The sequence below is a fragment of the Aquimarina algicola genome (genome assembly GCF_006443095.1).
In the GTDB taxonomy this organism is placed as follows: Bacteria; Bacteroidota; Bacteroidia; order Flavobacteriales; family Flavobacteriaceae; genus Aquimarina; species Aquimarina algicola.
Genome location: NZ_VFWZ01000010.1, coordinates 1 through 115343, shown reverse-complemented (window position 1 = coordinate 115343; position 115343 = coordinate 1). Strand labels below are relative to the sequence as shown.

The window sequence follows — 115343 nt, the reverse complement described above, 5'->3', positions numbered from 1 at the left end:
TATTTTCAAAGTGTTTTTCAGGATCGTGTGAAGAAGAAATAAGAAGCATTACATTTAATTTATTAATCAGTGCATCATGTAATTCCAAAGCAATTCTGCTTCGTTCTCGCTCTAAAATTTCAACACTGATATGCGTTAATTTTTTTTGATGTTCCAGCTTCGTCTTTATAAGCAAGGCCTTTGATTTGAGTATTTTTTTGAAATAAAGACGAGTAAATAGTATAATAACCAATGCGAAAGAGACAATCAGAAATAGTGAGATACTCAACCAGAGTATAAGAGTTTCGGGTTCCTGCCATTTTTCCATATTAAGTAGATAAGAAATGAGTAAAACATGATCGTAATGACAAGATTGATTGCCCAAAAATAAAATTTTACCTCCGAATTAATATTAACTAATAGGTTGATAGGTAAGTATAATAACAGATTAACTGAAAAAAACAACAGCAATGTCGCATTTAACGACATATATACATGTGCCTTTTGCTCCTTTTCATTAAGTACATTTCCATAAAAAAGAAATGTATATATTATAATAGAAATATCTCCTATTACCATTCCATAAGATTGGAATTGTTCTGGGCTTTGACCAGCAACATGAATAATATCCATAACAATAATTACAAAAGAAATGATCATTAAAGGGAACAAAATATAACGCTTGTCCTTGAGCAAATACCTATAATACATCCATGAAAATATAATTAGTTCTATTAGTCCATATATTGGTATTATCAATAGGTTATTTCCATATAAAGCATCAAGGAGCCTACTGATCAAATCTGTCAGAAGTCCAAAGACAAAATAAACAATAAGTAATTTATATACAGACGTTATATGTCTGTAATAATATAATCCTATCCCTATTCCAAATATCAAAGTGACTGGAGATAGATATAAAGCTATTTCAAGAATATCATAGAGTGACACTTCTTGACAGTTCTGAAACTTGCATTAAATGAAAATTTTTGATTGCCGTAATTCCCTGACCAAATGGAGGAACAGGGCGAACAATATCTTCAAAAGAAGATTCTACTTCAGGATTAGATAACAAAAAACCTTTTGTTTCATTCCATATTATCAACTCTGCTTCTGGATATTGACCAGGCTTTTTTTTCTTTAGACCAAACAAAGCAAAAACCTCTGTTTCTTTTTCTAAATCAACAGAAGGAATGACAAAAGCCTCAAAAAGGCCATTTGGTGTTGTTATGGCGCTGTTGATCCATTTATTTTTAAGCACAGACCAGTGAATGATTCTTGTAATTGCTTCATTAGATGGAATGGCATCTGTACTATTAAAATATCTAGACTGAGAAGTGGTAATAAAAGGGGCGAATTGATCTTGATCCATATATATAGCTTCTTCTACAACTATGAAATCTTCAATTCTTTTTCCTTCTTTAGTGAATTCTATTTCGCTGTCCATTATATTATTCATTAAAAAGAATAATAATTTTCCCTCATGTACCCCAAGATAAGCATGAATATATGTAGGATCAATCGGATCGATTCTTGAAGAAACCTCTAATACTTTTTTGACATCAATATGGAATAATGAGCCTTGACCAAGAAGGTCTGTAGAAGCTTTTTTAGATTGTCTTAAAATTCTCCATTCTCTAATGGCTTTTTTGATAGTTTCTAACTGCATTGTCTTTAGTTGTTTTAAGAGTTGGGCAATACATAAAGAGGTAATTAAATCAAAGATACTTAAATATTATGTAATCAGATGTGCATTTTTGATATAGACTACATCTTAATCATGCAGTTTTATATTCTTTAAAAAACATAACTAATGTATTTTCAAATACTTTGTAGAATTTTCATTTTTTCATTTATACCTTTATTAGTGTTAATTCAAAAAAACAAAAATGAATAATCGCCAAATAATTTATAAAAGTGAAAGAAGATGTACTGATATAGATTTCATCTCTATGAAGTTTATTGTTCCGTAGCGCTGCTATGCAACACTAAAAAAGCTTCAAAATGATCAAAAATTAACGATTTCTCGCTTCAATCAAAAAAGTTTAAACCACTTCTATTCTTAAAAATTATTAATCCAACATTTGAAGATGATAGAACTCTACTAAAGTAAAAAAATTAAAACACACTTTCCAGCTAAAAAAAACTCAAAAAAATTTCAACTTAAAACGATAAAATCCAAAATAGATCTAATACACTTTTTCTCCTGCCAAATATGTTGCGTTTACTTTTATATTTGGAATTCTATCCTCTTTAACAGTCATGATATCTTCTTCGAGAATAACAAAATCAGCAAACTTACCTTGGGTGATACTTCCTTTTTCTTCTTCTTCAAAATTGCTATATGCAGCCCAAATGGTCATTCCTTTTAGGGTTTCTTCTCTTGTAAGTGCATCTTTGATTTGAAAACCTCCCTCCGGGTATTGTTTTAGGTCCTTTCGCGCTACAGCAGCATAAAAGGTATAAAAAGGACTTACATTTTCTACAGGATAATCTGTTCCTAATGCTACTTTACCTGTTTTTTCCAGTAACTGTTTATAGGCATATGCCCCTTTGATTCTTTCTTCTCCTAATCGCTCGTCTGCCCAATACATATCACTGGTAGCATGAGTAGGTTGTACGCTCATTACTAGATTGTCATCAAGCATCTCAAATTCTTCAGGTGATACTACCTGTGCATGTTCTACACGCCATCTTCTATTTGTTTCACCCTTTAATGCTTCATAATATGTTTTGATAACAACAGCATTTGCAGAGTCTCCTATGGCATGTGTATTCATTTGAAAAGAAGATGCTGCTATTCGCTTTGCCAGAGCAGTAAAATCATCATGCCCAATTACCATAGCTCCATAATGATTTTTTTGATCATGATAGGGTTCTTTGAGAGCTGCTCCTCTAGATCCCAGTGCACCATCTGCGTACACTTTGAAAGAAGAAACATTAAGCCTATCTGTTTTATAAACACCATTTTCTAAATAATAGTCTACATATTCAGGCACATTGCTAACCATTGTATACATTCTGATTTTTAATGTTCCTGCTTTTTGTAAACTATCAATCAAATTAATTACATGAGGACTCAACCCTGCATCATCTACTGTAGTTAAGCCATAACCAAAGTTGATAACTTCTGCATCTTTTAATGCTTGGATTTCATCTTTTACAGAAGGTTTAGGTATAATAGCTTCAACCAATTCCATAGGATTATCGACCAATACTCCTGTTATTTTTCCATCTTTTTTGATAATCTCACCTCCTTCTACTACCATATCCTTAGTAATCTTTGCCATATCCAATGCTTTCTGGTTGATTAGCATTGCATGTCCATCTACTCTGGTTAGTGCTATGGGAATATCAGGAAATAAGCTATCCAGTTTTTCTTTGGTAGGAAACTCTTTTACCTCCCAATCATTTTGATCCCATCCTCTACCAGTAATAAAGGATACTTTTTTATCGTTCTGAAAAGCTACAATACGTTCTATGACCTCATCATAACTTTTTGTTCCTATCAAATTCACTTTTTGTTGTTGCAATCCTAATCCATAAAAATGGCAATGGGCATCAATCAAACCGGGAATAATTGTCTTTCTTTCCGCATCTATGGTGTCTGAAGCTTCAAATTTCTCTAAAAGTTCTTTACTATTACCAATAGCAATAAACTTTCCATCCTTTACAGCAAATGCTTCTGCTTTTGGAGTGGTATCATCAACAGTATAAACATTTGCATTTATGACTAATACATCTACTTTTTCTTTGGGTAGTGTACAGGAAATAAGTATGGTGATACTAGCAAAAAATAATATTACTTTCTTTTTCATTGGGTGTTGAGTTTTTGTCTAGCGCTAAAAATAGGCATATCAATAGTGTTTAAAAGTTAATATTTTCTTAATATCAGTAATAGATAAGAGATGACAGTATTAATTTAGAGCACTATCCATAAAGCTTATATCTTTATACTCTAAATTTGAAGTAGTACTATGAATCATCAACCTACTTTAGGTCAAAGGCGAATTGAACTTTTAGATATTTTTAGAGGATTTGCTGTTTTTGGAATCTTTGTTGTAAACATAGAAGTTATGAATTGTGTATTTGCGAATCAGGATTCATATAATCAACAATGGACATCCGATGTTGATCTGTTGGCTATCCGAATTTTTCAATTATTTTTCTACACAAAATTCTTTCCGATTTTTTCTTTTTTATTTGGATTAGGTATATCAATGCAAGCGCTAAAGTTGCATTCTAAAAATCAGTTTACTTTTTCTTTTTTGAGCAGAAGAATGCTCGTTTTATTTATTTTTGGTGTTTTACATATCGTACTATTATGGCCCGGGGATGTGATTCATCTCTACGCAATATTAGGACTCTTTACCATACTACTTATCAGAGCTTCGAATACATTTATCTTATGCTTATCGATCTTACTTTTTGTATTTCCGTTTTATGATCAAATAGCAGAATTTTTATTCAATATTTTTGATTATGATCCTATGTATTACTTAAGAGATTACCCTTCGGATAAGATTGTTACAACCATAAGAAACGGATCTTATATAGAAGGTCTTGTCCTCAGGGTTATGGATTATTTATCAAATTTACCCATGCTCTTGTCAATTTTAGCACCAATAGCCTTATCAATGTTTTTGTTAGGGTTATATTTTGGTAAAAATCAACTTATATATTCTATAAAAGAGTGGATCATCAGAATAAAAATACCGATGCTAAGTATTGTTATCGTTTCTAACGTATATAGAATACTATTTCTATTTATTTTACCTAGCACTGCTATGTATAGGGAGTTTCATCCGTTTTTTATTAAAACAATGGTAATCTCAGATACTATAATGGGATTATTTTACCTATGGTTAATCGCATGGTGTTATTATCACAGTGCAACTCTAAAACGTTTTCTTTCTCCATTACGACATGTAGGAAGAATGGCGCTCACAAATTATATTATGCATAGTGGTATCGGTTTAATTTTATTTTCTTCTGTTGGGTTATCATTATATCAAACATTAAGCCCTTCAGAGTTGTTACTTGCTGCAATCCTTGTATTTGGGGTGCAGATTATACTCAGCAAGTTATGGTTATCGTATTTTCAGTTTGGTCCTTTAGAATGGATCTGGAGGTGCTTAACGTACAAAAAAGTGTTTTCTATAAGAAAATAGGATTAAAAAAAACCTCTTGAAGATTATTACTCAAGAGGTTTTTGTAATATGTTTATTATACTACTATTTACTAGCAGTAATCCAGATATTGATTTTATTTTCTAATAGAGCTAATGGCACACAACCTGTTTCTAATACTTGATTATGAAATTGCCTGATATCAAATTTATCCCCTAATTCTTTCTCTGCTTTTGCGCGCAATTCTCTAATCTTTAATTGTCCAATTTTATAAGATAATGCTTGCCCAGGATTAGCCATATAACGCTCAATTTCTGAAGTGATTCCAGCCTCAGACTCTGCTTCATTATCCAAAGAGTATTGTATCGCTTGCTCACGAGTCCAACCTTTGGCGTGCAATCCTGTATCTACCACCAAACGTACTGCCCTGTGCATTTCTGCTCCCAACATTCCAAAATATTGATATGGATCTGTGTATAATCCTAATTCTTTACCCAAAGATTCGCTATATAACGCCCAACCTTCTCCATAACCACTATACCATAGTGTTTTTCTGAATTGAGGCAATATTTCGCTCTCCTGAGTTAATGAGATTTGATAATGATGTCCAGGAATGGCTTCATGTAAAAACAATGACTCATCGCTATATACATTATACTTGGTTACGTCTGGTATCGGAGTATAAAAAATACCGGGGCGAGTACCATCTAAAGATCCGGGATTATATTCTGCACTGGCAGACTTTTCGCGAAAAGCCTCTGTACGACGAACCTCAAAAGGTGTTTTAGGTTTTACATCAAACAATTTTTCAATTTGAGGTTTCATTCGATCATGGATGGCATTAAAATTATCAATAACCTCTTTTGGATCTTTAAAAGGCATTAATTCTTTTTTATTGCGAACATGATTAAAGAATGATTTCAGATCACCTTTATATCCAACTTGTTCTTTTATTTTTTCCATTTCTGAAGAAATTCGTGCTACTTCTGCGAGCCCTAATTCATGAATCTCTTCTGCCGTCATATCTGTTGTTGTATATTTTTTGATCTGGTATTTATAAAAATCTTCTCCATTAGGAATACCGGCGATACCCGAAGTTGTTCTACCCTCTGGTAAATATTTGGTTTTCATAAAATCATGAAGCTTCTTATAAGCAGGAATGATTCTTTCTGAAACCATTTTAGAATACAATACTGTCAATTCTTTCTTTTCTTCATCAGAAAAGCTTTCCGGAAAATTTTTAACCGGACTGTAAAAAAGATGTTGATCAAGATCTTCTACGGTTAATGCTTCTAACTGAGGAATCACTTTTACAATCAGTGATTTTGGCAATACAAATCCTTTTTGCATCCCTTCTTGCATCTTGGATTCGGCAGATGCCATCCATGCTAGATATCCTTCTAATCGTTTGAGCCAATTTTTATAATCTTCAACAGTTTTGAATGGTTGTGCACTAGCACCACTAGCTAATTGACCTGCTACCAAATTAATAGACCACATTTGATCAATTGGAAAATAATCCTGATTAAAATTAAATCCTTCTAAATTCATGTCACACTCCCAGTTCAGAATCGCTTTTGTCATCTTTTCACTATCTGTAAGTGTGCTATCATTAAATTTGTTCACAGCTTCTTTATACTTCTTATAGTAAGCTTTACTCTTATCTACAGTTTCTTGTGCCAAAGGATTTGGAAACTGATCGTTATAACGATTATCTCCTGCAAAAGTAGCTTGAACCGGATTGAGTTGTAATCCTTCTTCATAGTAATCACCCAACATTTTATTGAATTCTTCACTTACATTAACTTGTTCTTCTACTACAGGTGTATTTGTTTTGGTATCATTCTTACAGGCCGTTAAAGCAATAGTAAGACATGCCAAAACCAGATTTTTTTTCATCATGATATTGATATTACGTACTTTTTAAGTGTTTAAAGTCGAAATATAGCGAATTTTATAGGTCTTTTGAAGTATCTATCTTTGATAAATTTTCCTATAATATTCCTAAAACAGAGTTTCAAAATATAATTACAATGTATTTAGTTTTAGAAAAATGATCCGTACCTTAATATGATCTTGTATATTCTTGTTTCTCGATAAGTTGTTCTGTTTTATCGCCTTTTCCTGTTAAGAATTTGGTCTTTAGTGTTACTCTTTCTTTCAATCTTTGAAAAAATACTATAAAATGAAGATGAGGCCCTGTGGCCCATCCTACATTACCACTATATCCTATAAATTGACCAATATTTATTTTATCGCCAATTGTAACCTGGGCTCCATTTTCTTTGATATGCGTATACTCTGCAAATGTGCCATCATCATGATAGATCAAAATAAAATTATTGTATTTAGCACACTCCGCTGATGTACAATTTTTACTGTAACTTTCTTCTATATCAACAACGACACCGCCTCTGGCAGCATAAACCTTAGTTCCTATTGGCATTTTAAAATCCAATGCGTTTTCATTTTTGTGAGAAATCGCGCCGTTATATCCTTGTGATACCCAATGCGTGCTCCCTTTTTTAAAAGGCAGGTAATACTTAAAGTTTTGATCGTATTTTTTAAGAAGATGATTACCATGATTATAAGTAGACTCATAACCCAGTTTAATCCTCTTTTTTCGGTCAATAACTTCTAAATTGGTGATTATATGCTTTTTTGTCCTAGCCGGAATTACAAAAACCTTATTATTTCCTTTTGTAGAATTTAAGTTTTCTAATCTAAAGTTCATTTGTACAGAAACCGGACTGAACTCGTCATTATCTGCAAGAATTACAAATCCATTTTCGGTTTGTTGATGGTAAAGTTTAAAATTATCTTGTGCAAATAAAACTGTTGAAAACAATAAAAAGCAAAGGGGTAGAATAACTTTCATATGATCAAGAGGTTAATATCTATTCTATTTTATCAAAAATAATACCGAAGATATTCTAGATATCTTTGGTATTAAATACATACCTTTTGCTCCTTCATACAAACCTACAAGGTATCCAATCAAAATTTGGATTTTGAGGCAAGAAGCACCAGAGAATAAACTCCACAATATGGATTAAAGATAACTAATAATCAAATTTATACGTAACTCCTCCTAAAATTTGTATGTCCTGAACAGGAAAATTTGCCCAGCGTTCATAATTTTCTCCTCCTAGATTATTTCCTTTTACAAAAAATGACAATTGATCATTAAGACGATACCCTACATTTACATTAGCATCAAAAAATGCATCAAGTGTAACAGTGGAAACTGGGTTATTGGGTAATGAGGCTACCTGATTATTAATATCTTTACGCTCTCCTACATAAAATAGTTGCGCTCCTGCATACCATTTGGTATTGATTTGATAATCTAATAAGACAGAAGCTTTTATTTCTGGTAAATTCCAAGCTTCTTGTTCGTCTTCTGTATCATAATTAAAATATTCTACTGAAGCACCTAGCTTAAATTTTTTATTGATTTCAAGATTTAATTCTCCATACCCCACCAGAGTATTGATATCATCATAACGATATGAAAATGAGTTACCGTAATCAAATCCTTCTAATCGAAGTGTCGTAGAAGGATTATTAACAAACAATGGTTTTTCGTCTTCTGTAATATAGCTTCCTCTAAAGTTATAACTCAACACCTCAGATATTTTTCCTTTTATCCCAACATAAGCGTCAAAAAGCATATTCGTAGGTTCTATAATTAAAGTAGGAGACACAGAAGGGTTTTCTTGTACTGCATCTCTATACGAGTTTTGTTTTAAATCTCCTTCTACTCCTCCGTAAGCGATTACAGATTCTTCCAGCAATCGATATGAGGCTGTTACTTTGGGATAAATAAAGAGATCATTATCGCTATTTTCTGTATCTATACTGTAATATACAGCAGCACCTAGATTTAGGGTTAGATCATCTCTTAATATCGATAAGCTGGGACTCACTCCAAGATTTACTATCCCATATTCATTTGGAGTTTGCGTAGCAACATCGATATCTCGCTCAAAACTACCACTCAGGTAATCTATAATTACATCTGTAGTGATCAAATTATCTCCCATTTCAAATTCAAAAGTGGGTTTTGCAACTACATGATGTTCTACAGAACTTTGATCGTCGCCAAAAAAACGGTATTGCAAAGAGGCTTTCTTAAAATAAAGGTCATCAAATTGAACTTTTCCTCCTAATTTGACTCCAAAGTAGTTTTGCTGAGGATCGATTGCGTCTATCTGCTCTGCAGTAAACTGAGAAGGATTTGGCAAACCATACCAATTGTATAACTGGTGTTCTGCACCTACTTCGATACCATAAGTATAATCTCTTGTACGCGAAGTATATGTAGCATCTAGGACAGAATTATAGTATTTATTATCCAATACTACATCATCTATATCTCCTTGTGCAGAGTTATGATGAAGATATATTCCTAAATTATCCGATCGATTTAATTGAAAGTTACTATAAAACTCTGCTAATACAGAAGTAAAGTTACCAAAACCTAATGTTGCATAATTATCATAAATATCAATGGGTTTGGGACGATCAATATTAGCAGCTCTACCTTTTGCCGGAGTAAATGTAGACGCTACGGGAACCGAAAAAATATTGTATTGTATTGGTTTCTTTTGTTGGGTGATCGAATCATTTAATGTAGGTGTGGCTTTTATTTTAAATGCATCTCCTATTGTAGGTGTATATGCTTTTACTACAACTACACGTTCTGTATCCAAGCTATCGCTTTGTTTTTCTTGTGAAATCCCGGTCATCCCCCAAAATGCAAAAACTAAAAGTGTGATTACTGATTTTGGAAAAATCAAAAAACGGTTGGGGGTATTTCTATTATGAAAATATCTAGTCATAAGATACTGATCTTTTATACTTTATTGTTATTTATTGTTCTGTCTGGATGGATGAATTAGTCTTAGCTTCTTCTGCTTTGATCATTTTTAATTCTGTACGTGCTTCTTCAATAACATCGGGATAATCTGTAAAGTTTTTGATCACACTTTCTAAAATATATGTAGCTTGATAGGCATCTTTAAGTCCGTAGAAATTTTTTGCCATCAATACCAAACCTTTTGCACCATACAACCTATACCCAGAATAGTTTTTTGACAGTTGTTGTATTGTCTCGTTTGAAGCTTTGTAATTTTTTTCTTGATTTTTGAAATACGCATCATAATACAACGCTTCTGCAGCAAGTTCTCCTTTTGCTATCTTTTGTACTTGAGCATAGGCTTGCTTTGCTTTTGGCATGTCTGCGGTTTGCAATGCTGCACGCGCTATAAATATCTGCGCATCACTTTTTACGTCATCTTGAATCTTTGGATTTGCCAGTACCTTTTCTGCATATGCTATCGTTTGCGGATAATTAACCAACTGATAATACGATTTCATCAAATTTGATTGCGCAAAAATAGTATTCTGCGTGTGGCTGGCATTATTTTCCAAACGCTCTAATACAGGAATGGCTTTCTCATACTTCTTGTTTTCTAAATATACTTGTGCAAGTTTTGATAACGATTGTTCTGTAAATTCTGTTTGCCCTTTTTGCAATACATATTCGTAATGAGGAATGGTTTCATTTTTATTTCCCTTTTTGAAGTATAATTGCCCCAGATAAAAGTGGCTTTTTACAGCATGTAACCCGTTGGGAAATTCTGCGAGATATTTTGTTAGGCCGTTTATAGCTCCTGCATCATTATTTTCTAAATATTGTTTTTCTGCTGCTTCATAAGCGGTATTATCCAAATCTGCATCTGTAACATCTACAAAACTCAATCCTTTTACCCAGGCCGAATATTCTTCTGTTCTCCCTAAATCTACATAGATGAGTCTTGCTGTATTTACGGCTTGTACAGCTTCGTCTGTACCGGGAAAATCTGCTACTACTTTTTTAAATTTAGATAATGCTTTTTCACTTTGATTGCCATTATAGAAAACCAACCCTTGCTTTAGCAGTGCTTTTGGTACAAAGGTACTGTTGGGCATCTCTCTGGCTAAACGATCATAAGCACTAATACCGTTAGAAATCTTATTTTCGGATATATACACATCTCCCAAAGCAAACATGGCATCATCCTGATATGCGGATTCAGGATACTTTTTGAGAAACATTTCCAGATCGCTGATTTTTTTATTGGGTTTATTTACAAAACCATAGCTAATTGCTTTCTGATAATGTGCATAATCGGCATCAGGTCCATTCCCTTTTATTGCAGCATTGTAGGCTTCCATTGCTGGCCAGTATTTTCTGGAAATGAAATGGCTATCTCCCAATCTTAAATATGTATCTGTCTTTCTGTTATCATCAATATCCGATTGTGTAGTATACGCTTCAAAATGTTTGGCTGCTTGCTCGTATTGCTTTAATTTAAAATACGTGTACCCCAGATTATAGTTTATATTTTTACTTTCATTTACAGTAGAAGCCCCTGTTGCTCCTTCAAATTGTTTAAAATCGATCAACGCTTCATCAAAATTAGTAAGCAAATAATTGCTTTCTGCTTTCCAATACGTTGCTCTGGCTTCAAACTGAGGATTGGTAGGATATTTTAATGATTTATTAAAATATTCTATAGCAGATCGATAATCATTCTCTGTATATAATTCTACTCCACGATAAAAAGCAACTTGCTGATAGATTTCTTTGTCTGCAAAATTTCTACTTCCTTCTAGCAAATCCATCGCTTCTTTATAATTTTTAGAAGTAATGTAAGAGCTAATTAATAATTCTTTGATCTCTTCTTTTGCAGATGTATTTGGATATTGCTCTAAATAGGATAACAATGTTTTTGAAGCACTTTCATAAGAGTTTCCGATCTCATAACTTAGTTTTGCATAATTGTAAGTAGCATCTTCTTTGATCTTGGCATCAAAATCCATTTCTGAGGCATTTTTAAAAGCATTAAGTGCTTGTTGCTTCTGATCTGTCTTGAGATAGGATTCTGCCAAATGGTAGTATGCATTTTGAGCAGTTGCATTACGACCATCTACAATTTTATTAAACTCTGAAATAGCATTAGTGTAATCACCTTGTTTATAATATGCATATCCAAGATAATAGTAGTCTGTATTATTCCATTTTCCCTTTCGGCCTTTGTATTCTTTTAAATATGGGATTGCTTTTTCGTACTCTTCTAATTTAAAATAGCTTTCCCCTATTATTTTATTCAACTCTGACTTTTCAGAAGGTTTTGATTTTGGTAATTGAGATAATCCTTCGTTTATGGCTTCTTGATAGTTTCCTGATTTAAAGTTCATATCACTTTGAAAATACGACAGGTTTTTGTTGTATTCATCAAGATCTTTGACTTCATCAAAAAGTTTATCTGCCTCTTGATAGTTATCGCCTTCATATGCAATAAACCCTAAATAATATTTGGCTTTTGCACCATATTCTGGCGAATCTTCTACTCGATTTAGATATTTTTTTGCTTCATTAAACCGTTGAATTTTAAAATATGCATATCCGTTATTAAAATCAAACCGCTCTCTCTCTGATCGGCTCAAGCTGCTTTCATCTACTTTTTCATACCATTTTCTGGCATATGCATATTTACCATTATCAAAATAATAATTAGCAGCATCCAAATACGCTGCATTACGTTTTATACTTGTAGGATATTGCACCACAAAACTTTCTAAAAGCTGGTCTGCGTCTCTTTGGTTTAACCAAACTGCACAATTGGCTATATAATACGTGCAATTTGAATCTATATTTTCATCATTAGACTCATCTCTTACTTTATCAAAAAGATTTTGGGCTGCCAAAAACTGTTTATTATTGTATAATTCTAATGCTCTATTGTACAATACAAGATCATTAGTGTAAATCGCTGATTGCTGTGCAGAAATATATGTTGATACGCCCAACACAAAAAGCATCGAAGTGATGTATTTCATCTGTTTTAATTTATTAGTATTCAAAAGGCCAGATGGGGTTGCATACTGATTATTTCAGTCTATTTGTATATCCCAAATCCTATTGTCTTACATAAGCCTACTATTTATCACAAGTAAAAACTTAAAATAGTATACATATTGTGTAAAATTAATAAAATCTAGTACTACAAAGTCCGGTTTATTAATCCTAATTCTTATTGATTGTTTAATTTGAGTAAATATCGTTTCCCTTAGATATATTTTATGTTAAAGATAGTTTAATCTTCTTCCTAATAACGGAAGATTTTTAAGATAATTACATTTGAGTTTTATAATTATGAATTCTTTAGGATCATGACTCAATAATGTCTTTATATATTTTTGACTATGATCCCGAAGATGAAAACAACGATAAATTAAGGCGGTTTTATAAAATATTTGATGTGTAATAATGTTATTCAATTGTATATAGTCAAACAATTATGTGAGCGAGTCTTTGTTTACACAAAAAACTTTTTAATTTTACCAAATACTAACTACGAATTATAGCATACTATGTCTGATACGGTACTAACTCTTAAAAATGCTTCAATATATCAACGAGAAAGTTTAATTCTTTCTGATGTAAATGTAGAAGTACACAAAGGAGATTTTGTATATCTTATCGGAAAAACCGGTACCGGAAAAAGTAGTTTTATGAAGACGCTATATGGGGATTTACCTCTACTTGAAGGAGAAGGAAGCATCGTAGATTTTGATTTACCAACACTGCAAGAAAACCAAATACCATTTTTACGCAGAAAATTAGGAATTGTTTTTCAGGATTTTAAGCTATTAAATGACCGAACTGTAAAAGATAACCTTCTTTTTGTATTAAAAGCTACAGGCTGGACAGATCAGAGTGAAATGGATCAAAAAATTGATGATGTCTTAGACAAAGTTGGTATGAAAACCAAAGGGTTCAAATTTCCATATCAATTATCTGGTGGTGAGCAACAACGTATTGCAATCGCACGTGCATTATTGAATGATCCAGAATTAATTCTTGCTGATGAGCCAACAGGAAATCTTGATCCACAGACCTCTGTAGAAGTAATGGAAGTATTACAGGGTATCAATAAAAATGGCAATACTATTCTAATGGCGACTCATGACTATGCACTGCTACTTAAATATCCTTCAAAAACTTTGAAATGTGATGGCAATAAGGTATTCGAAGTAGTACAAAGAAAAGGATAACTTAGAACCTACCTGTTCAAGTATTCATACCTTAATTTTTATCTATTCTCAGGAATGAAACAAACTTATGTTTTGCTTCAATATCAGGTAGTATGTCTAAATATTAAAGGATAAAAAATCAAAAAAAATACTTTTATCGATAAAAATTGTATTTTACCGATATTTTAATGCTTTTTACAAGTTATGAAACGGTGATCTTCTCTATATTTGTAATATCTTTACAAAAGAAAAGAAAAACTTGGCAATTCGCCCCAAAATAAGGAATTAGCCCCAATTTACCCCAAAATATCTATATCAGAGCCTTGAGATACCTCAAGGCTTTATTTTTATAAAAATCACAACGACAATCAACTACTTTTATTTGTTAAAAAAATTAACTAAAGTAATGTTTATCAAAAACTTAAAGTTTTGATAAAAAGAAGGCAATCATGTAACTCTTTCCTATTCTTCTCGTACTTATTATACAAGTAGGAAAATACTACAACTACTTTAAAAATTTTGTTTAACGTATAAATGATTTGCTATGAGATTATTTTATGGAATTGTAGTAGTGGATATAAAAGCACTAAGAAACTTTTTGATTCATCTACCCGGAGCTAGCAGATATGCTATGAGAAAATAAGTTCTTTTCAGTATTTACTGAAAAGAATCCTTAGAAAAATATATTTAAGAGTACTAATAATAAACAACAAACCCCGAAAATTCGGGGTTTGTTGTTTTTAAATAAAATAAGATTATATACTCTTGTTTCGTTTACGCTCTACTTCTGTAAGTAAAACCTTACGTAATCGTAAGTGATTTGGTGTTACTTCTACATACTCATCTTTCTGAATATATTCTAAAGCTTCTTCCAAAGAAAATTTAATCGCCGGTACTATTTTAGCTTTGTCATCTGCTCCTGCAGATCTAACGTTACTAAGTTTTTTGGTTTTGGTTACATTAACCGTCATATCGTCTCCTCTGGAGTTCTCTCCTATCACCTGTCCTTCATAAATATCTTCTCCCGGATCAATAAAAAACTTACCTCTCTCTTGCAACTTATCTATTGAGTATGGGATTGCTGTTCCTTTTTCCATAGAGACCAAAGAACCATTAATACGACCAGGTATATCACCTTTAAGAGGTTGATATTCTTTAAATCGGTGTGCCATAATAGCCTCTCCCGCAGTAGCAGTTAGTAATTGGTTACGTAATCCTATTATCCCTCTAGAAGGAATAATAAACTCGCATACCATACGATCACCTTTAGCTTCCATGCTCAACATTTCTCCCTTTCGCATCGTAACCATTTCTACTGCCTTTCCTGAAACATGCTCGGGTAAGTCTATAGTCAATTCTTCGATAGGCTCACATTTTACTCCATCAATTTCTTTGATAATTACTTGTGGCTGCCCTATTTGTAATTCGTATCCTTCACGACGCATTGTTTCGATAAGAACAGAAAGGTGTAATACCCCTCTACCAAAAACCATAAATTTATCAGCACTATTTGTTTCTTCAACTCTAAGTGCCAGGTTTTTTTCTAACTCTTTTTCTAATCTTTCTTTGACATGTCTTGAAGTTACAAATTTTCCATCTTTACCAAAAAACGGAGAATCATTGATGGTAAACAACATACTCATGGTAGGCTCATCTATTGCAATGGTTGCAAGTCCTTCTGGGTTTTCGATGTCTGCCACAGTATCTCCAATCTCGAAACCTTCTAATCCTACCAGCGCACAAATATCTCCTGCTTCAATCTTTTCTACTTTTCTTCTTCCTAACCCTTCAAAGGTGTGCAATTCTTTGATTTTAGATTTTTTCACAGAACCATCACGCTTTACCAAAGAAACTTGCATTCCTTCTGTCAATGTCCCTCTTTGTAGGCGACCGATAGCGATACGACCTGTAAATGATGAAAAATCAAGAGATGTAATTAACATTTGAGGAGTTCCTTCTTCAACTTTTGGAGATGGAATATGCTCGATAACCATATCAAGCAACGGTTCTATATTTTCTGTTTCTTTTTTCCAATCATCACTCATCCAGTTGTTTTTGGCAGAACCATATACTGTTGGGAAATCCAATTGCCATTCTTCTGCTCCTAACTCAAACATAAGGTCAAACACTTTTTCATGAACCTCATCCGGCGTACAGTTTTCTTTATCTACTTTGTTTACAACAACACAAGGCTTCAATTTTAAGTCGATAGCTTTCTGTAATACAAATCGAGTTTGTGGCATTGGCCCTTCAAAAGCATCAACTAGCAATAAAACACCATCTGCCATGTTTAATACACGTTCTACTTCTCCTCCAAAATCGGCGTGACCCGGAGTATCTATGATATTAATCTTGGTTCCTTTGTAGGTTACAGAAACATTTTTTGAGGTAATTGTAATTCCTCTTTCACGCTCCAAATCATTATTATCCAAAATTAAATCGCCTGTATTTTCATTTTCGCGAAACAATTGGCAATGGTACATAATCTTGTCAACCAGAGTTGTTTTACCATGATCTACGTGAGCAATTATTGCAATATTTTTTATAGCTGTCATAAACGCCTCATTTTTAAGGGTGCAAAGGTACAAGTTATTTTGAAACGTTCTACACGAAAATAAGATTATTAAAAAGTTATTTATGATATAAGATCTATAATCCAGTATTGAATCTTCTACATTACTTTTTTTAAACTTGATCATATCATACATTTCAAAATCAATCTACTACCTCTGGACAAGCTCACAACACACGATCGGTAAAGTAAATATCTCTGAAATTTTGAGTATAGCCAAAGAGGATTTAAATCTCGATTATCGAGTAAAAGAAGTATCTTTGCGTTTTAAAATTATCATATGGATCTTTCTAATATCAAAAATCTAAAGAATCTCGAAGCCAATAATTTTTTCCTTTTAGCCGGCCCATGTGCTATAGAAAGCGAAGAAATGGCATTACGTATTGCTGAAGAAGTGGTTACTATTACTTCTAAATTAAAGATACCCTATGTATTCAAAGGATCTTTTAAAAAAGCAAATCGTAGTCGTATTGATAGTTTTACCGGTATTGGAAATGAAAAAGCTTTAAAAATACTTCGAAAAGTTGGAGAAACTTTTGAAATACCTACCATTACAGACATACATGAAAATGAAGATGCCGCTATGGCTGCAGAATATGTAGACATTTTACAGATTCCTGCTTTTTTAGTTCGTCAAACAGACCTTGTAGTAGCTGCTGCCAAAACAGGAAAAACAGTAAACCTTAAAAAAGGGCAGTTTATGAGCCCTGAAGCGATGCAACATGCTGTACGAAAGGTAAAAGATAGTGGTAATGATAATGCTATGATTACTGATCGAGGTACTATGTTTGGATATCAAGATATGATTGTAGATTTTAGAGGAATTCCTACTATGAAACAATATGGAACTACGGTTCTTGATGTTACACATTCACTTCAACAACCAAATCAAACCAGTGGTGTTACAGGTGGTCGTCCTGAAATGATCGAAACAATTGCAAGAGCAGGTATAGCAACGGGAGTTGATGGTTTATTTTTAGAAACACACTTTGATCCTGCTAATGCAAAGAGCGATGGAGCTAATATGCTTGATCTAAAATATTTAGAGCAACTCTTATCTAACCTTGTTGCAATACGTCAAACTATAATTAAGTTGTAAGCCTATTTATAGAATTTTTTGTCTTTTACTTTATAAGCGTCTTGAAGAATCTCTATTAGGATTTGATCTTGAATATCTTCTAGGCTGTTATATCGCATAGATTTCATTACTTTACGTCCTGCAGTCGTCATATATTCTATATTTTTTGTGATATGGCCTGCATTCCAAAATCCTACATCGACATACCCTTTGGTTGCGTTAAGATAACAAAAAGGTCTTTTTTCTATGTAATAAAATGGAATTTTGTATTTGTACAGTAATTCTACTCCCGGTACTGTCGTTTCTATAAGTACTTGAAGGTGTAATAGTATTGTTTTATAAGGCTCTGGCTGAGTAAGTATATAATTTTCGGCAGGGTTCATAGATTAAATTTAGTACCCTAAAATAAATACTTTGTTTGTTGATTACAAAACGCTTTTACTATTTACTTTCTAGTAGCGCAACTATTTCTGTATTTCCTTGCATACGTGCATGATCAACAGCTTTATTACCTCTGTTATCTTTTATTTTAAGATCTGCCCCATTTTTGAGTAACTCTTTTACAATTTCTGTATGACCAAACGTAGATGCAAATATTAAAGCAGTAGCATCATTATAATTTTGTTGATCGACAGTTACCTTATGTTTGATGAGCAGTTTTATCATTTCTACATACCCCTTAAAACAAGCCCCCATAAGTGCCGTATTGCCAGAAGTATCTTGTACATCAGGATTTGCACCATGCTCCAATAAATAAGTAGTCGTTTCAATTTGATTATTGTAAACCGCTAATATCAAAGGACTAAACCCTTTATGATTAACTGTATCTATGATTTTTGAGTTAGATTCATATAATTTTTTGATGGCATTGGTATTTCCATTTCTGCTATGCTCAAAGATATCTTCTTGAGTATATCCAAAAAAAGACATTAGTATAAAGGTTGTAAGAATAAGGTTTGATTTCATTGTATTTGATATTTATAAATTCTAAAATTCAATGGTTTTGTTTCTATTTTTATTCTGTTTTTTTAAAAATGTTATGACGCTGATTATTCAAAAACCAAATCAGTAATCACATCATTATTCTGGATCTTGATTTTCGTAAAAAATTGCTTAGCCGGGATTTGAGTAGGATACCAATTTCTATTTGGTTTTACAACGACTAATAATCCATCATCATCACCTATTGTTGCAAAGTCATTACTATTTTTATTTTTATCAAAAAGAGAAATATTATGCTTTTCAAATAATGTATTTACTAATAGCAAAGGTTGTTCGTTTATAATTCCTATTTCGCTAATATTCAAAATTGAATGTATTGAAAATGGCGTTTCAGTATTATTTTGCAAGTCTTGTCTGGCTATACATTCTAATAAATTACCGGTATCATCAAAAAAGTAAATAGCTTTTGCGTTCCAATCTTTAAATTCTGTCACAACCTCATCTTCCCCTATAGTCAACAATTGTAATTTATTGCTCATCCATTCTATAGCTTCTTGTAATTGGTTTCTTGGGATATTAAAAGCAAGATGATATATTGGGTTTTGATTTTCGACTAAAATACATTCAAGAAAGGTATCCCCAATCTGAAAACTCACTGATGTATCAGATTTAGTAACAATATCGAATCCAAGAACACTAGCATAAAAATGTTCTGTCTTTGATATATCTGGTGTTTGAATTGTTAATGAATTAATTTTCATATTTTTTGTTGATTTAAAGGAAAAAATCACCACCGAAGATCAAATCCGTTCAAGATGATCAACAGTGATGATCTATCAAAAATAATATGGCTGTAAGAAAATTATATTAGTTGCCTCCGGCAGACATAAAATCTTTTTGAGAAAACCCTAAAGCTTTAGCCACTCTCATCCCATAATCTCTGTCTGCTCTATAAAAATAAGAGATCATTGTTTTTTGAATTTTCTTGTTTTGAACCTGTCCTAAGTCGCTGATTAAATTTTTAATCAAATTTTGTTTTTCTTGATCAGATAATGTTCTATAAAAATCTCCTGCTTGTGCAAAGTCATTTGTTTTCGAAATTTTCTTTTGCATAATAGTTACATTCTCGAGTGTTTGCTCCGGGTCTTTATACGTACTATTTTCTGCTAGATCAACTTTATTACTTGGTTGATAATTAACATCAGGGTTTGGAAATTTTGAATTGTCTGCACTTGAGAAACTATCTGAATTATAGTTTACTACTTTTGCTTCCTTTGGTTGGTTGACTGCTATTTGTTGATTATTTGGTCCTAATCGATGTCTTTGTGTATCAAAGTAAGAAAATAGTCGCCCTTGCAATAATCTATCTTCTGATGTTTCTACTCCTGGGATTAAATTTCCGGGAGCCATTGCAATAGATTCAACCTCTTGAAAATAATTTACAGGGTTTCTATTAAGGGTCATAGTACCGATTTTAATTTTCTCAATTTTATCTGCAGGCCAATCTTTTGTAGCATCAAGTGGCCAAAAATCAAAACTATGTATGTCTTCTGGTTTGATAAGCTGTACATACAAATCCCACTCTGGATATTTTTTATTTTTAATATCGTTTCTAAGACTTATGGTAGCATGTTGCCAATCTTTTGATTGTTGATCAGCTGCCTGATCTAAATCTAAATTAACTTCTCCTTGTTTGCTTACCCAAGAATATTTTACATAGGTTACTTTTCCTTCTGCATTTACCCATTTAAACCCATGAACACTACTTCCATTCATAAATTGATACCCTTTTGGGATTCCTAGATCTGTATATAATCGAGTGATCATATGAGTTGCCTCTGGTACATGTGTAAAAAAGTCAAAAAAACGATTAGGGTCTTGTTTATTTGTAACCGGTGAAGGTTTCAAAGAATGCACCATATCCGGAAACTTAATCGCATCTCGTATAAAAAATACAGGAAGATTATTCCCTACAATATCATAGTTCCCTTTTTCTGTATAGAACTTTACGGCAAAACCTCTTGGATCTCTTGCTGTCTCAGGTGACCCTTTACCGTGAATTACGGTAGAAAAACGAACAGCAACATCGGTTTTTTTGCTATTACCCGAAAATAATACTGCTTTTGTGTACTGGGACATATCTTTGGTACTTACAAAATGACCAAAAGCACCAGCTCCTCTAGCATGTACGACACGCTCTGGTATACGCTCACGATCAAATGCCGCCAGTTTTTCGATAAGATGAATGTCTTCTAACAAAACAGGACCATATTCGCCTACTGTTTTTGAGTTCTGATTATCCCCAACGGGTACTCCCCCATTGGTTGTCATTACTTGTGCATAGCCCAATCCACTACAAAGGATTAAGATGATTAAAGAAAGCTTTTTCATGTGTGATATATTTTAAGATTATGTCTGTATTGCAAAACTACGGATCAAAGAGTATATTTATCAAATTAATAATTTATATACACTTATTTACAAAATAAATAACAATGACAATCCAACAACTTAAATATATTGTAGCTCTAGATCATAAAAGACATTATGTAAAAGCAGCAGAAGAATGTTTTGTGGCACAACCTACGCTTACTATACAGGTAAAAAAATTAGAAGAAGAACTTGGCACCACTATTTTCAACAGAGACAAAACTCCACTAGAACCTACTCCTATCGGTGAAATTCTTATTGCAAAAGCGCGATCTATACTAAGAGAAACGAATGAATTTAAAGAATTTGCCTATAATGAAAAAACACAATTATCTGGTGAATATACATTAGGAATCATCCCTACAATAGCGCCATATTTGTTACCACTTTTTTTAGATACCTTTTTAAAGGCTAATCCAGAAATCAATTTAGTGATCAAAGAAATGCAGACAGAGCATATTATAGAAGCTCTGCATAATGGTACTTTGGATATTAGTATTTTGTCTACACCATTATCTAATCCAGCCTTGAGAGAAATACATTTATATCAAGAGCCGTTTTTAGTTTACTGTAAAAACCCTAAGCAGTTTAGCACTTCTAATACTGTACATCAAGATGATTTAACACCAGAAGATTTATTATTATTAGAAGAAGGCCATTGTTTTAGAAATCAAGTACTAAATATTTGCAAAAAAAGCGAGGCTAAAAAGAATAAACATTTTGTTTTTGAAAGCGGTTCTATACAAACCATCAAAAATTTAGTCAAAGCAGGTTTAGGATATAGCTTAGTACCGCAATTGTCTGTTTTAGAACCTTCAGAAAGAACATTCATAAAACCTTTTCAAAACCCCAAACCGACAAGAGAGATAAGCCTCGTCGTAAACAAAAGCTTTACTAAAGAAAAACTTATAGAAACACTATTGGCAAACATAAAAAGAAACTTGCCTGATGAAGTTTCAAAACTTGATAATTATATCAAAGTAAGATGGAAATAATTCTGATACTTTTTGTATTTTATATTTTAAAATAGACAATACGAATCGTTTCATAATGGAAAAGAAAATAAAGCATTTAGAACTCATCCAAAATATTATTAATAGAATGAATTCTAATTCTTTTATTGTAAAAGGATGGTCGATAACATTAATCACAACCGTATTAGCACTCTATATATCTTCAAAAAATACATCATTTATTATCATTACCACTCTTATTTTCTTTTCATTTTGGATTATGGATGGGTTTTATATTTCAAGAGAACGTATGTTCAGAGACTTGTATGCTACGGTTGCCAATAAAAAAGAAGATGAAATTGATTTCAAAATGCAGATCCATCAATTTAATACAGGTAACAGAACATGGATATCAGGTATTTTTTCAAAAACATTACTCCCTTTTTATTGTGTATTACTTTTTGGAATTATCATGTTCTTAGTTCTTTCTTAGTAATCGTAAAAAAATTTGTGTGATTCATTTTTTTGTATTTACTTTGTAATTCAAAGTACTTTAAAAATGGATAATTCGGAATACTTAAAAGATATTAGTGAAATCAAAGACATGATGAATAAATCATCTCGTTTTTTTTCTCTAAGTGGTTTATCTGGTATCATGGCCGGGATTTATGCCTTGATTGGAGCATCTGTGGCATATTATCTAGTAAGTATAAGTGGTAGAAATTATGTGATATTAGATGGTAAATTGTTTACTTATATTTTACTGGACCTAGCTATTGTTGCTTTTTTAAGTATTGTAACCGGAATTTCGTTAAGCATCAGAAAAGCCAAAAAAAATAACGAACCTTTATGGAACGGAGCTTCAAAACGATTGGTTTCTGCTTTTTTAGTACCATTAATCACAGGTGGGATTTATATAATCATTAAAATATCTAGTAATCATTATGGTTTAACTGGTTCTTTGATGCTTATTTTTTATGGTTTAGCATTAGTAAATGCTTCAAAATATACTATTGGCAATGTAAAGTATTTGGGATACATAGAAATTTTACTAGGATTGATATGCGCTATATTTCCTGGGTATGGTTTTTGGTTTTGGGTACTTGGCTTTGGAGTGATGCATATTATTTACGGAAGCTTAATTTACTTTAATCACGGGTAAAAATTCCTGCATTACAGAAGTAAAAATGGGTAGTATAATTAACAACATAAACAAAGCCTTTGATCATCGAATTCGATTAGGGATCATGTCTATTCTTATGGTCAATGAATATGCAGATTTTAAAACATTAAAGGAATTATTGGGCGCAACTGATGGTAATTTGGCAAGCCATACCAAAGCCTTAGAAAAAGAAGAATATATAAGAGTCGAAAAATCATTTATTGGCCGAAAACCAAACACAAAATATAGCGCTACTAAAAATGGTCGTGAAGCTTTTAAAAAACATGTCGAAGCCATCGAAAAATTATTAAAACAACAGGGATAGTACTATTTTTTTTGAATTTAAACTTTGAAATTCAAAGTACTTTAAAAACTTAAAAAGATGAGAGCACTTATAATGGAAACTTTATACGAATGGAGCAAAAAACCATATCAAAAATGGTTTAAACATAATCCAGAATGGGATATTTCTACAAAAACATTATTAAAATATCCTAAATACAGCTTAGGGTTTCATTTGGGGTGTTTTTTGCTTAAACACGACTTTAACCCACAGCCCAAACTAGAGAATCATGATGTTTTTCATGTACTAACTGATACCGGAGTTTCTGTTCATGAAGAAATCGCCATGCAATACTATTTATTTGGAAACGGTAAACGCAGTCTATATATGCTATCAGTAATTGGTATTGGAACAATATGCTACCCTGATAAAATCAAGCTATTTAGAAGAGCATTGAGAAAAGGAAAAACAGCTTATCCATTTCATCAATTAGAATATCTAAAGCTTCTAGACCAATCTGTACAAAAACTAAAAACTACTTTTTTAATCACATCATTATGAAAATCACAAATTCGATAAACAAATATGCTCTTTTTATAGCTGCCTTAAGTTTTATTCTTGGCACCATTTTATTGATCGCTTATTTAGTAAGTCAATCCAATTCCCTCATTTCTGTGGGGCTGATCTATGTTACAATTGCACTAGCACTAAACACCATATCTTTTATAAGTGTCTTTGCAAATACTTTGATTCATCTAAAACACTATAAAGAAAACCTTGTCACCCTTGTACTCATTATTTTAAATATTCCTATTACGCTAGGATATATAACCATTGTAGAAAATCATTTCTTTTAATCCTATTTTTATCATGAACGCAACAATTAATAAACAGCTTCCCTTTGTTAAAGGATTTATATTGACTGTATCATTCAGTTTTATTCTGGTATTGATCAGGGTCATTAAAACCGAATCTATTTTATTTATATTTTTAATTTGGAATCTATTTTTAGCCTGTATACCATATGCAGTTACACTTCTATTGAGCTTAAAAAAAGTAAATCATTTTATTTTTTGGATGTGTTTTGGGATTTGGCTAGCCTTTCTTCCTAACTCTCCATACATCCTAACTGATTTACAGCATATCAGAACAAGTACATTATCGTCTGTATGGTTCGATGTATTATTGATTCTATCATTTGCAATCAATGGTTTAGTTATTGGCTTTGCTTCTCTATCCATGATGCAAGAATTGCTGAGAGAGCGATTTTCTAAAACCATTACAGATTTAATGATCCATTTGATACTTATACTTTGTGGCTTTGGGATTTATCTAGGTAGAGTCTTAAGATGGAATAGCTGGGACATCATACAAGATCCTATGGGTATCATTTCTGATATCGCCAAAAGGATCATATTTCCAACACAATATGTCAATACATGGGCCTTTACTTTAGGTTTCGGAATTTTCTTGATCATCACTTACAGGACGATGCAATCATATCACAGAAAAAAAGAATAAACATTAGTATCAAACTCAAAATAGCAAATTCAAAAAAACCCCTCATTTAGAATAAAATTTTTAAACAATTAAACTATGGAAAATCAAAAACAAAAAAAGTCTTTTGGGCAATGGCTCAAAACATCAATCACCGTAAGAATGATTATGATCGGGATTCTTATCCTCATATTACTTATCCCTTTATCGTATGTAAAAAGCTTAATCAAAGAACGTTCTTACAGACAACAAGAAGTTGTAAGTGAGATCAATCAAAAATGGGGTAACGAAGTACTTCTATATGGTCCTGCACTTAAAATTCCTTATCAGGTACATCATTTGAAAAAATCATGGGATGAAAAAACAAAAACATATATAGAAGAAGATGTTATTACAGTAAAACACGCATTCTTTTTTCCGAATACTTTAGATATCAAAGCCAATATTGAATCAGAAACCCTTGGCAGAAGCATTTATGAATCTGTTGTATATACTGCTGATATGAAAATAGAAGGATCTTTTACCGTTCCAAATTTTGAGATACAAGATATAGAGGCTTCCGATATTTTATGGAACAAAGCTACAGTTATTATCAACTCAACAAACTTGAAAGGTATTCGTAATAACCTAGAATTAAATATAGGAAACAAAAACTATCCACTACGGTCAAAATACACAGAAAACTCATACATTAATATGCTTGAGACCAAATTTCTCGAAGAAACTTCATTACCAAAAGAAAATACAGTTTCATTTCACATGAATTTAATGGTAAATGGAAGCGAGCAACTTAGATTTATTCCTGTAGGAAGAGAGACAAATGTATCGATGACATCCGATTGGGCATCTCCAAGTTTTAATGGTAATTATCTTCCTGATACCAAAACCAAAGAAATTTCAAAAGATGGCTTCAAAGCAAACTGGAAAGTTTTACAAATTAATAGAGAATTCGAACAAGAATTCTTCGGAGCTTTACCACAAATTAATAATTCTGCTTTTGGTGTAAAGCTATTGATCCCAGTAGATGAATACCAAAAAAGCGAGCGAGCTGCAAAATACGGTTATCTGGTAATAGCGCTTACTTTTCTTGTATTCTTTTTGATACAAACGATTAGTAAAATAGATATTCATCCTTTTCAATATCTGATGATTGGATTAGCGCTCACTATGTTTTATACATTACTAATTTCAATTTCTGAACATTCTAGTTTTTTACAAGCATATATCATTGCAGGAACAGCAGTAATCCTATTGACCAGTATATACTCTAAGGCTATTTTAAAGAGCATAAAATTTATGGGATTTGTTGCCATATCATTAACGGCATTATACAGCTTTATCTTTGTAATTATACAATTAGAAAATTATGCTTTATTAGTTGGTAGTATTGGCTTATTTCTAATCTTGGGTACGATCATGATGATCTCTCGTCGTATTGATTGGAAAAACGATTAAGTCACTTACATAAAATACATATATCTATTATAATAAACAATCAAAAAGTCGTGCTTCATATTTTTGAAGTGCGGCTTTTTGTATACATTTACTCTTAAAACTATTTTTGATGACAAAAATCCACTTAATAGCAGCTTTAGCATTACTCAATACTGTAATTTCTTGTAAAAATGAAAAGAAAGACCAAGTGCTAGAAACCAAAGAAATTACTTTTTCTAAAGAGGGAGAATTATCATTATTTTCGCTTTCTGACTCTATCCCAAAGCTTATTAAAAAAATTGATATTGAAATTGCAGATGATGATTATCAAATACAAACAGGGCTCATGTACCGAGAATCTATGAAGAACGATCAAGGAATGCTTTTTGTCTTTCCTGATGAAGAACCACATTCGTTCTATATGAAAAACACCCGATTTCCACTTGATATTATTTTTATTGATAGCAAACATAAAGTAGTGAGTATTCAAAAAAATGCACAACCATTAGATGAATCTTCTTTACCATCAGAAGGGCCTGCACAATACGTATTAGAAATAAACGCCAAATTATCAGATCAATGGAATCTAAAAGCAGGAGATTCTATATCGTTTACTAAAATGTAGTTGATTCTTTTTACATAAAAAATATAAGTACAAAAAATGTAAGACAAATTCATTATTACATTTTGAAAAACAAAAAAGCCCTATCAAAATTTGATAGGGCTTTTTTTTGTATTGAATTTTCTAAAATACCTTAGAAAAGTTCATATCTAATTATTTTGCTGTTGCAACTTCTTGCTCTTCTTTTGTTTTTTCCTCTTTTAACCCAACTCTTTTAACAGAGTCTCGCATAATAGGCGTTGCAATAAATAAAGAAGAATATGTTCCTATAAGCACACCTATAATAAGAGAGAACATAAATCCTCGAAGCGGTACTGCAAATATAAAAATGGCTACAAGCACCAGTAAAGTTGTTAAAGAAGTATTTAATGTACGACTCAAAGTACTATTTAAAGCTCCATTTACATTCGCATCTAAAGATCTACCAGTATGTTCTTTAAAAAATTCTCTAATTCTATCAAAAACAACCACTGTATCATTAAGTGAGTATCCTATTACAGTAAGTATAGCTGCAATAAATGCTTGATCGATTTCCATATTGAAAGGCATAAATTTCCAAGTCAAAGAGAATACTCCAAGTACTACCAATACATCATGGAATACTGCAGCAACTGCACCCAAACTAAATTGCCATCTTCTAAATCTAAATAGAATATACAGGAATACTACAATTAAAGATCCTAAAACAGACCAGAATGCAGCTTGCTTGATATCATCTGCAATAGTAGGTCCAACTTTCATAGACGACATGATCCCTACTTGCTTATCATCACTACCATTAGCAAATTCGTCATACGTTAATCCTTCTGTTAAATAAGGCTTTAATGCTTCGTATAGTTTATTTGTAATTTCAGTATCGATACCTTCTCCTGTCTCATTTACTTTATATTTTGTAGTAATCTTTAATTGATTATTAGCTCCCAGTGTTTTTGCCTGAGCACTTTCAAAAACAGCAACAAGATCTTTTTCTACCTCTGTAGGTACTACATCTTTTGCAAAACGTACAGTATATGTTCTACCCCCTACAAAATCAACTCCATAATCAAGACTTTGTGTAAATAATGACCCAATTCCGGCAAGAATAATAATCCCGGAAATAACATAAGCAATCTTGCGCTTTTTTAAGAAATCTATATTAACATTTTTGAATAGGTTTTTGGTAGCTCCAGTAGAAAACGCTAGTTCTTTTCCATTTTTGCCATACCCATCGATAAATAGACGAGTCACAAATATCGCAGTAAATAGAGAGGTTAAAATACCGATCAATAATGTTGTCGCAAAACCTTTAATTGGCCCTGTACCGATAACTAATAAAATCAAACCAGTTAATCCAGTGGTGATATTGGCATCAAGAATAGAAGACAATGCATTATTGAAACCGTCTCTAATTGCATCTACCTGAGATTTCCCTTTTGCCAATTCTTCTCTGATTCTTTCAAAGATAAGTACATTGGCATCTACAGACATACCTATAGTCAATACAATACCTGCAATACCAGGTAGTGTCAAAACAGCTTTTAAACCTGCTAATACACCAAAGATGAATAGAATATTTACTACCAAGGCTACATCAGCAAAAGCTCCTGCTTTTCCATAGTAAAAAATCATCCAGATCAAAATAAGTCCTAGAGCAATAGCAAAAGACATAATACCACTATCAATAGCTTCTTGTCCTAATGATGGACCCACTATTTCACTTTGAATAATGTCTGCAGAAGCAGGAAGTTTACCTGCTCTTAAAACGTTTGCCAAATCTTGTCCTTCTTCTATAGTAAAATCTCCTGATATCTCACTTCTACCTCCACTAATTTTTCCTCTGGAAACTCCTGGAGCAGAATACACTACATCATCAAGCACGATTGCTATTTGACTTCTTTGGTTGTAGGCACGTTCGGTCATTTCTTCCCATTTTTTAGCACCTTTACCATCCATCTGCATAGAAACTACTACATTGTTTGTTTGATCATACGCTTGCGTAGCATCTGTGATTACACCTCCACTAAGTTCTGGTGTATTATCGCGGTTTCCTTTTATAGCATATAGGTCTAATATTTCTGAATCTTTAGCCGGTTTTCCCCAAGCAAACTTTACATATCGTTGCTCTAACGGTAATAAAGCTCTTACTTTTGGATCATTAAGGTATGACATAAACTGATCTGCGTTCTTTTTTGCTACAGAAACAATTACAGGACCTCCTTGACCTCCTTGACCTGCTATAAGATCAAATAGAGGATTAACTTGTTCTTCTACTACAGTAGAGTCTTCTGCATCTTCTAGTAAATCTTCTATAGCAGAATCGGCATCTGTTTTTGTGCTATCAACTTGAACTGTCTCAACTTGAGTAGAGTCTAACTGTGTTGAATCTAAAATTGCTTCATCAGTTTCTTCTTTTACCTCTGGTTTTGACGTTTTTGTTTCGTCTGCTGCTTCTTTTAATACATTATTCGCTGCAAATAGGAAAGGAAGAATTTCTTCTGACTTAAATACATCCCAAAACTCTAACTGAGCAGTACTTTGTAATAAACTTTTAACCCTATCTACATCTTTTGCACCTGGTAATTCTACTAAGATACGACCAGACTCTCCTAAACGCTGGATATTTGGTTGAGTTACCCCGAATTTATCAATACGCTTACGCAATACTTCAAACGCAGAGGTTACTGATTCATCTATTTTCTTTCTTAAGATTGGTCTTACCTGATCATTAGTCATATCATATGTGATATCATCACTCAGGTTCTTATTTGCAAAAATATCAGGAGATGCAAGTTGCGCATCCGGTATTTTTTCAAACTCTATAAAAAAGTCTTCTATATATGTATTTTGACTATTTTTTTGTAATTCGTCTGTTGCCAGTAATGCCTGATTAAATGATGGATCTTTTGAATTATTTGCTAATCCTTTTAAAATATCTTTTACAGAGATTTGAAGAATAACGTTGATTCCTCCTTTAAGGTCCAGACCTTTGTTAAGCTCTTTACTTTTTGCATCATTATAACTAATAGAAGCAAATATTTCTTCTTTTCCTATAGAATCTAAATATTCACGTTCTGCGATTTCTCTTAACTTTGAGTAATTCTCTACTGTTTCTGCATATTTCTGTTGTGCATATGCTTCTGCTTCTTTTTCTTTTGTATAGGTAATATATGTATATGATAACTGATATATACATACCGCTCCAAATAATATGGCGAATATCCTAACAAGTCCTTTATTTTGCATTATTGATTTGTTTAGGTCGAATCATCAAACATGATGCATTCGACATTTGTTTTAAGTATTTATGATGGATCAATTTATGATCATCATTTGTATAAGTAAGTAGTAATTAAAAAACTTTGTCTTAGTTTTTTAATAATTTTCTTTTTTGATAGTAATCTTAAACTGTAGGGCCGGCTCGAACTTCCGGGATTTTATATGAAGTATTATCTATTGCTAATACAATAGCTGAATGTACTTTTTGTTTGACTTTACTACGTTTCTCAAAATCATTAGTAATTTCAATTATTGAAGTAAAATCGTATGAGTCATTTTTATAATTTTGTTTGTCTTGTTTTTGCTTTATTTCTAAAACAAGTTTCCCATTAAAGTCAGTATCAAAATCGGTACTCTTTTGGATTTCGTAGACATCAAAGTTATAATTTGTAGTATTTTTATCTAAAGGAAGTTTATCATTGCCTTCATTGCTATTAGCAATATGATTATCTTCTATGCTAGATTCTTCAGAAAGAATCTTTTTTATGCATTCTACATCTTCATCGCTATAATAGCTAATTTTAAGTTTACCATTTTTTAGCTCCTTTGATATTCTTGTATTTACAGCACCAATTGATTGTAATTGTTTTTTTACAATTGCTATTGCATTTTGAGCTTCTAAAGATGTTACCTCGGCATCATCAAATTCTAAGACAATTTCTTGATTAGGTACAACAGCATTCTGCTGAATAACAATAAGCATTGCTAATACAGCGATAAGAGTTCTGAAGTACCATTTTTTCTTCATGCGGCAAATATAAAAAAATAAAAACTTCATAACCAAAGTACTCACATTAAATATATAATTACCGCATAACATTCTATATATTATTATTGAAAAATATCTTCAATGATTTAAGTATTAAAGTTGCTCTACTTCAATATTTTCAATCTGTACACCAGAAATCGCACCGCTATTCAAAATCATAGCTAGATCTTGAGCTTCTTCTTGAGAAAAAGCATTACTAATTTCTACTCTTCCTTCTTTAATTGGACTTGATACCGAAGGGGCAGTATAAACGATGTCATCAAAAACAATAGCAATATTAGACTGCTCTTCAAATACTCTCTGGGTGAGTTTTTCAAAAAGTTTAGCACCCTCCTCATTCATTTCTATATGTATAGATGGGTTTCCTAACTGCCCAAAGCTTTGGTTTGCATTTTTAATCATTTGCCCATTAAAAATCATTGTAGGATCTTTTTCTATTTTTATTGCATACAAAGGGAAGCTTTTTGTAACAATATCTTCTTTTCCCCAAACAAACTTTATATATTTCTTTTCTGATGGAAGGCTGGATTGAGCGACTTGCATTTGCAAATATGAGAATACTTGTGCTGTATCTTTTTCTTTAACATAGAATAATATCTGATCAAAATTATTTCTTTCTTGCACAAAAAGTTTGAATAAATTATTTGGATCATCCTCATTACTTATCAAAGCATTAACTTCTTTAAAAAAAGGCATCATTTCTTCTCTTTTAAACACATCAAATAATTGAATCTTACCTTCGGTTTCTATGATCCTTTTTACTCGATTTACCTCATAATTTGTAGCAATTTCAATATTCAATTCATTTTTAGCATCTCGCCTTTCTATTTTTGGTTTTTTACCAATTATTTCTAACCTCTTTGTAATAGATATTACGATATTTTCTCTTTCTTGTTCGGTCACATTACTGGAATAAGACACTGTCATTTTTATACTCTTATTCGGCTTAGGGTAGGATTTTCCTATCAAATTACAAGAAGATAAACCTGATATACAGATAAAGAGAAAAACAATTGATTTAAGATAAGACATTATTATAGATTTATACAAAAAGAGCTACCTAGTGGCAGCTCTTTTCTTATATGATACGATTATAATACTCAATGTTTAAAGTTCTAAAAGACCGTTAGTTTTGGTAACGCCTTCTGCACTTTCTGTAAGTTTTGCTTTTTCGGCATCGCTTAATTCGATTTCTACAATCTTTTCGATTCCATTTTTACCTAACACTACAGGAGTACCAATACAGATGTCATTTAATCCATATTCTCCTTCTAGGAAAGTAGAACAAGGGAAAATTTTCTTTTGATCACATGCAATAGCTTGTACAAGTCCTGACACTGCAGCTCCTGGAGCATACCATGCAGAAGTTCCTAATAATTTAGTAAGTGTAGCACCTCCTACTTTTGTATCTGCCGCTACTTGCTCTAATCGCTCTTCAGAAATAAATTCTGAAACAGGAACACTATTTCTAGTCGCTAATCTGGTTAAAGGCACCATCCCTTTATCACTATGACCTCCTATCACCATACCATCTACATCAGAGATTGGTGCTTCTAATGCTTCTGCTAATCTATACTTAAAACGTGCACTATCTAAAGCACCACCCATACCAATAATTCTATTTTTTGGAAGGTTTGTAGTTTTATGAACCAGATATGTCATTGTATCCATCGGGTTACTTACCACAATAATTATCGTATTTGGTGAATGTTGTATTAAGTTTGAAGATACATCTTTTACAATACCTGCATTAATCCCAATAAGCTCTTCTCTTGTCATTCCCGGTTTACGAGGAATCCCTGAAGTAATTACAGCAATATCACTTCCTGCAGTTTTTGAATAATCTCCCGTAGTACCTGTAATTTTAGTATCAAAACCATTTAAAGAGGCGGTTTGCATTAAGTCCATAGCTTTACCTTCTGCATATCCTTCTTTGATATCTAATAATACTACTTCTGAAGCAAAATTCTTTATCGCTATATATTCAGCACAACTAGCGCCTACGGCACCAGCACCTACTACTGTAACTTTCATTTTTATTTGTTATTTTGATTAATAATTAACTAAAGTTTTAGAATCATTCTAATTCTGTCGCGAAAATACGAATTCTTTCACGATTTCATTAACAAATAAAACGTTAATTACCAGCCAAAATGTACCCCCAGAGAAAGGTTTTGAAAATTTTGAAGTGAATAATCCAAATTCGCTCTAAAAACACCAAATTGAGCCTTTGCTCCTATTGTAGCTTTAACTCCATTTGTTTTGTTTTTTACGCTGATTGGATCTGTTAGTGTTTGGGATGAAAGAGGTCCATTTTGCACTTGATAGGTTCCTAAAACTTCTGCATCATTATTTCCAAAATAATAGCCAATCCCTCCATAAAAATTTAAAACAGGTAACCTTGTTGATACAATACTGGTAATAAAAAAAGCATTCGAATTTAATTCTACTTTTTGATCTTCTCCCGGGATTTGACTATTTTCATCTATATCATATGAGCCTTTTACATTTGTATATCCCACTAATCCAGAAAGTCTAACCGGCCATCTCTTTAATGGAAAAACCCAGTCTGTAAATTCGTGCTGAAATCCTATCCCGTACAATTGTACTTCTGCATCTTCAATTGCTTTTACCTTTGGCAGAAATCTTAATTTTATTTCAGTACTTTTAATCAATCCCATAGAAGCTTGTAAAAAACCACTAGGCACGACTCCCATTTCTGAGTCTGAAATACCGCCGGGCAATACTACTTCTAGTCCTGCTCCAACTCCATCTGTGATAACCACTGCTACGTCCTGTTGATTCGCTCCAAAAACATTACCTACGGTTTGTCTTACAGTTCCGTTTCTAAACGCAAGATTGTTATATTCTCTGGTATCTAATACAAAAGATTTTTTTTCTTCTCTTATAAAAGAAAGATTTCCCACGATACCAACTTCAAAGTGAAATAACTCTTTAACTTTTGCAGAATTGTACCATCCATTTGATACTGCATTGATTAGAGATTCTCCTGCGGCATCAAAATAATCTTCACTGAATTTCTGAGCATTATCAAGCCCTATCTCTAAAATTTGGTTTATATCTGTTTGTGAAAATCCAACACGTGTAAGAAGCAACGCTAATAACAAGGTGTATTTTTTCATAGGATTCGGGTTTTTATAGGCAGTGCAATATAAAAAAAATCGCTATACCTTTTAAGATATAGCGATCATATTATAACATGATAGCATTATTATGCGTCTATATTAGCATACACTGCATTCTTTTCTATAAACTCTCTACGTGGCGGCACTTCGTCTCCCATTAACATTGAAAAAATACGATCTGCTTCTGTTAGATTATCAATACTCACCCTTCTTAATGTTCTAAACTCAGGATTCATAGTAGTATCCCAAAGTTGTTCTGCATTCATCTCTCCAAGACCTTTATATCGTTGTATTTTGGCATTATCTCCAAACTCTTTCATGATAATATCTCTTTGGTCATCGTTCCAGGCATATTGTTTTTTAGCTCCTTTTTTAACCAAATATAACGGTGGAGCTGCAATATAAACGTGCCCCCCTTCTATAAGTTCTTTCATATATCTAAAGAAGAATGTTAAGATCAATGTAGAAATGTGGCTACCATCGACATCGGCATCACACATAATTACAATTTTATGGTAACGTAATTTTGAGATATTAAGTGCTTTACTATCTTCTTCTGTACCTATAGTTACCCCTAATGCAGTAAAAATATTTTTGATTTCTTCATTTTCAAATACTTTATGATGCATGGCCTTTTCTACATTCAATATTTTACCTCTCAATGGTAATATTGCCTGAAAATTACGGTCTCTACCTTGTTTTGCCGTTCCACCTGCAGAATCACCCTCTACAAGAAATACTTCACACAAAGCAGGGTCTTGTTCTGAACAATCTGATAATTTACCGGGTAACCCTCCTATACTCATGACAGTTTTACGCTGCACCATTTCACGAGCCTTCTTTGCTGCATGTCTTGCTTGAGCGGCAAGGATTACTTTTTCTACTATTGTTTTTGCATCAGATGGGTTCTCTTCTAGATAGTTTTCTAACATTTCGGAAACTGCCTGAGATACCGCAGAAGTAACTTCTCTATTTCCTAATTTAGTCTTGGTTTGCCCTTCAAATTGCGGTTCTGCTACCTTTACAGAAACAATAGCAGTAAGTCCTTCTCTAAAATCGTCTCCTGCGATTTCAAATTTTAGTTTATCCAACATTCCTGAAGCATCTGCATATTTTTTTAATGTAGATGTCAATCCTCTTCTAAAACCAGAAAGATGTGTTCCCCCTTCATGCGTATTAATATTATTCACGTAAGAATGAAGGTTTTCTGCATAGGAGTCGTTATATATCATAGCTACTTCTACAGGGATATTATTTTTTTCTCCCTCCATAGCTATGACTCTACCGATAATAGGGTTACGACTAGCATCAAGAAACTTAACAAACTCTCTTAATCCTTCTTCAGAATGGAATGTCTCGGACACAAACTCTCCTTTATCATCTTTGTGACGCAGATCAGTAAGTGTAATTTTGATTCCTTTATTAAGGTATGCCAGTTCCCGCATACGGCTTGCTAAAGTATCGTAATTATATTCTGTAGTTTGCTGAAATATCGTGGGATCTGGCTTAAAAGTAACGATAGTACCTCTAAAATCAGTATCGCCAGTAGATTTTACAGGATATAAAGTTTTTCCTCTTTCATATTCTTGTTCCCATACTTTTCCATCTCTATGCACATATGCATGCAAATGATCAGAAAGAGCATTCACACAAGAAACCCCAACTCCATGAAGTCCTCCAGATACTTTATAAGAATCTTTGTCAAATTTACCTCCAGCACCTATTTTAGTCATTACAACCTCTAGTGCTGAAACCCCTTCTTTTTTATGAATTTCTACAGGTATTCCTCGACCGTTATCCTTTGTTGTTATAGAGTTATCCTCATTTATTGTTACTTCGATAGTATCACAATGCCCTGCAAGAGCTTCGTCTATAGAGTTATCGACTACCTCGTATACTAAATGGTGTAACCCTCTTACACCTACATCTCCAATATACATAGACGGACGCATACGTACATGCTCCATCCCCTCTAATGCCTGAATACTATCGGCAGAATACTTATTTTTATTTGTTTCCTCGCTCATAAACCAGCTTTGTTTTATTATAAATATTGGTCAACAAACAAAGATAAAAAAAGAGTAAAAGGATAAAAGAATTTTATCCTCGATGATTTAAAGAGTTATCAACAATTAGTTAAGAAAAACACTAGAAAAAAGAAAAATGCTCTTAAAATCGATAAAAACAGCCTTAAAACGCATTTAAGATCAAAATAACATTTCTGTTAATTCCTTTTAACATTTTAGTTTTGAGCTTACAGGACGTAAATAACAATTCTTATTTTGAATCCCATTATTAATTTTTCATAAAAAAATAAAATTCAAAATAAAAAATTCAAAAAAATCGTTAATACTTTAATCAAAAAACAACCTTACAACAATTTAAATATCAAATAATTAGTAACAAAAACTAAAACAACAAAACGATTACTAGTCAGATCTCTACAGATAATCATTTATACCTACACATACTATTCTTTTATAATATTTTTAAATCGAGATTATATATACTAATTAATCATATTAATTCACAAACTCAAAAATTTTAATCATTTTGAAACTCATGAAATTTAAAAATGTTGTTAAATCAACAACGGTAACTACATTAATTTTAGGACTTATTGCAGCTTCTTGTTCTAGCGAAGATTTCGAAGAAGCCCCTGAAAATAGCGACAACGAAGTACAACTAACTGAAAAGTTCTTTTTAGGAGAAAAAGTACTTGTCGAAAAAATTGACAGTGAAACATACAAACTTGATGGCTCTGATATTTTATTATCTCCTGATCAATTATCAGATGCTGCTTTTGATTTAAAACAAAACCCTGAGCCTACCGGAGAAGTTAGTACAAAACTAGGATTAGCCGGAGGGATTAGAAAATGGCCTAATAATACTGTAATTTATGTTTTAGACAATAGCCTAACCGCAAATCAAATTGAGGTTACCAGAAACTCTATGGAAGAATGGTCAACCAAGACCAATGTAAAATTCAAACAAAGAACTAACGAAAATTATTATGTAACCATATCAAATGATGGGAGAAGTTGTAATTGTGGTTCTGCAAATCTCGGTGTAATAGGCAATAGAGGTGTAATTAGAATCGGAACCAGAACTAGTGAGGTAGTTATGATCCATGAGATTGGACATACTCTAGGATACATACATGAACAAAATAGATCTGATAGAGACAATCATGTAAGAATTTTATTTGAAAACATCCAAAATGGAGCAGAAAGTCAATTCAGAAAAAGCGACAGAGCTCAATTAATAGGTGATTTTGATATCCAATCTACGATGATGTACGGAGCATATACATTTAGTAAAAATGGAAGACCTACAATTACAAGATTAGATGGTAGCGTATATCCGAGAAGAAGTGCAAGATTATCTTCTGGTGATATTGCAGGAACAAACCAAGCATATCCTGGAGATAATGGTGGTGGTGACGGAAATGGCAACCCTGATACTTGCGAAGGAGTTGAAGAGTGGTCTAGAAATAGAAGCTATCAAGTAGGTGACAGAGTTACTTACCGCGGTTTTTTATATGAAAGAGATTTCTCTAGATGGAATAGAATTAAAGAGTGCGGCTCAAACCCAGAAGAAGATATCTGTAATGGAGTTTCTGAATACAGCAGAAATACAAGGTACAGTGCGGGTGACAAGGTTACTTTTAGAGGATTCTTATACGAACTACAAAGTAATGGAAGATGGTCGAATCAAGGACAGTGTGGCAACTAACCAAAGACATCCTATCTTAAACTGACTTAAACATAATCTCAACTTACCTAAAAACAGGAGGCTCAAAAAAATGAGTCTCCTGTTTTATTTTTTGATCCTTTCAAAAAAAGAATTCTTTCTGAAAATATTCTATTAAATATTCAAATTAATATGCTTCTTCATGAACATTAGCAACTGCTCTACCACTAGGATCATTCATATTTTTGAATGCCTCATCCCACTCTAATGCAATTTTTGTACTACAAGCAACAGAAGGTTCTTGAGGGACACTTAGTGCCGCTGTATCACTAGGGAAATGGCTTTCAAATATCGAACGGTAATAAAACTCTTCTTTATTTTGTGGGGTTTGAATAGGAAATCTAAAGTGAGCATTTTGTATTTGTTCATCAGTTACTTCTTTTTCAACAATTTCTTTCAAGGTATCAATCCAGCTATATCCAACTCCGTCAGAGAACTGTTCTTTTTGTCTCCACGCAACGCTTTCTGGCAAATATGATTCAAATGCTTTACGGATTACCCATTTTTCCATACGCTCACCATTAATCATTTTATCCTTTGGGTTAATTCTCATAGCTACATCTATAAACTCTTTATCCAAAAAAGGAACTCTCCCTTCTATACCCCATGCAGCAAGTGACTTATTAGCTCTAAGACAATCATACATATGCAATTTACCTAATTTACGCACAGTTTCATCGTGAAATTCTTTTGCATTTGGTGCTTTATGAAAATAAAGATATCCGCCAAAAATTTCATCTGCTCCTTCTCCTGATAAAACCATTTTTACTCCCATTGACTTAATGACCCTAGCCATCAAATACATAGGTGTAGAGGCTCTTATTGTGGTTATATCATATGTTTCTAATTTATAAATCACATCTCTGATTGCATCAAGCCCTTCTTGTATTGTAAATTTAATCTCATGATGTACAGTACCTATATGATCTGCTACTTTTCTAGCTGCTTCTAGATCAGGTGAACCTTCTAATCCAACAGAAAAAGAATGTAATTTAGGCCACCATGCATCTTTTGTATCTCCTGACTCTATTCGTTTTTCTGAATATTTTTTGGCTATTGCAGAAGTAACAGAAGAATCTAAACCTCCCGATAAGAGAACACCATAAGGAACATCAGACATTAATTGCCTATGTACGGCAGCCTCAAGAGCATCTCGCAATTCTTCTATACTAGTTTGGTTTTCTTGAACAGCTTCATACTCACTCCAATCTCTCACGTACCATTTTTTCAATTCCCCATCTTTACTATATAAATAATGACCCGGAGGAAACAATTCAACTTTTGTACAAAAGCCTTCTAAGGCTTTTAATTCTGAAGCGACATAAAATGTACCGTTTTGATCCCACCCCATATAAAGAGGTATAATCCCCATATGATCTCTAGATATTAAATATGAATCCTCTTCTGCATCGTACAAAGCAAAAGCAAAAATCCCATTCAGATCATCTAAAAAAGCTGCCCCTTTTTCTTTATATAGTGCTAAAATAATCTCACAATCAGACTCTGTTTGAAAATTATAAGTCCCTTCAAAGCTTTTTCTTAATTCTCTATGATTATATATTTCTCCATTTGCAGCCAAAATCAATTTTTTATCTTCACTAAACAAGGGTTGTTTTCCTGAGACAGGATCTACAATAGCTAAGCGTTCATGAGCAAGAATAGCATTAGTGTTTGCATAAATACCACTCCAATCAGGACCTCGATGCCTAATTTTTTTAGACATTTCTAATAGCTGAGATCTTAAAATTTCTGAATCCTGCTTCAAATCAAAAGCACAAACAATTCCGCACATATCTTATATTTCTAATAATTATATATGCAAATATTGATTCTTAACTACATTATAAAAACATAAAATCAAAAAACGATTACAATTTGAAACAAAAAATCAATTAAAACTATTTAAATATAACTAAATAATACAAATATGATCAATTCGACTATTAAATTGTTATTTGTAATTTTTAACAATTTTTATAGATACGATTAACATTTATCATTTAAGTTCGAGGATATCTTTACGTCTATTAAATAAATATAAATTTATAATCATGAAAAAATCACTCTTTTTAGTTGTTATTATGCTAATAGGAACTCTATCAACGGCAAATGCTCAAAAATTTTCAGGCTTACAAAAAAGTCCTACTGATATTGCATATGCCAAAGTAGATAGAAGAGCTAAACCAGAAATCAAAGTTATCTACAGTCGTCCTCAGAAAAAAGGTCGCGAAGTTTTTGGAAATCTTGTTGCATATGACAAAGTGTGGAGAACAGGAGCAGACGAAGCTACAGAAATCAAATTCTTTAAAGATGTAAAAATGGGAGACAAAGAAATTAAAGCAGGAACATATTCTTTGTTTACAATTCCTGGACAAAAAGAATGGACCATTATCATCAATTCTGATTTAGACAGTTGGGGAGCATATACATACGACGAGGGTAAAGATGTAGCGAGAATTAAAGTTCCTGTAACTAAAGGAGAAGAACTAGAAGTATTTTCTATAGCATTCAAAAAAGTAGACAAAGGATATCATATGGCTATGGGTTGGGAAACTTCTATTGTAGAAGTACCTTTCCATTTATAATCCTATCATTATAAAACAACTCTTATCAAATGATATATCTTCAATGATAAGAATAAAAAAATAACCTGACAAAAGTCAGGTTATTTTTACCCCCATAAAAATTTTATGTTTAATAATGGATTCATTTCTTATCTATGAATCGCATGTCCTGATGCTCCAGGTAGTTCTTTCAAAAAATCCATTACTACTCTGAATGTTAATCTAAATTTTGTGTAAAATAGCCCCATATTTTTTTATTTAGTTATTAATATATTTCGACAAATATAGAATCCCCTAGTAAGTCTGTAGCAAAATTATTGTGCTTTTTAGATAAAGATCAAAGTATTATCGACAACAAACATTTTTAAGAAATTCAAAAAAGTTATTTAAATAGTTTTTTTAATTAATTCAACAATTCATTTCTTCTTTATTACCTAATCTTTTTATCTATGTATAGCATTGCTACAAGCAGATGGTAATTGCTTTAAAAACGCCTTCAAAGCTTTTAAATCTAAAATAAAAATACCGTAAAATAATTTCATAATCGATTGATTTATAATTTATTACACAAAGATACTACTTACAAATATTGAGGGAAAGAAATTAACACTTTCAAAATAGTGTTTTAGATATAATTCAACCAATAATCGATATAAAACTAAAAAAGTAATAATATAACAAAAATAAATAAGGATATTTCTTACAATAAATACTTACGTTTTAGGGGGTTTTTCCCCTGTTTTAGCTTTTTTTAAGTTTGAATCAAATAATGATAATTAAATATCTAAGTAAATTTATTTCAAGTTCAATTAGAAATAAAAATTAACGTTCCCCAATAACTAAAAATACAAAAACTTAATATCTGCGTAAAACTTTTATAAGTTTAATTATCAACAATTTATAGTTTTAATATAAAATTAACTACATCAAAGTATTAATACTAGTAAGATAGTTCAATGTCTGTATTAATGAGTGGAAAATTCCCCAAGATATTATCGTCGCAAGGCATAAAGAGATGCCCCTGGAAGTTCTTTAATAAAACCTAAAAAGGTTTTGTAATGTAGCCCAAAAATAGTGTAAAATTTTTTCATAAGAATCTTGTTTTTAAATACTTACTTAAATTTAATACAATCTTGACAGACATCAAATAAGCCTTTACACAAAAAATAAAAAAATCGATATAATAGACTATAATATAGACATATAAAGAGAATTTGGCAATCAAATAAGGAAGCGAAGTAATCCTTTTCTTTCATTCACATAATTGTCAAAAGGATAAAGATTCTTTTTAGTATGGTTTTTCCGTAAGAAAAATAGCACGAATTACTTGTAATTTCACAAAAAACATCAGATATAACCAATATTTAACTCAAATGTTACGGAATATTTAAATATTTATGAGTTTGTAAAGAAACTTTCCACTTTGGATTTTTCATCACATAATCAACTATTAGCGGAATCATTTTTTCTCTTTTACTCCACTCCGGCTGAAGATACAAGATACAATCTTCAGAAACTTTTGAAGCTTGCTCTTCTGCAAATGCAAAATCGTTATTATTATAAACAATACATTTTAGTTCATCTGCTTTTTTATAAATATCCTCTTTAGGTAATTTCACTTTCTTTGGAGAAAGGCATATCCAATCCCAATCTCCAGTTAGTGGATACGCTCCAGAAGTTTCTATATGAGTTTTTGCTCCTTTACTTTTTAATGTGGCTGTAAGCACAGTCATGTCCCATGTCAACGGCTCTCCACCGGTAACCACAACAACATCACTATATTTTACAGCATTTTCTACAATTACATCTGTATCTGTAGGAGGATGTATTTCTGCATTCCAACTCTCTTTTACATCACACCAATGGCATCCTACATCGCAACCACCAATTCTCACAAAATAAGCCGCTGTCCCTTTATGATACCCTTCTCCCTGTATTGTATAAAATTCTTCCATAAGCGGAAGCATTTTACCTTCATCCACTAGTTGTTGTATACTTTTTTGCATAAGGGTGCAAAGATAATCAATAATAACACATTGATGATCTATAAAAAATTACTTTTTATCACAGGAAATTTATACAGAAAACCTCGAAATATTTTATTTACAACCTATTAGTCTTTTTTGATTGCAATACACTCTATCTCTATTTTAGCATTTACTGCTAGCCCTTTTGCTGCAAAAGTTGTTCTGGCAGGTTTCTGTGGAAAATAAGTAGTATAGATTTCATTAAAAGATTTAAAATCATCAATATCAGCAAGAATTACAGTACATTTTACAACATCATTCATTGTTAGTTTATGATGAGCCAAAACAGCTTTTATATTTTCTAGAGTTTGTTTTGTTTCTGCTTGTATACCACCTTCTACAAGTTTTCTGGTCGTATGATCCATTCCAACCTGACCGGATAAAAAGAACAAGTTGCCAACTTGAACTGCATCAGAAAAAGGTGCTTTTGTTTTTTTAGGTTCATGACTTTTGTGAAAAATCACTTTATCGGTTGTATCCTGAGCCTGAATTGTACTCACTACAAAAAACGAAAGAAATGCGAATAGAATAGTTTTACTAAAAAATATCATATTTTTAAAGAATTACTTTAGCATTAAAAATAACGTATTATTTCTATAGAAAAGTTAAGATTCCTATTTTTATCAAAATTTACATCTTATTATGAGTGATACTAAAGATTTTCTTGATCATATCAACCAAGGCTATACTACCAAAGGTGATTTTATTGCAATGGGAGCTGCTATGCATAATGGCGAAACGATAACAAATGCTCATGTAAAAATCCCTTTGAAAACATTAAACAGACATGGATTAATAGCGGGAGCTACCGGTACAGGAAAAACTAAAACATTACAGGTACTGGCAGAGAACTTAAGTGATAAAGGTATTCCGGTATTATTAATGGATATTAAAGGTGATCTTAGTGGTATTGCAGCAGCGAGTCCGGGACATCCTAAAATCGATGAAAGACATCAAAAAATTGGAATCCCGTTTGAAGCAAAAGATTTCCCGGTAGAAATGTTATCCCTTTCTGATCAAAATGGGGTAAGACTAAGAGCTACCGTAAGTGAATTTGGACCTGTTTTACTATCAAGAATATTAGATGTAACCTCAACTCAAGCTGGTATCATTGCAATAATTTTTAAATATTGTGATGACAACAAACTTCCTTTACTCGATCTCAAAGACCTGAAAAAAGTATTACAATTTGCTACACAAGAAGGTAAAAAAGAACTAGAAAAAGACTACGGAAGAATCTCTACGGCATCTACAGGCGCTATTTTACGTAAAATAGTAGAATTAGAACAACAAGGTGCTGATCTATTTTTTGGAGAAAAATCATTTGAAGTAAATGATTTGTGCCGACTTGATGATAATGGCAGAGGTGTCATTAATGTCATTAGACTTAATGACATACAAGATAGACCAAAATTGTTTTCTACATTTATGCTTAGCCTTCTTGCCGAAATATATGGTACTTTCCCAGAACAAGGAGATAGTGACAGACCAGAACTAATCATATTTCTGGATGAAGCACACTTGATTTTTAAAGAAGCTTCAAACGCATTGATGGATCAAATCGAAAGTATCGTAAAACTTATCCGATCAAAAGGAGTAGGGTTATATTTTGTTACTCAAAACCCAACTGATGTACCAGATGGCGTATTGAGTCAGCTAGGGCTTAAAATACAACATGCCTTAAGAGCTTTTACTGCTAAAGATAGAAAAGCAATTAAGCTTACTGCCGAAAATTACCCCATCTCAGAATATTATGATACAAAAGAAATATTAACATCTTTGGGTATTGGGGAAGCATTAGTTTCTGCACTTGATGAAAAAGGGCGCCCTACCCCACTAGCTGCGACTATGTTGAGAGCACCAATGAGTAGAATGGATATCCTTACCGATAAAGAGTTGAAAGATGTATTGAAAAAATCCAAACTTGCTTCAAAATATAATGAGGAAATCGATAGAGAAAGTGCTTATGAACTTTTAAATAAAAAAATTGAAAAAGCTGAAGCTGAAGAAGCTCAGGAAGCTGCTAAAAAAGAAAGAGAAAAACTAAATAAGACTTCTTCAAGGTCTAAAAGTGCTCCAAAAAGTAGTGCTACCGAAAAAGCGATTATCAAAGTATTAACAAGTGCAACTTTTATAAGGGGAGCATTAGGAGTATTAAACAAACTATTACGATAATATAATTATGTTATACTTATTGTAAAAGCTATTATAATTACAAATTGTATCTCTAATAAATTATATTTTTATATTCGATAGTGCACCATATATGTATTTTAAAATATTTTACGTTTATACAGATATATCACATTTAATTAAATCATCATGGTCTTAAGAATTTTACTAACTCTATTTGTAGCATTAGCAGTTATTGGTTGTCAAAACGAAACAAAAAATGATCCTTTTGAGATTACCAAAAACCGTATTGGATTATTAACTCATACTACTCAAGTCAAACAATTGGATTCGATTTTTGCAAATGATTCAATTTTGAAAACGACTGCCGACACACAATCCATATCTGCAACAAATCAAATTGAAATTTATGAAAAGGGAGGAGATAAACTCCTTATTTTAGAAGTAAAAAAAGAATCAGACCCTACTTCTACAATACAAACGATTCAAGTTATAGATTCTAGATACAAAACTACTTCTGGCTTATCTCCAGATGGAGTATTTAAAGATATCAAAGATCATTATACGGTCTCAAAAATTAATAATACCTTGAGCACTGCTGTTATATTTGTTGATAGTATTCAGGCATACTTTACCATAGACAAAAAAGAATTGCCAACAGAATTTCAGAATAATACAGACAAGAAAATAACAAATACCGATATTCCTGATTCTGCTAAAATCAAGAATTTTTGGATTAGTTGGGATCTTGAAGAATAATATACAAATGAAAAAAAACTATACCATTCAAAAATCTCCTTTTGTAGTTCCTACTACTGATGGTAAATTGATCGAAGAACATTTTGGAAAAGCTACTGATCAGAATGATCAAGTAAGTATTGCTCACATGATAGCACCTCCTTTTTGGAGTGAGCCTTTTCAAACGCCAGAATTTGACGAATATACGTATATCATAAAAGGTAAAAAACAATTGATTGTTGATGACGAAAAAATAATATTAGAAGCCGGACAATCAATAAAAATCCATAAAAACGCCAAAGTTCAATATTCAAACCCATTTGATGAAGCATGTGAATATATCGCCGTGTGCCTTCCGGCTTTTAGTATAGAAACTGTACATCGCGAAGGCGAATGAAAGAAAAGTATAAAAAATATCTCCCTATACTTCTTGGAAAATATATTCAATTTCTGTTTATAATTTCTCGGCAAAAAGCACTTCGCAAATCATATACACTATTTTGCACGCCAAGAAAAGGAAAAATTTTACCTGAACAAGAGGATTTTCTAGAAAATGCTGTAGACGAAGTAGTTGCTGTAGATAATATTGAAGTACAAACGTATAGATGGGCAGGATTGGGAGAAACCATACTACTTGTTCACGGATGGGAAAGTAATTCTCATCGCTGGAAAGGGTTAATACAAAAACTAAAAAAACAAGATTATAACATCATTGCTTTTGATGCACCTGCTCACGGATATTCTACAGGAAAGATTCTAAACATTCCTTTGTATTCACAATGTCTTCAAAAAATTGTTGAATTGTATCGCCCAAACCATATTATGGGGCACTCTGTAGGGGGCATGACAACTCTTTTTCATCAGTATATTTATCCTAATCAAGAAATAGAAAAATTGGTTGTACTAGCCCCTCCCTCAGAACTCGCTAGAATTATGAAAGGTTTTCAGCAAACATTACGCCTCTCTTCAAAGTTTATGAATACGCTGAGCCAATACTTTAAAGACAAACATGGTTTCTATTTTGATGAATTTTCTATATCCAAATTCTCTCAAAACATCTCACAAAAAGGGCTACTCATTCATGACAAAAATGATGATATCGCTCCTTACCAAGAGTCTGTAGCTATTAGTAACAATTGGAACGGAGTACAATTTGTATCGACAGAAAATTATGGACATTCTCTTTTTTTTGATGAAGTCGATACTATGATTATTGAATTCCTAAGAGCTTAAATAATAAGGTTACAATACAGACATTTTTCTCAAAAGTCTTTAAAAGACACTTAATACTCACTCAAAAGTATTGTTCCCTCATTCATACTTTTTCCTAGATGATCTTCAACATAGATTTATGGAAAATTTAAAGCCATACAACATGAAAAACATCATCTATATATCATTATTGTTAATGAGCTACATAGCTACAGCTCAAATTAGAGGAAATGCATTAACTATTCAAAAAAAGAACAGTATTACAGCAGAACATTTAGATACATCTAGGATGCTTCAAGATGAGATACAAGAATTTAGAACACAAAATTTAATCCCAAACCCCACATTGACAGTGGATGCAAAAGTCCTAAATAATATAGTCGCAGATTCATACACAGCAGTCTTCAATATTGTACAAATAGGAGAAACCTCTGAAGAGACGAATAAATTAATGAATGATCGAATTGCCAAAGTAAAAAGTCAACTTATTTCCAAAGGTATTTTAGAAAAAGAAATCATCATTGATATCATATCATTCGTTCCTGTATATGAGACGGTTGTTGAAAAGAAAATATTTAGCAAAAAATACAATGAAGTCCCAAAAGGATTTGAATTACAGCAAAATATTCATATAAAATTTAATAAAATAGAACAATTTGAAAATATACTTTCTGCTTGTGCTAATAATGAAATCTATAATCTTGTAAAGGTAGATTATTTTATAAATGATATAGAAAGCGTATATAAGCAGATGCGTGTAGAACTTTTAAAAATCATAAAAGAAAAACAACAATTTTATAACGACTTAGGTTTTGATCTAACGTTATACAATCCTATTGTTGCAGATAACAAATATTGCTATTTCCCAAAAGAGTTTTATAAAAATTACAAAGCGTTTACCAGTACTTCTTTGGAAGCATTAAGTAAAAAACAAGGTATTGTAAAAGCAAAAAAACAAACAACCTATTATTACGACCCGATCTCTTATAAAGCTTATGATAAAGTGATTAATGCTTCAATAGTAGAACCTGTAATACAAATAGGTTTGGAGGTAAAACTACAATATACACCAAAACCTGAAGAATCAAAACCAGTTGAAAAAGTAAAGATAATTCCAAAATACTTTTTAGTATCGCCAGATGGTACCATAGATGTAAAAGAACTAAAGGTAGAGTAATTTTTACAACAAAAGCACAAAGGCTGTTTAATAAAGTAACTATTTTGTATAATGAGCTTTTTAAACAGCCTTACCAAAGTAAATAGAAATCATTGTGATCATATTAATAAACGTTATTTTTGTATATCATTTTTATATGTATGTCAGAAAAAACATTAATACGACTCAATAAATACCTTAGCGAAGTTGGATATTGTTCTCGTCGTGAAGCAGATAAGCTTATAGATCAAGGCCGAGTTACTGTTAATAATGCTGTCCCGGAGATGGGAACAAAAGTTACTACAGATGATGTCGTAAAGGTCGATGGAGAGCTTGTTACAGAACCTAAGGAAGAACATGTATATCTCGCTTTTAATAAGCCGGTTGGCATTGTATGTACAACAGCACAAAACGAAAAAGATAATATAATAGATTATATCAATTATCCAAAACGCATATTTCCTATCGGGAGATTAGACAAACCCAGCGAAGGCCTTATCTTTTTGACAAGTGATGGTGACATTGTAAATAAAATCCTGAGAGCAAGAAATAATCACGAAAAAGAATATCTTGTTACTGTCAATAAATTGATCAGTCCTCAATTTATAAAACGAATGAGTAACGGTATCCCTATTCTCGATACGGTAACTCGTAAATGTGAAGTAGAGCAAATAAGCAAATATGATTTTAGAATTGTACTTACACAAGGACTTAATAGACAAATTCGTAGAATGTGTGAATATTTAGGTTACGATGTAATCAAATTGAAACGTATTAGGATTATGAATGTTACGCTCGATATTCCTTCAGGAAAATGGAGAAACCTAACTAAAGACGAATTGAAAATTATCAATGCTGATGTAAAAGGTTCCAGCAAAACCGAAGATGCCTCTCTACTAAACGATACAACAGAAGTAACCCAAAAAAGAACATCCAAAAATCGTAGATCAAGTTCTAACTCAAAACAAAGAAATGGAACTTCAAATTATAGACAATCTTCACCTAAAAAACGAAAAGATCGATTTAAATAGTCACGAAATAATGTAGTCAAAAAATCATTTTCTTTAACTTATAATTACCAAAAACATGTCGTTATCTCCTTTTCACCTTGCTATACCCGTTAATAATCTAGAAAAAGCAAGAACATTTTATAATACTGTTCTTGAGCTTGAAGAAGGCAGAAGTAGTGATCATTGGGTAGATTTTAATTTCTTTGGTCACCAATTAGTTATCCATTATAAAGATGAATCCAATAAAGAGGATATCCATACCAATCCAGTAGATGGAAAAAATGTGCCTGTTCCTCATTTTGGTTTGATATTAGAATGGAATGTTTGGCAAAACTTTGCTGATATGCTTTCAAAAAAAGGTATCGAATTTATTATAGAACCCTATATTAGGTTCAAGGGAGAAAAAGGAGAGCAAGCTACTATGTTCTTTTATGACCCTTGCGGAAATGCTTTAGAATTTAAATCTTTTAGAGATATATCACTAATCTTTGAAAAATAGTTAACAAAAACTTACAAAAACAAAAAAACACATGCGTTTTTAACATAAAATTACAACTGTTAATCCTTTTTTATTAACTTATGGCTGTTCTAAATACAACTACCATATTTAATTTAATCGGATTCAGTTATGAAAAACACCACGCTTTTATACATAGGACTACTATTATTAATCATAAATGCTTGTGTACCGCAATCAGACTTTGATAAATTAAAAGAAGAAAACGAAAGACTAAAAAAGGAAATTGCTGATTGTAATCTTACTCCTTCTCAAATTATTGAACAAGCGTACGAATACTATGATAAACTAGAATATACAAAAAGTAAAGACCGCTTAGTTTTTCTAATCGATAAGTATCCGGATTCAAAACCTGCCAGAAAAGGAAAGAGCTTACTCAAAAAAGTAGAAAAAGAAATTCTACAAAATGAAAAAGCGTTACAAAAAGAAAAGCAAAAAGAAGATAGCAACGAAAACTATAAAGAAGCGCTATCAAAAATGAAGAAAAAATATGATGTTGCCAATGAAGTTACCTGGTACTCTGATAAAACATCGACTCAATATAATGATGATAACTTCATACAAGCTTACATAGGAAAAAAAGAAAAACGCAAACCCTGGTTAGGGTTATCTATCAACTATTTCTCTAAAGAAGACTGGTTATTTATTCAAAAAATTGAAATTACGACAGACGATAAAACCCATGTAATTGAAGAAAACACACCAGGAGAGTTCAACGCCAAAGAAGAATCAGGAGGAAAACGAGAATGGTTAGATCGTATTGTAAAAGAAAAAGATTTTGCACTATTAAAAGCTATTGCATCTTGTAAAAAAGGAAACATCAAATTCACAGGAAAAAATAAAGAAAAATCAATTAATATTAGCAAAGGAGAGATCAAAGCTATTCAAAACATTTTAAATGCATATACAGCTTTAGGAGGAAAAACAGATTTATAAATCATATCTCTTATTAACTAGAAGTATACTTTAAAAGTAAACCTATAGAACTAGAAAATATTAAGCAATTTTTCTTTTGTCTGTATTGCAAGAAATTAAAAAATATAGTTTCAGCAAACGACTCCTATTTAAGGAATACTTTAGATTTATAACGATTTTCGTAAAAATTCTTCATATCTTCTGCTCCAAAAATTAAAGAAAAAGATGGATTTTACAAACCCTTTGGTTTATGGTGTGCCCTGTTTTTTAGGATTAATTCTACTCGAACTAACGTATAGCAAGACACATGACAAAAAAGATTTATACGAATGGAAAGATCTTACTGCTAGTCTGGCAATGGGGGTTGGTTCTGCATTATTAGCCCCACTTATCAAAACGATATCAGCAATTGTTATTTTTAATTTTGTTTACGAAGTATTTAATCCTGAAATAGATGGTGTACGAACAAATATAATGGGTTGGACATCTTTTGGGTATGCATGGTATGTTTGGTTAATTTGCCAATTATTAGATGATTTTACATACTACTGGTTTCATAGACAAAACCATATGGTAAGAGCACTATGGGCTGCTCATATTGTTCATCACTCTTCTGATAACTTTAACTTGGGAACAGCTGTTCGTAACGGATGGTTCACAATACTATACAAACCACTTTTTTATATGTGGCTTCCTGCAATTGGGTTTCCGCCAGAGATGGTTGTCGTATGTTTGGGTATAGAAGCGTTATGGCAGTTCCAACTTCATTCTGTATATATTCCCAAAATGGGATTCTTAGAAAAAATATTCAACACACATACAATGCATCAAGTACATCATGCTAAAAATGTTGAATATATGGATAAAAATCATGGTGGATTCCTCAATATCTTTGATAAGATTTTTGGTACGTGGAAAGAGCTTGATGAAAATATTGAAATTCAGTATGGAGTGACTCATGCTCCTAATTCTTATAATCCCTGGGTTATCTTAACACATGAGTACAAAGATATTTGGAACGACACCAAAAAGTCAAAAAACTGGTATCACAAATTTATGTATATTTTTGGCCCTCCCGGTTGGAGTCATGATGGTAGTACACTGACTGTTAAGCAAATGCAACGACAACTGAAATTAAAAAAAACAAAAGAAGCAAAAGGAACAAAAATAGCAACCGTAAGTTAATTGCAGATTACAACTCTTAAATGCTAATAACATGAATTATCAGGATCTTATTGATAAACAGCGCCAGTTTTTTGAAACCAACACTACAAAAGATATTTCTTTTAGATGTAAAGAATTAAAACGTCTTAAAAGTATCTTACAGGCTAATGAAACTCAGTTATATCAAGCAATAGATCAAGATTTTAAAAAGTCTGAATTTGAAACTTACGTAACTGAATTATCAATTATTTATCATGAAATTGATCTAGCTGTTTCAAATGTAAAAAAATGGGCAAGAAAGAAAAGAGTTAGAACAAGCTTACCTAATCTTCCCGGTAAGAATTATATAATCCCTGAACCTTATGGTTCTGTTCTCATTATAGGTGCCTGGAACTATCCTTATCAGCTATCGTTGTGTCCTGCTATTGCGGCTATTGCTGCCGGATGTACAGTAATACTAAAGCCAAGCGAAGTACCTGCTCGCACCTCTGCAATAATGGCAAAGCTAATTAATGAGAATTTTGATCCAAATTTCTTCAAAGTTGTAGAAGGCAGTGTAGAAGAAACAACTGCTTTGCTCAATATTAAATTTGACAAAATATTTTTTACCGGTAGTGTAGCTGTAGGAAAAATTGTATACCAAGCAGCCGCAAAACATCTTACTCCTGTTACCTTAGAACTTGGAGGAAAAAGCCCTGCTATCATTACCAAAGATGCTAATATTGATATGACAGCAAAAAGACTGGTTTGGGCCAAATTTTTAAATGCTGGACAAACTTGTATCGCTCCGGATTATGTACTTGCAGAAGGTGAAATTTATGAAAAGCTTTTATCATCTATCAAAACTTATATAGAAAAAGCCGATTATCATGTAGCTAATCACAACTATACTCAAATTATAAATCATAAAAACTTTGATCGTTTATCAGAGCTTATTGATCATGACAAAGTATTCTATGGGGGAGATTGTGACAAAGAAAACAGGACTATTTCTCCAACTGTTTTAAAGGATTCTTCATTTTCTGATTTGGTGATGCAAGACGAGATTTTTGGTCCTATATTACCTACAATACCTTATCAAACAATTGAAGAAGCAATACAAAAAGTAAAAACACTTTCTAAACCCCTCTCCTGCTATATTTTTACCAAAAATAAAAATATCAAAAACAAAATACTGAATGAAATCTCATTTGGAGGAGGTGCAATAAACGATGCTGTCATGCATTTTACAGAACATACACTTCCTTTTGGAGGAGTTGGAAACAGTGGGATTGGTAATTATCACGGTAAATATGGATTCGAAGCGTTTTCTCATCTAAAAAGCGTGCTACAAAAGCCATTTTTGATTGAGCCTAATTTTAAATATCCTCCGTATAATGAGAAAAAGCTACGTTTTTTAAAAAGGATTATCGGATAAAAAATATACATTACAATAAAATTCTTCTGATTATTTTATGATTTCATAAAGTGATTTTGTGATATAAAAGTCTTATTTTCAATATCATAAAATTACTTTAAAACCTTACTCATGAAATTATCCAAAAAAATGGGGAGATTGCATTATCGCCGACTTTCCAGAAATGAAACCAAAAATATTTTAGGCGGACATACTAAAAATAACTGTTTTGATATCATAGATGCTTGCCAAATACAATGTGCATCTCCATCTAGACCAGAATTTTTTGCCTGCTATATACCTTGCTTAAGAAATGGCGGTTGCTACAATGGTTAGCACTATTTCTGAATCTTCTTTATAACCTTAAAATATTAATTCTTAAAACCAAACAATATGACAAGTTTTAAAAAACTTAAAACCGCTAAATATCGAATATTAAAGAGAAATGAAGCTTCTTATATAAACGGAGGGGCAATTTCATGTTCAGTAATCAGGGATGAATGTATATCAAAATGTGGTGACGATCAGAGTTATTGCTTTCTCTTTTGTATGGATGATGCAGGATGCCCCTTGTATTAAAAACAACTCTTTAAACCTTAAAACTAAATAATATGACAAATTTCAAACAACTTAAAAATGCTGATTATCGCACATTAAACCGTAATGAAGCCGTTTGTATAAATGGAGGAAGAAATTCGTGTTCTGAAATCAGAGCTAATTGTGCATCCAGATGTGGTAATGACTATAGTTTCTGTTTTTATTCTTGTGTGGATGCCGCTGGATGTCCTGTATAATTTCAAAAAATACAACTCTTAAAACCAAATATTATGACAAATTTTAAAAAACTCAAAAATGCTGATTATCGTATCTTAAAAAGAAGTGAAGCAACCACTATTAATGGAGGGTTTGGAGAACCAAATTGTAATGGTCCTTGCGGTCCAATACGATGCGCATGTGAGCAAAGTTGTGGAGACAATTACAGTTTTTGCTTCCATAATTGTGTAACCAATGCGGGGTGCCCAATCTAAATTTAAAATCGAACTCTAAAAACTTATTAAGATCATGAAAAGCTTAAAACAACTACAGAGGTTAAATTTTCGAAAATTAACTCGTAAAGAAAATACCAAAATAACTGGTGGCCTGTCTGGTCTCCCTTCTTGTACAGAAAATTGCAGAGCAATTTGTTTATCAGACCCTAGAACAACTCCATTCGAGCCATGCTTTAGCGATTGTTTGAGGATAAATGGTTGCTAAAAATATACGTTTAAAAACGAACCTCAAAAGTCTATAATTTTTGAGGTTCGTCTTTATTTTATTTAATCTTGAAGTTTATAGCTTTCAGAAGCTAATAAATCCAAAATATAATTTTCTACCTCGACTGTATCCCAGTTTGATTCAATATCCTCTAGCTGCATTACTCTTTTCATAATATTTGCCTGTTGGTCACCTATTTCTAATGCTTCTGAATATGGGCGATGACTAAACGTAACCCTAGAATACAACGGTAACCACTTATCTGGATATTTTTCTGAAAACTTTTTTTCAATCTTTTTTTGTAATAAGAAAACAGGATCGGCAGTTTTGCTACTCATTTCCATAAAATTACGATATGATAATTCTGCTATAGCATCTGTATTAGGTTTACGTGATTTTTGGTAGGTTTCAAAAATTGCTTGCCAGTCTTCATCGCCAAGTTGTTCTATAATATCGTCTAATACAGATATATCTTCAAATCCAGCATTCATTCCTTGACCATAAAAAGGAACAATTGCATGTGCAGAGTCGCCTATCAACGCTACTTTGTTCCAGTATGACCATGGATAACATTTCATGGTTACCAAAGCACTTGTAGGATTACTTTCAAAATCTTCGATCAGTGAAGGCATAATTTCTAAAGTATCCGGAAAATACTTCTCCCAAAATTGCTGTACCGATGCTCTATCAGATAATTTTTCAAAAGAATACTCTCCTTCATGGGGCATAAACAATGTACAAGTAAAACTACCATCTATATTTGGTAATGCAATCAACATAAATTTACCTCTTGGCCAAATATGCAATGAGTTTTTATCTAATTTATGAGTCCCATCAGGATTTGGAGGTATTGTTAGTTCCTTATACCCTGTATCTAGAAAGTCTTGAGAATAATCAAATCGACTTCTTCGCTGCATTTTGTGACGCACTCTTGAAAAAGCACCATCACAACCAAAAATCATATCATACTGATATTCTTTCCATTCTCCTTTTTCTGTTTCTCCTGTGTATATTTTGGCTTCAGGGAGATTAACATCCCAAACTTTTTCATTGAATCTAAAAACAACACCGGCTTCTTCTGCCAATGTTATCATTTTTCTATTTAACACACCTCTTGAAATAGAATAGATAGCTTCATTTTCTTTACCATAATATTGATGATAAACAGGCTTATCTGATGTGTGCATCGTCCTTTTATACATGGGGATTGCTAATGCTCTAACCTCATCCCCTATACCGACTCTATCGAGTGTTTTCCACCCTCGAACAGACATTGCCAAATTGATTGAACGACCACTAAACCTTATTGTTCTTATATCTGGTCGCCTATCAAAAACTGTAACATTGTAATTGCGTTTTCTTAGATAAAGAGCTAATAACGAACCTACAAGTCCGCTTCCTACTATAGCTATATTCTTCTTTTGCATAAAATAGTCCTACTAACAACCTACTGAAAGATAATAGAGTGATAATAGAACTCGAGCTTTAATGTTTTCAGTAGGTTGGCTCTTTGTTGTGATAAGAGCATGTGCAGACATTAAAACCTTCGGTAAATGTAATGATTATTAATGAGAAAAGCATTACATACTGCGACTGGCATTAAATATAACGTATTACATTTCTCATCTCTTGTCATCAAAGTCATAGAATTACAATCTTGCTTTTATAGAAAATAACAATGGATATAATCTATCTTTTGAAACGTACATACCCTGATCAGTATCAAGAGATATCATTTCCGGAAAAATCTCATAGGGTGAAGCATCATGCTCTTTAAGATATTCGATCGTAAGCCCTGCCTCTGACAAAGAAGACACCACTTCTCCCAACCCATGATTCCAGCCAAATTCTTTGCTAATCATATTTGCATTTGTATCTGCATAAGTACCTTGATATTCTTCATAGATTACCTCTTTTTGCTGATACCCATATTTCAATACAGGAGGGTGTTGTAAATAATCAAACATCCAAACTATTGGATGAAATTCTACCATATAAAACACTCCTCCATTTTGTAATCGTTCTGCTATCATTTTTGCCCATGGTTTTAAATCAGGCAGCCAACCGATTACTCCATAACTTGTATAAACGATATCAAATTTTTCCTCGACAAAATTAGAGGTTTCCAATACATTGCAACACACAAAATTTGCGTCTAACTCAAGGTCTTCATTAAGTTTCTTTGCTAACGTAATCCCATTTTCGGACAAATCAACACCCGTACATTTTGCTCCCATTCTACTCCAACTCAAAGTATCCTGGCCAAAGTGACATTGTAAATGCAATAATGACTTTCCTGAAACATCACCAAGTGCTTCTAGTTCATATTTTTTTAAAGAAGTTTTTCCCTTCTTAAAACGATCAAGATCATAAAAATCACTACTTGCATGTATAGCTACTTTTTCATTCCATGTTTCTTTATTTGTGTCAAAATATTTCTGAAATTCTTTAGACATAATTTTAAGGGTTTCGTTAGATTTGACTTTCATAAATTTAAAAAAGTATATGGATCGTTACACCTTGCAAGATCTTATAGAAATGCCGTCTAGATATCGTGCTAATTTAATCAATAGTTGTACAGGGTATAAATCCTGTAATCTACTTGCTACTAAAGGTAAAAATGGAATTACCAATGTCGCTATTTTTAATTCTATTATACATATCGGCAGCAACCCACCTATGTTGGGTTTTATATTAAGACCTACTACAGTTCCCAGAAACACATACAAAAACCTTAAAGAAACAGGTTTTTTTACTGTAAACCAAGTACACAAAGATCAAATTACAGATGCTCATCATACTGCCGCAAAATACGATGAGAACATTTCTGAATTTGAAAAAACGAATCTTGAACCAGAATATCTAGATGATTTTTATCCTCCTTATGTACAAAACAGTCCTATCCAAATAGGATGCAAATACGTAAATGAATATCATATCGTAGAAAATGACACACTTCTAATTATCGGAGCCATTCAACATATACATCTTGATAACAAATTATTACACAACGATGGCTGGGTTCAATTAGACAAAGCTGAAACTGTGTCTTGCATTGGATTAGACGGGTATGCCTTACCACATTTACTAAATCGTTTTCAATATCCAAAACCAGACAAATCAACTCAATCTTTATTTGAGAAATAACTCTGTTAAAGTAAGTCCTTTATAATTTTATCAAAACCTTAAGACTTGGTTTTTTTGTAACTATTGCAAAGGGATTTTTTATTACCTAATTTTAACGTGAGTTCTATATAAAAACTAACGAACAGAAATTAAGGTATCAGCATAATTTTCATAAGATTAACAGTAAATTCTTGTGGTAAAATAATATCAGATTTCTTCAGATAACATAAGAACTCCCACTAATTATCTATGATGAAATATTCTATAAAAGATCTCAAAAAAATTCCTGATTTTGTAAATGTTCCCGATCAACAATTACAGTGGCTCATCGACAAATCTTATATACAAACCTTCAAACAAGGTGAATATGTTTTAAAAAAAGGAGAACCTATTGATAATTTATCCATTATTCTAAAGGGATATATTGACCTAAAAATACAACAAAATGGAAATTATAAATTAATCAAAAAAATGGGTCCCAATACAATAGGAGGTGTATTACCATTTTCTCGTTTAAGTTCTTCTATAGGGTATAGTGAGGTAATTGAAGACTCAGAAATATTATTTCTCAACAAATCTTTTTTCAGAGAAATGGTAGCAAATCATTATGAATTAACAGAAAGCCTTGTACATCATATGACGTCTAGAGTTCGAGAGCTTACACGTGATAATGTACAATCAGAAAAAATGATGGCCTTAGGAAAACTCTCTGCAGGACTTGCCCATGAGCTTAACAACCCCGCTTCTGCGATGCAAAGAAGTGCAAAAGCCTTAAAAAAACACCTTTCTCATGTTCCTGAAAAATTTAAAAGAATTATGTCTATTGATGTGTCTGAAGAAGAAATAGACACAATCAATAATTTAATCTTTGACAGGATTAATAATCGTCCTGAAAATAATATGAAACTCACAGAACGATTAGAAAAAGAAGACGAATTAGAGTTGTGGTTAGAAGAACATGGTGTCGAAAATGCATTTGAATATACTGAAACCTTCCTTGATTTTTGTATGGATGCCACTGTTATTAGTGAAATTCATAATAACTCGCAAAATGATAACTTTTTGGAAGCTATAGAATGGATAGAAGACGTATTAACTACAGAAAAAATTATTGACGAAATAGACGAAGCATCAGATAGAATATCTAGCTTGGTAAAGTCAATAAAGAGTTATACGCATATGGATCAAACTCCCGAAAAAATAAATACTGATATCCATGTTGGTATTAAGAGTACACTCATAATGCTTAACCATAAATTCAAAAGAAAAAATATTGCACTTGAAAAACATTTTGAAAAAGACCTACCGCAACCAAAACTTTTTGTTAGTGAGATCAATCAAGTGTGGACAAATCTTATCGATAATGCCATAGATGCTATGGATCATTCTGGAAAACTGATTATTACGACCAGTAAAGACAATAACTTTATCAAAATTACAATTACAGATAATGGGCATGGAATCCCCGAAGAACATATCAATCAAATTTTTGATCCTTTTTTTACTACCAAAAGTATCGGCAAAGGGACAGGAATGGGACTAGAAGTCGTACAACGAATTATCAATCAACATAATGGCGAAATAAAAGTAACATCCAAAAAAGGTGAAACTACCTTTACTGTTTGCTTACCAATTTTATAAAAGTAATCAGGTATGCTAAACAAATTTTAATAAGACATATGATCTAATAAAAAGTTGAACTGATCAGGATAACTTCAGTTTTTAGCTTATATTGACCTATAAAAAGAAGCAACACACAATGAAAAAACCTATCATATTTGCACTAGATGATGATGCGCAAGTATTAAGAGCTGTAACTCGTGATTTAAAATCAGAATACCGTACAACTTATAGAATTATGAGTACTGATTCTGCAAATGATGCTCTAGAAGCTTTGGAAGAGCTAAAAAGAAAAGGAGAATCGATTGCCTTATTTCTCGTAGATCAACGAATGCCAGAAATGTTGGGAGTAGATTTTTTAGCCAGAGCCAAAAAATACTATCCGGAAGCAAAAAAAGTACTTTTAACAGCTTATTCTGACACAGACGCTGCGATTAAAGCAATAAATGATGTACAATTAGACTACTATCTGACAAAACCCTGGAACCCTCCAGAAGAAAAACTATATCCAACACTAGATGATTTACTTGATGCATGGCAACTTAATTTTAAACCAGAATTTGATGGTATTAAAGTTGTGGGGTATCAATTTTCTCCAAAATCTCACAATATCAAGGATTTTTTATCCAGTAATTTATTTCCATTTCAATGGTTAGATATAGAAACTAATGAAAAGGCAAAAGAGTACACATCACTTTATAAACTAGATACAAAAGACATGCCCGTTGTTTCTTTACAAGATGGAACTTGTCTTAAGAATCCGGATATTGTTGAACTTGCTACTGCATTAGGGTTAAATGCTGAACCAAAAGAAAACTTATACGATGTTGTCATTATAGGAGCTGGTCCTTCTGGGTTGGCTGCCGCCGTATACGCCGGTTCTGAAGGTCTCAATGCCTTATTAATAGAAAAACATGCTCCCGGAGGACAAGCCGGAACCAGCTCTAGAATCGAAAACTATTTAGGTTTCCCTAATGGACTTAGCGGACAAGAGCTTACACATAGAGCGATTACTCAAGCCAAAAGATTTGGAATTGAGTTTTTATCACCACAAGAAGTTACTTCTATCTCTGAAGAAAATGGGTATAAAAATATTACATTGGCAGACGGCAAATCTATTTCTACCAAAAGTGTTATCATAACAACCGGTGTAAATTACAGAAGATTAGATGCCGAAGGTATAGACAACTATACCGGTGCTGGTGTATACTATGGATCTTCTATGACAGAAGCCCAAGCATGTTGCGAAAAAGAAGTATACATTGTAGGTGGTGGTAATTCTGCCGGCCAATCAGCAGTATATCTATCTAAATTTGCCAAAAATGTATCAATAATCATTCGAAAAAAAGATTTGAGCAGTAGCATGTCTAGCTATCTTATCGATCAAATTGATGCAATAGACAATATAAAAGTTATCGGCAATACCAATGTAACCAAAGCCCATGGAGAAAATGATCGCCTTACAACTCTTGAACTAACCAATAAAAATACTTTAGAAACAAGAGAAGTAAAAGCTGACGCTATTTTTATTTTTATTGGGGCCAAGCCTTATACAGATTGGATAAAATTAGACATCATCAAAAATGAAAGAGGTTTTATAGAGACAGGAAGAGATTTAACTCGATACGATAATTTTAAAAAAGTATGGAAAAAAGATAGAGAACCTTTTTTACTAGAAACCTGTAGCCCGGGCATATTCGCTTCTGGAGACGTGAGAGCCGGAGCTATGAATCGTGTGGCTTCTGCTGTAGGAGAAGGTGCTATGGCGGTCAAATTTGTTCATGAATATCTAGCAGAAACCTAAAATATAATTTTATATCATTAAAATATAACTCATTAATGCATGCAAACAAATAATCATGGCACTAAAAGCTAAAATATGCGAACATCTTAAAAATTTTGATAGTAGCAGTATAAAAAAAAGTAGTACGCATCAATGTGAAGAATGTATTAAAACCGGAAGCACATGGGTACATCTAAGAACTTGCCAGCAATGTGGGGTTACTCTCTGTTGTGATTCATCTCCAAATAAACATGCCAGCAAACATTATCAAATGCACCCGGATCATAACATCATAATATCTGCCGAACCAAATGAAAATTGGGCCTGGTGTTATGAACATAAGTCTTTTTTAAAATTTTAATTCCTACAATTTAATATGAGTAGACCTGATTTTGAGAACATTACTTCTGGAAAAGAGTTTAATAATTGGTATTGGTTAAAAAAAGAAATGGTCGATATCTGTAAACGTAGTAATCTCCCCTATTCTGGCAGTAAATTTGAACTTAGAGACAGAATCATGTATGCTCTTGATCATCAAGGAAAAATCAAGCCTAAAAAACCCAAAAACAAAACAACTTCAAAATTTAATTGGGCAAAAGAACAACTTACCTTAGACACTATAATTACTGATAATGTTTCCTTTGGTCCAAATTTTAGAGGTTTTATGAAATCTCAGATTGGTACCAAGTTTTATTGTCATGGTGATTTTATGGATTGGGTTAAAAGTAATTTAGGAAAGACACTTCAAGATGCAATCCTTCAATGGGAAATTTTAGATCAAAGAAAGCAAGACCCTGATTTTAAAAGAGAAATTGCTAAACATAATATGTATTGTCAATACATTAGAGATTTTTTAGACGCTAATAAGGGGAAAAAATTTGCAGATGCTAAGCATTCCTGGATGAAAAAAAAGCAATTACCAATGCACAATGGTTTTGTAATATATGAACAAACTGACTTAGATCTCATATAACATCCTCGTGTTTCTGTCCCAATGAAAAAAGCTTAACTTAATACTTAGTTATTTTGAATACGAACTGCGGGTAAGATATAATCATTTAAAATTTCAAATGGTATTTCTTCCATCTCAGGAAACAGATTATAATTACCTCCGGTAAAAGTTACGGTCACATCTAATTCAGGTATTATAATCAAAAACTGCCCTCCATTTCCCCAAGCTTCTATCGTTTTCACCTTTTTACCATTTACATTTCTTTCTAACAACCTCCATAAATATCCATATTCTGAACCTTTGGGATGTCCTCCACTTATATGAGGTTGGGTTGATTCTACAATCCAAGATTCTGTAATAAGCTGTTCTCCTGCATATTTACCTTTGTCTAACACCAGCAACCCAAACTTGGTAAAATCGATAGGTCGTAAATAAAAATTACCTGCTAGATATCCTCTTCCTTGAGGAGAAGTGAGCATCTGAAAATTTTTAATCCTCATAGGAATTAAAATCTTCTCATAAATAAATAATGGTAAATATTGATTTGTAGAATGTTGTATAACACCGGTAAGTAAATTACATCCTCCCGAAGAATACACATATTTCTCTCCGGGCTTATATTGCATTGGTAAATCTAATTTATAAGCAACCCAGTCATCATTATCCCATTGCATTTTATCTTCGTCTTCTAATTGTATCCCTGTACTCATCGTTAGCGCATGGTGAACATTAATCATATTCTTTTGCGTATCTTCTATGTTATAGTCTGGATAATAATCTGTTAAAGTACTATTGACATTCAAGTCTCTTTTTTGCATCATAGCTTTACCTACTGCCAATGAAGCAAAAGATTTGAATGCAGATCGTATATCATGTAGATACGCTCTATGATACCCATGAAAGTATTCCTCAAATACTAGTTTTTTATCTTTTGTAATAATAATACTATGAATATGATTCAGTTTTTTGATCTTTTCATTATTCATGAACTCGAGCATTGATGTATCTATCCCTACTTCTTCTAATGAAGCTGTCTGAATTGAATCATCAAATGGTTCCGGAATTTTATATTCATATTTTTCTGTCAATACTTTTGGTAAATAGCCTTCTAGCTCATTTTCTTTAAGTTTTGTCAATTGTATTACCCGTTTACCCCCAGTATTACCATATTTTAAAGAGAGGGATTTTGATGTGGCCTCATAAAATGCTGAAATACCAAAACCATCATTGGTGATTTCAAAATCAATATCATTACCATCAAAAATTACTTTTTTGATGGTAAAATGTAAATTTCGGTTTTCTTTATTACTTTGAATTTTAGCTTGAATATCTCCTATAGAATCACGATAAAACTCTAGATAAACTTTATAATCGGTATCTATGATTTCGTGTTTATGTATTTTGGAAATCCACCTATCTTCGACTTTTTCAAAATCTAAACTTTGTGCCCATAGATCATCTGTTAATACAGCATGGAGTTCTTGCTTATCTTCTGATTGAACGGCATCAAAACGCAACCCTGAATCACCTTCAAATTGAAGAGTATTACCATTTAAAACTAAAGAATAATCAAATTGCTTACCATTTTTAAATAAAAAGGCTTCTCTTGGTTGATCAGTTGGCTTTAATATAATTGAATCATAGTAAGATTCGGTTTGAAATAAAAGTCCTGACCAAACTCCAATCAATTCTTCTTTTTTAAAATTTGGACTTTTCTCAGCACAGGAATAAAAAAAGATTTGAACGATGAATAGTAGCAGAAGGTGTTTTTTCATGAGTACCTATTATCCAACAAGGTCTAAACTAAATTAAGATCTTATTGGCTGATTTTTGATTGATTAAATAAACGTATAAAAATTAAGTTACATTCTGTCTTTTTGATGAAGTGTTTAACTTTTATATAGGATATTATAGTACTTTATTGTGTTGAATTGTATAAGTAATATGATATAATGAATGACTTCAAAGTTTTGCCAACATGCTGCTTATCAATTGAGTTTTTAACTCATTAATCAATCTCTCCTATGTTTTATTAATTTTCATTTCGATTAATGCAGAAGAATTTTTGTAAACATCGGATAAAATTAAAATCGTATAATCTTCTATTTCAAAAGTAAAATTACCTTTGAGTTTGATATCAGAGCTATAAAAATCAAATGTTTTTATACTGTCTCTTACTTTTATTTTCAAAGTATAGTGCACATTAGAAAAATAACCTCTGTTATCCTTGAATGGAGGTTCATCATATCCTTCTTCTTCAAAAAATTGAGTTATTTCTACCTCTACTAAACCATCCTGATCACCTATTGTTGCACTTCTATTACTAGATAGAGCGAATGGTTTTCCAAATAGAGCCTGTTCTATAATTAAGTATTTATTGTCATTTTCAATTGCAAAGGTCAAAAAGTAATTCTTATATATTTTGGTATCATAGTTTTTACCTGTACCATCATTATCTATGTAATAATCAGCAATAACTTCATCATTATAATCGTCACTAATTCTTAGGTATATATCTCCAACTAAATGTGCCTTTGCTTTCTTATCATATTCTTGAAGTAATGTCTTTATCTTTAGATTTTGAAACTTTATTGGTTCACTATGTCCTTTTTTGAGTGATATCTTTTTCACACTTTCTTGTGCGATTATATCACCTGACATTAGTGATATTACCATCATGAATAGAGATATTATTATTCTCATTACAATACTTAATTATTTTGATGAGAGGCACAAGTACCCAGAATAGATCATATAAAAAATGTAGAACAAAAATTTTGTTTTATAAGGTGTTCTATTTTCTTAATTCGCAATAAATCTATTAAACGATTGCCAATATTTATCTTTATAAATATCGTATTTAAGGTCAATCTGATCCTGATACTTTTTTTGAATATTATATAAAACTTTAGATGGTTTTCTAAAATCTACACAAGCAAAATAAATTTCTCTAATTGAATCTGCAGTTTGCCTACCAATATTCAAATAACCATCTGAATCTTTTAGTTCTATAGTGATTTCATCTTCTATTTGGTTTAGAAGTTGGTATGTAGTTTTGTCTGGCATTCCGTTATTATTTTCTCCATCATATTTGATTTCAATTGTTAAAATCCAAGGATGAGAAGCTTTACAATCCCAATCCAACACATCTGAATTTACAATTGCAAGCAACGGAAACCCATTCTCTAAAGTCCCTTCTAGGCTTGAATAGCTATCATTATCAGTGTTATGTCTAAGTCCTTTGTATTTTTCTACAAACTCCTTTTCTCTCCAAATTAAAAAATCTTTTAATTTAGAAATTGGAATGAGCTCTTTATCTGCTTGATCTTTTGAAACGACAACCATATTATCTATTGTTGTAACAGAATTTAATTCTCCTAGATAATTATCAAGAAAAATGTATGTTCCATTTATTATGGTTGACTTATCTTTTTCGTTATATTCATTATGTACAATTACGATATCGATCTCATCAGGGTAGTTCTTATGGTCGATTGAATAGAATGATAAATTCTCACTGTCAAAAGTATACCCGCCCATATTAATGCTTACATTTTTTATATCCAGTGCTGGTTTTAATGCTGTAAATCTCCAATTACCAATCTTGGGTGCTGCTTGAACAAGTTCTTCTACAAATACAATATTATTGATCACTCCATCAGGTGTGATGACCAACTCAGGCGTATTCTCATTATACATTCCTGCCAAATACCAGAATCCTTCTTTTAATTCATTTAATTTTGGCGCAAGTTTATCGAAGAAATCACTTTTAACATCACCTTGTTTTTTAATAACATCATGAAACTTTTTTTCATGCTGCTCAAACCAATTCCAGAAATCTGAATACGACTGTATAGGTTGCTCTTTTTTCTTAAATAGTGATTTAAAAAAACTCATATGTAAATATTTACTTTTTTATGTTTTGTATGTGACTTATTTCCTATTTTGATAGTTTTTATAAAATATGTCAATAATTCTCTAAGGTAGCAAAATTGTTATAAATTCATCAAAGGGCTTTTGAGATTAGCCAAAACTAAAATTCATACAAAAACAAATAATAATAACTAAACCCTATTTGTTTATTCACCTTAATCAGTAAAATTTCTAATACATTCTTATATGAACAGTTGTCATTAATCATAGAGAATTCTTTGAAAAGCAATTAGCTAAAAAAACATAAAAGTAAAACACTTAGTATCTCTCATTGTTATTTCTTAAGCTTTCAATTATCATAAGAGATAGTTTCTACTATATTTCCTTGTTTATCATAGGTTTTCCATGTTCCAATTTTTTTTGAATTTTGCTTTGTTCCTGTTTTATACATCTTCCCATTTCGAAAATATTCAACATATTTTCCATCATCTATATCATTTTTAAATTCTCTTTCACACCTTAATGTTCCATCGTCAAAATAATATTTCCAAATTCCATTTTTTTTACCATCTAGTTTTTCCCCAACTTTCATTATGTTTCCATTTTTGTAATATTCAATTTGTTTTCCATTTGCTTTATTATTCAAATTGTTTTCAATACTTGCAATCTCGCCGCTATCATAATAGCTCTTCCATTCTCCAGTTGCTTTTCCTTCATCATCATAATGTTTTAAATATTTTAGAATCTTACTTTCTTTAAAGTAACTTTTCCAAGTACCAATTTTTAGTCCATTTTTACAATATCCTTCCATATACAAAACTTGTGAATAATCACTTTTTTGATATCCATCTAGAAGGCCTTCTTTATAATTTTCTATAGCTTGTTGTTCTCCATTCTCGTAGTATGAAATCCACTTTCCTGTTTTTTCTTTATCAATAAGCTGTCCTTCTGTTTTAAGATTTCCTGATGGGTAATAGTCTTTAAAATATTCTATATTTTTTGTCTCTGTAACTAGGTTTTTAGAGTCTTCTGATGTGTTTGTACTGTTATTAGTTTTACATTGAGCGAGAGAAGACAAGACTAAAACGCCAAGAAAAACCAGATTGATTTTGTTATACATCCAATAAATTTTATGTTTATTATTTTAATTATAATCAGAGCTAAAAACGATCTTTTGTTTAAAAATCTAACTCTAATTGTAAATTTTCTAAATTTTTACAATCATATTAGTATAAAACTCTAAGATCAAAATATCGGAGACTAAGTTACTTGATTTTTATTGAATTAATATCTTCTAAAAATTGTCTATACACTTTTTTCAAATATCAGAGTAGTATTAATCTGAATAGCTTAGGTTCATTTTCATTACACTCAATAAATGATTTTTTTAAGATAGAATCGATTAAAAAATAATAGCGATTTGAATTAGAGTTCAAATCGCTATTATTTCTCAATGTTGATGATATCTCTTAAGATATTTGGGTTTACCTATACACAAGTTTTATAAATTGGATTCACCTATAAAGAAATATAGTTTTCTTAATGAAGCATCTCTTTTAGGAAATAATGCTTGCATTCGTTCATCTGTTCCCATTTGCTGCAATCCTTCTTTTGAGTCAAAATAAAAACGATGTATTTCATCAGGTTGTTCTATATTTCCTTTTGATTGGAAAGGAGCTATAAAACGTTCGAAGTGAGTACCAAACTCAGGCATGATTGCACAAGCATCATTATGATATTCTTCAAACTGCTTCACATATTTCTCTCCTTCATTAAAGTAGATCAAAGCAACACCATAAGTTTTGGTTTGATCTCCAATTTCTTTTTTAAATTCAAAATCAGTATTCTTACTGGTAAAAATTGAAATATCTTTAAGAGCAGGAGTTGCATATTCATTTCTAATCTTTATATATTCAGAATCTTTATTGAACTTATTAAATACTTCAATGTTTGGATAACTTGCAAAATGAATTTCATCCGGCATTTCTAGTTTTCCTTTTACCAACATTTTTGGTTTGATAATGCGCTCTATTTTTCCTCCATATTTCTCTAAAATTGCGCCTCCTTTCTTTTTATATTTTTCAAAACGTGCTTCTTCTCCATCTTTTATATATAGTAAAGCAACATTTACGATTTCTTGATCTTTCATTTTATCTATTTTTGTTGTGCTTTTTGAGTTTTGAGCTTTTACCATACATGACAATAATAATACCCCTACCAAAGTAATAGTTGTTATTTTTTTTAAATATGCCATTTGTAGTGATTTAAATTAAATGTTCCATTTGCAAGGTCTCTTTTATAAGATGTTCTTGAATTGGACCAATTTTGTCATTCAACTCATTAGTATTGTAATCTACACCTACGGCTTGTCTTATTAACCTATTTCCTTTTGGCATTTCGATTACTTTTAAAATAGCATCTGGGATTTCCTGTGGATTGGGCGAATCATCACTTTTGAAAAATTGATCAAAGTTTTGAAGCATTGTTTTTGGAACACTTGCCATTTCTCCATAACTATCTAAAGCCGTTTTATCGTCTTCTTTTGGTCCACTGTACAATAAACCTGACGGATACGGCCCTGGTTCTATAACAGAAACATCTACCCCAAGAGGCTTTAGTTCATATTTTAGTGCTTGAGAATAAGCTTCTAAGGCAAATTTACTAGCACAATAAATGCCAAAATAAGGAAACACCAATCGTCCGGCTAATGATGAAATATTAATAATCAATCCATCTGAAGACTTTTTTAACAAAGGAAGAAATGCTTTAGAGGTTCGAATCACACCAAAGAAATTAGTATCAAATTGTTCTTGTACTTGTTTTATACTATATGCCTCTGTAATGCCAACATACATCATACCTGCATTGTTTATTAAAACATCTAGTCCTGTTTCTTCTTCAGTAAGAATTCTATTAACTAAATCATTGGTAGATGTATCACTAGTCACATCGAGTTCTGCTACTGTAATCGAAATATTTTCTTCTGAAGCAATAGTTTCAAGTTGTTCTTTTTTGATACTGTTTTTTCCATTGATATTGCGCATCGTTGCCCAAACGTTATAGCCTTTTCTAGCCAATGTTAATGCAGATAAATAACCAAGTCCGTTACTAGCTCCTGTAATGAGTACTGTTTTCATGTTTTCATGTTTTTTTGTTATCGATACAAAGATGAAAACAGAAAGACAGGAAGTGTTTTATGATTAGTTCAAAGTTTTGTCTAAATGGGTCATTTTATAAACTGTTGGAGAAATCCCATATTTATTTTTGAATGTTTTTGAGAAATGAGAAACATTTGTAAACCCGCATTCATAGGCTATATCTGTAGTTCTTAAATCTGTTGACATAAGTAACTTAATGGACTTTTCTAGTTTTTTCTCACGTAAGTAAGCAGCTGGAGGGGATTTATATATTTTTTTGAATTCTCTTTTAAAAGTAGATAAGCTTTGATTATTTAAAACAGCTAGCTCTTCTAAAGAAATATTTTCATAATAATGTGCTGTTACAATTTCTTTAAAGGAATGTAATGTAGGATTAAACAGATTAGAAAGTATAGATCGAATTGTAGAAGCATTTTTGGTCTGATTTAATAACAAGATGATTTCTTTAAGTTTCAGGATTAGTATTTCATCACTAACTAATTCTGGATTCTTAAAATAAAATAAAATATCCTCAATATACTTTTGAATTAAAATATTGCTATTAAGCTTAGACATCCCAACATCTAGAGGCAGTTGTTGCGTAAGAAATTCTGGTAGCTTATTTTCATAAATCTTCATCAAAATGTCAGGATAAAAGTGAACAGCTAGCGCTTGATATGTCTCCGAAGCTTTTGAGGTACGCATATCACAAATGTAGTTTCCGCATTTCATCAAAAGCGATTCTTCTGCTTCTACTCGAAGTCGTTTGGTCTCAGAAATAGAATTATATTCACCTTTAATTATATACAAAAAACAAGCCTCATTAGACATTAAATTGGGCTTTTTGTATGGTGGTTTTAAAATAATGGTTTCAAATAATAACTTTCCAAATAGATCTATAGTTTTATAGTCTTTTACCATTTTCCTTTTTTTGTTAAAAATACGTCTTAAAAGCTATCTAGTGTTTAAAAATTGGTTCAGTTTGTTGTCTATTCAGGTCATATTTAGAGCTACACAATACATTATAGAATGTATTTTATGTTTTAAATTAATAATTATAATGTAAACACAAATGATTTCAGCTTTAATTTATATAAAAACTTGAAATAAGAATAGAAATAAAATCAAATAGATTTGATAGAAAAAGAACTAACTTTTACTAATAAACTAATATAAACTACCAAAAAGAAATGCTATTAATATTCTACTAAAAATAAGGGTAATTTAAAATAAATGAAATGAGATATTTGATTTCTAAAGACAATACATTTTATAAAAAATAACTTTAGTTAGAGTGTATTTTTCATCAAATATTATGCTACTAGGTTTAAATGTTAAAACGTGTTGTCAATTATATTTTATTTATCAATTTTATTCGCAAAATATAGTATTTACTAATAATCAAAGTAGCTGTTAGTTTTCTATTTCATAATAGGCTGATACAGTAAAAATTATACTTTTTAATCTTAATAATATGACACAAGAAAAAAAAGCAGCTAGAATAGCATCTATAGATATCTTAAGAGGTTTGGTGATGTTAATCATGTTAGTAGATCATGCAAGAGAACATTTTTTTTCTCACCATCCTGTTACAGATCCATTAGATATTCAAGAAGTTAGTAGCAGTTTATTTTTCACACGTTTATCAGCTCATTTATGTGCTCCTATTTTTGTTTTTTTAACGGGGTTATCTGCTTGGTTATATTCAAATCCAAAAAATAAACCACCTAGATCAGCAACTTCATTTTTACTAAAACGAGGTCTATTTTTAATTCTTTTAGAAGTTACAATTATTAATTTTTCGTGGTCCGCTTCTTATCACACCTTGTATTTACAAGTGATATGGGCAATCGGAATTAGTATGATCTGCTTAGCTTTGTTAATTAAACTTCCGAGAGTTTGGATAGGAATTATTGGTTTTATAATTGTTTTTGGACATAACATTTTAACTCCAATTACATTTGACAAAACAGAGTTAGGCTATAATTTTTGGACTATTTTACATGATAGGGGATATTTACTAACAGATGGTTTTATAAACATTAGAGCTTCTTATCCTATACTACCATGGATAGGAGTAATTTTATTAGGATATTTTGCCGGCCCTCTTTATCATCATCAAGTAATAGCAGCAAAAAGACAAAAAATATTAATATTTCTTGGGTTCTCTTCTCTTGCTTTACTAGCAATATTAAGGGGCTGGAATATCTATGGAGAGACATTACCTTGGCACACACAAAGTACTATTATACAATCAATAATGTCTTTTCTGAACTATACAAAATATCCTCCTTCTTTACACTTTTTGTTGTTCACCTTAGGGATTGGTTTTTTATTGCTTTCTTATTTTGAAAAAATACATGGTACTGTATCAAAAATTCTAAAAGTATATGGTTCAGCACCTATGTTCTTTTATATTGTACACCTATACCTTATTTTAATTGTCCATGGGATTTTATTGCTTACTGTAGGAGCAAATCAAGGTAGGGCTTTTGGAGTAAGTCATATCTATCAAATCTGGTTGATTTCTATTGCATTATCATTTTTGCTATATTTTCCAACCAAAAAATTCTCTGAGTATAAACGTAAAAGTTCCTCAAAACTGATAAAATACTTCTAGATCATCTTTTGATTTTGCTACTTTATTGAATAATAAACTGCTTTACATAGACATTTACTTATATCTAATTTATAAGGTTTACCTTATACTTTACCTGAACCCAAATCACATTAGTATGCCTATTATTATATTTTGATAATTGAACATGAGCAAATTGGCTATTCCAGGTAACTGAAACAGAAAAGTTGCGATCTATATACAATGTTGGACTAATCATAAATCTATTTTGATCAAACATCGTATAATTATCCTCTTTTCCTATATTAACAAATACCTCATCTCCTACTAAAAATGATAACTTTTCAAAAAAATGACTCTTTGAGAACTGAATTGAAAAAACATCAAGCATTACAAAGTACCTAAATCTAAAGTGAACTTTATTCTCATTCATCATATCATCAATAAGGGATGTAAAGAATCGCTGCTCTATTCTTATCCTCTGATTTACTTTAATATTACCAATCAAATGTTTGTAAGTAATTTGCTGGTGAGGGCGTAATTCTGTTTCTTGCACTACTCCGGAAGTATATTTTCCTAAATACGCTATACCGCCAGAGAGTCTTACCTTCGGATAGATGTAATAACCAAAACCGGTTCTTATTACATATTTTGTAGGTTGACCAAAACCATCTCTCCATCGATACCCAATATCAGAGCTCCACAACCATTTTTTTGTCAATTGAATATCTTGATGATATTGAATCCATTGTTGATGATCATATTCAATCTCTTTTTTTTGGGCAATAAGACTTTGATTAAAAAATGGTAGAAAAACAACTCCTATATACGCAACAAAAGTTATTTTTTGACCTATACATTTAGCATTCGTATACCTGAAAAAGTAATCTTTAGTAGTATAAAAACAGGTAACAAAAAAAAGATATAAATGTCGCCTTTTTATAATAGCCACTATCAATACAAACATATTTTTCTTTTCGGTATACGTATTATCAGTATGTCTTGTAAAAATAGAATTGTATTATTTTGATTCCTGTATCAAATATTACTGTGCGATTAATAGTTTTTGATTAAGAACAACAAAAACTTGTACAAAAAGAATAATTTAATGTATTGTATTGGTTCTTGCATTCTTAATTTGAGAAAGTGCCCGAGCCTGAAGAATAGCCATACACAATACTATAAATGCTATAATCGAAATCATATAATTACCTGGTTTTGTAATTGAAAAAGGATTCGTTATAACCAAAATAATACTTGCCAATACCCATAATATATCCTGAATAATAATCCATATTATTGCCAAACGCCTTTGCTTAACAATTTCTATAATGATTGTAATAGCAAAGAATAACAAAACAATACCTGTCACCCAAAATGCGGTAGTACTCGATACTCCAAAAAGATCAGCTATATATCGATTAAAAATAATCAGTAATATTCCACTGGCAGAAGAAAAAATACTATTTGCTAAAAGAGACTTTTGTAAAATATTCATATCATTAAACTTTTTACAAAGGTCTTTTGCTTATATCTATTTTCTCTTGACAAATGTTAAGAAATTTACTAGATACCTGTTCTTCTAAGTCTACTTAATGATTCTGGCGTAATCCCAAGCATAGATGCAATGTATTGTAATGGTACTCTATTAAAAAGTTCTGGCTCTTCTTCTAATAATGATTGAAATCTTTGTTGTGCAGTGGTGTGCAGTTGTTGAAACATTTTTCGTTCTAATAATGCAAATGATCGTGCTAATAGAATATTATCAAACTCAAGCCATTTGGGTTGTGTTTTACACAATTCAAAATGTTGTTCCCTGTCTAGTAACCATAAATCTGCATTAGTGATAGCTTGGATATTCCAAAAGTTATGAGTTTGAAAAACAAAACTAGATACCGAAGTGATAAACATATTACTACTACCTATCCAAAGAGTAATTTCTTTACCATCAACAATATCAAACATTCGTAAATATCCACTCTCTATAAAAGCCATTTTTTTACATAACGTTCCGGATTTTAGAAAATAGTCTCCTTTATTAAGGGTTACTTTTTTAAATGAAGAAACAATCTTCTCTAAAGAAAATGTATCAATATGTACTTGCTCAGAAATACAATTTTTTAATTGTTTCATCTCATATATATTTTTGTATGTATCCAAATTTCGGCAATGTAACTATATTTGATGTAGTGTTCGTTAAAAAAATAGCTCTTGCATGGCTTCTTTTACAAAAACAATGGATAAAATAATACATTAAATGTTTTTTATTACTAGTAATAAAAAACAAAAAATAAATTTAATCATTTATTTATCAATACTTTGCATTTTTACTCCTTTGTTAATTTTTTTATAATGCAAAATAGTACACTTTTTGGGGTGTCATTTACACATTCATCGTTTTTCGTTAGTTATTCGTCTTTTTTTTTGGGAAGCCAACAATAGTTTAAATACCTTTCTTCTGTAAATTTTTGATTCTCATAGTGTTTTAGAAATAAGGTTGGTTCTCATTTCATTCAAAATCAATCTGTCCAACTTTATAATTCTGATGATACTATTATAAATCAAAATTGTGATGTCGCGTATCACTATTACTACATTTTTTGATCTAACAATGAATACCATAAAAAATCAAAAAATGATGCCCAGATTATACTAGTTCTCTATCTGGCATTCTTATTACCAAATCAATATTCTTGTCTCTTTTAATAGAGACAGGAAATATTTAAAACAATTATGGAACAAATAATCTTAAAATCAATTTTTTAAACATGTACACACAAATCAAAAACATTAAAGCGATCACAATTATAGCCCTAATGACACTCTTTATTATCTCATGTAATAAGGAAGATGTGCAAGAAGATGAACTAAACTCGCTAGAAGATATCACTGATATTAATAGTAAAGTAAATGGCTTAAAAAACCCTGCATCTGTAATGTATGTAGAAGTAAATGATAATGATATGCGTAACGTGGGAGCGTATACATTACCCAATGGAAAACCCCTTTTTGATATCGGGATCATTTTTGCAGCAAATATCAATTATAGTAGTTCGCAAAATAAAGCTGTATTATTCTTAAACCCCCAAGTAAAATCAGTATTAAAAAAGAGAAAAAATACGATTCGTCCCTTACAGAATAAGGGGATCAAAGTGTTACTTTCTGTCCTTGGTAATCATCAAGGTGTTGGTATTGCTAATTTTACCTCTAGGGCTTCTGCCAAAGATTTTGCCAAACAAGTAGCCAAAGTAGTCAAGAATAATGGATTAGATGGCGTTGATCTTGATGACGAATTTTCAAAATATGGTGAGAACGGGCAACCACAACCTAACAAAGATTCTTTTATGTGGTTAATACAGGAACTTAGAGCAGCAATGCCCAACAAGATAATCACCTATTACAAAATTGGTCCATCTTCAAACTATTTACAACAAGGTAATAAAAAAGCAGGTAACTTTTTAGATTACGCTTTTCAACCTTTTTATGGCCGTTATGATGCTAATATTTCTGTACCTGGTATGGGCAAAAGCAAACTCGCCGCTGGCGCTGTAAATGTACAAGAAACTTCTGCTAGTGTAGCCGCTGATTTTGCACGAAGAACCAAGAATGACAATTTTGGTGCTCTTGTGATGTACAATCTAGACGGAACAGATCGTACCAGTTACCTCAATAGCATATCGCAAGGATTGTATGGAAAAGAAACCAAATTAACAGGTACATTGAGAAACTAAAAACATGAACTCATCCGGATATAACTCACAAAATGCAAATATCGCCTTCTGTTTCCTTAAAGATAATTAAGGTTTTCTTTGTGATACTTGCTATGGCATATCTAATAGCGTGAATTATTATATGCATCGTCACGCCCTCGGGTCTTGAGCATCCGGATGAGTTCTTCATATACTTAATGTGTTTTATGAATTGTTATCATATTAAGTATGTACCAAGAGGAAGTTCTGATACGCTAAGAACTCATTAATTAGAAAACACTTTGTGTTTTCTCTATTTTTTTGAAATTTTGATAGTCAACCATAATCCCTAAGCCATCATACCCCTCACACACTGTTTGTTTTTTTAGGGACATTGGAATATGATGATGTTCAGAATTTCCTCTTTTTTTTTATTACTTATAATAAAAAAGTTGTTCATCTTCTTAAACAAAGTTTGTAATACCAAAACACCGGATCTTATTACAAAGTCCGGTGTTTTACTTTTTTTAGGATATTACTTAAGATTCCTCTTATTATTCTTTTACAAATTTCACAGATTTATCTCCTACAATTAGAGTATACATCCCGGGAGTTAAACGCTCTACATTAACAATTACATTATCTCCTCCTGATTGTACCTGATGTTGCAACATTACTCGCCCAAACATATTTAATACTTTAATAGTATGCGTTCCTTTTTTAAGCTTTGAAATATTTAATACATCATCTGTTGGATTGGGGTACATCAATTCTCCTAAAGAAGAAGACGCATTAGAATCAAATACAATATCATTAGAATACACCTTACTATTCGGGCTCAATATCCAAAAGCGTTGATTTTGATTCGTCTCGCCACATTCCCATTGTTGAAATTGTACATTATTTGCTGTATTGCCTGCCGGTAAATCTATGCATTTACCTGTTTTTAAATTTTGAAAAGAAAACTGACCGTTATCCCTTAGTACTCTTTTCCATTGTTGATCATCATATCCTTTACAGTCCCACTGTATTAGCTTTGTTCCATTGGCAGTATTACCCCCGGATACAGCGAGACATCTCCCTGATTGCACATTTTTGATTTCTGTATATCCATTACCTTTATCTACAAACGTCCATTGCCTTGCTTTGCCGGTACCATTTTGATGATTTACGATTTGAGCCCCGTTTGTAGAATTTCCATTAATTGGAGATACCCACTTATTTGATTTTACAGATTTTATCACATAAGCATCTTCTGGATTACCACTATTATTTTGATCATCTACAAGTTGGTAAGTATGCACCCAATCTACTCTCATTGTATTGATATTATCATCGGTAAGATGGCTTCTTACGGCTACTCCTCCCAAAAAATCTTCATCATCTGTCCATAAATCCCATATTAAATTCAGATTTCGTGTAAAATCTCTGGCAGAGACAACACTTCCTGCGGGTTCTCCATCAAGATAAAATTGAATATTTTTTGCATCTTTCCACCATACACCAACTACGTGATAATCTTCATTCCATCGTACTCCTTTTTTAGGATTATTGTTTGATAGATTTCTATTATCAAAATTGCCATGATTTCTTTTGGTATCTCCATCGACAACATGAAAGTATTGAGAATTCATTTGCCATGGATAATCCGCTCGGCATCCGCAACTAGGCCTAGAGTTATTTTCGATAACATCTATTTCATTTCGGTTATTAATATCTCCATTGTTTAACCAAAAAGTATTAAATGCAGAAAGATGTGCTGTTTTTATCCTACTTTCTGTATACATAGGATATTTAATCTGAGCTCTGGACTGCACTCTCGAACTTTGAAACCATCGTTGAGCATTATTATCGAGTGTAGCCTTAATCCAAAGATTTCCTGCAGTTACTCCCGAGTTTTGCGCTACCATTTTGGTAGGCGTATTCGAATAGTCCCACAATACCTTTTGCCATTTACCGGTATCAAAACCAGTATTGAACTCATCTGACAAGTTTTCTACTTTTTGCCATTTTTTCCCAGCCGGGGGCGTCGGTTGTGCATATGCGCAAATGTATGCGAACAATGCACAAATACTTAACATAAATTTGTGTGTCATAATTGTTGGTTGTTAAAATATTATTACAATAAGGAAAGTAACGCTAAAAAAGAAGATTTAATACTTCTCTATGATTATTTTTCATCTCGTATTTTAACAAATTTTTACTCCTTACTTTATTAATGTAAAGTGTAAAAGTCTAAATGATAAATGTAATTAGGTTGAGTAGAGAAGTTGTATATATTATCTACTCTTTTTATGATAAAGAATAATACCATCTTTATACTCTTAAAATAAATTCTATACTTTTGAAAATCATTAATATTTACACCTCTAAAAATGAAATGATTTAAAACAATACTTACTGCTATTTAAATCATAATATCATGTATTTCTCATGGCCAAATGCTATAGATTTTCAGCACTTTATAAGCTAAAACATACGAGTCTAGAAGATATATAGTACTTGAGGATAATACCTTTTGATGGTTTAATGCAGAAGATCAAGTATGAACAAAAGAAGCTTCTAAAGGATTAAAATAAAAATACTGAAAAACTGGTTCTGTAAATAGTGAAGTAAAGATCTAAAAATCTTAAAAAGTAAAAGTATAGTTGATTTCAGTGTACTGGAGATATTTTATTTGATCATTGAGATGTAAATTCTCTATGTTTTTCCTAATTATTATACTTTGATCCATAATCGAAACAGTTTTGTAAATTGCACTGTAATCATGTAAACTAAATGCAAATCAAATCCATGGGCAATACATTTGTGTCAAGAATAATAATAGGTGTTGCTATACTATCTACATCTTTCATAGGCAGCTGTAGTTATGATACTGTAGAAACAACTGATAAGACGAGTATAGCGCTACCGGGGGATCGATTTTTGGTTGTTGAAAAAACGAATAAAGAAACAACGGCTACAGGACTATTTACAAAACATAATTATGGTACCACGCATCGGTTTTCTTATACATTCGCTTTAAATCCTGGAAAAATCAAGTGGAACGGAGGTAGCGGAGAACCCAAACATATTATCTTTTGTAACGATACTACATATATTCGTTATCTAAAAAAGAAAAGTATACGAACCGAAGTATTTGACTCAATATCGAATACTACTATTGGTAATTATCATGATGAAATACAAGAGTCTTTTGAAAAACACATAGATAAACGTTATTTTTTTAAACTTCTGGGTGATGATTATTGGATAGAAGTTTCTGACGAACAATATAATGCGGTCAAAAACTCTTGTGAAGAATATCGTATTCCTAATGATAATGAATTATCAATATTCTCTCCTCTAGATCAATAAGTGTTATGGATTATAAAGTACTAAAAGAAATTGATAACATACATCAAATGGCAAACGAAGCCTTGGCAAAAAAGCAATTTGATACGTATATGAATATCTTTTCAGATACTCTTGAATATAAACAATTTGATGGGTCGGTCATAGACAAGGATACATTATCTCACAATACTTTATCCTATTTTGGTAGGATTAAAAATGTACACAGTCAATATGATAGAGTACATTACTCGGTAGAGGAACATATATTTACAGAAAACATCATTCAAAAAGCCAGAGTGTCGATTAAAGTTTTTATTTTTTTCATAAAAACATTTACTGTCGAGAGAGAAGGAAATTACATATGGCGTAAAAAAGAAAATACCTGGAAAATTGAACATGTAGAAATCTTTTCAGAACATATATTTTGATCTTAATTATGAAGAAAAATAGTCTTATGTTATACTGCATTATGATGCTAATTATTGCATCCTCTTGTATATCTCGTTTAGCAAGACCCAAACTAACCGGGACTATATTAGACTTTGAAAGAAATCCTATCGACAATTGTACTGTAGGAGAAACAATGACAGACAAAAATGGAAAATTTGTTCTTGAAGAAAAACGATACAATAAATTTTTTATCCCTGAGGCTTTTATGTTAGAGGCTCCTCCCCTTTTTATTGCTGAAATCATCAAAAAAGAAGGATACGAACAAAAAGAAATTGTTGCTTTTAACAAATACGGTGGCGGTGGCGGAAAAGGCACTACATGGCATTTGGATACTATTTATTTAAAAAAGGACATCAGCGATTTTCAAAAGATTATAAAAAATAAATGGATTATTAGAGCAAATGAAACCTTAGATACTCTTTATCTTGTAAGAGCAAATTTTAATAATCATTGTATAACGAGAAACTGCCAGGATTTCTATTTTGAATACAACACATCTGCTGATCGCTTTATTGAAAATTTTAATTCAAAAAAGCCGCAAAAAAAGATCATACACAAACTTATCGACATAGAGTTTTTGTCTAATGATATCACAACACTTACCTATGAGAATGCACGTAACCATAATAATGAAACCATTTTTGACACCATACAAACCCAAGAGCAATATAACATTAGTAAAGATGAAATCATAGAGATCAAAAGTGAATTCGAAGATCTAAATGGCAGCTATGAAATCATTTTATTTGATTTTGATTATTTTACAATAAAAAGATTATCTCCCATCAAGAATAGTGTATACGAATAAGTCTAAAATAGTACAAAACCTTAGAACTAGTCTCGAAGCTTTTGAATTTTGATTTTCAAATAAACACTACAGTAAAACAAAAAATCACAAACTTTACTCATATCGCCTGGATGTATCACAACCTAATTCATAGCATATCAAATCACGTGAGATTAACTGCTGAAGAGGAAAAACTATTTGAAACCTTTTGGTATGAAAAAGTTTTAGAAAAAGGAGATTACCTGTTACATAACGGTGAAGTTTGTAAAACAGATAATTATGTAATATCCGGTGTTTTAAAAGCATTTTATATCAATGCAGAAAATGGTAAAGAAGAGATTCTATATTTTGCAATTGATGGTTGGTGGGCAACAGATATTAGTAGTTTTCAAAAACAAAAACCTTCTATATACACAATACAGGCACTAGAACAAACAACGTTATTACAAATTCATTATCAGTCTTTTCAGCGTATGCTGAATGCAATTCCAAAATTAGAGAAGTATTTTCGTATCATATTAGAGAATTATCTTGGGAGTTTACAATGGCGAATCATTATGAACAACAGCTATGATGCCGAGCAACGGTATCTTAATTTTTTAAAGCATTACCCTGAAATTTCTAAACGAGTTCCTCAATATCTTATTGCTTCATATTTAGGAGTTTCTGCCGAGTTTTTAAGCCGTATACGAAAATCTAAACATTAATTGAACTAGATCAATTTTTGTGATCATATCATTTATGAATTTTGCTTTTTACATTAAAATAAAAACAAATGAAAAAAGTACTTATCATCAATGCCAGTGTAAGAAATAAAAAATCACAAAGCAGAAAACTTACTGAATTATTGGTCAAAAACTGGCAACAAAAACATCCTGATTATACATTTACGTTTAGAGAAGTTGGATTAAATAAAATTCCACCAATTAATAAAGATTGGATTGCAAGTGCATTTACTAAACCAAAGAAACAAACGATACAAAATCAAAAAGGTGTTTACCTAAGCAATCAATTGATTAAAGAATTAAAAGAGAATGATATCTATGTGATTGGCACTCCTATGTATAATTGGTCTATACCCAGCGGTTTAAAAACGTATATTGATCAAATCATGCGTATTAACGAAACTTGGAAATTTCGCTCCGGAAAACCCGATGGAGATTATGTAGGCCTACTAGAGGGTAAAAAATTATTGATTCTATCTAGTCGAGGAGATACTGGATATGGCAAGAATGAAAAAAATGAACATATGAATTTTCAAACTACCTATCTGGAATTTATTTTTAAAATTATGGGTGTTAGAGACACGACTACTATCTCTCTGGATAACGAAGAGTTTGGAGGTCAAATTTTTGAAAAATCTAAACAAAAAATATATGATCAAATATCTAGGATTCCCTGAGGCATTATCAGTTATTATAATAATATCACAATAGCCATACTTTATATTCTGCACTGATTTTTATACCTCATCGGTTACAAATATTGCTATATATATTGAAGTGGTTTGGTTTGATAAAATCTTAAAATAGACGAATTCGATATAAAAAAACGTTATAAAATTATCACTCTTGACATACTGTTGGCATTGCCCCTTTCTACTTTTGTGATTAGCATCCTTAAAATCAAAATAATGAAACAGGAATCATTAGTTATAGAAACTGCAAGAAAATATCCAATGGCCTTTAAACAGATGGATACAAAACTTATTGATATATTTTTCTCTAAAAAAATATCGAAGATCGGATACGAGTACGATTATATCAAAAAGTCCTGGATGGGTATGACAAATATGAATTGTGATGATCTCAAAACATCTGTAGCCTCGTATAATCAAAACAATATTATGCCTGATACAGAGCCGGACATTACTATATTAGATCTTCAGGATAAAATTGCCATTGTAAAAGTTGAAATAGAATGGGCTCCAAAAATCTTTAGGTTTGATTATTTGTTGCTTACAAAAGAAGATAAAAATTGGTGTATCGAAAAAATTCTATGGCAAAGTATACCATAGAAATATTGTTTTGTCGATTAATTTTTAAATTCTATGGTCTTTTTTGATTCAAAAAAACGTATATCCTGATAACTTAAAGGGAGAATTGCCCTGCCTTTTTTATCAAAAATACCATAATCCCAGCCCGATTCACCCCAGATATATGTACTATTAGGCTTATGGTATTTTTTTCGAACCTTAATATACTCTTTATCCTCTCCAAACATTGCCATATCATATGGTGAATATTCTATAGGAACAACAATATCTCCATTTTGATCGATCATACCACATTTTGTCTTGTAATAAGGTTTGTTTTCTTGTTTTTCATTCAAACATACTCTTAATAATGGATCATTTTCTAAATGATGATTTACGACCTCATCATAAATGACAGGAATTTTTACTTTTCCGTTTTTGTTGATATATCCATACTTACCGTCTTTTTTGCACTTAGCCAAACCATCATAAAATCGATAAATCCAATCATAGGTCGGAGGAATGATTTCTTTTCCTTTTTGATCCATGATCCCAAATAAAACTTCTTTTTTATTTTTATCTTCTGCTGTGGTAGATGTAACTTTTTTTGTAAACACAGAAATGCCTTCAAAAAAATACCCCAGATCGTCGTATTCATTCTTTTTTGAAAAAAGTAACTCTCCTTTTAGATTACGATACCCCATATCCTCCCCTTCTTTAAAGGGAATCCAATTTTTATTGCTGGTTGTAAAGCCAAAAAAACTTGGAGTTATATTATTCATAATACGCTCACCTGTCAATACATTGACCAAAAAATATTCTTCTTCTTTGAGTGCAAGTACTTCTGGGCGTATACTCTTTGGGAAATATTTATCTAAAAGTAATGATGGACGAATCATTACTTCATATTGATCTTGTTGTATTGATGTTTGATCAGTAGCTACCAACTGTTTTGTTTTATCAGTTATAACAAAGTATCTGTCTTTGTACATGGGATATATGCTCGTAAAATCAGCAATCAATACTTCTCCTTTACTATTGACCAAACTAGATGTATCTGTAGTTTCTGATTTTACTATGAATCTGTCAGCATGAAATTTATCTTTTTCTACAGTTCTGTATATGGGTCTTACCAAAGTATCGCCTTTACTGTTCAAAACTCCATATTTTGATGCAGAAACCTTAAACTTTATAGTAGTATGAGGTTTTAAAAATTCGGCCCATGTAGCTTTAATATCAAGAATATTTTTTCCTGTAGCATCAATCACTTTTAGATGTTTATCTCCTGCATTTGGTATAGAATCTTTGACCTCTACTATAGCCATGTTATCATAAGTATCATGAACATAAGCATAATAAGTAGGTAGAATCATATTTTGATTTCCGTCTATTAATGCCCATTTCTCTTCGTCTTCTTTTACCCAAATGCTAAGGTCTTTTTTCAATTTATTTACCGATTGTGCCTTTGTAGTAGCAGGAAATAATATCGTGATAGCACTACTTATGTAGAAGAAATAAACTGCAAAATGTTGATCAAAGTATTTTATATTCATACGCATTGTTGTTTCTGATACAATATCTGTATAATATTACATTTTTATACGTTAGTATTTGAATTCTATAGTCTTTTTTAGTTCAAAAAACATATATCATGATACGCTACAGGTAAAATCAAATCCTGATTTCTATCAATAAATGCTCATTTCCTTATATCCTTTCTTACCCATACTCTTAGATTTTCTTTCAATTTCTCTACGGGTTGTGCTTTTGTAGCGGTACTTGATTGTATAACAATGAAGTTGTACATATAAAAGTAAATCGAAAATCGTATGAGCATATCCGTTTGATTATAATATTAATACCCCTATCAAACCAAAGACAAACATATATATTATATCTCTAATGTAATGCGGTATTAACATAATACTATATAAACAGTTTTAGAACTACTTTTTTTAATCCCTGATGTAACCTTTCTATTTCTTACAGGTATACCTATAAAAACATATCTCATGAAAAAACTAACTTTAATACTCATTATAATTACTTGCATTGCTTCTTGTACAACAAATAGCGATCAAAAAAAGTACGACTTGGCTATTGAAAATGTTTCTCTTTTTGATAGTAAAACCAAAAATGTATCTAAAAACAAAACTATATTGATTAATGCGGATACAATAGCTGCAGTAATTGATGCTTCGCAACATAGTAATGCGATTACAATTATAGAAGGTAATGGAAAATTAGTAGTTCCCGGTTTTATAGATACTCATATACATTTACACCAAATGTTAGATCTAACAACTGGTATTGCTCCAGAATTTATAGACCGCTCTTATCGCAAAAAGTTAACTGAAAAATTATTGAGTTATGGTACTACGACAGCTGTAGATTTAGGTATCTCTGAAAAATGGATGGAAGAAACGTTACAGTGGCAAAAAAAAACATCTCCTGATTATCCAAACTTATACATTGCAGGCGGCGCTATGATCTCTGATCTAGAATGGAATCGATATGTACCCGAACACCATACTGTTGTATTTAACCCTGAAGATGGCGTTAAAAAAGTACAAAAATATGCGAGAATGGGAGTTCAACATATCAAATTGTATTCAAAATTAGAAACCCCGGAGATGACAGCTATTATAAATGAAGCAAGCAAAAGTAATATCCAACCTTATGCCCATGTAGATAATAATATTGTAAACATCCCAGAAGCAATGGAATTAGGCGTACGAGATTTTGAACATTTTTTTACAGTACTGCCTAGTGTTCTCAATCTCAAAGATCATAGAGAAGCGCTACTTAAAAAATATAACTTACAACGACCAAACCATATTGACGATTTTAGTGCTACTCGATCCTTTTACTTTCAATATATCAAAGAAAATCCTGAATTACATCAAAGATTAATAGAGTTATTCAAAAAAATGGCTGAAAAAAAAGTAACAATAAGTACTACCATTCATGTATTGGGCGCTGCAGCAGAAAAAACAGATTTTTTTTCTTCTTTTAATCATTTTCCATTGAGAGAAGCACCAGAGTTACCTGATTATACTCCCGCTAACAAAGCAAAATTAAAAGAAGCCTTTTCTACAATGATGCAGTATCTTAAAATTGCGCATGAAATGGGTGTAACGATCAGAATCGGAACTGACAATAGTGAAGCCGGACAAGCAATACTATCAGAGTTTTTACTGTTTCATGAAGCAGGTTTTAGCATTGAAGATATATTACAGATTGCAACATGGAATGGTGCTAAAGCCATGCATATAGATCATCTGTATGGTACAATTGAAAAGGGCAAAAAAGCAGATCTGGTTCTTTTTGATAAGAATCCATTTACTAATGTCAAAAATTTTCTTGCAAAAAAAACAGTCATCAAAGAAGGTAAAGTATTTATGCCTCAAAACAGTATCCAGGATACTGTTTTAAATCTTATCGAAAAAGAAGGGATTTCTGCAGGGGTTTCATTTCTAGATGATAATCAATCTAATACGCCAGAAGCGTATGAAATGGTAGAAATTGCATACCATCTATTTCATATGGGAAAAGTTGATGAGGGAAAAGCTATAGTAGACTTAATTAAAAAAGATTTTCCAAAGTTTGCCCCTATTTATCATGAGAATGCTATAAACAGTATTGGATATAGTTTATTATATGCAGAAAAGTTTGATGAAGCCATAGAAATTTTCAAACTTAATGTTGAAGTATTTCCTGATGCCGCAAATACTTATGACAGTCTCGGAGAAGGGTATATGAAAAATGGAAATAAAGAACTGGCCATACAAAATTATCAAAAGTCAATAGAATTAAATCCTGAGAATCAAAACGGAATAGAAATGCTTAAAAAATTAAATCAAAAACATTGATTACAAAAAGATTATCTAATATATAAGCGGCTTTTTAAAAATACAACAAAAGGTATAAAAAGTACAAGTTTAGCAATTAAAAATGTACTATCTTGTATTAACAAAACATTAGAATATTATATTGTAATATTACATACAAAAAGACGACTCATATAGCATGAATAAAGAGTTTAATGAATTTTCTACAGGAGCAGTTTTAAAAGTTGCCGATCAAGAAGTGTTATTATCATATTCAAATTCAAAACCAATTGAATACTATACTTTTATCTGGCCGCAGAGTGAAAATATAATAATAGAAATTGATGGTATAATTACAACTATACCGGCAGATCATATTGTTGTTCTAACTCCTAATCAATACTTTAGTTTTAAAGAAGGCTCAGACATTATTGTATATCAATTTAATCGAGAATTTTATTGTATTAAAGATCATGATAAAGAGGTAAGCTGTATGGGAGTTCTTTTTTATGGTACCAATAGTCCTTCTATTGTAGTATTATCACCAAAAGAAAAAGACAAATTACATACTTTACACAAGGTATTTTTAGAAGAATTACAAACCGTAGATACCATTCAGGCAGAGATGTTGAGGATGCTAATGGCTCGATTTATAATAACAACAACCAGGCTTATCAAACAACAAAATGATCTCGATCAAAAACAAGAACAAGTAGACTTGATGAGAAACTTTAATATCCTGGTAGAATGGCATTTTAGACAAGAGCATGGTGTAGGATTTTATGCAGAAAAATTACATCGTTCTCCTAAAACATTGTCAAATAATTTTGCTAAATTTGATAAGACTCCTTTACAGATCATACATGACCGTATAATACTAGAAGCCAAACGTTTACTAGTTTATACTGATAAATCTACCAAAGAAATCGCATATGAAGTTGGGTTTGAAGATGCTTCTCATTTAAGTAGAATGTTTAAAAGACATACATCAATCTCTCCTTCAGAGTTTAAGAAAAAACTAAAATTAGAAGCCGCAGGGAAATATTGACCAGTATAAAGGAAAAAGATATATAAGTTTTTTAAGATTTTTGCCCCAACTTTGTAGTATAAAATTAAATAATAATTATCCTGAATTGATTCAGATAAAATATATAGGGCTATGAAAACATTAACACACAACATTAGATTTATACTAGCAAGTATGTTATTTATGACTTTTGTTATAAGTAATGCACAAGTAACATATCAAGATCAACTTGAAGCAGTTTATTTAAAAAAAGAAAGTAAAAAAGAAGTGGTTTATACAAATAACTTCAGCAACTTCAACAACAATCTAATTGCTTCAAACAAAATTGATTTTAGGTCAGAAATTGTAAAAGCAAAAAAGACAAATCAATATTTACTTTTTCTTTCTGACAGAAATAATCTTGAAATATTAGAATTAAAATATTTAAAAACACTTCGCAAAGGTGCAAATAGAAGTTCCTCTGTACAATCATTTGAAGTTTTTATCCAAAATAACTTACCTCAATTAAGTATTCAATTTGAAAAAGACAATAATCTTAAACAATTATACACTGTTGTGAGAAAAGATACTTTTAATGGTAAAATTGATGCTTTACCAGGCGTTTTGTAAATAAAACGTTTATGTTATAAATTAGCTTAACTTTTTTTTTGTAAGTAAAAATATTTTTTCTTACAATTACATATTTAAAAATAATGACATAAAAGCTAATTAACATTTACGTCGTTTTATGAAAAAGATATTACCCCTATTGCTGCAAATTGTTGTAGCAATTATCTTATTAAAAACGCTTATGTTTAAATTTATGGCACATCCTGAAAGTGTATACATTTTCAAAAAAGTAGGATTAGAGCCATACGGCAGAATCGGAACCGGAATTACCGAATGTATTGCAGGAGTTTTACTTCTTATTCCAAAAACAGTTTGGATAGGTGCTACAATAAGTCTAGGCATTATCGGAGGAGCAATCATGATGCACCTCACCAAACTTGGTATCGAAGTAAACAACGACAAAGGTATTCTATTCGCTATCGCTGTTCTAACATTTATCTTAAGTGGAGTTATCTTATGGATTAAAAGAAAAGAAATTAAATTTTTTTAATCTGCTTAATAAAGCTTGATTTGCAATCAAAAATCTAGCTTAGCTATGTACTAATTTGCGAAAAGAATTCTGTCTTTTTGCCAAGTGTAGGCAAGTATGCACTTTACTTAATTTAATACATTAATCATAAACCATTGTGTTACAATAAAAAAACCTGCTATTACAAATGTAATTGACAGGTTTTTTAAAAACATTAGGAATTATGAAAAATACTCTTCTGTAACTGTTTATGATATTAATTTACCTTCTCTAGTCTGTATTCAATATAACCTGGATTAAAAAATTGACCAATTCTTAAATCGCCATTATTAGAAGTAAGAGTAATTCGTGAAATCAAATTGCTGGCAGTAGAATTGCTAGAACTTAAATCTACAGTAAATAATCCTCCTATTACCAAAGAACCAATCATATAGTTAGAAATCCCAAATTCATTTTGGACAGTATTATTAGCATCTATTAAAACTATTTTACCCGCCTCTATTCTTATAGATTGAACATTTACTAAATTATCTGATGTCGCCGGAAAAAATAATTCATTAGATACGATTTCTGTAGCAGCAATAAATTCTTTTGAATCATCACTTCTAGATTCCTTGATTATCCATGTTCCTTCGTAATTTTGAAGATCTTTTATAAAGACAAAGTTTCCTCCAGAATCCTCACCTCCGGCTTCTTCTTCCTTTTCACGTTCTTCTTTTACCCTATTTATTACATTTTCGGCAGTAATCGCTTCTTCATTAGTTTCTGCTGTAGTTCCTGTAGTTTCTTCTTCAGGAGAATCACCTTCACATGAAAGTATTGTCAATGCTAATAATGCTACTAATACGATTTTAATTTTTTTCATTTGAGATTAGATTTTTGTGTGCTTATACTTTTGTTGAGAGTATTGTCATATAATATAAAAACGCTTATCGTTCATAATACCCTACCCATTTATACTAGTATTTTACAAAATATCATCTTATACCTCGATTTATATCAACAATTCTCATAAACAAGGAAAAATTGACAAGTTTTAAGGAAAAACGACTCTTTATACTGACTTCTATCTATTGCATCTTTGTATTGTTAAATCAAAACAATATACAAATGACATATCAAGATAAATCCATATTCAATCTTATAGAGATTTTTAGACAAGGAAAAAGAAAAATTGTAAATAAGCTAAATTCAAAAAAACATTGTGAACAAAGAAGTATACATGACTTTTATTGTGATATCGAACGTCCTTATATAAGTAAATAAGAAAAGGGAAAATCTGACAACTAAACAGGAAAAATAGGTAGTGCACAACAAGAATTATACATGCACCTTTGTAAAAGAAATAATAAGAATAAATAATTAAAATAAATAGATACTATTCACCATAGTTAAAGCTCTTAGAACAAAAGCTTTAATTGATAAAAATTAGAAATTATGAGCACATTTAATGTACCAACAAGAGAAGAAGTAAGCGCAAATAATCAAGCGATTTTTGATAATCTTAATAAAGCACTTGGATTTGTTCCAAATCTTTATGCCACATATGCACATAGTGATACAGCATTAGAAAATTATTTGAATTTTTCTAACGCAAAAACGTCACTATCAGCGAAAGAAAAAGAAGTAGTAAATCTAGCTGTTAGCCAAGTAAATGAATGTATTTATTGTCTATCTGCACACACGGCTATAGGAAAAATGAATGGTTTTACAGACGATCAAATATTAGAATTAAGAGCAGGACAAGCTTCTTTTGATTCAAAATTAGACGCATTAGCAAAATTTGCCAAAAATGTAACCGAAAATAGAGGAAAAGCTGATCAACAAGTCGTAGACAATTTATTAACAGCAGGTTATACAAAAGCAAACCTCATTGATACTATTGTATTGGTAGGAGATAAAACAATATCTAATTACATACATAGTACCACACAAGTACCTGTAGATTTCCCGGTGGCACAACCACTAGAAACTACGTCTATATAACATGTAGTCACGTAATTTAATGATTACCCCTTTTATTTACAATTCCTGAACAAAAGGGTGTCTTATTTATCATATAAATACGATGTATTGGTAACATATGATTATTATTAAAATGACATGTTTAAGACACTCTTTTTTTCGGGAAATCAAGCAAAATTTTATTAAACATTTATAATTAATTATTACATCATGAAAAAGTTAATCGCAGTATTTTCATTTATTTTAGCAATCACTTTTAGTGCACAAGCACAACAAGTAAAAACAGTTTCTCTAGAGCAAACAAAAGGAGAATTCACCCAAAAAGAAATAAAACTTTCTGAAGGTAGCTATGTTTTTAATATCTCTAATAATCAAGCAGGAACAGATGTTGGTTTTGTATTAGTACCTAAAGGTAAAGATGCATCTAATGCCGAAAACCACATCAAAGAAGCTTATGTAACTAAAGTAGTAGCTGAAGGAAAAACTGAAAATTCTAAAACTGTTAATTTGAAAAAAGGAGAGTACACATACTTTTGCCCTCTTAACAAAACACCACAGTACACATTGATTGTAGAGTAACATTTTTTAGTCTTTTATAGATTTATATATCAGAAGTTATCTGAAAAGTTGAGTTGTAAGGATAAGAATCCCAAAAAAACAGTAATAGCTAAAAGTAGTTATTCTATATAAATTGTTTTGGGGAACAATCTTGGGATACATGACAATATGAAAATCAACTCTTTTTCAGATAGCTTCTTTTTTTATTTACCTTAGCTGTATGTTTACAGCAATCGAACAACATTTATCAAAGCATATACAGCTTACAAAAGAAGAGCTAGAACGTTTTACATCTGTTTTAATAACCAAAAAATTACGTAAAAAACAATTTTTAATACAAGAAGGTGATCTTGTCAATTATGAATATTATGTTGTAAAAGGCTGTTTAAAAGCCTATGAAATAGATCCTTCTGACAACATACATATTATTCAATTTGCAATTGAAGATTGGTGGATCAGTGATTTTAAAGCTTTTTTTAAAAATGAGAAAGCACGCCTTACTATCGATTGTATTGAAGACTCTCTGTTATTGGGTATTGCAAAAACAGACTTAGAACAATTATTTATCGATATTCCAAAGCTAGAACGTTTCTTTCGCATCAAACTTACCAATGCTTTTGTAGCACTACAAGACCGTATCCTTTCTTCGTTAGATAAAACAAGTGCAGAACGCTATTTGGAGTTTCGTAAAACATATCCAAACATAGAACAAAGAATCCCAAATTATCTTATCGCAAATTACCTGGGAATCAAGCCCGAAAGCTTAAGTAGACTTCGAAAACAATTAGTTATATCTTAACATAAGTTAATCAAATTTTATAACCTACATCAATCAATATATTTTCTGGTTATCCCGAAATTTGTAGTACAATATTCATTATAAAACAACTTCATTATGAAAGATTTAAAAGTATTAATGATTACTACTTCGCATGATCAGCTAGGAAATACAGGAGAAAAAACGGGTATTTGGTTAGAAGAATTAGCGGGCCCATATTATCAATATCTAGATAAAGGAGCAACAATTACAATTGCTTCTCCAAAAGGAGGCAGTGTACCTCTTGATCCAAAAAGTGAGTTACCAGAATGGCAGACAGAACACACAAAACGTTTTAACGTAGACCAAGATGCATTAGCTCTATTAAAAAACACAGCAAAAACAGCAGATATAGAACCTTCTCAATTTGATATTCTTTTCTTTCCGGGAGGTCATGGCCCTATGTGGGACTTAGGAGATAATGCAGAAGTAGCACAAATAGTAAATGCATTTGATGAAAACGATAAACCTATTGGGCTTGTCTGTCATGGAGTTGCTGCTCTCAAAGGTGTACAAACCAAGAACGGTACTCCTATGGTAAAAGGCCGTAGACTTACTTCTTTTACCAACACCGAAGAAGAAGCTGTACAACTTACTGATGTAGTACCATTTTTACTAGAAACAGAACTTATAAATGACGGTGCAATCTATCGCAAAGGCGATGACTGGAGTGAGTTTGTGGTAGAAGATGGTAATCTGGTAACAGGTCAAAACCCTCAATCTTCTGTTTTAGCAGCACAAAAAACTATTGCACTTACGTTAGTATCATAGATTTTTGCTATAAATTGATAAGAAAATAAAACTTTGTTACCATTTTGTAACAAAGTTTTTCTTTTTATATTTCGAATCTCAATTATAACTTACTTTTATGACACGCACGATTTTAATCTTAGCCTTTACAGTACTTTTTATCGCTTGTGGGACAAACACAAAAAATGAAAATAAATACGAAGACAATGTAGAAGTCAGAGATCCCGAGCCACCTACTGATGAAAATAAAACCGAAATAGATGGCACTGCACAAGCTATTGCAAAAGCAAATGGAATACAAAAATGGAATGCTGTAAAGGAGATACAATTTACATTCAATGTTGATAAAGACACTACTCATTTTGAGCGATCTTGGGTTTGGAAACCAAAAGAAAAGATGGTTACACTAACCTCTCAACAAGATACAATCACATATAATAGAACAAAAATAGACAGTACAAACATCAAAGCTGATCAAGGATTTATCAATGATAAATATTGGTTATTAGCACCTTTTAATTTGGTATGGGATGCTGAAAGTTTTACATCTGAACATACGCTTAAAGCTACAGCTCCTATAAGTAATACCGAAATGCAAAAATTTACAATTGTTTACAAAAATGAAGGCGGGTATACTCCAGGAGATGCTTATGATTTCTACTTTCAAGGAGATTTTATTATCAAAGAATGGGTGTTTAGAAAAGAAAATGCTGCAGAACCTTCTCTAATTACTTCTTGGGAAGATTATGAAAATTTTGAAGGTATTAAAATTGCTAAAACCCATAAACGTAATGAAGGAGATTGGAAATTACATTTTACTAACATAAAAGTAATCACCGAATAGTTACCTATTAAAGTATATAAAGTAAAGAGGTGTACTATAGTGCACCTCTTTTTTTATGTTTTCTTTTCAACATCAATGCTATTAAGACTGCTATGCAAGCTCCTAAAAGTAATGCGGTAAAACTTAGGCGTAAACTCTGTATTCTTGATAAAAAACCTAAAAAAGGTGGGCTTAACAAAAAACCCAAATATCCAAATCCGGCAACAAAAGATATTCCTTGTGCAGAAGAAACTCCTTCTGTCTTTCCGGCAAGCCTAAATAATTCTGGAATTATGACAGAAAATCCCATACCAACAAAACCAAAACCAATAATTGTAATGATAAACTGACTTGCTAAAACACCTACAAAACCTAATATTGCAATCAAAGCACCACCAATAATAATTGCTAAAGACCCAAATCTTTTACTTACTGAATCTCCAAAAAACCTACCAAAGGTCATTGTTATAGAAAAAGCTACGAAACCAAACCCTGATATTCTTTCTGATGTAATTTGAACAACATCCTGTATATACAACTTACTCCAATGCTCAATAGCTCCTTCACTACCCATAATTAAAAAAGCAAGAACAGTAAGCCCCAAAAGTGGTCGTACAAGATCAAAAGAAAATGTATCATGATTGTTCTTTTCTTTCTTCCCTACTCTTTTTAAATACGATTTTGACGCAATAAGATTCGTAAAAATCACAAAAATTGCTACACACATCATATGTACTAATGGTGTTGTAAACAAGGTGATCATAAGACTACCAATACCAGCACCAATGACTCCTCCTAAGCTAAAAAAACCATGCGAAGCAGACATGATATGAATATTATCTTCTTGCTCTATTTCTGACACCAAAGCATTCATTGATATATCAGTTAAACAACCAAAAACACCTACCATAAATAATGCTATACACAACATAATATATGTAGTAGACTGTATCGGAATCAAAAATAACAGTGAAAACAAAATAATAGAAAAGATGGTTATTTTACCTAATCCAACCTTCTTGATCACAAATGAAGATAATGCTATCATCATCAATGTTCCTAAGGCAAAACAAAATAAAGCCAATCCTAATTGAGCATCATCAATTTTTAATCTGCTTTTTATGGTAGGGATATACAAAGCCCATGTACTTGTCATAATATTTACAGAAGCAAAAACCCAAGCAGGACCAAAATAACGTAATCGAGTGACTAATAATTGTAATGAGTTCATAACAAAAAGACCAATCTAAATTTAGATTCAAAAATACTCGTAGTCAGTTTTATATAGCATAATAAAATATTCTAAAAGTGATACAAAATATTCTTAATCATGAACTTATAAAAAAATAAACGCTAATTTTATCTTATTAGTTAATTCTCTAGGCATAAGTCCGTAAAGCATCAAGTCGAAACACAATACTTAGATTTTGAGGTCTATCCTGAAGAATCAAACCCCACCATGTGGACTAAAACATTTATATAATGAAATTAGCGTATGAGCAAATACAAGTTGAACATTCTGCTTCAGTAAAAATTGAATGTTATACCTATCACACAACATGCAATGCTATTAATTGGCATGTACACCCTGAGTATGAAATTGTGTACATCAAAAACGGAAAAGGAAGTTTACAAATAGGTTCTTATTTTGAAAATTATGAAGATGGCGTATTGGTATTTCTCGGGCCAAATGTAAGACATATGCCTTTTAGTAATAAGCAGTTTAAAAATAATCTTGAAGTAGTAATACAATTTCAAGAAAGTTTTATTGAAGATAAACTTATATTATTTCCAGAATTTGAAGTGATCTCAAAGTTTATAAGAACAGCAGAAAAAGGAATGTTATTTTCTCCTACTACCCACAAGAAATTATCTTCTTTGTTTCAAAAGCTCAAAAAACAAAATAAAACTGAAAGATTAATAAATTTTATACAAATACTGTATCAACTTTCTATATCAGAAAACACAAAAGCGATATCAAAAGACTCGATCTCATATAATAATCATCAACATTCTTTACAGAGAATAGCAAAGGTATATCAATATATCAATAGCAATTATAACCAAGATATTGGTACAACACATATGGCAGAACATTTAGGACTAACACCAAACTCATTTTGTAGAATGTTTAAAGCTATGACTAACAGAACTTTTATAGATTTCTTAAATGAATTCAGAATCAAAAAAGCGCAAGAATATTTGATGTATACAACATCTAATATATCAGAAGCGATGTACAAATGTGGGTTCAATGATGCTTCGTATTTTGCAAGGCAATTTAAAAAGTATACTGGTAAAACTCCTTCACAGTTTAACGATCAATTACATCACCGTGTTAATGATTAGATTTATCTAAAATACCTTGTTTTAGTATTTGCCCAAACTCAAACATATCTTCATAAGAACAGTAAAAAGGTGCAGGAGCTAAACGGATTACATTTGGCTCTCTCCAATCGATAATAACACCATTCTTCATCAGATAATCAAAAAGTTTTCTACCTTCTCCATGTAGAAAGACTGAAAGTTGAGTTCCTCGCTCTTCTTGAGCAGTAGGTGTAATAATTTCAAAAGTGCTATCTACTTGTTTGTCTATTTCTTGTAATATAAACTCTAGATAAGATACAATCAGATTGCGTTTTTGGATTAAGGTTTCCATACCAACTTCTGTAAACATTTGTAATGAAGCCAAATATGGAGCTACAGACAATACAGGAGCATTACTCAATTGCCACGCATCTGCATTAGGCATAGGTTCAAATTCTGGTTTCATCAAAAATCGAGTATCTTTTTGAGTTCCCCACCACCCTTCAAATCGAGGAATATCTTTTTGATTGTGATACCGTTCATGCACAAAACATCCTGATGCATTTCCCGGACCACTGTTCATATATTTATAACTACACCACGCAGCAAAATCAACATTCCAGTCATGTAATTCTAGTTGTACATTCCCCGCGGCATGAGCCAAGTCCCAACCGACTTTAGCACCAATATCCTGACCAGCTTTTGTTATTGTTTTCATATCAAATACCTGGCCGGTATAGTAATTCACTCCTCCTATTAAGAGTAATGCACACTCTTCTCCTACCTCTTCTATAGTTTTTAAAATATCTTCTGTTCTAAAATTATGCTCTCCTTCTCTTTTTTTAATTTCTACAATGGCTTCATCAGGATCATAACCATGAAATCGAACTTGACTTTGTAACATATATTGATCACTGGGAAAAGCTTTTTCTTCGCATATAATTTTATACCGCTTTGCCGTAGGTCTATAAAATGAAACCATTAATAAGTGAAGATTCACAGTAAGAGTATTCATAACAGTAATCTCCGAAGGTTTTGCTCCTACCACTTTACTAAGAGGTTCTGCCAAGCGTTCATGATAATCCCACCAAGGTTTTTCTGAATAAAAATGACCTTCTACAGCTAATTCTGCCCAATCATTCATAATTTCATCTACATAAGCTTGTGTATTTTTAGGCTGAAGCCCTAATGAATTACCCGTAAAATAAATGACTTGCTTATCATTAACTTTTGGAAACAAAAACTGTTCTCTATATTTGTGTAAAGGATCTTGTTGATCTAGTGATTTTGCAAATTCTTTGGTGTTTTCAAAATGCATCCTTAGCGTTTTTGATCAAAAATACGTATAAGATCAATAAATCCGATATCTCATATATAAACTTTCTTAGATTTATAAATAATAATATGCATTTTATTCCAGACGCGTTAGACACTTACGTAGTTAACCATACACAACAAGAGCCAGAACTATTACAAAAATTAACTCGCGAGACGTATCAAAAAATATTACAACCTCGAATGTTAAGTGGTCCTTACCAAGGGCGTGTACTGAGTATGTTATCAAAATTGATCCATCCAAAATATATTTTAGAAATCGGTACATATACAGGATATTCTGCACTTTGTCTTGCCGAGGGAATGCAAAAAGATGGAGAACTACATACTATTGATATCAATGAAGAGCTAGAAGATTTTCAAAGAAAATATTTTGATCTTTCGCCGTATGGCAAACAAATCCATCAGCATATTGGTGATGCGACTAAAATCATTCCTTCATTGCATACTCATTTTGACCTTGTTTTTATAGATGCAGATAAACCTAATTATCCGGCTTATTTTGATTTGGTGATCAAAAAAATGAATCCCGGAGGCGTAATTCTATCTGATAATGTATTATGGAGTGGTAAAGTTATAGAAGAAGTTCAAGAAGATGATATATCAACTCGAGCTTTACTACAGTATAATAAACTTTTGGTAGAAGATAAAAGAGTGGAAACAGTTCTTCTTCCTATCAGAGACGGGTTGACTATAAGTCGAGTTTTATAAACTTATTCAATTAACCATAAACAAAAAAAGAAGAGCATTCTAAGAATATATGCTCTTCTTTTTTTTATCATTTAAAGGATATTTATTGTACAGCCTTTAGTGCGTTGATATTTCCATAGCCAAATTTGCTATTACGATTTGGATAGAATTCTCCTGATCTTTTTAGTTTATCCAGTACTTGGGCTCTAGTCATGTTTGGATTTCGTGCCCATACCAATGCAGCAATTCCTGCAGTAGTTGCTGTTGCTACAGAAGAGCCTCCAACATAATTTTGCGAACCTGTATTAAAACCAATTACAGGAACATTTCTATCTGAATCTGATGCTCTTTGCATTACTATAGTAAAATCAATTCTATTTCCGTCATGACAATTACTACAACGGTTATAGCCATTGTCTTTTATACCTGTAACTGCTACAGTCTCTGACATACTTGCAGGAAAAATTACACCATACCAATTTGTAAAAGAAGTAGACGTACCTCCTGCTGCTATAATCATTTTACCTTTGCTATACGCATATTTTATTGCATCTTTTACATTACCAATTGACCAGGGATATCCTATAGACATCGAGATAATTTTTACATCAGACCTGTCTGCCAATGCTTTTAGAGCATTACTTACCCCTCTACGCTCATGATATCCGTTTAATACTACATCTTTTGTTCCTCTATATGCAATTAGATTACTATCGTAAGCAACACCTACCGGCATACCACTATTATTACGAGGAGAAGCTATTGCAGAAGCCATTTGAGTACCATGACCACATTTATCATTGGGACCATCTGTATTGTTTGACCACCACCAGGGAGAATCTACAAATGTTCCAAATCTTTGTACTGTTCTTGAATTATTAGAGCTACCACTATTAAAACCACTTCCTAACAAATTTTGATTTGCAGAAATACCAGTATCAATCAATCCAACAGTAATTCCTAAACCGGTACTGTACTGCCATGCTTGTGATACTTTATGAATATCAAAATTCCAAGGAAACTTTGCATTTGGTGTAATGATTCTAAAATCATTACCATTGATAGCATCTCCACTCGTGTTACAACCCGCAGATTTTTGTTGATATGCTACATCTTCCTGCAAGTAAAAGCCATATCCAATCGGATCTATATACCTGATATGATCTGCATTTTGTAATTTTTGGATTGTTTCTATTCTTTGAACATTGACTTCGATAACATTAAGAATTTCATCATCTGATGTAACAGCATTAGATTTACTTACTCCTTCTTCTTCACTTACGATACTAAAAATATTTTCTTTAATATCTGTGAGCCTTGAAGACCGTTTGTTTGTAAAACTTTCTTCTTGGTCGCCATAACCAATACTCACGATTCCTTCTCCATGCATGATAGCACTATATAAAACGTCTGTGGGAGCATTTTTCCACTCAAGGTCTCCTTTCTGTTTTAGCTGATTAGCGATATAAGCATTCACTTCAGAAATTGATAATAATTTTTGCGATAAGGATTCTTGATTGGGGTTGGGGATTTCTTCTGTGTTCTCAGTAGAACACGAAGCGATCACAAAAAGCCCTAAAAATAAGAGGATAATTTTTTTCATTTTAAGAATAATTTATGAGTTTGCGAATAAGCCTTTAAAAACATAATTGACATTTTGGGAATACGAAAATTACGTTTTAATTAATTTTATAGCTAATATATTAAATAATCAATATTTATTTAACCCTTAAATTATCAAAACATTAAATAATGAATTTTTACTATGCTTGCATAACAGCTTTGAATGTTAATAAAAGATCAATAATAGCAAGGGGTTACAGCTTATTAACATCAAAAATAAAAAAAGCGGATTATACTTGTATTATTTTAATTTTTTAACACAATAATTGAAATAATCGTAATTAAAACAATGTATTTTGATCATTCATCAATATCAAAATATCTAGGAAGCGTCTGTAACTAAAAAAATTCTTAGTAAAAACTAAGAATCATGAAACGTTATCAAATATGCTTAAAATAAGTAAATCAAAAAGAGTGAGTACTACTATTGTCTTTTTACAGAACCGGTAATTTCATTGATATCTTCCTTTACCTGATCAATTTCATTTTTAATATCCGAAGTAATAGAAGTTACTTCAGAGTCTATACCATGTTTTTCTGCGCTCTTCGTAATCTCTGTTTTGATATCGTTTGTAGCATCTTTGATTACACGCATTCCCTTGCCAAGACCTCTCACGATCTCAGGGATTTTATCAGCACCGAAAACCATAACCAATATAAAAACAATAAAGGCAATTTCGGTTCCGCTTATGAATAATGGTAAATTCAACATAACAATGCAAATATAGGTATTAAAACATAAAAAAAACCACCTCTAAGCGAATAGAAGTGGCTTTAACGTATTCTTAAAAGGTTATATTAACTATTGACCTTTTACCTTATTTTTGAATTTATCGAATTTACCGATTTCTTTTTCTTTTGGCCAACTGTTGTTAGAAGTATCTATATCAGCAGTTTCTAAATCAGGATCTACAACAATCTTAGTAATCTCTTGTTCTGAGGCTATTGGCCTCTTCACTTGATTATCATTTTTTCTCCAGATCTGAGCAGGGTATGTTACTCTCTCTGTTGTACCATCTGCATAGGTATATTCTACAATTAATGGCATCACCAAACCTCCTGGTTTTTCAAAGGTAACTTCGTAGAAAAATTTTGGTTCTTTGAGATTTTTTCTTTCTTCGGGTGTAAAGTTATCCATTACATACTCTTTTAATGTAACAGAATTTTCTATAACACCATCATTTGCCTTGATTCTTTTGTAGTCACTACTTCCTTCTTCTACCATAAATACAAGGTCTGAAAAATTTGCAAACCTTAAGCTTCTATCTGTAGATGCAAATTTTTGTGCTTCGAGTGTAGGCACTTTGGACACCACAAATTTTTTCACTCCTTTTACACCTATATCTGTGTAGTCTGTGGTATAGAACCAACCTCTCCAAAACCAGTCTAAATCTACAGCAGATGCATCTTCCATTGTTCTAAAAAAGTCTTCGGGTGTTGGGTGTTTAAACATCCAACGTTGTGAATATGTTCTAAAAGAGTAATCAAAAAGCTCTCTACCCATCACAGTCTCTCTCAAGATATTAAGGCCTGTTGCAGGTTTAGCATAAGCATTTGGTCCAAATTGATGAATATTATTAGACTGTGTCATAATTGGTGATAATTTTGATTGATTACCACTCATATAAGGAACTATTTTTGTGGCAGGACCACGTCTAGAAGGGTATTTTTTATCTTTCCCTAAAGCCGCAGGGTATGCTTCTCCAAAATCTTGTTCTGCAACGTACTGTACAAAAGTATTCAATCCTTCATCCATCCAGGTCCATTGTCTCTCATCACTATTTACAATCATAGGAAAGAAATTGTGACCAACTTCATGGATAATAACACTCATCATACCATATTTAACACGATCACTATATGTACCATCAGGGTTTGGTCTTCCGTAATTCCAACAAATCATAGGATATTCCATCCCTTGATTTTTGGCGTGTACAGAAATTGCTTTGTGATAAGGATAATCAAATGTCATTCGACTATACGATTTTAGAGTACTTGCTACTACTTTTGTAGACCAATCTTCCCACAATGGATTTCCTTCTTTGGGATACATAGAAACCGCCATGATATCTTTACCACCTATTTTTACTGCCATCATATCCCAGATAAACCTTCTGGAAGTTGCAAAACCAAAGTCTCTTACATTGGTAGCTTTAAGTTTCCAGGTTTTCTTTTTATCCGAAAATGATTTTGAAGCTTTTTCTGCTTCTTCTTGTGTTACAATAATTACAGGTTTATCATATGATTTTTTTGCTGCTTCATAGCGTTTCATCATATCTTTGGTATACACTTCTTTTCTGTTAACCAAAACACCGGTACCATCCAAAATATGGTCTGCAGGTACAGTAATATTTACATCAAAATTACCAAAAGGCAAGGCGAATTCTCCTCTACCCCAAAATTGATGGTTTTGCCATCCTTCTACATCATTGTAAACAGCCATACGAGGATAAAACTGAGCAATTACATACGCTCTGTTTCCATCTTCAAATTCTTCATACCCTGATCTTCCTCTTCCGTTCACGTGATCGTTTATATTATACCACCAATCGATAGAAAAAATAAATTTTTCTCCAGGCTTAAGATGCTTAGGCATCTCTACTCGCATCATCGTTCTATTAATAGTATGTTCAAGAGGTTTTCCATTTGCATCTTTGACAGATGTTATGTTAAATCCTCCATCAAAAGGTTCTGCTATATATTTTGTCACAAAACCCTGACGAGTCGAAGCTGGATTTACACCACTACCTTGGATTAAAGGAGTTTTAGAATCTTTGGCACGCATATTTTGATCTAATTGCACCCAAAGAAACTCTAAATCATCAGGAGAGTTATTGGTATAGGTAATAGTCTCACTACCTGTTATCTTTTTGTTTTTATCATCAAGCTCGATGTTCATTTTGTAATCTGCTTGTTGTTGATAATAAGCAGAGCCAGGTGCTCCCGAAGCTGTTCTGTACATATTTGGGGTAGCAAACTCCTCGTACATTTGCTTGAATTTATTCTCATTTGTGTGACCTAATTCTCGAGTTTTTGTAGTCCCTTCTTGATTTTGTGCGTAAGAAGTACTTATAGATATCGAAAAGGCTATCGAGATAACTAAAAGTAAATTTTTCATTGATGTGTTTTTGTGTTAACCATAATAACTTGCAAAATAGTTGTTTTTTGAAAGTTTAATACTTTATTCGCTAAATTTTAACAATCCGCTATGATTTCCTTTTTCTAAAATCAAACTTTTGCGTTGTTTTCCTTTTTTTACATGGATGATATTTTGTTGCTCTTCAAAAACATCCATCAAAATCTCATTAGAGACTTCTATACTCTGTAATTTATTAATGTTTTCTATTTCTAAATAACACAGCATAAGGTCTTCTTCATATTCTTTACCTATAAAAGTAAATGTAACTTTCTGACCATTGACAATACAAGAGAGTTTTTGATTAAAATATGTGTTTAAATATTGATCAATCTTGACATCACTCTCTTTGGTATCAATACTTATAGAAGTATCATAGCGTTCTTTAAGTAATTCTTCAATATCATCAATAAAGACTCTGGTAATCATTTGTAGCGCATTTTGTTCTTCATTATAATCAATCTGAGTGACACTTACATAAAACTTATGTACTGTCGTAAAAGAATTTAATCCTAATGAAAAGAGAATGCAAAATATTACTGTAAAAAGTTTTTTCATATACATATTCTGTAAAGTCCTAAAAATAGCTTTTTTCTGAAATCTAGTGACAAAAAATTATGCCAAAGTTAGACAACAAGTCTTATAAAATAAACTCATCAGAATTAATCTATCTCTTTGTGCACTCTGTAATCTTTTGATTTTTTTTGAAAGAACTCTAACAAAAGAAGCTTTTTTTCTTCTGCGAGCAAGCTTTTATACAACTGATCTTCTGAGCAATAGTAAATAAAATCTGAAATCAAATTCTCTGGTACTTTTAATGAGTCTACAAAGAAATCAGTATTAAAAGATATTTCTCCTTTATGAACTCTCTTCTTGAGTTTCTCAATTTTATCAATACGTTTTAATTTCTTTATTTTTCCATTTATATAATTGATGGGAAGATCCAGTATTCCAGACCTCGCAGTATATAAACGTCGTTCTGATAATGTGGGCTGAGGCTGATCATTAAAAGGTAATCCCAATGTTTTATTATCTACAAAAGGTTGCACTGTTATCGCTTCTGCATCTTTATCCAAATATCCAGAGAGATCAATATTGCTAATATTAACCTTATTAAGCTGTTGAACCAAAGGAAAAAGAACAATAGTTACCAGATCGTCTTCTAAATCTTGTTTGCTAACTATTATTGCTCTTTTTTGATATTGAACTGAAGAAAAAACAATAGAATCACCTACACTAGCATTGATTTTAAAATATCCTTTTTGATCATTTGTTGTACCAATAGCTTTGCTATAATTCACTATATTAATCGCAAAACCTTCTAAGGAATCTGCTAAAATTTTTCCTTCGAGCATCTCAGACTGCCCAAAACTTTGTACAGAAATAAGTAAAATAAAAAGTCGTAAAAGTCTTATCATAAACTATCTTACTTGATATAGAATTAAGCTTTAATTTTTTAGAAAACTTATTCTAATTCTATATAAATACTGTATAATAATGATAATATGACAAAATTATTTATTGTCGCTGATGATATATTTTACTTTGATATGCTAAAAATTGAAGGAGATCTAATTCTTTACCGGACTCAAAATAGGTATCGCTCAATCCATTATCCTGAGCAAAAAAGATAAATTCATTAATTTCTTCAGGTTTTAAAGCCAGAAAATCCTGAAAAAACTCATCGGTATACATATCTCTCATCTTTACATCTATATCTTTTTTCTGCTTTTTCTTTTTATTCTTATCATACACGAGTTTAAAAAGATTCACAAAATTAAGACCGTTGATCATTCTATCTTCTAGAAAGACTGTATTTTCTACATTAGATAAGGTGTCTTGTCTAAAATCATAGTCTGTATCATTTATCTTAACAGATGTTTCTTTGGCAACATCTCCAATACCACTTTTACGAGTTTCTATTTTTTTCAAATCTACAGAAGTGTTACCAGACAAATCATAAGGTTTTACTATTACTTCTTCTAATTGATTTACAGATTCGTTAAGAAAAATATTAAGTCTTTTTGTACTCACCACTCCCTTGTCTACCAAGACAATAAAATGTTGGTATTGCATTGCCACTACTTCTATTCTATCATTAATCCCCGCTGCAATTTTAAAAGCACCTTTACTATTTGTGATTGTTCCTTTATCTGTACTTCTATTATACACCACTATCCCTTCTACATCATCACCTATTGGAGCATTGATTTTTCCATCGATCATGACTCTAGATGTAATTTGTGCACTGGATAAGCATACAGTAAAACATATTAAAAAGATAGATATCTTAATTCTCATAACAAACCTGATTGATTAATGTATTAATATTACTACATTTTTTTATCTTCAGCGAAGATTTTGATATAAGAAAACGTTAAACTAATTTACAAATACAACAGTAATGAAAAACTGTATCATCGCTAGTTCTTCTACAATTCATGGCAGTGGCCCTTTAGAATACTTATTCGACTCATTAGAAGAATTATACACAAATACCGAAGAAATACTTTTTATACCTTATGCTCGTCCTGGCGGGATATCGCATGATGAATATACGATTGGAGTCAATAATATTTTCAAGAAAATAGGGAAAAGAATTATGGGGGTTCACATGTTTGAAGATCCAATCGAAGCCATAAAAAATGCAAATGGTATTTATACCGGTGGTGGTAATACATTCTTATTAGTTCATCAACTTTATAAGAATAATGTAATAACTACATTAAAAGAAAAAATTGAATCTGGCGCCCCTTATCTAGGTACAAGTGCAGGAAGTAACATCTGTGGTTTGACTATGCAGACTACTAATGATATGCCTATTGTATATCCACCAAGTTTTATGACATTAGGGATACTTCCTTTTAATATTAATGCTCATTATATAGATCCTGACCCAACATCAACACACAAAGGCGAAACCAGAGAAACTAGAATTAAGGAGTTTCACAAATTAAACACACAACCTGTAGTAGGTCTGAGAGAAGGGAGCTGGCTACGTGTAAAAGAATCTACAATCACTCTAGAAGGTGAATTAGATGCTCGAATTTTTGAACAAAACAAAGCTCCTTATGAAATAGAAACAGGAAAAACACTATCTCAATTACATTAAGAACTTCAATAATGAACTATCAGGAGATACTCAACACAATACAATCTGAATTATATCATATTAAAAGCAATGGTAAAGTAGCGTCTTACATTCCTGAACTTGCAAAAATCAAACCTGATAAATTTGGGATGCATCTATATTGTATCAATTCTGGTCATTATAATTTTGGTGATGACACAGAGCGTTTTTCTATTCAAAGTATTTCTAAAGTATTTGCCTTGACAATAGCAATGTCTTTGTTGGATGACACATTATTTGATCGTGTAGGTGTAGAACCATCCGGAGACCCTTTTAATTCTTTGGTACAACTAGAGCACGAAAACGGAATCCCAAGAAATCCTTTTATTAATGCAGGAGCACTTGTCATTTCTGACATTTTAATTTCAGAATTAAAAAATCCCAAGAAAGACTTTCTTCATTTTATTCATACCATTACTAATGATAATACTATAACCATCAATCCACAAGTATATGCATCTGAAAAATCAAACAGTTATCGCAATGCAGCTGTACTTAACTTTATGAAGTCTTTTGGAAATATCAAAAACGATATCGATACTGTACTGGATTTTTACATTTATCAATGTGCCATAGAAATGTCTTGCGAAGAATTATCTACTGCTTTTATGATATACGCTAATGGTGGAAAAAAACTATTCGATAATCAAACAATTATTGCTCCGGAAAAAATAAAACGTATTAATGCCATAATGCAAACTTGCGGTTTTTATGATGAAGCAGGCGAATTCAGTTTTAGAGTAGGTTTACCAGGTAAAAGTGGTGTTGGTGGAGGCATTGTAGCGATTCACCCAGAGCAATATGCGGTAACGGTATGGAGCCCTCCTCTTAACCCTAAAGGAAATTCAGAGCTAGGAATGTATGCTTTAGAAAGACTAACTACTTTGACGGGGTATTCTATATTTTAGAAAGGTTACTTTTTTCTTTTTTTAATAATATACAAAGGTCTTTTTCGCACTTCTTTAATCAATTTTTCAAAGTATAATGATATTATAGACAATGCGATAAATAAAGTAGAAAAAGAAGCAGACAAAAATATAATAAGTGTGGTATAACCGGTAGGAACTTCACTTGCATATTGATACATATACAAACTATATCCGCCCAAAGTAAGTGTTAAAAATATAAATAAAATAGAAAGGCCTATACTTACTCGTAGCGGTTTATTTGAAAATGAAAAAATTGCATTAAATGATAATTTAAACAATGACCAATATGAGTAATTACTTTCTCCATGAGCTCTGGCAGGAGCATTAAACGAAAGAATTGTTTTTGAAAAACCAACAGATTGCACAAATCCTCTAATAAATCTACTTTGGTCTCTGAAATTTGCCTTTAATATCTCAGAAATTTCACTAGAAATAAGAAAAAAATCCGTAGAATTTTCCTCAAACTTTATCGACGAAAGTAGATTGATCGTTTTATAAAAGAGTTTTGAAAATATTTTTTTGAGAAAGCTGCTATCTCCTCTTTGCAAACGATGCATCAAGACAATATCATACCCTTTTGAAAAAGCATTGATCATTTTGGGGATCTCTTCTGAAGGGTGTTGTCCATCTGAGTCTATACAAATAATTGCATCTCCAGACGCATTATCAATACCGGCAATCATGGCAGATTCATGTCCAAAATTCTTTGAAAATTCGATCGCAATGTTATTAATATTATCGATCGAGGTTTCTTCAATAATTTTATTAATCAAGAATTGACTCTTATCTGTGCTTCCATCATTTACCCATAGCAGTTCAAAAAGGAACTGTTTTTCCTCGCTTAACACCTGTTTTAAAGACTCCCAAAAAGAGACTAATCCTAAGGCTTCATTATAGATAGAAATGACAATAGAGAATTTCTTAGGTTCCATTATACAGGGGCTTATTACTATTTTTTATTCTTTTCTTTTGCAATATCTGCGATGTACACAAGATCTCCATGTACTTTTTTGCATGTATAAAACTCCATTTTCATTTCTTGCTCCAGCATCCACTTATAAGGAAAGAATCTAATATGCTCATCCAAAGTATAAAAATAAGCACGTTGACAAGGTACCACCACGCATAACTTATATTTTGTTATTCTTTTAAGTTCTAAAACGGCCTTTTCAAAATCAACTACATGTTCTAAAGTGTGTGAGCAGGTCACAATATCAAAAGCATCATCCTCAAAAGGTAATTCTTCTACATTTCCTTGAAAATAATCACTATGGTCAAAACTTTTATTAGGAATAATATCACAACCTGTTGTAATGAATCCTTTTTTATTGGCTAGCTCAAGAAAAAAACCACTACCACAACCTACATCAAGTAATGTGTTGTTATCACTTGATATATTATTAAAAATATAATCTATGCTTTGCTTTGAAAGATCAGTTTTCCTACTGTTAGAAAAACGAGTATCTCTATTAGCATAAAAATCAGACAACTCTTTATCCGTCCATTTAAACACTTTTTTCTTCAAATTCATTACCTCTTTAATATTTTTCCCTTTGTACGCATAATAAAAAAGAGGGTACATAAACAATTTTGAATCCCTAATTGCTGGCGGAATCCATTCATCCATAAAGTATCTAATAGTATTGGTAAAACTTCGGCTATTCATAAATTTCAAATATTACTTCTCTAAAGATAGAGTTTACATATTACAAAACATTTTTAAAATTTCAGAAATAATTTTAACAAACCTTAAAATAGTGAATGGATTTTTTTACACCTTTTTACTTTTCAAAAAATGAAAAACAACACAGAAGTTATGTTGTTATAATGCTATAAGAGTTGAGATGTAAAAAATAAAATCTTATCGAATGGACAACTAAGTATAACCACATCTATATATAGGGGTTATTGACTTTTTTTCACTTCTCTTATAATTAAATTTAGATAATTACTATCAACCTTATACCCTAACTTCTGAGCACTTTGCACATCCTTTAATGCATTTACTAAATTACCTGTTTGATAATAACTCACAGAACGAATAAAGAAATAGTATCCTTTATTTTTTTCACTTTTGGTAGCATTTGTGATCAATGGTATTGCCTCTTTATACTTTTTTAAATGAAAATAGCTTCGAGCCATATATGATAATATAGTTCTGTTACTCGAATCATGCTGTAAGAGTTTTATAGCTTCTGATATCACTCCAGAATAATCTTTTTTCTGAAACAATACTTCGACCAGTTCTTTTCTATAATTGATGTTGTCAGGTTCAAACTTTATAAGTTTTCTTAAATCCAATAATAAAAGTTCAACTTCATTAACTTTTTTTGCTGCAAATGCTCTGTTTTCATAAGCATTTTTATAATGTTGATTAATCGTGATTGCCTTTGTAAAATGGAATATAGCTTTTCTATATTTCTTTTGTTTGACATAAACATATCCCAAATTATTATGCGCCAAAAAATAACTTGAATCAATTTCTATGGCTTTTTTATAGAAATGTTCTGCTTTTTCAAAATTATTTGCTTTCCTGTAGTAGAAACCCAAACTGTTATTAGCATACTGATTTTGAGGATTAACTTTTAACGCATCGGTCCACAGACTTTTATTGTCTTTAAAGACAGAAACTCTATTAAAAGACACTATTGCACAAAAAGTACTAAAACCCAATAATATCGACAAAACTAAATTTTTAGACAAAACTGTTTTATTAAATTTTCTCAAAATAGAATACAATAAAACAGAAAACCCAACTATTGCAATATACACATATCGATCAGCCATATAAGTATCTCTGATACTAAAAAAAGATAGTGCCAAACTCAAGCTAAGAAACCCGAATAACCATAAAAAACCAAACCTAAAAATCTTATTTTTGATAGTAAAAAAAAGACTAAAACCAATAAGCATTAATGCAGATGTAACAATTAGAGAAAAATTATTCAACTTTACTAGTGGGTAGGGATAAGAAAATGATAAATCTAATGGGAATAGAAAATTGTAGTGATACTCTAAAATAGTTTTTGATAAAACTCCGAATTTTTCTTCTAATGATATAGTGTTCCCAGCTAAACTTGGACCTCCAGTGCGCATTATTTTAATGGTGAATAAGCCAAATATTAACGCCATTATCCCCCAAAAAACTGTTTCAAGAACAATTCTTTTATTTACCTTAAAACCAGACTTATGCATATTTATTAAAACGACACCTACCGGAAATAAAATAGCTTGTTCTTTAAACAAACATGCCAAAACATAACATACAATAACTGGTATTAACTTATATTTCTTATAATTATCATTTAGGTATTTGAAATAAAAAAAATACCCCAAAAACATAAAAAACACAGCATTTCTAAACATCACTGACAACCAACCTATTGTTTCTACCTGCATGGGATGAATAGCAAACAATAATACCGCTAGACTAATTAATAGCTTATCACAAAAAAGGTTTTTTAAAATATGAAACAACAAAAACACATTAAACAGATGAACCGTTAATGCTACTATTTTGAACGCAGATGCATTATTACCAAAAAGCAAATATAATAATGCGTTATACACTTCACCTAAAGGAGAGTATTGCCCCCCTAATGGAGATGAAAACATATCGATAAAAGCATCCCATGAAAAGTTGATTACATTTTCGTTTTCATATATGTACCAATTATCATCATAGGTTAAAAACTCGGAACCAGAAAAAATTGGACTAAAAACAACTACTGTGATGATAAGAATTGCAACTAAAAGCTTGTGTGTTTCTATTTGATTAAAAATCTTTATGTAATCTTTATTTAAAAAATTCATCAAAATAGTTACTATTTTTTATAGTTATCGGAACTCTAATGTATTTTATTCATTTGAAAATCCAACGTTATATCTTGTTTATTTTTAATATCACTTGCTTTTACTTTTCTTTTTCACCTCACCAATTATCAAATCGAGATAATGTTTATCGATTTGATACCCTAATTTTTGAGCTCTCGCAATATCGCTTAGAGCTCCTTTCAGATTTTTTGTTTGATAATAGCAAATCGATCTCAAATAAAGATAATGCCCTGTATTCTTATCATTTTTAATGGTTTTAGTTAAGAACGGGATCGAATTATTATAATCCTTAAGGTAAAAGTAGCTTCTCCCAATGCAAGAATTAAGTGATGCTTGGGTAGTGTCGATTTTTGATAGCGCATTAGCAGCTACAATGACATCACTATACTTTTTTTGTTTGTACAATAGTTCTATTAATTTGATTCTATAATATGATGTTTTGGGCTCAAAACGTATCATGCTCTTTAAATCCGACATTAATAGCTCTTCATTTTTTGTTTCTCTTGCTGCAATTGCCCTATTTTTATACGCTTCTTTAAAGAGAGGGTTCACTTTAATCGCTTTTGAAAAATACGTTTCGGCAAGATTCATTTCTTTTTTATTACCATAAGTTATTCCCAAATTATAATAGGCATATTGATTTCCGGGATTTACTTCTGCTGCATTTGACCAAACACTAATATTATTCTTAAACACCTGTATCCTGGTAAATGTAGTTACCGCAAAAGAAATACTAAACATCAAAATCACCACTACATACAGATTATACGACTGCGTCAATTTCTTCAAATAAACTAGAAAAGAATATAAAATTATCGAGTATCCTATTATTGCAATATAGGTATAGCGATCCGCCATATATGTATTTCTAAGATGAAAAACTGAAAACGCAAAACTCAAACTTAAAAATCCAAATAGCCAAATAAAACCAAACCTAAAAATCTTATTTTTAAATGCATAGAAAATTCCCAAACCTAAAAAAACGATTGTTGCGAATACCAAAAACAAAGAAATATTCTCTTTTGATGATGGATAAGGATACGAAAATGAAAGCTTGAACGGGAACAAAAAGTTATAGCTATAATCAAATATTGTTTTGCATAACATTTCAATCTTTCTAATTAACCCAACATCTCTGGATACTATATTTGGACCACTAATTTTTGTCATTTGAATTGTGATCAAACCAAAAACAAACGTAATTAATCCCCAAAAGAGCATTTCGAAAACAATTCTTTTATTCCACTTATAATCAAACTTGTTCATGTTTAATAAGAAGATTCCTATCGGAAATAGAATCGCTTGTTCTTTAAACAAACAAGCCAAGACATAACATACAACAACTGGTAGTAATCGATATATTTCAAAATTGTTTTCTAAATATTTCTGGTAAAAAAAATACCCCAAAAACATAAAAAACACCGTATTTCTATACATTACTGATAACCAACCAACACTTTCTGCTTGCATAGGATGAATCGCAAAAAACAAGGTTACTACACTAATCAATAGTTTGTCTTTGAAAACTTTTTTTAAAATAATAAACAGCAAAGAAATATTAAGTATATGAACGAGAAGGGATACTACTTTGAATGCTGTTGCATTTTTGCCAAAACACAAATACAATATCGCATTATAAATCTCTCCTAAGGGAGAATATTGACCATCATGAGGTGTAGAGCATATATTTACAAGAGCATTCCATGAAAAATTAATTACATTCTCGTTTTCATATATATACCAATTGTCGTCATAACTCAGAAACTCTGAGCCATAAAAAACAGGACTAAAAACAATTAGTGTGATGACAAGGATCGTAATTAATATCTTATACGATGATATATGATCCAAAACTCTTGCGTAATCTTCTTTTAAAAATTTTATCAAAACAATTATCGTTCTTAAATAGCTATTAAAATCCTGACCTATTTTATCTCTTGAATTACTTTAAGAGTATTTATAATGTAATGTTAAATACTATTTTATTATACCGCTTTTTTTCGCCTCACTGACCATTAAATTTAAATAGTTTTTATCTACAGCATATCCTATTTTTTGTGCTCTCGCAATATCTCTAAAAGCATTTTCCAAATCCCCTAATTGATAGTAACATACAGAACGTAAATATAAATAATACCCGTTGTTTTTATTGTTCTCAATTTCTCTACTTATAAAAATCTTTGCATTCTTATACTCTTTTAAATACACATAACTTCGTCCTAAATAAGAATTAATCTCATTATTTGATTGATCATATTTTAATATTTCTTTTGCTTCTTTTACGACCTCTCTATATCGTTTATTCTCGAACAAATCTTTTATCAATACTGTTCGCAGCTTAGTATTTTTTGGATTGAATCCTATAATTTTCCTTAGGTCAGATATTAGCAATTCTGAATTCTTGATTTTTCTTGCTGCATTAGCTCTATTTATATAAGCAATTTTGTATTGTGGTTTCTTTTTAATTGATTTTGAATAATGAAGTATCGCTTTGCCATATTGTTTTTCTAAAGCATAAATATCACCCAAGTTATTATGAGCCAAATAATTTGTAGCGTCAATTTCTATAGCTCTTTTGTAATGAAAAGTCGCTTTATCAATTTCATTATTCGTTTTATAATAGTAACCCAGGTTATTGTGAGCATAATGATCATTGGGATTTACGTCTATGACATTACTCCATAGATTTTTTGTATTCCTAAAAACCGAAACTCTATTAAATGAAAAAATTGCAAACGAAATAGCAAAAACCAAACTTATCCATAAATGTAAATTACGTTTTGGAAATTTATTATGGATAAAAAGTATGAGCGAATACAATACTATAGAATACCCAATGATAGGTACATAAACATATCGATCTGCCATATAGGTTAACCTCATTCCTAAAAAGGAAAAAGAAAGAGATAAACTTAAAAATCCGAACAACCAAATGAAACCAAATCTAAAAACCTTGTTCTTAAATGATAGAAAAATACCCAGACATAGTATAATAATGGTAAACGTTAATTTAAAAACAGATTTACCCGATTGTGACAAAGCATACAGATAGGAAAAAGATAGTTTATTGGGGAATAAATAATTATAAGTATAGTCAAAAATAGTATTTATGAATAATTGTATTTTTTCAAGTAATGGTATTTTCATGCCTGTTATACTTGGACCACCTGTTTGAGTAATTTGTATGGTTACCAATCCAAAAGCAAGTGTAATCACACCCCAAAATAACATTTCAACAATGATTCTTTTATTCCATTTATAATCAAACTTATGCATGTTTATCAAGAATAATCCAACTGGAAACAAAATAGCTTGTTCTTTAAATAGAAATGCTACAACATAACATACAACAACTGGTATTAACTTATATTTCTTATAATTATCATTTAGGTATTTGAAATAAAAAAAATATCCCAGAAACATAAAAAATACTGTATTTCTATACATCACCGACAACCAACCTATAGTTTCTACTTGTAATGGATGAATGGCAAAAAATAAAGTAACCACACTAACCAAAACTTTATCTTGAAAAAGATTTTTCAAGATATTGAACAGTAAAAAAACATTGAGTAGATGAACAAACAATGCGACTATTTTAAAAGCTGTCGCATTCTCGCCAAATAGAAAATATAATATGAAATTATAGAGTTCGCCCAAAGGAGAGTACTGACCTGCCAGAGGGGACGAAAACATATTAACAATAGAATCCCATGAAAAATTAATTACATTTTTATTCTCATATATGTACCAATTATCATCGTAAGCTAAAAACTCTGAACCAATAAAAATAGGACTAAAAACAATTATAGTCACTATTGTAATGACAATTAAAATCTTCTGAAAACTAATTTTTTGAAACATTTCTTCGTAATTAATACGAGAATTTTTGGTCGACATATATATTTATTTTAACGTAACTAGAGCAAAACATAATTAAATGTTTCACATAAGAAACATTATTAATTTTGTTAAAATATATCTTTTATTTAAAAATCACAATACATTCTTTTGCATAGAAGGTAAATAGATGAAAGTAATATGAAATAATATTTCTAGAAATTAAAAATCCTATCACGAAGATAGGATTTTGAGCGGGAGACCGGGTTCGAACCGGCGACATTCAGCTTGGAAGGCTGACGCTCTACCAACTGAGCTACTCCCGCCTTAAAATTGAGATTGCAAATGTATAAGTTTTGTTTAAATAATGAAATTTTAATTGAAAAATATTTTTTTTCACAAAGGTAAATTACGGTTAAACCGTATTTTATCGACAAAAAATGCATTTAATCTAAAAAAAAATGTATTTTTGTTAACAAAAGTTTCTAAACTAATTCTTTATTTTGTTAGTTTAAGGAATTTTTAAAGCCCCCAATTTATCAGATTTAAAGAAATTCTGTTACTATGAAGAAAAAAATTACCCTATTTCTGTTTATAGCACTAAATTTCAGTTTGTCATATGCGCAAATTAAGATAGGTGACAACCCTAATTTAATAGATGACACCTCTCTTCTTGAACTTCAAAGTGCAGACAAAGTATTTGTTTTAACAAGAGTTACAGATGCACAAATGAGTACTATTACTCCGCTTGCCGGCGCAATGGTGTATAATACTGATCAAAATTGTGTTCACCAATATTCAGGAAGTGCTTGGGAATCTTTATGTCTAAGTTCAGCTTCTGAAACAGTAACCTTTATAGTAGAAAATTCTGACGGAACTTTTACTTATACAAATGAAAGCGGAACAAATGTTATTATAAATAAGGCTCAACTTACAGATAATGGTGATAATACTTTTACATTTGATAATGGAGATGGATCACCTATTACTTTTATTGGTTCTGACACAACAAATACCAGTTTAACTGAAGATGGAACAAACTTGATCATCACCGATTCGGATGGTAGTACAGTGTCTATTCCTTTAGCAGATATCGATACGGATACAAATACAACAAATTCTACTTTCACTGAAGATGGTACAAACTTGATCATCACTGATTCGGATGGTAGTACCGTTTCTATTCCGTTAGCAGATATCGATACGGATACCAATACTACAAATTCTACTTTCACTGAAGATGGAACAAATTTAATCATCACTGATTCGGATGGTAGTACAGTGTCTATTCCTTTAGCGGATATCGATACGGATACAAATACAACCAATTCTACTTTCACTGAAGATGGTACAAACTTGATCATCACTGATTCTGATGGTAGCACAGTATCTATTCCTTTAGCGGATATCGATACGGATACCAATACAACAAATTCTACTTTTACTGAAGATGGAACCAACTTGATCATCACCGATTCGGATGGTAGTACAGTATCTATTCCATTAGCGGATATCGATACGGATACCAATACAACAAACTCTACTTTCACTGAAGATGGTACAAACTTGATCATCACTGATTCTGATGGTAGCACAGTATCTATTCCTTTAGCGGATATCGATACGGATACCAATACAACAAATTCTACCTTTACTGAAGATGGAACCAACTTGATCATCACTGATTCTGATGGTAGCACAGTATCTATTCCTTTAGCGGATATCGATACGGATACCAATACAACAAATTCTACCTTTACTGAAGATGGAACCAACTTGATCATCACCGATTCGGATGGTAGTACAGTATCTATTCCGTTAGCTGACATTGATACGGATACCAATACAACAAACTCTACCTTCACTGAAGATGGAACAAACCTGATCATCACTGATTCGGATGGTAGTACAGTATCTATCCCATTAGCGGATATCGATACGGATACCAATACAACAAATTCTACTTTCACCGAAGATGGAACAAATTTAATCATCACTGATTCTGACGGAAGTACAGTGTCTATTCCTTTAGCGGATATCGATACAGATACCAATACTACAAATTCTACTTTCACTGAAGATGGAACAAACTTGATCATCACTGATTCTGACGGAAGTACAGTATCTATTCCATTAGCAGATATTGACACGGATACCAATACAACAAACTCTACTTTCACTGAAGATG

105 protein-coding genes and 1 tRNA gene (1 of these 106 running past the window's edge) are annotated in these 115343 nt (G+C 31.5%); 55 read left to right on the top strand and 51 right to left on the bottom strand.

Annotation, left to right across the window (positions count from 1 at the left end; translation table 11 throughout):
• From FHK87_RS24410 to FHK87_RS24395, 4 genes are all read right to left on the bottom strand, one after another.
• On the bottom strand, positions 1–307 hold the beginning of the coding sequence (locus FHK87_RS24410) for a sensor histidine kinase (RefSeq protein WP_140597505.1). The gene continues 452 nt to the left of window position 1, outside the view; only the first 307 of its 759 coding nucleotides appear in the window; its start codon is at positions 305–307; its stop codon lies beyond the left edge, outside the window.
• The gene (locus FHK87_RS24405; protein ID WP_140597504.1) at positions 265–930 is read right to left on the bottom strand and encodes a hypothetical protein; all 666 of its coding nucleotides are present in this window, start codon (positions 928–930) and stop codon (positions 265–267) included. The genes FHK87_RS24410 and FHK87_RS24405 overlap by 43 nt, the downstream gene beginning before the upstream one ends.
• Positions 917–1648 (bottom strand): hypothetical protein, encoded by a 732-nt coding sequence (locus FHK87_RS24400; protein WP_140597503.1) that lies wholly within the window; start codon positions 1646–1648, stop codon positions 917–919. The genes FHK87_RS24405 and FHK87_RS24400 overlap by 14 nt, the downstream gene beginning before the upstream one ends.
• A gap of 520 nt (positions 1649–2168) precedes the next feature.
• The gene (locus FHK87_RS24395; protein ID WP_140597502.1) at positions 2169–3797 is read right to left on the bottom strand and encodes an amidohydrolase; all 1629 of its coding nucleotides are present in this window, start codon (positions 3795–3797) and stop codon (positions 2169–2171) included.
• Between the two features lie 159 nt (positions 3798–3956).
• On the opposite strand from FHK87_RS24395, the gene FHK87_RS24390 reads away from it, so the two are divergent.
• On the top strand, positions 3957–5150 hold the full coding sequence (locus tag FHK87_RS24390; RefSeq protein WP_140597501.1) for a DUF418 domain-containing protein: 1194 nt from the start codon (positions 3957–3959) through the stop codon (positions 5148–5150).
• A 63-nt stretch (positions 5151–5213) separates the two neighbouring features.
• Here the strand turns inward: FHK87_RS24390 and FHK87_RS24385 are convergent, their stop codons facing one another.
• The 4 genes from FHK87_RS24385 to FHK87_RS24370 all read right to left on the bottom strand — a co-directional run bounded on the left by FHK87_RS24385 (position 5214) and on the right by FHK87_RS24370 (position 12998).
• Complete coding sequence (locus tag FHK87_RS24385; RefSeq protein WP_140597548.1) at positions 5214–7007, bottom strand: DUF885 domain-containing protein; 1794 nt, start codon at positions 7005–7007, stop codon at positions 5214–5216.
• Positions 7008–7173: 166 nt separating this feature from the next.
• Positions 7174–7986, bottom strand: a complete 813-nt coding sequence (locus FHK87_RS24380; protein WP_140597500.1) for a M23 family metallopeptidase — start codon at positions 7984–7986, stop codon at positions 7174–7176.
• Positions 7987–8170: 184 nt separating this feature from the next.
• Positions 8171–9952 (bottom strand): TonB-dependent receptor, encoded by a 1782-nt coding sequence (locus tag FHK87_RS24375; protein ID WP_226294411.1) that lies wholly within the window; start codon positions 9950–9952, stop codon positions 8171–8173.
• A 31-nt stretch (positions 9953–9983) separates the two neighbouring features.
• Entirely contained in the window at positions 9984–12998 is a 3015-nt protein-coding gene (locus tag FHK87_RS24370; RefSeq protein WP_140597499.1) for a tetratricopeptide repeat protein, read from the bottom strand.
• 534 nt (positions 12999–13532) lie between these two features.
• Between FHK87_RS24370 and FHK87_RS24365 the strand changes: the two genes are divergently transcribed.
• Positions 13533–14216, top strand: a complete 684-nt coding sequence (locus FHK87_RS24365) for a cell division ATP-binding protein FtsE (RefSeq protein ID WP_140597498.1) — start codon at positions 13533–13535, stop codon at positions 14214–14216.
• Between the two features lie 734 nt (positions 14217–14950).
• Here the strand turns inward: FHK87_RS24365 and typA are convergent.
• Positions 14951–16750, bottom strand: coding sequence for a translational GTPase TypA (gene typA / locus FHK87_RS24360; RefSeq protein ID WP_140597497.1), 1800 nt, complete (start codon positions 16748–16750; stop codon positions 14951–14953).
• Between the two features lie 297 nt (positions 16751–17047).
• On the opposite strand from typA, the gene kdsA reads away from it, so the two are divergent.
• Positions 17048–17866: a 3-deoxy-8-phosphooctulonate synthase gene (kdsA, locus tag FHK87_RS24355; RefSeq protein ID WP_140597496.1), complete on the top strand. Its 819-nt coding sequence runs from the start codon at positions 17048–17050 to the stop codon at positions 17864–17866.
• Between the two features lie 2 nt (positions 17867–17868).
• On the opposite strand, the gene FHK87_RS24350 is transcribed toward kdsA, so the two are convergent.
• The 4 genes from FHK87_RS24350 to FHK87_RS24335 form a co-directional block, all read right to left on the bottom strand.
• Entirely contained in the window at positions 17869–18228 is a 360-nt protein-coding gene (locus FHK87_RS24350) for a DUF1801 domain-containing protein (protein ID WP_140597495.1), read from the bottom strand.
• A gap of 58 nt (positions 18229–18286) precedes the next feature.
• A complete protein-coding gene (locus FHK87_RS24345; protein WP_226294410.1) occupies positions 18287–18811 on the bottom strand; it encodes an ankyrin repeat domain-containing protein in 525 nt (174 codons plus the stop codon).
• A gap of 83 nt (positions 18812–18894) precedes the next feature.
• Positions 18895–19548 (bottom strand): VOC family protein, encoded by a 654-nt coding sequence (locus FHK87_RS24340; protein WP_140597494.1) that lies wholly within the window; start codon positions 19546–19548, stop codon positions 18895–18897.
• Positions 19549–19654: 106 nt separating this feature from the next.
• A complete protein-coding gene (locus FHK87_RS24335) occupies positions 19655–21178 on the bottom strand; it encodes a catalase (RefSeq protein WP_140597493.1) in 1524 nt (507 codons plus the stop codon).
• 104 nt (positions 21179–21282) lie between these two features.
• Between FHK87_RS24335 and FHK87_RS24330 the strand changes: the two genes are divergently transcribed.
• From FHK87_RS24330 to FHK87_RS24290, 9 genes are all read left to right on the top strand, one after another.
• Positions 21283–22212 carry a LysR substrate-binding domain-containing protein gene (locus FHK87_RS24330; protein ID WP_140597492.1) on the top strand — a complete coding sequence of 310 codons (930 nt, stop codon included), beginning with the start codon at positions 21283–21285 and terminating at the stop codon, positions 22210–22212.
• A 55-nt stretch (positions 22213–22267) separates the two neighbouring features.
• Positions 22268–22663, top strand: a complete 396-nt coding sequence (locus tag FHK87_RS24325; RefSeq protein ID WP_140597491.1) for a hypothetical protein — start codon at positions 22268–22270, stop codon at positions 22661–22663.
• A 66-nt stretch (positions 22664–22729) separates the two neighbouring features.
• Positions 22730–23332 (top strand): hypothetical protein, encoded by a 603-nt coding sequence (locus FHK87_RS24320; protein ID WP_140597490.1) that lies wholly within the window; start codon positions 22730–22732, stop codon positions 23330–23332.
• 25 nt (positions 23333–23357) lie between these two features.
• Positions 23358–23657, top strand: coding sequence for a winged helix-turn-helix domain-containing protein (locus FHK87_RS24315; RefSeq protein WP_140597489.1), 300 nt, complete (start codon positions 23358–23360; stop codon positions 23655–23657).
• A 57-nt stretch (positions 23658–23714) separates the two neighbouring features.
• Positions 23715–24176, top strand: coding sequence for a Coq4 family protein (locus FHK87_RS24310; RefSeq protein ID WP_140597488.1), 462 nt, complete (start codon positions 23715–23717; stop codon positions 24174–24176).
• Complete coding sequence (locus FHK87_RS24305; RefSeq protein ID WP_140597487.1) at positions 24173–24472, top strand: hypothetical protein; 300 nt, start codon at positions 24173–24175, stop codon at positions 24470–24472. Before FHK87_RS24310 ends, FHK87_RS24305 begins: the two co-directional genes overlap by 4 nt.
• 13 nt (positions 24473–24485) lie before the next feature.
• Entirely contained in the window at positions 24486–25136 is a 651-nt protein-coding gene (locus FHK87_RS24300; protein ID WP_140597486.1) for a DUF1361 domain-containing protein, read from the top strand.
• Between the two features lie 75 nt (positions 25137–25211).
• The gene (gene creD / locus FHK87_RS24295; protein WP_140597485.1) at positions 25212–26567 is read left to right on the top strand and encodes a cell envelope integrity protein CreD; all 1356 of its coding nucleotides are present in this window, start codon (positions 25212–25214) and stop codon (positions 26565–26567) included.
• A gap of 109 nt (positions 26568–26676) precedes the next feature.
• On the top strand, positions 26677–27171 hold the full coding sequence (locus tag FHK87_RS24290; protein WP_140597484.1) for a DUF192 domain-containing protein: 495 nt from the start codon (positions 26677–26679) through the stop codon (positions 27169–27171).
• A gap of 150 nt (positions 27172–27321) precedes the next feature.
• Here FHK87_RS24290 and secDF read toward each other — a convergent pair whose 3' ends face one another.
• The 6 genes from secDF to gyrB all read right to left on the bottom strand — a co-directional run bounded on the left by secDF (position 27322) and on the right by gyrB (position 36365).
• Positions 27322–30390: a protein translocase subunit SecDF gene (secDF, locus tag FHK87_RS24285; protein WP_140597483.1), complete on the bottom strand. Its 3069-nt coding sequence runs from the start codon at positions 30388–30390 to the stop codon at positions 27322–27324.
• 157 nt (positions 30391–30547) lie between these two features.
• On the bottom strand, positions 30548–31171 hold the full coding sequence (locus FHK87_RS24280; RefSeq protein WP_140597482.1) for a hypothetical protein: 624 nt from the start codon (positions 31169–31171) through the stop codon (positions 30548–30550).
• Between the two features lie 114 nt (positions 31172–31285).
• Complete coding sequence (locus FHK87_RS24275) at positions 31286–32224, bottom strand: SecDF P1 head subdomain-containing protein (RefSeq protein WP_140597481.1); 939 nt, start codon at positions 32222–32224, stop codon at positions 31286–31288.
• A 75-nt stretch (positions 32225–32299) separates the two neighbouring features.
• Positions 32300–33226: a malate dehydrogenase gene (mdh, locus tag FHK87_RS24270; RefSeq protein ID WP_140597480.1), complete on the bottom strand. Its 927-nt coding sequence runs from the start codon at positions 33224–33226 to the stop codon at positions 32300–32302.
• 107 nt (positions 33227–33333) lie between these two features.
• Positions 33334–34335, bottom strand: coding sequence for a DUF6588 family protein (locus FHK87_RS24265; protein ID WP_140597479.1), 1002 nt, complete (start codon positions 34333–34335; stop codon positions 33334–33336).
• Between the two features lie 89 nt (positions 34336–34424).
• Positions 34425–36365 (bottom strand): DNA topoisomerase (ATP-hydrolyzing) subunit B, encoded by a 1941-nt coding sequence (gene gyrB / locus FHK87_RS24260; protein ID WP_140597478.1) that lies wholly within the window; start codon positions 36363–36365, stop codon positions 34425–34427.
• 535 nt (positions 36366–36900) lie between these two features.
• Here gyrB and FHK87_RS24255 point away from each other — a divergent pair.
• Positions 36901–38073, top strand: coding sequence for a M12 family metallopeptidase (locus FHK87_RS24255; protein WP_140597477.1), 1173 nt, complete (start codon positions 36901–36903; stop codon positions 38071–38073).
• Positions 38074–38218: 145 nt separating this feature from the next.
• Here FHK87_RS24255 and asnB read toward each other — a convergent pair whose 3' ends face one another.
• A complete protein-coding gene (asnB, locus tag FHK87_RS24250; RefSeq protein ID WP_140597476.1) occupies positions 38219–39883 on the bottom strand; it encodes an asparagine synthase B in 1665 nt (554 codons plus the stop codon).
• Between the two features lie 259 nt (positions 39884–40142).
• Here asnB and FHK87_RS24245 point away from each other — a divergent pair, with 259 nt between their 5' ends.
• On the top strand, positions 40143–40676 hold the full coding sequence (locus tag FHK87_RS24245) for a DUF2911 domain-containing protein (RefSeq protein WP_140597475.1): 534 nt from the start codon (positions 40143–40145) through the stop codon (positions 40674–40676).
• A gap of 1355 nt (positions 40677–42031) precedes the next feature.
• Here the strand turns inward: FHK87_RS24245 and FHK87_RS24240 are convergent.
• Positions 42032–42661, bottom strand: a complete 630-nt coding sequence (locus FHK87_RS24240) for a 7-carboxy-7-deazaguanine synthase QueE (RefSeq protein ID WP_140597474.1) — start codon at positions 42659–42661, stop codon at positions 42032–42034.
• Positions 42662–42768: 107 nt separating this feature from the next.
• Positions 42769–43233 (bottom strand): RidA family protein, encoded by a 465-nt coding sequence (locus FHK87_RS24235; RefSeq protein WP_140597473.1) that lies wholly within the window; start codon positions 43231–43233, stop codon positions 42769–42771.
• A gap of 91 nt (positions 43234–43324) precedes the next feature.
• On the opposite strand from FHK87_RS24235, the gene FHK87_RS24230 reads away from it, so the two are divergent.
• The 14 genes from FHK87_RS24230 to FHK87_RS24165 all read left to right on the top strand — a co-directional run bounded on the left by FHK87_RS24230 (position 43325) and on the right by FHK87_RS24165 (position 53951).
• Complete coding sequence (locus FHK87_RS24230) at positions 43325–44857, top strand: helicase HerA-like domain-containing protein (protein ID WP_140597472.1); 1533 nt, start codon at positions 43325–43327, stop codon at positions 44855–44857.
• 147 nt (positions 44858–45004) lie between these two features.
• A complete protein-coding gene (locus FHK87_RS24225) occupies positions 45005–45574 on the top strand; it encodes a hypothetical protein (protein WP_140597471.1) in 570 nt (189 codons plus the stop codon).
• Between the two features lie 7 nt (positions 45575–45581).
• Positions 45582–45950, top strand: a complete 369-nt coding sequence (locus FHK87_RS24220) for a cupin domain-containing protein (protein WP_140597470.1) — start codon at positions 45582–45584, stop codon at positions 45948–45950.
• Positions 45947–46786, top strand: coding sequence for an alpha/beta hydrolase (locus FHK87_RS24215; RefSeq protein ID WP_140597469.1), 840 nt, complete (start codon positions 45947–45949; stop codon positions 46784–46786). The genes FHK87_RS24220 and FHK87_RS24215 overlap by 4 nt, the downstream gene beginning before the upstream one ends.
• Positions 46787–46928: 142 nt before the next feature.
• Positions 46929–47942, top strand: coding sequence for an SIMPL domain-containing protein (locus FHK87_RS24210; RefSeq protein ID WP_140597468.1), 1014 nt, complete (start codon positions 46929–46931; stop codon positions 47940–47942).
• 140 nt (positions 47943–48082) lie between these two features.
• Positions 48083–48952, top strand: a complete 870-nt coding sequence (gene rluF, locus FHK87_RS24205; RefSeq protein WP_140597467.1) for a 23S rRNA pseudouridine(2604) synthase RluF — start codon at positions 48083–48085, stop codon at positions 48950–48952.
• A gap of 55 nt (positions 48953–49007) precedes the next feature.
• Positions 49008–49430, top strand: coding sequence for a VOC family protein (locus tag FHK87_RS24200; RefSeq protein WP_140597466.1), 423 nt, complete (start codon positions 49008–49010; stop codon positions 49428–49430).
• Between the two features lie 129 nt (positions 49431–49559).
• Positions 49560–50384, top strand: coding sequence for a hypothetical protein (locus FHK87_RS24195; RefSeq protein ID WP_140597465.1), 825 nt, complete (start codon positions 49560–49562; stop codon positions 50382–50384).
• A gap of 204 nt (positions 50385–50588) precedes the next feature.
• Positions 50589–51548: a sterol desaturase family protein gene (locus tag FHK87_RS24190; RefSeq protein ID WP_140597464.1), complete on the top strand. Its 960-nt coding sequence runs from the start codon at positions 50589–50591 to the stop codon at positions 51546–51548.
• 31 nt (positions 51549–51579) lie between these two features.
• A complete protein-coding gene (locus tag FHK87_RS24185; RefSeq protein WP_140597463.1) occupies positions 51580–52944 on the top strand; it encodes an aldehyde dehydrogenase in 1365 nt (454 codons plus the stop codon).
• Between the two features lie 111 nt (positions 52945–53055).
• A complete protein-coding gene (locus tag FHK87_RS24180; RefSeq protein WP_140597462.1) occupies positions 53056–53259 on the top strand; it encodes a hypothetical protein in 204 nt (67 codons plus the stop codon).
• A 57-nt stretch (positions 53260–53316) separates the two neighbouring features.
• On the top strand, positions 53317–53502 hold the full coding sequence (locus FHK87_RS24175; RefSeq protein ID WP_140597461.1) for a hypothetical protein: 186 nt from the start codon (positions 53317–53319) through the stop codon (positions 53500–53502).
• Between the two features lie 32 nt (positions 53503–53534).
• A complete protein-coding gene (locus FHK87_RS24170; RefSeq protein ID WP_140597460.1) occupies positions 53535–53717 on the top strand; it encodes a hypothetical protein in 183 nt (60 codons plus the stop codon).
• 33 nt (positions 53718–53750) lie between these two features.
• Positions 53751–53951 carry a hypothetical protein gene (locus FHK87_RS24165; protein ID WP_140597459.1) on the top strand — a complete coding sequence of 67 codons (201 nt, stop codon included), beginning with the start codon at positions 53751–53753 and terminating at the stop codon, positions 53949–53951.
• A gap of 288 nt (positions 53952–54239) precedes the next feature.
• Here FHK87_RS24165 and FHK87_RS24160 read toward each other — a convergent pair whose 3' ends face one another.
• Positions 54240–55604, bottom strand: coding sequence for an FAD-dependent oxidoreductase (locus FHK87_RS24160; RefSeq protein ID WP_140597458.1), 1365 nt, complete (start codon positions 55602–55604; stop codon positions 54240–54242).
• Between the two features lie 222 nt (positions 55605–55826).
• Entirely contained in the window at positions 55827–56666 is an 840-nt protein-coding gene (locus tag FHK87_RS24155; RefSeq protein WP_226294409.1) for a class I SAM-dependent methyltransferase, read from the bottom strand.
• 16 nt (positions 56667–56682) lie between these two features.
• Here FHK87_RS24155 and FHK87_RS24150 point away from each other — a divergent pair, with 16 nt between their 5' ends.
• The 5 genes from FHK87_RS24150 (at position 56683) to FHK87_RS24130 (ending at position 61679) form a co-directional block, all read left to right on the top strand.
• On the top strand, positions 56683–57324 hold the full coding sequence (locus FHK87_RS24150) for a flavin reductase family protein (RefSeq protein WP_140597457.1): 642 nt from the start codon (positions 56683–56685) through the stop codon (positions 57322–57324).
• A 228-nt stretch (positions 57325–57552) separates the two neighbouring features.
• Positions 57553–58944, top strand: coding sequence for an ATP-binding protein (locus FHK87_RS24145; RefSeq protein WP_226294408.1), 1392 nt, complete (start codon positions 57553–57555; stop codon positions 58942–58944).
• Between the two features lie 118 nt (positions 58945–59062).
• Entirely contained in the window at positions 59063–60727 is a 1665-nt protein-coding gene (locus FHK87_RS24140) for an FAD-dependent oxidoreductase (protein WP_140597456.1), read from the top strand.
• 55 nt (positions 60728–60782) lie between these two features.
• Entirely contained in the window at positions 60783–61067 is a 285-nt protein-coding gene (locus FHK87_RS24135) for a ubiquitin carboxyl-terminal hydrolase family protein (RefSeq protein ID WP_140597455.1), read from the top strand.
• A 15-nt stretch (positions 61068–61082) separates the two neighbouring features.
• Positions 61083–61679 (top strand): DUF6434 domain-containing protein, encoded by a 597-nt coding sequence (locus FHK87_RS24130; RefSeq protein ID WP_140597454.1) that lies wholly within the window; start codon positions 61083–61085, stop codon positions 61677–61679.
• A gap of 44 nt (positions 61680–61723) precedes the next feature.
• Here the strand turns inward: FHK87_RS24130 and FHK87_RS24125 are convergent, their stop codons facing one another.
• The 7 genes from FHK87_RS24125 to FHK87_RS24095 form a co-directional block, all read right to left on the bottom strand.
• On the bottom strand, positions 61724–63433 hold the full coding sequence (locus FHK87_RS24125; protein ID WP_140597453.1) for a serine hydrolase domain-containing protein: 1710 nt from the start codon (positions 63431–63433) through the stop codon (positions 61724–61726).
• A 247-nt stretch (positions 63434–63680) separates the two neighbouring features.
• A complete protein-coding gene (locus FHK87_RS24120; protein ID WP_140597452.1) occupies positions 63681–64361 on the bottom strand; it encodes a hypothetical protein in 681 nt (226 codons plus the stop codon).
• A 99-nt stretch (positions 64362–64460) separates the two neighbouring features.
• Positions 64461–65555, bottom strand: a complete 1095-nt coding sequence (locus FHK87_RS24115; RefSeq protein ID WP_140597451.1) for a DUF695 domain-containing protein — start codon at positions 65553–65555, stop codon at positions 64461–64463.
• 325 nt (positions 65556–65880) lie between these two features.
• Positions 65881–66651: a toxin-antitoxin system YwqK family antitoxin gene (locus FHK87_RS24110; RefSeq protein WP_140597450.1), complete on the bottom strand. Its 771-nt coding sequence runs from the start codon at positions 66649–66651 to the stop codon at positions 65881–65883.
• Between the two features lie 381 nt (positions 66652–67032).
• Positions 67033–67785, bottom strand: a complete 753-nt coding sequence (locus FHK87_RS24105) for a hypothetical protein (protein WP_140597449.1) — start codon at positions 67783–67785, stop codon at positions 67033–67035.
• Between the two features lie 10 nt (positions 67786–67795).
• On the bottom strand, positions 67796–68668 hold the full coding sequence (locus FHK87_RS24100; protein WP_140597448.1) for an SDR family oxidoreductase: 873 nt from the start codon (positions 68666–68668) through the stop codon (positions 67796–67798).
• A gap of 63 nt (positions 68669–68731) precedes the next feature.
• Positions 68732–69589 (bottom strand): helix-turn-helix domain-containing protein, encoded by an 858-nt coding sequence (locus tag FHK87_RS24095; protein ID WP_140597447.1) that lies wholly within the window; start codon positions 69587–69589, stop codon positions 68732–68734.
• 553 nt (positions 69590–70142) lie between these two features.
• Between FHK87_RS24095 and FHK87_RS24090 the strand changes: the two genes are divergently transcribed.
• Positions 70143–71288, top strand: a complete 1146-nt coding sequence (locus FHK87_RS24090) for a DUF1624 domain-containing protein (protein WP_140597446.1) — start codon at positions 70143–70145, stop codon at positions 71286–71288.
• 64 nt (positions 71289–71352) lie between these two features.
• On the opposite strand, the gene FHK87_RS24085 is transcribed toward FHK87_RS24090, so the two are convergent.
• The 3 genes from FHK87_RS24085 to FHK87_RS24075 all read right to left on the bottom strand — a co-directional run bounded on the left by FHK87_RS24085 (position 71353) and on the right by FHK87_RS24075 (position 73379).
• On the bottom strand, positions 71353–72213 hold the full coding sequence (locus FHK87_RS24085; protein WP_140597445.1) for a DUF2490 domain-containing protein: 861 nt from the start codon (positions 72211–72213) through the stop codon (positions 71353–71355).
• Positions 72214–72351: 138 nt separating this feature from the next.
• On the bottom strand, positions 72352–72744 hold the full coding sequence (locus tag FHK87_RS24080; protein WP_140597444.1) for a hypothetical protein: 393 nt from the start codon (positions 72742–72744) through the stop codon (positions 72352–72354).
• 68 nt (positions 72745–72812) lie between these two features.
• A complete protein-coding gene (locus tag FHK87_RS24075) occupies positions 72813–73379 on the bottom strand; it encodes a Crp/Fnr family transcriptional regulator (RefSeq protein WP_140597443.1) in 567 nt (188 codons plus the stop codon).
• A gap of 635 nt (positions 73380–74014) precedes the next feature.
• Between FHK87_RS24075 and FHK87_RS24070 the strand changes: the two genes are divergently transcribed.
• Positions 74015–74977 carry an endo-beta-N-acetylglucosaminidase H gene (locus FHK87_RS24070; protein ID WP_140597442.1) on the top strand — a complete coding sequence of 321 codons (963 nt, stop codon included), beginning with the start codon at positions 74015–74017 and terminating at the stop codon, positions 74975–74977.
• Positions 74978–75489: 512 nt separating this feature from the next.
• Here FHK87_RS24070 and FHK87_RS24065 read toward each other — a convergent pair.
• Positions 75490–77031, bottom strand: a complete 1542-nt coding sequence (locus FHK87_RS24065) for an RICIN domain-containing protein (protein WP_140597441.1) — start codon at positions 77029–77031, stop codon at positions 75490–75492.
• A 682-nt stretch (positions 77032–77713) separates the two neighbouring features.
• Between FHK87_RS24065 and FHK87_RS24060 the strand changes: the two genes are divergently transcribed.
• The 6 genes from FHK87_RS24060 to FHK87_RS24035 all read left to right on the top strand — a co-directional run bounded on the left by FHK87_RS24060 (position 77714) and on the right by FHK87_RS24035 (position 81525).
• Positions 77714–78292 carry a hypothetical protein gene (locus tag FHK87_RS24060; RefSeq protein ID WP_140597440.1) on the top strand — a complete coding sequence of 193 codons (579 nt, stop codon included), beginning with the start codon at positions 77714–77716 and terminating at the stop codon, positions 78290–78292.
• A gap of 5 nt (positions 78293–78297) precedes the next feature.
• Positions 78298–78699, top strand: a complete 402-nt coding sequence (locus tag FHK87_RS24055) for a hypothetical protein (protein ID WP_140597439.1) — start codon at positions 78298–78300, stop codon at positions 78697–78699.
• A gap of 26 nt (positions 78700–78725) precedes the next feature.
• Positions 78726–79529 (top strand): hypothetical protein, encoded by an 804-nt coding sequence (locus tag FHK87_RS26460; RefSeq protein WP_226294407.1) that lies wholly within the window; start codon positions 78726–78728, stop codon positions 79527–79529.
• A gap of 41 nt (positions 79530–79570) precedes the next feature.
• Positions 79571–80215, top strand: a complete 645-nt coding sequence (locus FHK87_RS24045) for a Crp/Fnr family transcriptional regulator (RefSeq protein ID WP_226294406.1) — start codon at positions 79571–79573, stop codon at positions 80213–80215.
• A gap of 68 nt (positions 80216–80283) precedes the next feature.
• Positions 80284–80910 (top strand): FMN-dependent NADH-azoreductase, encoded by a 627-nt coding sequence (locus FHK87_RS24040; protein ID WP_140597438.1) that lies wholly within the window; start codon positions 80284–80286, stop codon positions 80908–80910.
• A gap of 231 nt (positions 80911–81141) precedes the next feature.
• On the top strand, positions 81142–81525 hold the full coding sequence (locus FHK87_RS24035; RefSeq protein ID WP_140597437.1) for a nuclear transport factor 2 family protein: 384 nt from the start codon (positions 81142–81144) through the stop codon (positions 81523–81525).
• Positions 81526–81542: 17 nt separating this feature from the next.
• Here FHK87_RS24035 and FHK87_RS24030 read toward each other — a convergent pair whose 3' ends face one another.
• The gene (locus FHK87_RS24030; RefSeq protein WP_226294405.1) at positions 81543–83036 is read right to left on the bottom strand and encodes a WG repeat-containing protein; all 1494 of its coding nucleotides are present in this window, start codon (positions 83034–83036) and stop codon (positions 81543–81545) included.
• A gap of 459 nt (positions 83037–83495) precedes the next feature.
• On the opposite strand from FHK87_RS24030, the gene FHK87_RS24025 reads away from it, so the two are divergent.
• The 4 genes from FHK87_RS24025 to FHK87_RS24010 all read left to right on the top strand — a co-directional run bounded on the left by FHK87_RS24025 (position 83496) and on the right by FHK87_RS24010 (position 87439).
• Positions 83496–85355, top strand: coding sequence for an amidohydrolase family protein (locus tag FHK87_RS24025; protein ID WP_140597435.1), 1860 nt, complete (start codon positions 83496–83498; stop codon positions 85353–85355).
• Between the two features lie 157 nt (positions 85356–85512).
• Positions 85513–86361 (top strand): helix-turn-helix domain-containing protein, encoded by an 849-nt coding sequence (locus tag FHK87_RS24020; RefSeq protein WP_140597434.1) that lies wholly within the window; start codon positions 85513–85515, stop codon positions 86359–86361.
• A gap of 111 nt (positions 86362–86472) precedes the next feature.
• Positions 86473–86949 carry a hypothetical protein gene (locus FHK87_RS24015; RefSeq protein ID WP_140597433.1) on the top strand — a complete coding sequence of 159 codons (477 nt, stop codon included), beginning with the start codon at positions 86473–86475 and terminating at the stop codon, positions 86947–86949.
• Positions 86950–87067: 118 nt separating this feature from the next.
• Positions 87068–87439 carry a DoxX family protein gene (locus tag FHK87_RS24010; protein WP_140597432.1) on the top strand — a complete coding sequence of 124 codons (372 nt, stop codon included), beginning with the start codon at positions 87068–87070 and terminating at the stop codon, positions 87437–87439.
• A gap of 235 nt (positions 87440–87674) precedes the next feature.
• Here the strand turns inward: FHK87_RS24010 and FHK87_RS24005 are convergent, their stop codons facing one another.
• The gene (locus FHK87_RS24005; RefSeq protein ID WP_140597431.1) at positions 87675–88283 is read right to left on the bottom strand and encodes a hypothetical protein; all 609 of its coding nucleotides are present in this window, start codon (positions 88281–88283) and stop codon (positions 87675–87677) included.
• 572 nt (positions 88284–88855) lie between these two features.
• On the opposite strand from FHK87_RS24005, the gene FHK87_RS24000 reads away from it, so the two are divergent.
• From FHK87_RS24000 to FHK87_RS23980, 5 genes are all read left to right on the top strand, one after another.
• On the top strand, positions 88856–89404 hold the full coding sequence (locus FHK87_RS24000; RefSeq protein WP_140597430.1) for a carboxymuconolactone decarboxylase family protein: 549 nt from the start codon (positions 88856–88858) through the stop codon (positions 89402–89404).
• Positions 89405–89593: 189 nt separating this feature from the next.
• Complete coding sequence (locus tag FHK87_RS23995; protein ID WP_140597429.1) at positions 89594–89962, top strand: cupredoxin domain-containing protein; 369 nt, start codon at positions 89594–89596, stop codon at positions 89960–89962.
• A 199-nt stretch (positions 89963–90161) separates the two neighbouring features.
• Positions 90162–90740 (top strand): Crp/Fnr family transcriptional regulator, encoded by a 579-nt coding sequence (locus tag FHK87_RS23990; protein ID WP_140597428.1) that lies wholly within the window; start codon positions 90162–90164, stop codon positions 90738–90740.
• Between the two features lie 96 nt (positions 90741–90836).
• Positions 90837–91529 carry a type 1 glutamine amidotransferase domain-containing protein gene (locus FHK87_RS23985; protein WP_140597427.1) on the top strand — a complete coding sequence of 231 codons (693 nt, stop codon included), beginning with the start codon at positions 90837–90839 and terminating at the stop codon, positions 91527–91529.
• A gap of 97 nt (positions 91530–91626) precedes the next feature.
• Positions 91627–92352 carry a hypothetical protein gene (locus FHK87_RS23980; RefSeq protein WP_140597426.1) on the top strand — a complete coding sequence of 242 codons (726 nt, stop codon included), beginning with the start codon at positions 91627–91629 and terminating at the stop codon, positions 92350–92352.
• Between the two features lie 34 nt (positions 92353–92386).
• Here the strand turns inward: FHK87_RS23980 and FHK87_RS23975 are convergent, their stop codons facing one another.
• Complete coding sequence (locus FHK87_RS23975) at positions 92387–93562, bottom strand: MFS transporter (protein ID WP_140597425.1); 1176 nt, start codon at positions 93560–93562, stop codon at positions 92387–92389.
• A 251-nt stretch (positions 93563–93813) separates the two neighbouring features.
• Between FHK87_RS23975 and FHK87_RS23970 the strand changes: the two genes are divergently transcribed.
• Positions 93814–94680, top strand: a complete 867-nt coding sequence (locus FHK87_RS23970) for an AraC family transcriptional regulator (RefSeq protein WP_140597424.1) — start codon at positions 93814–93816, stop codon at positions 94678–94680.
• On the opposite strand, the gene kynU is transcribed toward FHK87_RS23970, so the two are convergent.
• Complete coding sequence (kynU, locus tag FHK87_RS23965; protein WP_140597423.1) at positions 94670–95956, bottom strand: kynureninase; 1287 nt, start codon at positions 95954–95956, stop codon at positions 94670–94672. The genes FHK87_RS23970 and kynU overlap by 11 nt on opposite strands.
• A gap of 86 nt (positions 95957–96042) precedes the next feature.
• Here kynU and FHK87_RS23960 point away from each other — a divergent pair, with 86 nt between their 5' ends.
• A complete protein-coding gene (locus FHK87_RS23960; RefSeq protein WP_140597422.1) occupies positions 96043–96684 on the top strand; it encodes an O-methyltransferase in 642 nt (213 codons plus the stop codon).
• An 82-nt stretch (positions 96685–96766) separates the two neighbouring features.
• Here the strand turns inward: FHK87_RS23960 and FHK87_RS23955 are convergent, their stop codons facing one another.
• The 6 genes from FHK87_RS23955 to FHK87_RS23930 form a co-directional block, all read right to left on the bottom strand.
• Positions 96767–98266: a S8 family peptidase gene (locus FHK87_RS23955; protein WP_140597421.1), complete on the bottom strand. Its 1500-nt coding sequence runs from the start codon at positions 98264–98266 to the stop codon at positions 96767–96769.
• A 444-nt stretch (positions 98267–98710) separates the two neighbouring features.
• Positions 98711–98998, bottom strand: a complete 288-nt coding sequence (locus FHK87_RS23950; protein WP_140597420.1) for a Sec-independent protein translocase subunit TatA/TatB — start codon at positions 98996–98998, stop codon at positions 98711–98713.
• 90 nt (positions 98999–99088) lie between these two features.
• Positions 99089–101404: a M1 family metallopeptidase gene (locus tag FHK87_RS23945; RefSeq protein ID WP_140597419.1), complete on the bottom strand. Its 2316-nt coding sequence runs from the start codon at positions 101402–101404 to the stop codon at positions 99089–99091.
• Between the two features lie 63 nt (positions 101405–101467).
• On the bottom strand, positions 101468–101980 hold the full coding sequence (locus tag FHK87_RS23940; protein ID WP_140597418.1) for a DUF6702 family protein: 513 nt from the start codon (positions 101978–101980) through the stop codon (positions 101468–101470).
• A gap of 104 nt (positions 101981–102084) precedes the next feature.
• Complete coding sequence (locus FHK87_RS23935; protein ID WP_140597417.1) at positions 102085–102840, bottom strand: hypothetical protein; 756 nt, start codon at positions 102838–102840, stop codon at positions 102085–102087.
• 100 nt (positions 102841–102940) lie between these two features.
• Positions 102941–103723 carry a peptidase associated/transthyretin-like domain-containing protein gene (locus FHK87_RS23930; RefSeq protein ID WP_140597416.1) on the bottom strand — a complete coding sequence of 261 codons (783 nt, stop codon included), beginning with the start codon at positions 103721–103723 and terminating at the stop codon, positions 102941–102943.
• 103 nt (positions 103724–103826) lie between these two features.
• Between FHK87_RS23930 and pepE the strand changes: the two genes are divergently transcribed.
• Together pepE and FHK87_RS23920 are read left to right on the top strand one after the other, a co-directional pair.
• The gene (gene pepE, locus FHK87_RS23925; RefSeq protein WP_140597415.1) at positions 103827–104534 is read left to right on the top strand and encodes a dipeptidase PepE; all 708 of its coding nucleotides are present in this window, start codon (positions 103827–103829) and stop codon (positions 104532–104534) included.
• 11 nt (positions 104535–104545) lie between these two features.
• Complete coding sequence (locus FHK87_RS23920) at positions 104546–105460, top strand: glutaminase (RefSeq protein WP_140597414.1); 915 nt, start codon at positions 104546–104548, stop codon at positions 105458–105460.
• A gap of 5 nt (positions 105461–105465) precedes the next feature.
• On the opposite strand, the gene FHK87_RS23915 is transcribed toward FHK87_RS23920, so the two are convergent.
• The 6 genes from FHK87_RS23915 to FHK87_RS23890 form a co-directional block, all read right to left on the bottom strand.
• Positions 105466–106413: a glycosyltransferase family 2 protein gene (locus tag FHK87_RS23915; protein ID WP_140597413.1), complete on the bottom strand. Its 948-nt coding sequence runs from the start codon at positions 106411–106413 to the stop codon at positions 105466–105468.
• Positions 106414–106430: 17 nt separating this feature from the next.
• Entirely contained in the window at positions 106431–107147 is a 717-nt protein-coding gene (locus FHK87_RS23910) for a class I SAM-dependent methyltransferase (protein ID WP_140597412.1), read from the bottom strand.
• A 239-nt stretch (positions 107148–107386) separates the two neighbouring features.
• On the bottom strand, positions 107387–109294 hold the full coding sequence (locus FHK87_RS23905; protein WP_140597411.1) for a tetratricopeptide repeat protein: 1908 nt from the start codon (positions 109292–109294) through the stop codon (positions 107387–107389).
• 90 nt (positions 109295–109384) lie between these two features.
• Positions 109385–111202 (bottom strand): tetratricopeptide repeat protein, encoded by a 1818-nt coding sequence (locus FHK87_RS23900; protein WP_140597410.1) that lies wholly within the window; start codon positions 111200–111202, stop codon positions 109385–109387.
• A 90-nt stretch (positions 111203–111292) separates the two neighbouring features.
• Positions 111293–113215 carry a tetratricopeptide repeat protein gene (locus FHK87_RS23895; protein WP_140597409.1) on the bottom strand — a complete coding sequence of 641 codons (1923 nt, stop codon included), beginning with the start codon at positions 113213–113215 and terminating at the stop codon, positions 111293–111295.
• Positions 113216–113408: 193 nt separating this feature from the next.
• Positions 113409–113481 (bottom strand) — tRNA-Gly (locus FHK87_RS23890).
• A 238-nt stretch (positions 113482–113719) separates the two neighbouring features.
• Between FHK87_RS23890 and FHK87_RS23885 the strand changes: the two genes are divergently transcribed.
• Positions 113720–115343, top strand: a 1624-nt coding sequence (locus tag FHK87_RS23885; RefSeq protein ID WP_394344951.1) for a hypothetical protein, incomplete at its 3' end; no start/stop codon positions are given.

Coding starts and splice junctions, on each gene's coding strand:
- FHK87_RS24400 (WP_140597503.1), bottom strand. CDS start 1,648: ATGCAGTTAGAAACTATCAAAAAAGCCATTAGAGAATGGAGAATTTTA.
- FHK87_RS24395 (WP_140597502.1), bottom strand. CDS start 3,797: ATGAAAAAGAAAGTAATATTATTTTTTGCTAGTATCACCATACTTATT.
- FHK87_RS24390 (WP_140597501.1), top strand. CDS start 3,957: ATGAATCATCAACCTACTTTAGGTCAAAGGCGAATTGAACTTTTAGAT.
- FHK87_RS24385 (WP_140597548.1), bottom strand. CDS start 7,007: ATGAAAAAAAATCTGGTTTTGGCATGTCTTACTATTGCTTTAACGGCC.
- FHK87_RS24380 (WP_140597500.1), bottom strand. CDS start 7,986: ATGAAAGTTATTCTACCCCTTTGCTTTTTATTGTTTTCAACAGTTTTA.
- FHK87_RS24375 (WP_226294411.1), bottom strand. CDS start 9,952: ATGACTAGATATTTTCATAATAGAAATACCCCCAACCGTTTTTTGATT.
- FHK87_RS24370 (WP_140597499.1), bottom strand. CDS start 12,998: ATGAAATACATCACTTCGATGCTTTTTGTGTTGGGCGTATCAACATAT.
- FHK87_RS24365 (WP_140597498.1), top strand. CDS start 13,533: ATGTCTGATACGGTACTAACTCTTAAAAATGCTTCAATATATCAACGA.
- typA (WP_140597497.1), bottom strand. CDS start 16,750: ATGACAGCTATAAAAAATATTGCAATAATTGCTCACGTAGATCATGGT.
- kdsA (WP_140597496.1), top strand. CDS start 17,048: ATGGATCTTTCTAATATCAAAAATCTAAAGAATCTCGAAGCCAATAAT.
- FHK87_RS24350 (WP_140597495.1), bottom strand. CDS start 18,228: ATGAACCCTGCCGAAAATTATATACTTACTCAGCCAGAGCCTTATAAA.
- FHK87_RS24345 (WP_226294410.1), bottom strand. CDS start 18,811: ATGAAATCAAACCTTATTCTTACAACCTTTATACTAATGTCTTTTTTT.
- FHK87_RS24340 (WP_140597494.1), bottom strand. CDS start 19,548: ATGAAAATTAATTCATTAACAATTCAAACACCAGATATATCAAAGACA.
- FHK87_RS24335 (WP_140597493.1), bottom strand. CDS start 21,178: ATGAAAAAGCTTTCTTTAATCATCTTAATCCTTTGTAGTGGATTGGGC.
- FHK87_RS24330 (WP_140597492.1), top strand. CDS start 21,283: ATGACAATCCAACAACTTAAATATATTGTAGCTCTAGATCATAAAAGA.
- FHK87_RS24325 (WP_140597491.1), top strand. CDS start 22,268: ATGGAAAAGAAAATAAAGCATTTAGAACTCATCCAAAATATTATTAAT.
- FHK87_RS24320 (WP_140597490.1), top strand. CDS start 22,730: ATGGATAATTCGGAATACTTAAAAGATATTAGTGAAATCAAAGACATG.
- FHK87_RS24315 (WP_140597489.1), top strand. CDS start 23,358: ATGGGTAGTATAATTAACAACATAAACAAAGCCTTTGATCATCGAATT.
- FHK87_RS24310 (WP_140597488.1), top strand. CDS start 23,715: ATGAGAGCACTTATAATGGAAACTTTATACGAATGGAGCAAAAAACCA.
- FHK87_RS24305 (WP_140597487.1), top strand. CDS start 24,173: ATGAAAATCACAAATTCGATAAACAAATATGCTCTTTTTATAGCTGCC.
- FHK87_RS24300 (WP_140597486.1), top strand. CDS start 24,486: ATGAACGCAACAATTAATAAACAGCTTCCCTTTGTTAAAGGATTTATA.
- creD (WP_140597485.1), top strand. CDS start 25,212: ATGGAAAATCAAAAACAAAAAAAGTCTTTTGGGCAATGGCTCAAAACA.
- FHK87_RS24290 (WP_140597484.1), top strand. CDS start 26,677: ATGACAAAAATCCACTTAATAGCAGCTTTAGCATTACTCAATACTGTA.
- secDF (WP_140597483.1), bottom strand. CDS start 30,390: ATGCAAAATAAAGGACTTGTTAGGATATTCGCCATATTATTTGGAGCG.
- FHK87_RS24280 (WP_140597482.1), bottom strand. CDS start 31,171: ATGAAGAAAAAATGGTACTTCAGAACTCTTATCGCTGTATTAGCAATG.
- FHK87_RS24275 (WP_140597481.1), bottom strand. CDS start 32,224: ATGTCTTATCTTAAATCAATTGTTTTTCTCTTTATCTGTATATCAGGT.
- mdh (WP_140597480.1), bottom strand. CDS start 33,226: ATGAAAGTTACAGTAGTAGGTGCTGGTGCCGTAGGCGCTAGTTGTGCT.
- FHK87_RS24265 (WP_140597479.1), bottom strand. CDS start 34,335: ATGAAAAAATACACCTTGTTATTAGCGTTGCTTCTTACACGTGTTGGA.
- gyrB (WP_140597478.1), bottom strand. CDS start 36,365: ATGAGCGAGGAAACAAATAAAAATAAGTATTCTGCCGATAGTATTCAG.
- FHK87_RS24255 (WP_140597477.1), top strand. CDS start 36,901: ATGAAATTTAAAAATGTTGTTAAATCAACAACGGTAACTACATTAATT.
- asnB (WP_140597476.1), bottom strand. CDS start 39,883: ATGTGCGGAATTGTTTGTGCTTTTGATTTGAAGCAGGATTCAGAAATT.
- FHK87_RS24245 (WP_140597475.1), top strand. CDS start 40,143: ATGAAAAAATCACTCTTTTTAGTTGTTATTATGCTAATAGGAACTCTA.
- FHK87_RS24240 (WP_140597474.1), bottom strand. CDS start 42,661: ATGCAAAAAAGTATACAACAACTAGTGGATGAAGGTAAAATGCTTCCG.
- FHK87_RS24235 (WP_140597473.1), bottom strand. CDS start 43,233: ATGATATTTTTTAGTAAAACTATTCTATTCGCATTTCTTTCGTTTTTT.
- FHK87_RS24230 (WP_140597472.1), top strand. CDS start 43,325: ATGAGTGATACTAAAGATTTTCTTGATCATATCAACCAAGGCTATACT.
- FHK87_RS24225 (WP_140597471.1), top strand. CDS start 45,005: ATGGTCTTAAGAATTTTACTAACTCTATTTGTAGCATTAGCAGTTATT.
- FHK87_RS24220 (WP_140597470.1), top strand. CDS start 45,582: ATGAAAAAAAACTATACCATTCAAAAATCTCCTTTTGTAGTTCCTACT.
- FHK87_RS24215 (WP_140597469.1), top strand. CDS start 45,947: ATGAAAGAAAAGTATAAAAAATATCTCCCTATACTTCTTGGAAAATAT.
- FHK87_RS24210 (WP_140597468.1), top strand. CDS start 46,929: ATGAAAAACATCATCTATATATCATTATTGTTAATGAGCTACATAGCT.
- rluF (WP_140597467.1), top strand. CDS start 48,083: ATGTCAGAAAAAACATTAATACGACTCAATAAATACCTTAGCGAAGTT.
- FHK87_RS24200 (WP_140597466.1), top strand. CDS start 49,008: ATGTCGTTATCTCCTTTTCACCTTGCTATACCCGTTAATAATCTAGAA.
- FHK87_RS24195 (WP_140597465.1), top strand. CDS start 49,560: ATGAAAAACACCACGCTTTTATACATAGGACTACTATTATTAATCATA.
- FHK87_RS24190 (WP_140597464.1), top strand. CDS start 50,589: ATGGATTTTACAAACCCTTTGGTTTATGGTGTGCCCTGTTTTTTAGGA.
- FHK87_RS24185 (WP_140597463.1), top strand. CDS start 51,580: ATGAATTATCAGGATCTTATTGATAAACAGCGCCAGTTTTTTGAAACC.
- FHK87_RS24180 (WP_140597462.1), top strand. CDS start 53,056: ATGAAATTATCCAAAAAAATGGGGAGATTGCATTATCGCCGACTTTCC.
- FHK87_RS24175 (WP_140597461.1), top strand. CDS start 53,317: ATGACAAGTTTTAAAAAACTTAAAACCGCTAAATATCGAATATTAAAG.
- FHK87_RS24170 (WP_140597460.1), top strand. CDS start 53,535: ATGACAAATTTCAAACAACTTAAAAATGCTGATTATCGCACATTAAAC.
- FHK87_RS24165 (WP_140597459.1), top strand. CDS start 53,751: ATGACAAATTTTAAAAAACTCAAAAATGCTGATTATCGTATCTTAAAA.
- FHK87_RS24160 (WP_140597458.1), bottom strand. CDS start 55,604: ATGCAAAAGAAGAATATAGCTATAGTAGGAAGCGGACTTGTAGGTTCG.
- FHK87_RS24155 (WP_226294409.1), bottom strand. CDS start 56,666: ATGAAAGTCAAATCTAACGAAACCCTTAAAATTATGTCTAAAGAATTT.
- FHK87_RS24150 (WP_140597457.1), top strand. CDS start 56,683: ATGGATCGTTACACCTTGCAAGATCTTATAGAAATGCCGTCTAGATAT.
- FHK87_RS24145 (WP_226294408.1), top strand. CDS start 57,553: ATGATGAAATATTCTATAAAAGATCTCAAAAAAATTCCTGATTTTGTA.
- FHK87_RS24140 (WP_140597456.1), top strand. CDS start 59,063: ATGAAAAAACCTATCATATTTGCACTAGATGATGATGCGCAAGTATTA.
- FHK87_RS24135 (WP_140597455.1), top strand. CDS start 60,783: ATGGCACTAAAAGCTAAAATATGCGAACATCTTAAAAATTTTGATAGT.
- FHK87_RS24130 (WP_140597454.1), top strand. CDS start 61,083: ATGAGTAGACCTGATTTTGAGAACATTACTTCTGGAAAAGAGTTTAAT.
- FHK87_RS24125 (WP_140597453.1), bottom strand. CDS start 63,433: ATGAAAAAACACCTTCTGCTACTATTCATCGTTCAAATCTTTTTTTAT.
- FHK87_RS24120 (WP_140597452.1), bottom strand. CDS start 64,361: ATGAGAATAATAATATCTCTATTCATGATGGTAATATCACTAATGTCA.
- FHK87_RS24115 (WP_140597451.1), bottom strand. CDS start 65,555: ATGAGTTTTTTTAAATCACTATTTAAGAAAAAAGAGCAACCTATACAG.
- FHK87_RS24110 (WP_140597450.1), bottom strand. CDS start 66,651: ATGTATAACAAAATCAATCTGGTTTTTCTTGGCGTTTTAGTCTTGTCT.
- FHK87_RS24105 (WP_140597449.1), bottom strand. CDS start 67,785: ATGGCATATTTAAAAAAAATAACAACTATTACTTTGGTAGGGGTATTA.
- FHK87_RS24100 (WP_140597448.1), bottom strand. CDS start 68,668: ATGAAAACAGTACTCATTACAGGAGCTAGTAACGGACTTGGTTATTTA.
- FHK87_RS24095 (WP_140597447.1), bottom strand. CDS start 69,589: ATGGTAAAAGACTATAAAACTATAGATCTATTTGGAAAGTTATTATTT.
- FHK87_RS24090 (WP_140597446.1), top strand. CDS start 70,143: ATGACACAAGAAAAAAAAGCAGCTAGAATAGCATCTATAGATATCTTA.
- FHK87_RS24085 (WP_140597445.1), bottom strand. CDS start 72,213: ATGTTTGTATTGATAGTGGCTATTATAAAAAGGCGACATTTATATCTT.
- FHK87_RS24080 (WP_140597444.1), bottom strand. CDS start 72,744: ATGAATATTTTACAAAAGTCTCTTTTAGCAAATAGTATTTTTTCTTCT.
- FHK87_RS24075 (WP_140597443.1), bottom strand. CDS start 73,379: ATGAAACAATTAAAAAATTGTATTTCTGAGCAAGTACATATTGATACA.
- FHK87_RS24070 (WP_140597442.1), top strand. CDS start 74,015: ATGTACACACAAATCAAAAACATTAAAGCGATCACAATTATAGCCCTA.
- FHK87_RS24065 (WP_140597441.1), bottom strand. CDS start 77,031: ATGACACACAAATTTATGTTAAGTATTTGTGCATTGTTCGCATACATT.
- FHK87_RS24060 (WP_140597440.1), top strand. CDS start 77,714: ATGCAAATCAAATCCATGGGCAATACATTTGTGTCAAGAATAATAATA.
- FHK87_RS24055 (WP_140597439.1), top strand. CDS start 78,298: ATGGATTATAAAGTACTAAAAGAAATTGATAACATACATCAAATGGCA.
- FHK87_RS26460 (WP_226294407.1), top strand. CDS start 78,726: ATGTTATACTGCATTATGATGCTAATTATTGCATCCTCTTGTATATCT.
- FHK87_RS24040 (WP_140597438.1), top strand. CDS start 80,284: ATGAAAAAAGTACTTATCATCAATGCCAGTGTAAGAAATAAAAAATCA.
- FHK87_RS24035 (WP_140597437.1), top strand. CDS start 81,142: ATGAAACAGGAATCATTAGTTATAGAAACTGCAAGAAAATATCCAATG.
- FHK87_RS24030 (WP_226294405.1), bottom strand. CDS start 83,036: ATGAATATAAAATACTTTGATCAACATTTTGCAGTTTATTTCTTCTAC.
- FHK87_RS24025 (WP_140597435.1), top strand. CDS start 83,496: ATGAAAAAACTAACTTTAATACTCATTATAATTACTTGCATTGCTTCT.
- FHK87_RS24020 (WP_140597434.1), top strand. CDS start 85,513: ATGAATAAAGAGTTTAATGAATTTTCTACAGGAGCAGTTTTAAAAGTT.
- FHK87_RS24015 (WP_140597433.1), top strand. CDS start 86,473: ATGAAAACATTAACACACAACATTAGATTTATACTAGCAAGTATGTTA.
- FHK87_RS24010 (WP_140597432.1), top strand. CDS start 87,068: ATGAAAAAGATATTACCCCTATTGCTGCAAATTGTTGTAGCAATTATC.
- FHK87_RS24005 (WP_140597431.1), bottom strand. CDS start 88,283: ATGAAAAAAATTAAAATCGTATTAGTAGCATTATTAGCATTGACAATA.
- FHK87_RS24000 (WP_140597430.1), top strand. CDS start 88,856: ATGAGCACATTTAATGTACCAACAAGAGAAGAAGTAAGCGCAAATAAT.
- FHK87_RS23995 (WP_140597429.1), top strand. CDS start 89,594: ATGAAAAAGTTAATCGCAGTATTTTCATTTATTTTAGCAATCACTTTT.
- FHK87_RS23990 (WP_140597428.1), top strand. CDS start 90,162: ATGTTTACAGCAATCGAACAACATTTATCAAAGCATATACAGCTTACA.
- FHK87_RS23985 (WP_140597427.1), top strand. CDS start 90,837: ATGAAAGATTTAAAAGTATTAATGATTACTACTTCGCATGATCAGCTA.
- FHK87_RS23980 (WP_140597426.1), top strand. CDS start 91,627: ATGACACGCACGATTTTAATCTTAGCCTTTACAGTACTTTTTATCGCT.
- FHK87_RS23975 (WP_140597425.1), bottom strand. CDS start 93,562: ATGAACTCATTACAATTATTAGTCACTCGATTACGTTATTTTGGTCCT.
- FHK87_RS23970 (WP_140597424.1), top strand. CDS start 93,814: ATGAAATTAGCGTATGAGCAAATACAAGTTGAACATTCTGCTTCAGTA.
- kynU (WP_140597423.1), bottom strand. CDS start 95,956: ATGCATTTTGAAAACACCAAAGAATTTGCAAAATCACTAGATCAACAA.
- FHK87_RS23960 (WP_140597422.1), top strand. CDS start 96,043: ATGCATTTTATTCCAGACGCGTTAGACACTTACGTAGTTAACCATACA.
- FHK87_RS23955 (WP_140597421.1), bottom strand. CDS start 98,266: ATGAAAAAAATTATCCTCTTATTTTTAGGGCTTTTTGTGATCGCTTCG.
- FHK87_RS23950 (WP_140597420.1), bottom strand. CDS start 98,998: ATGTTGAATTTACCATTATTCATAAGCGGAACCGAAATTGCCTTTATT.
- FHK87_RS23945 (WP_140597419.1), bottom strand. CDS start 101,404: ATGAAAAATTTACTTTTAGTTATCTCGATAGCCTTTTCGATATCTATA.
- FHK87_RS23940 (WP_140597418.1), bottom strand. CDS start 101,980: ATGAAAAAACTTTTTACAGTAATATTTTGCATTCTCTTTTCATTAGGA.
- FHK87_RS23935 (WP_140597417.1), bottom strand. CDS start 102,840: ATGATAAGACTTTTACGACTTTTTATTTTACTTATTTCTGTACAAAGT.
- FHK87_RS23930 (WP_140597416.1), bottom strand. CDS start 103,723: ATGAGAATTAAGATATCTATCTTTTTAATATGTTTTACTGTATGCTTA.
- pepE (WP_140597415.1), top strand. CDS start 103,827: ATGAAAAACTGTATCATCGCTAGTTCTTCTACAATTCATGGCAGTGGC.
- FHK87_RS23920 (WP_140597414.1), top strand. CDS start 104,546: ATGAACTATCAGGAGATACTCAACACAATACAATCTGAATTATATCAT.
- FHK87_RS23915 (WP_140597413.1), bottom strand. CDS start 106,413: ATGGAACCTAAGAAATTCTCTATTGTCATTTCTATCTATAATGAAGCC.
- FHK87_RS23910 (WP_140597412.1), bottom strand. CDS start 107,147: ATGAATAGCCGAAGTTTTACCAATACTATTAGATACTTTATGGATGAA.
- FHK87_RS23905 (WP_140597411.1), bottom strand. CDS start 109,294: ATGAATTTTTTAAATAAAGATTACATAAAGATTTTTAATCAAATAGAA.
- FHK87_RS23895 (WP_140597409.1), bottom strand. CDS start 113,215: ATGTCGACCAAAAATTCTCGTATTAATTACGAAGAAATGTTTCAAAAA.